This window comes from Halopseudomonas sp. SMJS2 (genome assembly GCF_029866945.1).
In the GTDB taxonomy this organism is placed as follows: Bacteria; Pseudomonadota; Gammaproteobacteria; order Pseudomonadales; family Pseudomonadaceae; genus Halopseudomonas; species Halopseudomonas bauzanensis.
On the sequence record NZ_CP123445.1, the window covers coordinates 853,574 to 968,916 of the forward strand.

A 115,343-nucleotide genomic window follows, 5' to 3' on the forward strand; every position below is an offset into this window, starting at 1 on the left:
CCATGGCGTATTCCTCTTCAAAGAAGGTGACGTACATACCGTCGCCGGCCTTGAAGCTGTCATACAGGCCACGGATGTCGCCGCCGGCGCAGAAGGCCTTTTCGCCGTTGGCCCGCAGCACGACTAAACGTACGGCCGGGTCGTTGTGCCAAGCATCCAGTTGCTGGCGCAGGCCGCGCACCATCTCCAGGCTGAGGGCGTTGAGCCCGGCCGGACGGTTGAGGGTCAGGTGGCCGACGCCGTTACGCACTTCGGCCAGTACGCTCTGCTCGCTCATTCGATCGCTCCGTTGTACATCTTGATGATGGCGGAGAAATCCAGCCCGCCATTACCCTGGCCGCTGAAGGTCTGGTACAACTGCTGCGCCAGGGCGCCGAGCACTACCGGCTGGCGTGCCTGCTTGGCAGCCTCGGTGGCCAGGCCCAGGTCCTTGAGCATCAGGTCGGTGCCGAAGCCACCGGTGTAGCCGCGGGACGCCGGAGCGTTGTCCAGTACGCCGGGGTAGGGATTGTAGGTATCGGTACTCCAGCAGCGGCCACTGGAGGTGTTGATGATGCCGGCCAGCACCTTGGGGTCCATGCCCAAGGACACGCCCAGGTTCATGGCCTCGGCGGCGCCGATCATGGAAATGCCCAACAGCATGTTGTTGGCCACCTTGGCGACCTGGCCATTGCCACTTGGCCCGCAATAGACGATGTTCTTGCCCATGGCCTGCAAGACCGGCAGGGCGGCATCAAAGTCGGCCTGTTCACCGCCGACCATGAAGGTCAAGGTGCCCGCCGCTGCACCGCCGGTACCGCCGGAAACTGGCGCATCAATCATGCGGTTGCCCTTTGCCGCCGCGGCAGTGGCTACTTCCCGGGCGCTCATGGGGTCGATGGTGGAACTGTCGATCAGCCGCACCTCGGGTGCCACTTTGGCCAGCAGGCCGTCTTCACCCAAATAGACACCTTTCACATGTTGGGCGGCGGGCAGCATGGTGATGATCACTTCCACATTGCTGCCGGCCAGCACGGCAATGCTGGGCGCGGCGCTGGCGCCGGCTTCTACCAGATTGGCCACCGCCGCTTCGGACAGGTCGAATACAGTCAGTTCATGGCCAGCCTTGAGGAGGTTGTGGGCCATGGGGCCGCCCATGTTGCCGAGACCAAGGAATCCGATTTTCATATGAGCTACCTCTTATTCTTGTCAGCTAGTTGTATCGATGCTCAAGCGTGCTTGAAATTGGGTTTACGCTTCTCGGCAAAGGCCTGCATGCCTTCGGTCTGGTCAGCGGTGGCGAAGATCGAGTGGAATACCCGGCGCTCGAAACGCACACCTTCACTCAGGCTGCTCTCGAATACCCGGTTGACGCATTCTTTGGTCATCATCACGCTCGGCAGGGACTTGCTGGCGATGACCTGGGCGGTCTTCAGGGTTTCTTCCAGGAGCTGATCGACCGGAATGATGCGCGCGACCAGGCCAGCCTGCTCGGCTTCCTGGGCATCCATCTGGCGACCGGTCAGACACATTTCCATTGCCTTGGCTTTGCCTATGGCGCGGGTCAGGCGCTGGGTGCCGCCGATGCCGGGCAGTACGCCCAGGTTGATTTCGGGTTGGCCGAAGCGGGCATTGTCGGCGGCATAGATGAAGTCGCAGATCATTGCCAGTTCGCAGCCGCCGCCCAGGGCGTAGCCAGCCACTGCGGCAATCAACGGCTTGCGGCGGTTGGCGATGCGGTCGGCAGGGGAGAAAAAGTCATCCATGAACACGCCGGGGTATTGCAGATCGACCATCTGCTTGATATCGGCACCAGCAGCGAAGGCCTTGCTGGAGCCGGTCAGGACTACACAACCGATCTGCGGGTCGTTCTCGAACTGGTCCAGCGCCTGGTTCAGTTCATCCAGAACCTGGGTATTCAGCGCATTCAGCGCCTGGGGGCGGTTCAAGGTAATCAGACCCACACGCTCGCGGGTCTCGATCAGAATGGTTTCAAAACTCATATCGCTACTCCAATAAAAAGAGGCCGGCCCATCTTTCTGGCCGGCCCGTAAAGCTTACTTCAGCGTGATGGTGGTGTTGACCGCGGCGGCCTGCTCGTCATCATCGAACCAGCGGGCGGTGACGGTTTTGGTCTGGGTGTAGAACAGGATTACCTGCTTGCCGTAGGGACCCAGATCGCCCAGCTTGGAGCCCCGCGAGCCGCTGAAGGAGAACAGCGGGACCGGCACCGGAATCGGTACGTTGATACCCACCTGACCAACGTCGATATCTTCCTGGAAGCGGCGGGCGATGCCACCGGAGCGGGTAAAGATGGCGGTGCCGTTACCATTCGGGTTGGCGTTAATGATGTCGATTGCCTCATCCAGATTGTCCGCCTGCATCACGCACAACACCGGCCCGAAGATTTCGTCATCATAGATAGTCATGCCCGGCTTGACGCCGGCAAAGATGGTCGGACCAACGAAGTTGCCGTCCGCATAACCGGGTACGTCGGGGTTGCGGCCGTCGAGTACCAGCTCGGCGCCCTCGTCGATGCCTTTCTGGATAAAGCCGTTGACGCGTTCCAGGGCTGCGGTAGAAATGACCGGGCCGACATCGGTGCCCGGCTCGACACCACCACTGACCTTCAGGGTTTGCGCCTTGCGTGCCAGCTCCGGCAGCCAGTTGCGCGCCTCGCCGACCAGAATGACCACCGGCAGCGCCATGCAGCGCTGGCCGGCCGCGCCGAAGGCGGCGCCGATCAGGTTGTTCAGGGTCTGTTCCTTGTTGGCGTCGGGCATGACGATGGCGTGGTTCTTGGCGCCCATCATGCACTGCACACGCTTGCCGGCCTGGGTGGCACGGTTGTATACGTGGGTGCCGACATGGGTGGAGCCGACGAAGGACACCGCCTTGATGTCCGGGTGATCACAGATACCATTCACTGCGTCCACACCACCGTGGATCACGTTCAGCACACCGGCCGGGATGCCGGCTTCCAGTGCCAGCTCGACCAGGCGCATGGTGACCATCGGGTCCTGCTCGGAGGGCTTGAGCACGAAGGTGTTCCCGGTGGCGATGGCCATCGGGAACATCCACAATGGGATCATCGCCGGGAAGTTGAACGGGGTGATGCCGGCGCAGACGCCCAGCGGCTGCATCAGGGTATAGGTGTCCACGCCACCAGCCACGTTGTTGGCCAACTCGCCCAGTTGCAGGTTGCCTACTGCAGAAGCATGCTCCACTACTTCCAGCCCACGGAACACATCACCTTCAGCGTCGGCCAGGGTCTTGCCTTGCTCGGCAGTCAGAATGGCGGCCAGCTCCTTGATGTTCTCGCGGATCAGCTGCTGATACTTGAGGAAGATACGGGCGCGGGCGCCGATCGGCGTCTTGCGCCAGGTCTTGAAGGCGTCCTTGGCGCTGGCTACTGCGGCATTGATCTCATCCTGGGTAGCGAAGGGCACACGGGCCAGGACTTCCTGGGTCGCGGGGTTGATGACATCGCGCCATTGATCAGTCTTCGATTCGATGAATTCGCCGTTGATCAGCAGTTTGACGGTGGGGATGTTGTTATTGCTCATTGTTGTCCTCTGGGCCGCGGCCCTTGTCGTCTTGGAAGATGTCATGGATAGTAGCAGTGCGTTTTTCCCATAAACAATTGGCTCATTCGCAAGTTGAGTCTGCGTTTTTGCACAGGGGTTGGATATGGACTGGGATAACCTGCGGTTTTTCCTCGAATTAAGCAGAGCAGGGCGGCTGACCACAGCGGCGCGGCGACTCGGCGTGGACCACACCACGGTATCCAGACGGCTGCAGGCCTTGGAGAAAAGTCTCGGCGTGGCGCTATTCCTCCGTGATACCAGTGGCTACACCCTGACCGAAGCCGGGCGCAGCCTGTTGCCGCAAGTCGAGTTGATGGAAGGGGCCAGCGTGCGTATCGAGCAGGCGCTACCCAATCCGGGTGAAACCCTGTCCGGCCAGGTGCGCATCGGTGCTACCGAGGGTTACGGCACCATGCTGGTGGCCGGCCAATTGAGTGAGCTCAGTCACCGCCACCCGCACCTGCACCTCGATCTGCTGGCGCTGCCGCGCGCCGTGCGCTTGTCCCGCCATGAGGCCGATATCGTCATCACCCTGGAGCGCCCAGAGCGCGGGCCGTTCATCATTACCAAGCTCACCGACTATGTATTGCGCCTGTATGCTGGCAAGGATTACCTGCAGCAGCACGGCCCGGTCACCAGCCGCAGCGATCTGGAAAAACACCGCTTCGTCAGCTATGTGGATGATCTGGTGTTCAGCAAGGACCTGCTGTTTCTCGACGAGATTGCCGGTTCCGGCGCGGTCGGGGTACGCAGTACCAGCGTGCTGGCTCAGCAGGAAGCCATCGCCGCTGGGGCCGGGCTGGGCATTTTGCCGGCCTTTACTGCCGACAGCGATCCCCGCCTGAGCCTGATCATGCCAGCGCAGATTCGCTTTATTCGTACCTTCTGGATGCTGATGCCGATCGAGCTGAAGGATATTGCGCGGATGCGGACGACGTGGAACCACTTGAAGTCAGCTGCGGAACAGGCCGCGCCGGCGTTGATGGGGCGTGGGGTACCTTCGACAGTAGGGCGGAGATAGGTAAAAAATTAGAAACAGTATTGATTGTTTTGTGATTGGCGGCTAGGGTGTTTGAACCTAAACGTAGGTGCTCTTTGTTGCTGGAAAGAAAAACCCGTACTTCTGACTATTGACCTGTAACGGTCGAAAATAAAAATAAGAGGGGTAACCGTCATGTTTCTCAATTTGGATTATCATTCTTTCTCACTCGCCACGTGCGATTCCTTCTGCCTTTTTCCTTCATCGCTTCCCTGACGTTTATCTATCCGGCAATCGCTTGCTGGGTGGCCTCAACGTGCAGTGCTATCCGTTCGCCGCTACTACGACTGAAATGTATGTCAGTGGCCACAGGTAACGGAAGCAGTGATGTCTGTTTGTAATTGATAATTTAAGGCCGATTGGCAAGAAAAAGGCGTGGTTATGAAAATAAAGTACTTATCTTTGGCTCTGGCCATGGGGATGACGCTTAGCACTGCAACAGTTGCAGCCGTATCGGAAGAAGAAGCTGGACGCCTAGGCCAGGACCTCACGCCATGGGGCGCAGAGCAAGCCGCGAACGCCGATGGCAGCATTCCCGCTTACACTGGCGGTATCGAATCGCCGGCCGGTTACGACCCCAGTAAACCAGGTATTCGTCCAGACCCGTTTGCCGATGAGCCGATACTGTTCACCATAGATGCCGGCAACTTCCGGGAGCACAGCGCACGATTGACCTCAGCATCAATCGCCATGTTCGAGCGGTACCCCGAGTTCAAGATCAACGTCTATCCAAGCCACCGCACGGCTCGCTATCCGCAGCATTTCCTGGATGCAACGCGAAAGAATGCGACCAGTTGTACACTGCAAGATGAGCTGCGGCTGCAAGGCTGTTGGGCAGGTACTCCTTTCCCCATTCCGAAAAGCGGAAGCGAGGTGATGTGGAATCGCTACATGAAATACGAAGGTTATGCCTTCATGAGCGAAGACCTGAAAACCACCATAGTCAATGGTTCTGGTTCCGTAATCGATACGGCAGGTCAAACTCAGTGGAACCAGTACCCTTTATGGGACCCTGCCAGAAGCGAACCGCTGACAGGAGACGAGGTCAACGAAGTTCTGCGCGCTGACTATCACGCTCCGGTGCGTAAAGCAGGGGAAAAACTGGTTATTCATGATTCGCTGGACATGCTGACTAATGCGCGCCGTGCGTGGAGCTATCTGATAGGTCAGCGCAGGGTAAAGCTTTCACCTGATGTCGCCTATGATACGCCGTCCCCAGCCGGGGCAGGGATCGGAACGGTTGATGATTCCTCGGTTTTTTACGGCGCCTTTGATAGGTACAACTTTGAACTCAAGGGAAAAAAGGAAGTTTATCTCCCCTATAACATGTTCAAGATGTACGACACGGCCCAGTGTGGACGTGATCAGGTCTTTACCCCGAACTTCCCCAACCCGGATTGTGTGCGCTGGGAGCTGCATAGGGTGTGGGTTGTCGAAGCCACTCTCAAGGCAGGCAAGCGCCATATATACCCTCGCCGAACGCTTTACTGGGATGAAGACTTCCTGGGGGTGGGAATGAGTGCTTCCTACGATAGCACCGGCTCGGTCTACCGCGTTGTGCACTCGGAAAGCTTTCCCAAATATGAAAGCTACGGACATATCAGTGGCCAATTTGTTACCCATGACCTGAAAACAGGCGCCTATGCCCGACAGGCGTACTCCACCGGCGAGTCAGGCTGGCAAGACATTGAACCCAAGCCGATGAGTTTCTTTTCGCCCCAATCAATGACTGGAGGCGGCGTGAGGTAAAGCTTGGGCGCAAGCGAAAGAGGGTTGCGCCGGGGCCAGAAATCACGGCAAGCCAGGCACTTGGCCATTATGAGCAAAGCGTAAATCCGTTTACAGATATAGATGTTAGGAGGTGACATGAGTCAGTTGTTTAATAAGGTGGCCATCGTTCTGGGCGCGGCAGGCAAGGACAATATGGGCCAGGTAATTGCCCGCCGATTACATGCCGAAGGTGCCAAAGCTGTTGTGGCAGGCCGCAACCTGGAAGAGCTGGATTGCTTGGCTGCAGAGCTGAATGGCTTAGCCGTCTGCTGCGACATTACCAGCAAGGCGGATATCGAAAATCTGTTCTGCGCAGCGATTACCCGTTACGGCCATGTTGATATCGTGGTTAACGCCACAGGCTGGGGGCTGCTGAAATCGTTTGAGGAAACGACCGAAGCCGACTTGAGAAAGATGTCTGATCTGCAATATATCGGACCCTATATGCTGTTTCAGGAAGCGGTCAAACGGGTAACTGCGCCTGCTTCGCTGATTCAAATCAGTTCGGCAACGGCCAAGATCATGTTTGAAGATCATTCTGCCTATATGGGCACCAAGGCCGGGATTGACCACGTGGTGCGCTGTATTGCGAATGAGTATGGCAATAAAGGTATTCGTGCCAATTCGGTGTCTCCAGGCTTGACCGAAACACCAATGACCGCGGAAGCGAAACAGACCCCTGGTCTGTTCGATGCCTTTGTCGCCGGTTACCCGCTGGGCCGGATTGGAACCTCGGAAGACATTGCCTCGGCTATTGTGTGGTTGGCGGGTGACGAGTGCTTTATGACCGGTGAAAACCTCCAGGTAAATGGCGGCCTCACACTGCGGCGTAACCCGATGAAATCGGAAATCGAAGCTGCGGTAGTTGCCGCGGCTCAGTAATCAAACAACCAGGTGAACGGGGCAGAAAGCATGAACGAGATCACAACAAGTCACGAATTTCCTTTCAAGTCGGACGCGTTATGGGAGCTGCTCGCCGACTTTGCTCACATTGAGCGCTGGTGGCCCAGGGATGCCCAGGCGATTCAGATCGAAAAGATCGAAGTTGAAGGAGAGGGTGTTGGTCTTGTTCGTCACATCTTCAACGTGGGATTTCCGCACGCGATCAGTGAGCGCCTCGACTTTCTGGATCCTGAAAACAAGGTTTACAAGCTTTCAATGGTCAAGCAGCTGCCGGCGGGTCTTACGGAGTATCAGGCGACTGGTGTTGTCACCGACGTTCCTGGCGGCTGCCGGTTGGAATACGTCGGCCGATTCTCTGCCGCTGAACAAGATTTGGCTACCGCAAATGAATTCTTGCAAGGGGTTTATCAGTTCATGTATCGGGGGCTCGAAGAAGCCCTGGAGCGTGAATCCAGCCACTGAGCTGCCTCTTTTCTGACGCTTTGAGACGATTAAATGCAAACTTATGACTACATCATTGTTGGTGCGGGCTCTGCTGGCTGCGTGTTGGCCAACCGTCTCAGCGCTGATGGTTTTCAGGTGCTGCTGCTGGAGGCGGGCGGTTGGGACAAGAGCCCTCTGATCAGCATGCCCAAGGGCTTCGCCAAGCTGGTGAGTGATCCGAAACATGCCTGGCACTTTCCGGTACAACAGCCGCGCAAGGCTGGCACTGAATCGACCGAGGCCTGGGTTCGTGGCAAGGTAGTCGGTGGCTCCAGTTCCATCAATGGCATGATCTATGTGCGCGGTCAGCCTGAGGACTATGCGCGCTGGGAAGAGCTGGCCGGTGCGAACTGGGGCTGGTCGGCCATGCGTCAGGCGTTCAGGTCCATTGAGGATCATGAGTTGGGAGCCGACGAGCTTCGCGGTGCTGGTGGGCCAGTGCATATCAGTGCCGGTAAGTACCGTTATCCGGTTAGCGAGGCGTTGATCCAGGCGGGAGAGCAGAAAGGGCTGAGCCGTCTGGAGGATTTCAATCGCGAAGACCAGGAGGGAGTGGGTTACTACGCTCACACCATCAAGCAGGGCAAGCGGCAGAGTTCGGCGGTCGCTTTTCTGCATCCCGTGTTGTCACGGCCTAACCTGCAGGTAGTTACCGGTGCGCTGGTGGAGCGAGTACTGTTTACCGACAAGCGTGCCTCTGGGGTGCGCTGCCGGGTCAATGACGTTATCCAGGAGTATGCCTGTAGCGGCGAGGTGATTCTGTGCGCGGGTACGCTTATCAGCCCGAAAATCCTCCAGCTGTCGGGTATCGGCGATGCCGATACGTTGACGCGTGCCGGTGTCACGCCGCTGGTCCATAGCCCGGAAGTGGGGCAAAATCTGATGGATCATCTGGGGTTTCTGATTCCCTATCGGCTGAAGAACGACAAAGGGTTGAATCACAAGTTCCGTGGCCTTGGTCTGCTGAAAAGTGTGGCCGAATACTACACGCGAAAGTCCGGACCCATGGCCACAGGACCCTTTGAAGTCGGTGCTTTCATCCGCACTCGGCAAGAGCTGCCGCGACCTGATGCGCAGTTGTATCTCAGTGCATTTACCTATCCGCGCAGCGAAGACAACTTCCCAGTTCCCGATGGAGTGGAAGACCAGCCAGGGGTGACCGTGTACGGTCAGTTGCTCAAGCTCAGCAGTCGGGGCAAGCTGCATATTGCGTCAAGCGATCCTCAGGCGCCGCTGCAAATAACGCCCAACTGGCTGACTACTGAGGAAGACCGCCAGGCGGCGGTCGGCATGGTGCACTACATGCGTGACTATATGCGTCAGCCAGCGTTGCAGCACTATGTGGGAGAGGAGTTGTTGCCTGCCGGTGTGGTAGCTGATGACCAGGCGATTCTGGACTATTTTACTACTGCTTCACTGTGTGGGACGCATGCGGTGGGTACCTGCCGCATGGGCATGGATGCGGCCTCGGTAGTCGATGAACAACTGTGTGTACGGGGCGTTGAAGGTGTGCGGGTGGTGGACTGCTCGGTCATGCCGGCGCTGGTGTCGGCCAACACCAATGGTCCCGCCATGGCGCTGGGCTGGCGTGCCGCCGACCTTATCCTGAATAGAAACAATCAAAGCTGATTCGGTGGCAGGTCAATTTCCGGTACCTAGAGAGGATTTTGAAAAGGGCTTGATGTTAAATAAAAACAGATTGACATGTTTTCATGCTAGGCGTAAATTTAAATTATTCCTCTATGTTTGATAGCTGAAAGCTCTATTAATAAATCTAATAAATAGATGAGGTTTTACTATGTCTCTCGTTTCCGAGCAGGCGTTGCTGGGCGAGGTGGAAGCCAAGCAAGCGCTACATTTGCTCAACTCTCTTTTTTGTCGCGCGCACGATCGAGCCGACCGTGGCTTGATGATGTCCCTCTTTACTGCTGACGCGAGCATTGATTGTGGCAGCTTCCAGGGCAGCGCGGAACCCTATATCGTTTCTGTCACCGAACTGAGTGATGAAATCGAGCGTACCTTCAGCTCTGTGTCCAATGAGATCTTCTATATTACCGGCGATGAAGCCAGGGGTGAGGTCTGCCTGATCAACTTTACGACGGTGGTCAATGACGGTGTAAAGACAGACCGTTTGACCGGCGGTCGCTACCTCGACAAATACCGTAAGGTTGGCGGTGCCTGGAAGATCGAGCACCGCAGTTTTGTACATGACTGGAATATGAATCAGCCGACCACTGCGGTGTGGGATGAAGGGCTGTTCGGGTTGTTCAAACTGCGTGGCACGCGCGATAGATCGGACCCGGTGTACGGGATGTTGGAGGCCCTATGAGCGAGCTTTCCGCACGACTTCAGGCGGTGCTTGACCGGCAGGCAATACAAGATCAGATGACCCGATATTGCCAGGCCATCGACCGCTGCGATCTCCAGATGCTGAAGTCCGTCTTTCACTCCGATGGCGAAGTTGACTTCGGTATCTTCCAGGGCAATGCTTGGGAGTTCTGTGAATACAACCTGCCGTTTATCAAAGAGAACCTGGTGATGGGTTGGCATCGTTACGCCACCGTTATCATTGATCTGGACGGTTATCGGGCGAAGGCGGAATCGTCCATGTTGGGTAACGCTGCCGCACAGCTCCTTGATGGCAGTTTGATCAACTGTCCTGACGGTATGCGCTATCTGGATCAATGGGAGAAACGGCAGGGTGTGTGGCGCCTGTTTTCTCGCAATCTGATCCTTGACTGGAACGCAGCCTGGCCTTTCAGTCAGCAGGACGGTGGCCACTACGCCCAATTCCAGCGGCGCGGCAAACGCGACATGTCTGATCCTGTATATGCTTACGATCTGATGAACCCACAATAAGTATGGCTCAAGCCACCCCCGGTAGGAGATGCTTTATGAACGCCCAATTTGATGTGCTAGCGAAGAAAACGCGTGAAGCCCTGGTTCGCCCGGATTTTTTGCGAGGAGACCCCATTACAGGGGATCGATACTACAGTGTCGACTTCATGCAAAAGGAATGGGAGCACGTGTTTACTCGAACTTGGCAAGTTGGCGCTGTTGAGGCTCAATTCCCAAAGGTCGGCTGTGTAGTAACCCATGAAATAGGTAACGAGTCCATATTGATGATTCGTGATGAGGGCGATCGGATCCGCGCGTTTTATAATGTCTGCCAGCATCGCGGCAACCGCATGATCAACTGCGAGGAAACGCAGGTACGGCGCCTGGTTTGCAGCTATCACAGCTGGTGCTATGGCCTGAATGGGCAGTTGCTTATTGCCAAAGACTCTGAGGATTTTCCTCAGGGCAATCCTGTTGGAAAGCTGAGCCTGAAAGAGTTGCGCTGTGAAACCTTTGCCGGACTGGTTTGGATCAACATGGATCACGACGCTATTCCGCTACGGGATTCGCTGGGGGTAGTGGCTGATCAATTTGAAGCCTATGAAATGGATAAGATGGTCAGGGTCATGCATCTCACCGCTGAAGTCGACTGTAACTGGAAAGTGATCCAGGACAACTTCAACGAGTCCTACCATGTCCAGTCTCTGCATAAAGAGCTGGCAACTCACATTGATGATGATTATCAGAATACTGATTTTGAGTTATATCAAAATGGTCATAGCCGTATGCTGATGAAGGGGCACTTGCCTGCAGGTCCTAACAAAAGCAAGAAAGTGCAGGCACCGCTCGATAGCCTTATGCGGGACTGGGGGCTGGATCCGGCCGAGTTTGATGGGCAGGTCGAACGTGTGCGCAGCGCCATGCAAGTGCAAAAGCGCAAGCTGGGCGCTGGACGCGGCTACACCCAGTACGACAACCTGTCAGACGACCAATTGACTGACTATCACCATTACACGCTTTTTCCCAACTTGTCCTTCACGCTTGCGGCGGAGAGTTTTCAGATCCTGCGGCCCCAGCCCCATCCAACTGATCCGGAGAAGTGCCTCTTCGACCATTGGTTCTTCGTGCGCCCCTCAGAAGGTGAGCCCGATGTGGGTACACCGTTGGGTGAGTTGGTGCCGCCTAAGCCAGCCAAACACCATGTGTTCAAGCATGGTGAGGCGTCCATGGGCTTTGTTGCCGATCAGGACCTGAGTATCGCCATCGCTCAGCAGCGAGGATTTCATTCTCGTGGCTACCAAGACTCTTATCTCGCGCGGCAGGAAGATCGGGTGCGCCGGTATCATGAACGTATTAATGACTATATTGCCGGCAGTATTTGAGTTCGGAGATGGCCGGTATCGACCGTACTCGTAGCTGCTTCCGAGAATAGAGTCACGAATTGTCTTGTCATTTTGAGAACGCGCATGCCTTGCTCGTTATAGGAGCAAGGTTGGGGAGGTATTTTTATCGGGATGTTGAAAAAAGCCCCGTGTGATTTAGCGGGGTGGTGCAATAGCAGTATGGCGTGTCAAATAAAAACGATTTAGATTGTTTGTAATTAGGCTTATTCGGCGTCACTTTGGAGAACTTCATGAACAAGAATAAAAAAGCTAATTTACGCCCATCCATCGGTTTGTTGTATCAGGCTATTGGTGGTGCGGCGCTCTCGGTTGCTGCTTTGTCGGCAAGCGCAGCCAGCATTTCGACGAGTAATCCGGATCTAGCGGTGCGCTGGGACAATACGCTGAAATACAATATTGGTATGCGTATGGAGGGGCGCGACAGCTCGTTGGAAAACTCACCGTCCTACCACACCTCCACCTTGTACAAGGATAAGCATGACATCGTGACGAACCGTCTCGACGTCCTTTCGGAATTCGACGTTATCTATCGCAGAAATCACGGCTTCCGGATGTCCGCGGCAGCCTGGAACGACTTTGCCTACGATGATGAAGTTAGCTTCAACCCTGCTTTTGGTAGTTCGCCGTATCCAGACGACCGTTTTACCAGTGATGTAGAGCATTACTACAAGCGCGGTGCGGAAATTCTGGACGCCTTCGTTTTTACCCGGGTTGACGTCGGTGATATGCCACTCAATATTCGCGCTGGCCGCCACAATATCTATTGGGGCGAGTCGATGTTTACGTTCGGCAATAGTATTGCGTATGGTCAGGGACCACTTGACCTGAGAAAGGCAAGTTCGACACCGGGTGTCGAAGCCAAGGAACTCTTTCTTCCGCAAGCCCAGCTATCCGGTTCCATGATGATCAGCGATAGCGTCAGCGTTGCAGCAAACTATTTGTTTGAGTGGGATGCACACCGCTTATCTGACGGTGGTACCTATCTCGGTGCAACCAATGTCAGCTTGCAAGGCGGACAGTTTGTAGGTTTCCCGTATGTCGGCGACGAAAGCAGCGGCCCTTACCGCACGCCGAAGGATCGGGGTAGTTGGGGTGTAAATACCCAGATTCGATCAGAAACATTGGGCGGTAACATTGGCCTTTATTACCGCAACTTTGATGATCGTATGCCCTCAATCCTGTTGGATGCGGCTGCCGGGGTTGCTTATAACGCCTATGCGGAAGACGTGAAGCTATACGGCGTGAGCTATAACCGTCTGGTAGGGCCTGTCTCGGTAGGCTCCGAGCTTTCGTACCGTGAAAACACGCTGCTGGCTACCACCGGCTTCGGGTCTTCGCTGGCTCGCGGTAATACCATGCACGCGCTGGTGAACGCGGTAGCCTTTCTCGGCACCACTTCTTTTTATGACTCTGCTTCTTTGCAGGCTGAACTGTCCTATTCTCGCCTGGTTAGCGTCAACAGTGGCAGCCGGGCCACGTTCAATCATGAGGATTATGCGTGCACAACCACCAGGGACGGTGGTTGCGCGACTGATGATGCGATCGGCTTGAATCTTGGGTTTACACCTACCTGGTATCAAGCGCTGCCCAGCGTCGATATAACCATGCCAGTGAGCTTCGCCTACGGCTTGAGCGGCAACTCCCCAACGCCATTGGGCGCGACGGAAGGGTCCGGTAGTTGGAGTGTCGGGGTGCAGGCGGATATTCATGCGCGTCACACCATCGGCCTTGCCTACAACGACTATTTTGGTCGCTGGGAACGGGAGAATGGCCAGGTAGTCGCTGCTGGCGGTAACGCTCCGTTGCAAGATCGTGGCTGGTTGTCGCTGACCTTGAAAACCGCGTTTTAAGATACCGGGGAGGCATTGATTGTGAAACAACTTGAAAACAAGGTGGCCCTGATTCTCGGCGCCGACACCCGTGACAACATGGGACAGGATATTGCGCGGCGCTTTGCTGCAGAGGGGGCACGCATAGTGGTATCCGGCCGCAATGCTGAGGAGTTGGCGCGTTTTGCCGACGATATTGGCGGCTCTTGTAACGTCGCCGATATCACCTCCAAGGCAGAGCTTAAAGCTAGCGTGGCGCATGCAGTCGAGTGGGGCGGCCGCCTGGATATCGCGGTCAACTGTGCGGGTTGGGGGCTGACTAAGGGCTTTCTTGAAACACAGGAAGATGAGCTGGAGAAAATGATTGCACTGCAATTCAAAGGCCCCTTCCTGTTTCTTCAGGCTGTGATTGAGGGGATGGAGCAGGGCGGCTCCATTATTCAGATCAGCTCGGCCACTACCCGCGCACTGATCGAAAATTATGCTGCCTACATCGGGACAAAGGGTGGCATTGATCATGTGGTGCGCTGCGTGGCCAATGAGTTCGGTAGTCGTGGTATTCGCGCCAACTGCATTTCACCCGGGTTGACCGAGACGCCAATGACAGCTGAAGCCATGGCTACCCCCGGCATCCGGGAGTGTTTCACCGCGCGCTATCCGCTGGGCCGCATTGGAACCAAGTCGGATATAGCCGCAGCAGCGGTTTGGCTGGCGAGCGATGAATGCTTTATGACTGGGGAGAACCTTCAGGTAAATGGAGGTTTGTTGCTGCGCAGCAATCCATCCGGTGCGGAGGTTGGGGCTTCTATAGAGCGTGCCTTGAAAGAAAAGGCGGGCAGTTAAGCTTTGTCGTAACCTATTGTATCGGGCGGAGGAGCGCTGGCGGTTTTGCGGTGCTTCCTATTGTTTCGGTGCCTGCTACGTCAGACTTCCCATGGATAATAAAAGGACCTTTCTGATGGCATTGTTCAATCGCCAGCTCTGCCTGGAGTCTCGCCCGATGGGCGTGCCGAGCGAAGACAATATTCGTCTGCGCTGCACTTCCTTGTGTCGGCCGGGCCCGGGGCAGGTTCTGATACAAAATCTTTACCTGTCGATGGATCCTGCCATACGGGGCTGGATGAGCGAGAAGCCCAGCTATATGGCCCCGATAGAGTTGGGCGAGCCAGTACGAGGGTCTACCCTTGGGCGGGTTGTCGAAAGTGCACATCCTGACTTCCAGATTGGCGATATCGCTTTCGGTCTTGCATGCAACGCCTGGGAGGATTTCAGTCTTACCCCTGCGGAGCAGCTCGTACGCATCCCGGCCAACCCGCCTTTCCCGCTCAGCTACTACCTGAGCATCTTCAGTCCGGTAGGGTTGACGCCCTATTTCGGGGTACTCGATATCGCCAAGGCCAAGCCCGGCGATACCATGCTGATCAGCGCTGCAGCGGGCGCGGTCGGCTCTCTCGCCGGTCAGATTGCCCGAATTGCGGGCTGTCGCACGGTCGGGCTGGTCGGAAGTGATGAAAAGTGTAGCTGGATCGTGGATGAGCTGGGTTTTGACGGCGCTATCAATTATAGAAGCTGCACGGATCTGACCAGCGCAATTGCCGAAGCCTGTCCGGAAGGCGTAGACAGCTATTTCGATAATGTTGGTGGTGAGGTTCTCGACGCTGCATTACTGAATATGAACAACTTCGGGCGGATCGTATTTTGCGGCGCGATTGCCCAATATAATAACGAGGACGCAGTGCCTGGGCCGTTCAACTATTGGCAGATTCTTGCCCGTAGCCTGACTGTTCGAGGGTATATGGCGCCGGAGTTTGAAGGCCGTTTTGCCGAGGCAAGGGAGGCGCTGGGCCGCTGGATGTCCGAAGGACGTCTGGTCTTTGCCGAGGAAGTGGTTGATGGGTTGGAGAATACGGTAGAGGCTTTTTCCCGCCTCTTTTCAGGTGCAAATAAAGGCAAGTTGATGGTTAAGTTGCGGGATATATCGGAGCCGCCACCCACCATTGATCAAATACGCGAAGCAGTTGCCCAGGAGTTGAGTCATGCTTGAAAAGCCTGTCACGGTAATAACCGGTGCAGCCGGGGGTATAGGCCTGGCTTGCGCGGTGCATCTTCACGGTCTTGGCCACCAGCTGGTGCTGGTGGACCTTAATCAGAGTCATTTGGAAAAGGCTGCACAGAGCGCTGGCCTCGATGCTGGCCATACGCTGTTGGTGGCTGCCGACGTGTCTCGGGAGGAGGACGTGCAAGGCTATGTTCATGCCGCCATTGAGCGTTTCGGGCGGATCGACGGCTTTGTCAATAACGCCGGTATTGAAGGCACTCCCGCGCTGATAGAAGAGCAGTCGGTGGAAGTGCTTGATCGGGTATATGCCGTGAATGTGCGCGGTGTGTTTCTGGGTTTGAGGCATGTGCTGCCGGTAATGCGGGCCCAGGGCGCTGGCGCAGTCGTCAACCTGTCGTCTCTGGCGGGCATCATGGGCGCGCCTACCCAAGGGGTTTATGTCATGTCCAAGCACGCGGTTATCGGATTGACCCGTACGGCTGCAGTTGAAGCCGCGTCAGGCGGAGTCAGGGTCAATGCGGTACTGCCGGGGACAATCAATACCGAAATGATGCGACGGATAGAACGCGACTCCGGTAACGGTGCGGCAGCGGAATCTGCTAATCGCGCTGCGACGCCGCTGGGGCGCTACGGCGAGCCAAAGGAAATTGCTGCTGTGGTCGCTTTTCTGATCTCGCCCGAAGCCTCCTATGTCACTGGATCGCTGTATACCGCAGATGGCGGTATGAGTCCTTTCTAGAGCCAGGTTCAGCCAACCAGCAGCCGTTGCCCTGCAAGGCTGTTGGTCGCGGACAAAGGGCGGGGCCGCATCGCTAAAAAACAATCAGATGACTTGAAGTAAGAGTGGGAGCGGTGTAAATTAATTAAAAACGTTCAGGTTCGTTTTTATTTTACTCTCAGAAGAATCTGAATAAATTTATAAGAAAAAAGAGTATTTCCATGCCGCTAACGACGCAACGTAAATTGATCTTGCAGCGCCGTCCCCAGGGCGTTCCCACCGCGGAGGATGTCGTCCTTCAGCAGGGTCCCATTGCGGAGCCAGGTGACGATCAGGTCCTGATAAAAATCACTTTTTTTCAATTGATCCGGCGATCCGTGACTGGATGTCTGAAGGCCCCAGTTACCTGCCGCCAATTCGTCTGGGTAACCCTGTACGCAGTACGGTTATCGGTGAAGTTGTGAAAAGTCGTTCAGAGCGTTTTCGTCCAGGCCAGTTGGCCGTCGGGATGGGTTGCTGGGAAGAGTATTCGCTTATTAATGCTGATGAACTGGGCCCTGTTGAGCTCCAGCCCGGTGATGAAGAACAGCACTATCTCAGCATCTACGGTGCGGTGGGTATGACGCCTTATTTCGGGTTGCTGGAAGTAGGCAAGCCGGAAGCTGGTCAGACGGTTCTGGTCAGCGCCGCTGCAGGTGCTGTGGGCTCGCTGGTCGGGCAGATTGCCAAAATACAAGGCTGCCGCGCAGTTGGTATTGCTGGTACGGCGGAGAAATGTCGCTGGCTCGTTGAGGAGCTGGGCTTCGATGCTGCGATCAATTACCGCACGGAGTCCGATCTGGTCGCAGCGATTGGTAATGCCTGTCCGCAGGGTGTGGACGTGTATTTCGACAACGTTGGCGGTGAAGTTCTGGACGCCACGCTACTTAACCTGAACAAGGACGCCCGCATCATTTTCTGCGGCGCCATCTCGAGCTATAACAGCACCGGCCCGGTCCCGGGCCCTTTTAACTATTGGCAAATCCTGGCGCGTAGCGCAACGCTCAAAGGGTATCTTGTTTCTGATCACCTGGATCAATTTCCACAGGGCATAGCCCAAATGCGGGAATGGGTGGGTGAGGGGCGTATTCAGTTCAAGGAACACATTGTCGACGGCCTGGAAAACACCTTGCAAGCATTCAACTTGCTGTTTGAGGGGCGTAACGAAGGCAAGGTGATTGTAAGAGTCGCAACTTGAAAATTGACCAACGAAACACACACGGCTGCCCCGTGAATCCAACAAAAAAAAGTGGAGTCAAATAATGAAACGTTTCGCATGCAGCGTCATCGCTCTCGCCATATCAGGGGGGGCGGCACTCTCGGTACAAGCCGAAGACATGCAAGAGAAGATCAGCCAGATTGGCACCAAGTACACCCCTTGGGGGGCTGAGAAAGAAGGCAATGCTGACGGTAGTATTCCTGCTTATACCGGCCCGATCGCTGTCCCGGCTACCTATGACCCGGCAAAGCCCGGGTATCGCCCTGATCCTTTCGCAGACGAAAAGCCCTTGTACTCGGTCACTTCCGAGAATATGGAGCAGTACGCAGACCAATTGACTGAAGGGATGCAAGCATTACTGCGTATGCATCCGACGTTCAGAATGGATGTCTATCCTACGCATCGCACGGCTTCCTATCCTGACTTGTACGTTGAAAACGCGGAAAAGAACCTGACCGCATGCAAAACGGTAAACGATGAGCTTGGCCTGTCAGGTTGCTACGCCGGGACACCGTTTCCGTTTCCAAAAACCGGTAATGAAGTCATGTGGAACCGGTTGTTGAAGTTTGATCAGTTCGCATTTGAAACGCCGGTTTTCACCGGGAGTGTGGTCGACGCACGAGGCCGAAGAAATATAACCGGCGTCGCAGCGATGAGTATTCAGTATCCGATCTACGATCCCAAGAACACCGGCCCGATTGCTGATGACGCGATCTATGAGATGGTGCGCAACGACTTCACTGATCCGCCGCGCAAAAATGGTCAGAAAACGGTAGTACGTGACTCCATTGATATGGTGGGGACAGGTCGCCGGGCATGGCAGTATCTGCCCGGGCAGCGGCGAGTCAAGCTGGCGCCTGACATCTCTTACGACACCCCCAGCCCTACTGGCGGAGGCGTTGCGGTAACGGATGAGCTGGCTATTTTCTATGGCGCTCTTGATCGGTACGACTTCAAGCTGCAAGGGAAAAAAGAGATGTTCATCCCTTATAACACGTACAAGATTCAGGATCAGGCAGTGTGTCCTGATGACGTCGCGGAAACGCCTGATCATCTGAACCCTGATTGCATGCGCTGGGAGAAACACCGCGTCTGGGTTGTAGAAGCAACGCTCAAAGAAGGCAAGCGCCATGTATATCCCCGGCGGGTGCTGTATTTTGATGAAGATCTTTGGGGTACCGGTATAGGTGACAACTTTGACGCGGCAGGCAACGTTTATCGCGTCACGCATAACCTGCCGATCACGTTCTACGAAGCCAACGGTCACGCTACGGATCAAACCGTGACTTATGACCTGTCTACAGGTGCGTACCATCGCTCGCAGAACACTACCATGGGCGGCGGTTGGGTCATAACCGACGGCAGGCCGGATACTTTTTTCAGTCCGCAGGCTATGTCCGGCGGCGGTATCCGCTGAGTTGTCTGGCGAGGCTCTGCCCAGAGCCTCGTCTTGATTCCTGTTGATTAAGACAATAATAAGGAATGATTTATGCGTTTGAAAAATAAGGTGGCGTTGATAACCGGAGGCGCTTCCGGACTAGGTAAGGTGGATGCGCAGCTGTTCGTGGCTGAAGGCGCGAAAGTTATCATTACCGATGTTAATGACGAGGCAGGCATGGCCTTGGCCGAAGAGCTCGGATGCCGCTATGTACATCATGATGTGAGCCGTGAAGAAGACTGGCAGCGGGTGATGGGCATCGTCACCGCCGAATTTGGCGGGTTGGATGTCCTGGTCAACAACGCTGGCATTGTTCAGGTTGCCGATATCGAGTCGACCTCGTTGGCGCTTTATCAGCGGATGAATGCGGTGCATAACGACGGTACTTTCCTCGGTTGCCGTTACGCCATCGAAGCTATGCGTGAACGCGGTGGATCGATCATCAACATGTCTTCTTTGTCCGCCATTCGTGGCTATCCTCTGGTACCTTCCTACGCTGCGGCTAAAGGCGCCGTGTTGGCGCTTTCACATACGGTTGCGGTTCACTGCCGGGAAAAAGGGTACCCGATCCGCTGCAACAGCGTATTACCAGGTCCCATTGCCACACCGCTGGCACTGACAGTGATTGAAGATGCAAGCGGTATGGGACAGCCCGAAGATGTTGCGAAGATGGTGCTGTTTCTGGCTTCGGATGATTCGCTGCATGTATCTGGCGCAGAGTTTGTGATCGATAACGCGGGTTCCATGGTCGGTGGAGCTGTTTGACTGCCCTCAGATGCAGTAATAGGAAAAAACAATGCAAATAATCCAGCTTCACAAAACTGTTGTGGCCCTCGCGGGTGTTTTAGCGATAGCTGCTACCTCGGTAAATGCGGCGCCCTCCCCAGAGCCCAAAAAATCCGAACCAAGTGAGCGCCCCAACATAATTGTCATCGTTGCAGATGATCTCGCCTTTTCGGATTTGTCGGCATTTGGAAGTGAGATAAGCACGCCCAACCTTGCAGCTATCGCAGAGGGCGGGGTGACGCATACTCATTTCTATACCTCCCCCATGTGCTCCCCCTCTCGCGCCATGTTGCTGACAGGCGTTGAGCAGCATAAGACTGGCTACGGCACTATGGCTGAGTTCCTCGACGATGTTCAGGTTGGGCAGCCCGGATATGAAGGTTATCTTAATAATCGTGTTGCGACTCTAGCCGAGCGGCTTAAGGACGCTGGTTATGCCACAGCAATGTCTGGAAAGTGGCACCTTGGCGAACAATCTCTACCGAGCAATCGGGGGTTTGACCGCAGCTTCGCTCTAGTCGAAGGGGCAGGAAGTCATTTCGATGACTCAGGGTATGCGGATTTCAAGGAGACAGTTACCTATCTTCGTGACGGCAAAGCGGTAAAGCTTCCTGAAGACTTCTATTCAAGTGACTTTTATGTTTCCGAGATGATAGAGCAGATTGATGCCAGCATAGGGGAAGGTAAGCCGTTTTTCGGTTATCTTGCTTTCACTGCGCCGCACTGGCCCCTGCATGCGCCAGCTGAATCTATTGCCAAATATGAAGACGTCTATGCTGGCGGCTGGGAAGTCTTGCGTCGTCAACGTCATCAGGCGCTTCAACGGAGCGGAGTCATTTCGCAGGATGTAGCATTGCCGCCGTCTCACAGAAAGGTGCCCGACTGGGAGAGTTTGTCCGACGAAGAGAAAAAGTATCAGTCCAAACTGATGTCGGTCTACGCGGGGATGGTTGATCGTCTGGACTGGAATGTGGGGCGTCTCATGTCCCATCTTGAAAGTAAGGGCATAAAAGATAATACAATCATTGTATTTACATCTGACAACGGTCCCGAAGCCATCGACTTCACTACTGACCCGATCTTTCCTCCAGCAACGGACTGGGTTGCAGCGAACTTTGATAATAGCTATGAAAAGCTTGGTGGCCCGGAATCCTACCCTTTCTATGGCCGGCCATGGGCTCAGGCCGGCGCTGCGACTCACCGGCTATACAAGACATTCGTTACCCAGGGTGGTACTCATGTCCCGCTGATTATTTCATGGCCGGCAGCAGGTATCGACGACGGTCGAAAGACACGTACATTCTCGACCATGGTTGATGTGGCACCAACGCTGCTGGAAATGGCGGGTGTCGATAGCCAGAAAACCCAGTTCGATGATCGTACTGTGGAGCCGATCTCCGGGTTGTCCATGCTTCCTTATTTAACCGGGAAAGCAGACTCTATTTATCCCCCGATGGAAGGGCAGGGTTTTGAGCTGTTTGGCAATCGCGCATTTATCTCGGGAGACTGGAAAATATTGAGCCTGAGACCTCCGGAGGGCGACGGCAGCTGGACGTTACACAACCTGATCAAGGATCCGGGGGAGACCACAGACCTGTCTGAGGAAAAGCCGGAACTGATGCGTCAGATGGTGGCAAGCTATGAAGATTATGTGAAAAAGAACCGTGTAATCGCACCGCCGGACAAGTTTGAAATGTTCGGTGATCGAAAAGGACATTGATCTCCACGCAGGGGCTGCGGTAGCGGTATTCATCAGGTCGGGCGGAAAGCCCGGCCTGCTGTGGCTGAGGTCCTGTTTGCTGCATAAATAGAGAACCACTCTGCCGTTTGGCATGAGTGGTTTTTCGTATCTTGGCCCGACCAAAAAAGCGTATACAAGACTTGTGTAGTTAGGATGAAGGCGGTATTTTATAAAAAAACGTACAAGAATGTTTTATATAGGTAAGCCCATGCTCCCTGCACCCTTAGCCTCAAGCTTTCTGCCATCCGGCGCCTTCCTTTCAAAGTCATTCGTTCGTGAGACTGCAATGTGTTCACAGTTTTGCTGGCAGACGTTGCTGCGAGCCTGCGCGCTCTTGGCACTCTCGCTGTTCAGCCTCGGGGCGCTCGCATTTGAATCACCTATGGTGCGCCCTGCAACGCCGACGGCGCAGGCGCTATCGCACACGCTGCATGATATCGCCGCCGTTGGCGACCGGATGGTGGCTGTTGGCGTGCACGGCCACATTGCCTATTCCGATGACCAGGGCCATAACTGGCAGCAGGCAAATGTGCCCGTCAGCGAAGATTTGCTAGCCATCAGCTTTGCCGATGAATCATTTGGCCTGGTGGTGGGGCATGGCGGCGTGATTCTGCGGACCCGGGATGCCGGCGAAAGCTGGCAATTGGTGCTTGAAGGCAAGGAGGCTTCACAGCTGTTCGATGAGTTCTATTCCCAGGCTGTGGCGGAGCAATCCATTGATGGCGCAGATATTCTCTATGAGCGCGAGTCCTTCTTGCGCGAATACGGTGGCACGCAATCGCTGATGGATGTGCACTGCGTGAGCACCGAGTTCTGCGTCGCAGTAGGCATTTTTAATCGTCTTCTGATCTCCAGGGATGCTGGGGAAACCTGGCAGCCATGGTCGCATCGAATCGACAATCCGATGGAGCTGCATTTTTATTCCATCCAGCCGTGGAATGAATCGATGCTGATTGCGGGTGAGCAGGGGCATGTCTGGGTGTTCGATCAGCAGCAGGAATACTTCGACCTCAGGTTGACGGGCTACACAGGAACCCTTTTTGGCGCACTGGGAGCAGGCGAGAACATTGTCGCCCACGGCATGCGAGGAACAGTTGTGACTTCGGCTGACCGTGGCAGTAACTGGCAGGAGGTCAATGTAGGTACCAACGCGGGTGTTACAAACGGCGTGGTGAAGTCAGATGGCACTATCGTGCTGGGTACCCTGTCCGGCGATCTTCTCATCAGTGTGGACAACGGGAAAAGCTTCGAGAAGAGGCGCTTGCCCCAGACTATGGGTATTCATTCTCTGGCGCTCCTGGCCGATGAGCGCGTGGCGATCGTCGGTGGTACCGGTTTTTATCCCGCACTGGTGAAAGTTCAAGGCTTGTCTCCGCTGACATTGGAGAATATCGAGAAAGTTACTTTGATCCCCCACAACAACAAGAAGTGATGATAAACACCATGTCTAACCTGAATATAAGAACCACACGCGATAATGACGCTTTTGATCATAGGTCAGGCAGCCTGATTGAACGAGGGATTTTCAATCACCGGGCTCTATTCTTGCTTCTTTGCTTGTTGATCACTGCTTTCTTCATAATGCAGGCAAAAAATCTCGGAGTGAGCGCAAGTTACGACAAGATGCTTCCAAAAGCGCATCCGTATATCCAGAACTTCATGGAGTACCGTGACGGCTTGCGAGGCCTTGGCGACAATATTCGTGTCGTGGTTAAAGTCAAAGAAGGCACCATTTATCAGAAGGATTATCTGAAAACACTGGCGGCAATCAATGATGAGATCTTCATCCTGCACGGTGTAGATAGACCTTGGATGCGATCTTTGGTTACCCCGGTTGTACGGTGGACCGAAGCGACTGAGGAGGGGTTCAGGGGTGGGCCTGTGCTGCCCAACGGATATGACGGTAGTGCCAGGTCTATTGCCCAGTTGGAACAAAACGTCATGCGGGCGGGCTTGGTTGGCAGTCTGGTCTCCAATGACGCGACATCCAGCATGATAGTCATACCCTTGGTATCCCAGGATGCTGACGGCGAGCCGATCGACTATCATGCGTTGGCCACCCAAATAGAAGATATCCGGACTCGGTACGAGGCAGACCCGGAACACCCGGTCAGTATTCATGTGATTGGCTTTGCCAAGTTGATCGGTGATCTGATTGACGGGCTTTACCAGGTCATGGTGTTTTTTGTCGCAGCGTTGATCATCACCCTGGTGATCCTGTTTGCCTATACGCACTGTATCCGTAGCTCAATCCTGGTCATCGCCTGTTCGCTTGTGGGGGTAAGTTGGCAGCTCGGTATGATCGCTGTACTGGGGCTGGATCTGGACCCGTTCTCAATGTTGGTGCCTTTCCTTGTGGTGGCTGTCGGCGTGAGCCATGGCGCGCAAAAAATGAACGGCATCATGCAGGATATCGGTCGCGGCGCTTCACCCTATGTCGCGGCCCGCTTGACCTTCCGCCGCCTGTTTCTGGCTGGTCTTACGGCCCTTGCGGCTGATGTCGCGGGTTTCGCGGTACTCATGGTGATTGATATTGAGGTCATCCGTGAATTGGCGCTGACCGCCAGTATTGGTGTTGGTGTCTTGATCATTACCAACCTGATCATGATCCCCATTCTGATGTCCTATATCGGTGTTTCCCCGCGCGCCGCCAAGCGCAGCCTGGCGGCAGAGCAGAAGCGCACAGGCGAGGCCCACGGTTTTACACATGTCTGGCGCTTTCTGGAGAAATTCACCACCCGCCGTTGGGCTTCAGCGGCGGTTATTGCAACTGTTGCCCTAGCCGCCTGGGGGCTGACCACCTCACGTGATCTGCAGATTGGTGACCTGGATGCTGGCGCACCTGAGCTGCGCCCCGACTCGCGCTACAATCTGGATAACGCCTTTATCACCACCAATTACGGCATATCCAGCGATATCTTCGCCGTTATGGTGGTGACTGCTTACGATGGTTGTCGCGATTATCAGACGATGACGGAGATCGACCGTTTGGCGTGGCACTTGGAGCAAGTGCCGGGGGTTCAGCAGACGAGCTCTCTGGCTCATACGATTCGCAATTACACCTCAGGTATGTTCGAGGGAAATCCCAAGTGGGGCACTATCAGTGATAATCAGGGGCTGATTGATTCCCAAGTGAACAATGCGGTTGCGTGGAACTCCGAGTTCCTTAATACGCACTGTGACCTGACCCCTGTAGTGGCGTTTCTCTCTGATCACAAAGCCGAAACCTTGCAGCGTGTGGTTGATGCTGCCAGTAGCTTTGCGGAGCAAGCCAATAACGATCAGCATCAGTTTCTTCTGGCGGCCGGCAATTCAGGTGTGGACGCTGCAACGAATGCCGTTGTTGATTCATCCAACCGAAAAATGCTGCTCTACGTTTACCTGGTGGTAGCAGCGCTCTGTCTGGTGATATTCCGCAGCTTCCTCGCGCTGATCGTGGCCCTGGTGCCCTTGATGCTGACCTCCATCCTGACGGAAGCCTTGATGGTGCTGTTGGGCATTGGTGTCAAGGTCTCGACCTTGCCTGTTGTCGCGCTGGGGGTGGGTATTGGCATTGACTACGCGATCTATCTATTGAGTTCGCAGCTAGCTTTCCAGCGTATGGGATATGGCGTGAGTGAAGCCTACAGCCGTGCGCTGGCGGCGACCGGGAAAGTTGTCGGTCTAGTGGGCGTCACTTTGGCCGCCGGTGTGATTACCTGGATCTGGTCGCCGATCAAGTTCCAGGCGGACATGGGCATCCTGCTGACCTTCATGTTTGCCTGCAATATGCTGGGAGCCCTGATTCTGGTGCCGGCACTGTCTCACTTTTTGCTGCCGCGCCTGACCAAGCAGGACACGATAGGTCGACCAGGCAGCTGATCCAGATTTTCAAGCGAATGGTGACGAGCAATGCTTCCGCCATTCGCATACCAGGGAACTGAACGGCTGTGGAGTCAGATGAATGAGTAATAAAGAAACGGGACGGATTGATTGCGTGCTTGTCGCGGCCGGCAAATATCACGACATCGATTTTGCGCGCTTGGAGCTTCTCAAGTTGCTAGCCGAAGATGAGCGTATCCGGGTGCGCGTGTTCGAGGATTACAGCAACCTTAAAGCGATCGAGCAGGCGGACTTTCTAGTCACTTATACCTGCGAGGTTTTGCCCAGCCTGGAACAGCAACAGTTTCTCTGTTCCTGGCTGGAACGGGGAGGGCGCTGGTATGCCTTGCACGGCACCAACTCGATTTTGCAGTTTCTGCAAAACGGCCTGGTTGACACGCCGGACTGGGCACCCTTGTTCATGCAGACTCTGGGTACCCAGTTTGCCTCGCATCCACCCTTAGGAGAGTTCAAGGTGCGGGTGGTCAAGCGCGAGGACCCATTGGTGGAGGGCATTTCCGACTTCACCATCCACGACGAGCAGTATCTGGTGGATGCGCGTGCAGACATAGAAGTGCTGCTGGACACCGAGTTCAGCGGCGAGACGCCCGGCTTCGTCAGGGACCAGTGGCCAAGTCAGAGCCACCCGGTGCTCTACCGTCGCGCAATGGGCGCAGGTGGGGTGCTCTATCTGACGCTCGGACACTGCCGAGGCCACTACGACCTGCGCCCGCTCATGGATTATTGGCCTGACGTGGACCGGTGTGCATGGGAATCTCCGATTTTTTTCCAGTTGTTGCGCAAAGGTTTGCAGTGGGCAAAGGAACCAGCGCTTGAGCGAATTACAAATAACCCTTCAATACAGCAAGAAGAGGTATGACCCATGGATCTTGGACTTAAAGGCAAGAAAGTTATCATCAACGGTGGTAGCGGCGGTCTGGGCAAGGCTGCACTGGAACTGTTCGCCGCTGAAGGCTGTGATATCGCGTTTTTCTCTCGTGATGAAGCCAAGGTAAACAAATCTGCCGACGACCTGCGCAAACATGGCAACAAGGTGATCGGGGAGGTGGTCGATATTAATGACCAGGAAGCCTATAGAGCCTGGCTGACCTCGGCCTGTGAGCGACTGGGTGGTTGCGACATCTTTATTCATACTGCAAGTTCGTCAGGTGCCCAGGGTACCGGAGACTGGGAGATGACCTTCCGGATCGACATGATGGGTGCCGTCATTGGCTGTGAAACATTGGAGGAAGCCCTGAAGGCCAGCAGCGACGGTAACGTCTTGCTGATGTCGAGTACTGCTGCGGTGGAAACTTTTCTGGTACCGCAGGCCTTTAATGCGCTTAAAGCGGCCATGATTACCTACGGCAAACAGCTGTCGCAGGCATGGGGCCCAGATGGCGTGCGGGTTAATCTCGTTTCTCCTGGCCCCATTGCTTATCCAGGTGGCAACTGGGAGGCGATCAGGGAAGCCATGCCAGAACTGTATGAACAGACAGAATCGCAGATGGCGTTGGGGCGTTTCGGCAACCCGGGCGACGTGGCACGGAGCATGGTCTTCCTTGCAAGCCCAGCGTCCAGCTATACCACTGGGGTCAATCTGGTGATCGATGGCGGCTACACCAAGCGCGTTCAATTCTGAGCCGGGGAAGCAGGGGAGTACTGTTGTGAAACTGTACAATTCGATCGGCCCTAATCCGCGGTTCGTTCGTCTTTTTGCAGAGCTCAAGGGAATTCCTCTTGAGCTGCAAGAGGTGGATATTATTGCTGGCGAAAATCGCCAGCAGGATTTTCTGAAGCTGAACCCCGCAGGCACGACGCCCGTACTGGAGACCGGTTCAGGTGATCTTGTCAGCGAAACCACGGCCATTTGCGAGTATCTGGAAGCGCTGCATCCTACTCCTGCGCTCATCGGGCAAGAGCCATTCAGCCAGGCGGTTACCCGAATGTGGTGGCGGCGACTGGATCTCATGGTTGTCCAACCAATGACCCATGGTTTTCGTGCCGCCGAGGGTTTAGATCTGTTTAAAAACAGGGTAGTCTGTTTCGTAGAGTCTGCGGACGAACTCAAGCAGCAGGTTGTTGATGGCTGGCGCTGGTTTGAAAAATACAGTCCGGGTTCCAGATACCTGCTGGGCGACCAGGTTTCAGTTGTCGACTTGCTGGCCTACTGTTTTGCGGAGTTTGGCGAGCAGGTAGGCCAACCCGTCCCGGCAGACTGCAAAAGATTACATGTCTGGATGCAGACAATGCTGACGCAGTTCAGAAAATAAAATAAGAAAAAGAGGCACTGACGATGTTTACAAGCAAACGAGTTGTTATAACTGGCGCGGCATCCGGTATCGGTCTTGCCACGGCACTGGCATTTGCCCGGCAGGGCGCGCGGTTGTTTTTGGTGGATATAGACCAGGTTCAACTTGATGCTGCCGCCACAGAGGCGCGTAAGCACACAGCCGATGTACATGTTTTCAGGTGTGATCTGACCTCGCCTGAGCAGGTTGGCCAGCTTAAAGAGGAACTCCTCAGCCGCATGGAAGGAATGGATATCCTGTTCAATAATGCCGGTATCGGTGCCAGCGGTGCGTTGACTGCTGATATCGAAGAGGATGAGTTCACCAGCGTTATGGCGGTGAATGTGGTCGCTGTCTGGCGCATGATGAAGCTGGCCATTTCGCTCATGCTGGAGCAGGGTGGTGGTGTCATTATCAATACCGCATCGGCCCTGAGTATTACGGTCATGCCGGGTTCGGCGGCTTACAATGCCAGCAAGCACGCGGTTGCTGCCCTTACCAAAACGGCGACAACCGAGTACGCCCAGCAGAATATCCGAATCAATGCTATCTGCCCGGGGGTCATTCGCACCGCCCTGCTGGCAGCCCGCCCCGATATCAAGGAGCTGGAGCCGCAGTTACTGGCGCTGCATCCGATAGGCCGTCTCGGCAATGTGGAGGAGGTCGCTGAGGCCGTGGTGTGGCTGGCATCGGATAAGGCGAGCTTTGTCCACGGTGCGTTATTTACCGTCGATGGTGGTTGGACGGCCAGTTGATTAATGCCTGGTAGCTGCAATTGCTAGCCTGAGCCAAATAGAGGTGTCACGTGAAAACAGAAAAACAAAAAGCTGATTACAACCATATTGCCGCCAAACTGATTGAGTATGTTGAGCAGCGTTCCACCGATATGGCGGATGGCCAATATCAGGTTGCCAGTGACAGTTATCTGGACGAACAGCGCTGGCGGAAAGAAATGGACAAGATCTTCAAACGCTTGCCCGTGCTGGTGGGCGCTTCTAGTGAGCTGTCTGAGCCCGGCCGCTATGTGACCAGGGATTTTGCCGGTGTACCTCTGCTGATAACACGTTTGCGCGATGGCAGTGTGCGCGTGATGCTCAATGCCTGTGCGCATCGCGGGATGAAGGTGGCGGACGGCCAGGGCAAGTGCGAGAAGTTTGCATGCCCTTACCACGCATGGCTTTACGGGAATGACGGGAGCCTGCAGCGGGTGTATGGCGAAGCCACCTACGGCCAGGTCGACAAGGCAGCAATGTCTCTTACCCAATTGCCCGTACATGAAGAGGCCGGGTTGATCTTTGCGGTGTTGACGCCTGGTGTTGAGATTGACTTCAAGGACTTTTACGGTGAAATGCTGGACGACCTGACTTCTCTGGGGTTTCAGGATTGGCACTATTGCGGTAACCGAGTGATCCAAGGCGCCAATTGGAAAATTGCCTACGACGGCTATCTGGAAGGCTACCACTTTGCTGCGGCCCACCCGAAAACCATCAACGAGCGCACGCATTCCAATGTTATGCAGTTCCATGCTCATGGGCCGCATCAAATGATCGGCTTTCCGCAGCGTACGATCGACAAGTTGCGAGAGGTGCCGGCAGATGAGCTGCACCAATACGAGAATGAGGGGTATGACTTCGTGCGCGCGTTATTCCCCAATACATCCATTTTTGTGGCGCCGGAGATCACGCAGATCGCCCAGCTGATTCCAGGCCCGACGGTCGGTGAAAACACTACCATTTTGCACTTCATCAATCGCAAGGCGCCAGAAACCGATGAAGATAAGCAAGCCAATGAAACCATGATGGATTGGCTGCGTGACGTTGTGCAGGTAGAAGATTATGACCTGGGCTTGAAGGCACAGCAGGGCATGGCTTCCGGAGCACATAAATACATTACCTTTGGGCGTAACGAGAAAGGTAACCAGTATTTTCATCGTTGGCTCGAGTTTTACCTGGGTGAGCGTGATGAAAAGCCAGTGCTGTAATTTGAGAGCAGGTGTCGGCGCTAAATGATGCTGACACCTTCTGGGATGTGCAGATAGGCACGGCTGTAAACAATAAGGACACACAATGAAACAAGCCATTATCGCCCGTTTTGAAGTAGTCGAAAAAGATCTGGACAGCTTCATCTGCTTGGCCAAGGAAGTCATGCCCGCAACGCGCAAGGAGGAAGGCTGTGAGTTGTACTCTTTCTCCCAAGATGTTCTGGAGCCCAATGTTATCTGGATCTGTGAACAATGGGCGTCTGAGCAGGCTCTGAATAACCACTTGCAAGCATCGCATATCCGCGATTTCCTTCAGGCTATTGCGGGCATCAGCTATGAAAGTGTCGACGTTCGCAAATATGAAGTCGACAGTGTCGGCACCATTGTGCCTCCATCTTCAGACTGAATTGTTTTAGCTAGCAATAAACCAGGCATTTAGCAGGTCTTGCGGTGTATTAGAGTACTTTTTCAAAGCACTATGAAGTCGCTAAGACGCGGTCATGAACTAGGTCTGGGGCAGCTAATAAAAGATACACGTATTCACCTAAGTTCAGACGATCAGGCACTTGAGTACTCGATTTAGGGCTAGCGTTTCCCTGGCTCTTTACTTTGGATGCAAGTGCTCTGTCCTTACCTAGAAATATAAAATTAAATCCGGTTGTATGCTTGCACTAGTGAAAAACTTTAAGTAAAATAAAAAAACAAGATTGATCGTTTTGGTGTTGTTTCAATCTTTTGCCTAAAATAAAAAGAAAAAAATAATGAATATAAGTCAATGCGCGAAACGAACGCCGGCGATAAAAATCGTCCCCATTATGTCGAAAGCGTACAGAGATTGCGTTTTTACTGGCGGCAGTTCCCATGCAGGTCATGATGTCAGCAATGCTTCCCCGCCTCTTCAGGGGCAGGAAGCTCCTATCGTGAAAATTCAAAACCATATTTTACCTGATGACAACCTATTCATGCGGAATCGCGTTCGCGATTGCCTCCTTCGTATATTGAGCTGAAATAAAGGTTTCGTACTCGCGGGCATAATATATTTTTATAGGCCTTGCTGAGGAATTGTGGGGGTTTAAAGCTTACCGAACTTTTCGGTAAGTATGGAGAAGTGGAATTAGTAATCAGTACCAAAGAAGTTTCATACAAGAATAGGTGCTTATAATGAAAGGCAAGTGGCGTATATGCAGTATTGCATTAGCGGTGTCTAGTGCAATCAGTATCCAGAATGCACAGGCGATGAGTATTCAAACCGGAAGCCCAGATTGGGAGGCTCGATGGGATAATACAATTCGCTATAACGCTGGCTGGCGATTAAAGAATCGAGACTCTGACCTAGCCAATAACAACGCCAACGACCAGGCTGAGTATCTGTTCGATAAAGGCGACATGATTTCTAACCGAGTGGACCTCTTCTCCGAGCTGGATATCACTTACCAAAACATGATGGGCGGTAGGGTTAGCGTTGCTGCGTGGTACGACGAGCGATACGGTGATGAAGGTGAAAGTCATCCTAGCCTGACAGGCGCGTCGTCTTATCGTGATAATAAGTTTTCGCGATACACGAAACGATATTATGCAGGGCCCTCCGGAGAGTTACTGGACGCTTTTGTTTGGGGAAACTTTCAGGTTGGAGATACCGATCTGGGGTTGATGGTTGGTCGTCATGCCGTTCTGTGGGGTGAGTCGGTCTTCCCGGTGGCGGCTGGAAACTCAGTAGCCTTCGCGCAGACGCCTTCCAATGGCCTTAAGCAAGCGATGTCCCCTGGAGCAACCGCAAAGGAGACGAGCTTGCCCCTAAACCAGATAAGTTTAAACTGGCAGATTATGAATAATGTCTCGCTTTCTGGCTTATATACTCTGGAATGGCGGCAGTCTAGGGTTCCAGAGGGTGGCACCTATTTCGGTCTTAATGATGGTCTTTTAAATGGCCCAGATTTTCTTGCACCAGGGATTCCGTGGGTAGAGTCCGACGAGCCGCAATCGGGTGATTGGGGGGTGAGCGTTCGTTGGCGCCCCTCGATACTCAACGAACCGACACTCGGGTTTTATTATCGGCAATTTGCAGATAAAGGTGCTAGCTGGGCTGCGCAGATGGTCGCGCTTAACGGAGCGCCTGGGGCAAGAACAGTTTATGCTGAAGACATAAAATTAGCTGGCGCAAGCATCGCAACAAACATCGGCCCACACGCGGTAAGTGCAGAGCTTTCCTATCGGATGGACACGCCTTTGGTGTCTATGTCGCCAACATTCACGAGCCCGTCTGACTACGAAGGAGCTCGCGGAAACACTTGGCACTTTCTAATAAACGGCACAACTTTATTTGGCCAAACAGCCTTTTGGGACACGGCCCTATTGCTGGGCGAGCTGACGTATCAACGCCTGGGTACGGTCAAACAGAACAGTAGCCATTACCGTAGTGCTGCCACCATGCAGAGCTGCAGAAGCGACACTGTCGTAAAGGGATGCGCAACCAAGCATGCTTGGCATTTCGCAGCTAACTTCACTCCAACTTGGCAGCAAGTTTTTCCAAGTATCGATATTTCAGCCCCCATCGTTTTGCAGACAGGGCTAAAAGGAAACGCGCCCACAGGCGGAATTAACGAAGGTGGTTCTGTATTGCGGGTAGGCGTCGCCGCAGACTATCAGCGTCGCCATAAGCTAGAGCTTGCTTATACTAATTATTGGGGAAAGTCCAAATTTTTAGGTGGGATGAGTGCCGCCGGACCCTTTGATCAGACAAACGGGCCTTTAGCGGCTCGCGAAGACCGCGACTACGTTTCTTTAACTTACGATTTCAGCTTCTAAATAAGGTGGCAGCTATGTTTGATTTACGTCTTCTTGCAAGCTTTTTTATTGTTGCCTCGACAACTGCCGTCGCGGCTGTCCCACAAGAGCAGATAGATAAGCTCGGTGCTTCTTTAACACCGGTAGGTGCAACTAAGGAGGGTAATGCTGAGGGCACAATTCCTGAGTGGAATAATTCGAATGGATCCGAAAGCTTGTCTGATGAGAAGCCGCTTTTTAAGATTACGGCAGAGAACTTAAGTCAGTACGAAGACAAAGTGAGCGAAGCTACCAAGGAAATGATCCGGCGTTTTCCTGATAGCTTTTATCTCAATGTCTATCCCACCCATCGCACAATGTTTTATCCCGATAAGTTTTATGAGCTTACAAAAATCAACGCTCTCGATTGTACAACTTCAGATGATGGGCTGGCATTGAAGGGATGTTTCGGCGGTGTGCCTTTCCCATTTCCGAAAAGCGGCTATGAAGTAATGTGGAACGTAACGACTGCGCCGAAGCCGCCTCACTACAAGAATCGAACGCAAGGCGTGATTCTCGATTCCAGTGGCACTCCCGTGCAGGCAGCCATTCAGGAAACGTGGGTTGACTCTCCTTACCATGACTTAAGTAGTTCTCTGGAAGAATATGAGAAGAACGGCCATCGTTATTTTCGCGCAAGCATCAAGCAGGTTGCTCCAGCACGTATTGCAGGTGACGCCAACATGATAACTTACACTTCCAATCCCACCGAGTCCAAAAATCAGGGATGGCAATATCAGCAAGGCAACCGTCGTGTACGGGTCAATCCACAGGCTGAGTATGACTTTCCTACGGTGGTTTCCGGTGGGGCAGCATTCTACGACGAAACAGGTCTGTTTATGGGCAAAATGGACAAGTTTGACTTTACCCTCGTTGGAAAGAAAGAAATATACATTCCTTATAATACCGAGATGACCCGTAATGCGAGTGTTGCTGACTTCGCGGCCTCGAAAAAACACCCTAATCCGGAAGTCGTGCGCTGGGAGCTGCATAGAGTATGGGTGGTCGAAGCAAAACTTAAACCGGGCGAGCGTCATGCTTCTGCCAAGCGCGTTTATTATATCGATGAAGATTACTACGGCGCTGGGCTAATGGACTCATGGGATGCGGCTGGTAATTTCCACAAGCTATCTTGGGCGATCAGCAGCATGGACTATGCTCACGGATGGCCGAGCGGAGGCTCTCAGGTGTGGATCGATCTGACCACCGGCGTCAGCTACATAAACGTAATGACCAATTTTGCGGGTGCTGGAAAATTTCCTCAAAATGAGGTGTTACCTGCCAGTACTTGGACACCTGAAGGTCTTAGTCGTAGATCTTCTCGATAGGCATTTTGGTAAGTTGCAGGATTTGAACGCCTGCAGCTTAACCGGACTGGAGTTTTTATGTCTAAATTTAAGTTTGGCACAGCGGCAATCATTATGGCCCTGTCGATGACAAACAATGCGGCTGAAATCAACGTTATTTATCCTTTGGATAAGCCGGCTGAATTTTCGCATCGTGCGATTATGAGCCGGCTGACGGACGTTGTAACCGCTCCGGGTGGTCGGGTAGTGGTGGTAGGAGAGCGTGGCCACATTTTATATACCGACAATCTAGGTTCTGATTGGACACAAGCACTGGTGCCGGTTAGTTCAGATTTGGTGGCAGTGGCCTTTAGCGATCAAGACCACGGCTGGGCCGTTGGGCACGACGGAGTCGTACTCAAAACTACTGACGGTGGCGTCAACTGGGAAATGGTCCTTAATGGGAGAACTTACGGCGATATTCTTGTTAGCTTTTATGAGCGTGCGCTTGCTCAAGACTCTAATAACGAAAAGGCCGAAAGAGCACTCGCAGAATCTCAGCGCTTTCAAGATGAGGGAGCTGATAAACCCTTCTTAGATGTTTTTTTTGAAGATGAGCATAACGGCTGGGTAGTCGGCGCTTTTAATTTGATTCTAAAAACCTCCGATGGCGGAGAAACCTGGGAGCCTTGGGTAGACCGTACTGATAACCCTATGTCCTATAGTTTTTTTTCCATTGAGCGGGTGGGGACGGATATATATATCGCAGGGGAACTCGGTCTGTTACTTCGTCTCGATCGTGAGCAAGACAGATTTTTGGCACTTGACACACCCTACGAAGGGAGCTTTTTCGGTCTCGCTGGGAACAATAGAACGCTAGTAGCTTATGGGTTACGCGGGCAGGCTTTTTTTTCTGGGGATAGAGGAGAAACTTGGTCTCATGTTGAGACTGGGTTGCGCAGTGGCATTGTCGATGGCCAGTTTCTGCAAGACGGGCGCGCTATTTTAGCAGCGAGCGATGGAGAAATGGTAGTTGGTGATGCAAGACATGCTCGGTTTAAACCATTCTCTGATGAACGACGTGTTGCGCTGAGCGCTATTAGCCAAGTTAATGCCGACACCCTGTTACTTGTGGGTGCAAACGGGGCCCGTTCGGTCAAGCTGCATTAGGCCGATTGATCAACAAACTGGAGTACATAGAAATGGCCGGAGTACGGCAGCATAACCAGAACGACTTCCCTGTTATCACTGATCCCAGAAAATTTGATGAGTCTACCGGTGGGATATTGGAGCGATTCGTTTTCAACAATCGTGCGCTTCTGCTGCTTGGTTTTTTTGCGTTGACTCTTTTTCTGGGGAAGCATGCACTCGATCTGAAGATAAACGCGAGTTTTGATAGGATGATCCCAACAGGGCATTCCTACATAAAAAATTTCTTGGAAAATCGAGATGAGCTCAAAGGCCTTGGCAACACTATTCGAATAGTTGTTGAGGCAAAACAGGGAGATGTTTTTGATCCGGAATATTTAGAGACGCTGAGAAAAGTGAATGACGCGGTGTCTACACTCCGTGGTGTAGATCGGCCGTGGGTTAAGTCTCTTTGGTCTCCCACAGTACGTTGGTCTGAAGTCACCGAAATCGGTTATGATAGCGGACCTCTTATGCCGGACCGCTTTGACGGTTCGCCGCAGGCAATAGATGCGCTGCGAGTGAATATCGCCAGAGCGGGCGTTGTTGGGCAACTGGTAGCAAGCAATTATCAATCAAGTGCAATAGTAGCGCCTCTGCTCGACGTGTATCCAGACAACAAGGAAGATTTAGACTATTTTAAGCTTTCGCGTGAACTGGAAGCTAATGTTAGATCCCTCGGAAATGAGCACGTAAACATTCGTATCATTGGGTTTGCCAAAGTAGCTGGTGATCTGATCGAAGGCCTTTGGCAAGTCATGAGTTACTTTGCTATCTCGGTACTGATTGCCTCTTTATTTGTGTTTTTGTTTACTCGCTGCGTACGAAGCACATTATTACTTGTATCTGTTTCTTTGTTAGGCGTTGTCTGGCTCCTTGGTGTAATGAAGTTATTAGGGTTTGTACTAGATCCTTTTTCAATCTTAGTTCCATTTTTAGTGTTTGCGATAGGTCTTTCCCATGGCGCACAGAAGATGAACGGGATTATGCAGGATATTGGGAGAGGAACCCATCGGTACGTCGCGGCTAGATATACCTTTCGTCGTTTGTTCTTGGCGGGGTTGACCGCACTGTTGGCCAATGTAGTTGGTTTCGCAGTACTGATGCTCATTGATATACCCGTGATTCGAGACTTGGCATTCGCCACGAGTATAGGTGTCTCAATATTGATTCTAACCAAGTTGATTCTAATTCCAGTAGCCTTATCGTATGTTGGCGTAGACCGGCGCGCGGCCGTACGCAGTATTCAGAAAGACACTAATCTATCTGAAGTTGGCTTGATGGCCAGTTTTTGGAACTTCTTCTCAAGTTTTACAGTTCGGCCTCGTGCAACGGCGGCGGTGATGATTGGGCTTACCGTAGGCGTTATAGCCTTTGCTGTAAGCTTTCAAGTCAAGATAGGTGATCTTGATGCTGGAGCGCCTGAGCTACGCCCAGACTCTCGTTACAATCAAGATAACGCTTATATAAACGCTAACTATGGGATGTCCTCAGACCAGTTTGCGGTAATAGTTAAAACAGAAGAAGGGGGTTGTGCGGCGTACGAAACTCTATTGGAAACCGGCAGGCTTGCGTGGGCACTTGAGCATGTCCCTGGCGTGCAGGCAACGTCTTCATTCTACGACCAGGTCGTTCGAGGATTGCAAGGAACAAACGAGGGGAACCCTAAATGGGCATCGCTATACAACCAGAGCAACGCCGTCGGCACGGCTGTGCAGCGTATTAGTGCGGACAATCCGGGCGCGTTCAATACTAAATGCTCTGTTGCGCCTTTAGTGGCTTATTTGTCTGATCACAAGGCTGACACTCTCAGTCGAGTATTGGATGAGGTGGAAGCTTTCGCTGCAGAGCATAACCAGCCAGGGCTGCAGTTCCTCCCTGCGGCTGGCACGGCAGGAATTCAAGCTGTCACTAATATAGTGGTGAGGAAAGCAAACGTAAAAATATTGGCGGTGCTTTACGTGGTTACAGCGGTGCTCTGCTTCATCACCTTCCGCAGTTGGCGAGCGGTGGTGGTAGCGATGGTCCCTTTAATCATCACTTCCTTCCTGGCTGAGAGTATCATGGTCTGGCTGGATATAGGTATAAAGGTATCCACTCTTCCCGTCATTGCGCTGGGTGTTGGAGTAGGTATTGACTACGCTCTATATCTTTTAAATGTACAACTCGGCCATCAACGCGCTGGCTATAGTCTGTCGCAATCTTATCGTAGCGCTTTGATGTTTACTGGAAGAGTGGTGGCATTGATCGGTGTTACTATGGCTGCGGGAGTCGCCACATGGGTCTGGTCGCCCATCAAGTTTCAAGCAGATATGGGTATACTTCTGACCTTTATGTTTTTGTGGAATATGCTGGGTGCGCTTATTCTTATTCCGGCCCTGTCTCACTTCTTGCTCAATGATAAGTATTTCATTAAACGAGCTGCCGTATCTGCTCCAGCGGCGGGAACAGTAAGGTCGTCGCTTCCTGAGGGTGAGACTTGCAGTTTAACTAATACCTGACAAGTAACGACCCGTCGCTCAGAGTGAATTATGCGCATGATAGCTAAACAGCAGACCTCTCCATTAAGTTATCTTTCTTGTTGTAAGGGGGGGCGCTGTTTTGGTGGCGCTGAATTATGTTCTACGCGACCCCTTGTGGTAAGGAAGAGTCGGAGAGCGAGGTAAGGAATGCTTGGGCAATGGAATGGCGCATTGGCTGCGCGTACTTGAAGGACCGAGAGCCACAAAGTGCCAGACCTACTAGCGCAATACCATAAGTTTTATGCAGATTCAATGGGTGTTTTTTCTGGAAAAATCAAGTTTAAGGTGGGGTGTTGTAATGTTGAAAACAGTTTCTTTGATTGGGCTCTGCTTACTTTCAGCATCATCAATGGCTGAAATGCGAATTTATGATGCAACAAAAGCAGACCAACTGCTTGAAGCTCAGGGTGAAGACATTTTCCCCGTTGATGAAAAAGCGAGGCGCATTTGGCTTAAGAGCAGGGCGTTTGAAGCGGCAGTCTTTGGACGGTCGGCTGTACTGACTTATAAACAGATGCATGAGCAGGCGATTGATCTCCAGTCACCTTCATATATAGGGTTCAATCGTTTTGAACACGGTCGGGATTTAGCGGGTCCGGGGTATAAAGTGTTTAAGACGCCGAACGCTGATACTTTATATTCAAACGCTTATCTAGATCTTACGGCCGGCCCAATTCTTTTAACGGTGCCCTCTACAGGCGGGCGGTATTACACCGTCAACTTTTTGGATATGTATGGTAACGCAACTAATATCAGCGCCCGCACCCATGGGACGGCAGGCGGTAAGTATTTAATTGCGCCTACAGACTGGCAGGGAGAAGTGCCGGCGGATGTGACGCTTTTTCGAGTTGCGCAGCCATATATGTGGATATTGATGCGAGTAGCAGTATCGAGCACCGTGGAACTACCCGCTGCTCGAGAAACACAAGAAAAGTTTGTGCTCGACGGAATAAGCACGCAACCTCACGAAAACCTCTATCCTACGCCTGCAGTGGACGGTGATCCTGCATCGTTTCTCAAGGTGCTTGACTGGGTCGTCGAACATGCCGGAGTTTCGCGAACTGAGCGTGCTCATGTTGCGGGCTTTGGGGTCTTAGGCGTGGGCGGTGGCCGCTCTGTAGAGGAGGTTATCCAGGATAAAGTTTCAAAAGAAGCAATTGTCGAGGGTTTTAATGAAGCGGAGGATGTTATTAAACGAAGCTTGGGGCCGCATGGTACTTCAGCTGGTGGGGGGTGGCGTTACGTAGCGGATCTTGGACGCTTTGGGCACAACTACCTCACCCGCGCGGTGGTAAACACGTTGGGCACAGGGGCAAATGTAAGAAGAGAGAATTTTGCGTTTACAAACTTCGAGGATGCCTCCGGGGCGCCTTTAGATGGCTCCAAGTATGCATATACGTTGCGCTTTGAAACGCCACCTCCAAGCGAGTTTTTTTGGTCAGTCACTGTGTATGATCGCGAAACCCAAGAGTTGGTACCAAATAGAGACTCCAAATATCTCGTTGGAAGCAACACGCCTGATTTACGTCTAGAAAAAGATGGTGCGATTGTGATTCATCTTTCGAAGGACGCTAGTGGCTCAAATGATCTTCCTATACCAGATGGCCCGTTCTATCTCGCGCTGAGAGCCCAGGGGCCGCTCCCGGAGCTGCTTTCCGGTGATTGGCAGCCTTCTCCGATTCGCGCAGTTGAAGCTGGAAACGCGCAGCCGTAAAGCCGGATTGACTCATCTGGCACCTTTATTTTACAGGAGCACTAACGATGCCGGGGCGGGGCGGTTTGAATACAAAAGTCACAGCACGGCCAAAGCCCCCCTCGGCTGCCATTATAAATGATGGTGCCGTGTGCGCACCTAGGTGTAATGGCATTATTTGCGGATGGCGCTCGCAACTGGGCTTACGCTAATTAGAAATAGTGCGGTTAGCTTTGGTTCATATCTTAGGCTGCTTTGGTATGGGTTGATCATGCATTTGCCAGATGTAGGAACTATTGTTAAAGGATACAAACGATGATAAACAAACGGTGGTCGCTCCCGGTAAAACAAAACTACCGCTCTGGGATGCTCATTTTTGCACTGCTATTTAGTACTCCAGCAGCGTATGGTAGTCATCCGGTCTTTACTGAAACAACTACAGCATCTGAACAGTTTTCACGTATCTCGCAGTTGTCCACCAATGCCGATATTTTCGACGGCACGACAAGCGACCCATATCTTCTTGCGTTTCGTGCCTATATATGGGGGTACCCACTTGTCGAAGCGGCGAAAATTCGTATGGCCCACACTAATCCAGATGATCCGTTCGTGAAGCGCCCACAACCCAGTATGGCGGCTGCATTGAATCATCTCGGAAATGCGCGCTATCTCATGGGGCCTGAGTTTCGCCACGGCGTAGGCGTAAATAACGATACCATTTATACTGTAGGCTGGTTTGATATGTCGGATGAGCCTTGGGTGCTTGAATCACCCGACTTTCAGGACCGATATTATACGTACTCGATCTATCGCTCCGACTCTTCAACGGTCGACTCCATTGGGCAGCGCACCCATGGCGGAAAGCTGCCTCCTGTCTTCCTGTACGGGCCACATTATCAAGGTGAGATTCCAGAGGGAATGTTGGGCGTTCATGTATCTACCCGCTATTTGGACCTGGCTGGACGAATCCTTGCAACGGGAACAGATCAAGATTATGCCGAAGTGCATCGTCTGCAGAATCAAATCCAGATGCGCCCTTATAGCGCCTACCTCACCAATAAGCCGGCCCCTCGGCAGGCACCTAGACAAATCCGGCTCGACGCCGGCGTAGACGCATACGATGAGAATCTTCGCTTCTATGCGCAACTTGGCAATGTCCTCCGCGACTGGGTGGCGCAACCTGGTGAAGCGAGCCTAATCGATTCCTTTCAAGCCATTAACCTGAGTCGCGAGGGTTTTACTATCGCAGGATTGGATGATTCTGCGCTGGATGGTATGCGCCAAGCCGCGGCTGACGCTCAATTGCTAATCAATCAAAAATCTCTCGACTTGGGAGCGTCCAATAATGGATGGACGACAAATTATAGCGGGTCGCGATTCGATGACAATTATCTGCTTCGTGCCGCCGTCGCCAAGGATCAAATATTCGTAACGATCCCTGAAGAGGCTATTTATCCCGTCGCCCGCACAGACTCAGAGGGAGATCTATTGAAAGGATGTAATGTATATAGGATCAGCTTCAAATCGAAAGATCTGCACCCTGCAAAAGGTTTCTGGTCAATAACTCTGTATAACGACCAAGGCTACATGATAGAAAATTCGATCAATCGATACTCTATTGGTGATCGCACGCCTGAGCTGATGGCCAATGCGGAAGGAGATGTGGTAATTCAGTTGCAACATACGGAGCCGATGGAAGGTCAGCAGGTAAATTGGTTGCCTACACCCGCGGAAGATGATTTCTATCTGATGATGCGCCTATATATCCCAAAGCAGCAGGTGCTCGACAGAAGTTGGCAGCCACCGGCGGTTGAACGTGTGTCAAATGAGTGTCGGACGCAATAACCCAACCAAGTACACGGTGCGCCATTAAAAAGCCTCAGCCAGGGACCGGTTCCCGAGGCTTTATAGTGGTTAACTGATACAGGAAACTGAGATGGGTAGTATGTACTGCCCTGAATCACAACGGCATTCGATGAATGCCCTCTCGGATGAGTGGTGCCCTAGGTTGTCCATAGCTATGCGGGGCAGTGCTTTGCGGCGTTCAGGCGAGCAAATGTTGGCTCTCGTCATGTCTCCCATTCAGAGCTGAGCCCGCCACGAACCTCGATGTGATTCTTTGCTTGCAGTAAAGAGGGGATGCGTTTAGTATTAAAAAAAACAGCGCTGTTGGTTTTAAACCTTGGTTTTTTGCTGACAGCTCGGGTCAACAAGAAGTGAATAATGCGAGGTAACCATGACTGATGCCAAAGCGCCTGACAGGTCGCAGCTGCTGGAGATATATCGCAAGGCGAATTTGATCAAGACGGCAGATGATCGCTTTATCGAACTTATCAAAGCCGGGAAAATTGCATCTCCCTATTATTCGACCCGCGGTCAGGAAGTGGTGCCCTCTGCAATGTCCGTGAATCTGCGTAAAGATGATTACGTGATTACCACCTACCGGGGTATTCATGATCAGTTGGCCAAAGGGATCCCCCTGAAACCCTTTGTCGCCGAGTTCATGGGTAAGGCGACGGGTACCTGTAAAGGAAAGGGCGGTCCAATGCATATTACGCATCTCGAGTCCGGCTTGCCGGTCACCACAGGCGTGGTGGGTTCGGGACTGCCGATTGCCAATGGTCTGGCCTGGGCTGCACAGATCCGTGGTACTGATCAGGTTACTGTATGCAACTTCGGTGACGGTGCCAGCAATATTGGCGCTTTCCATGAGGCACTCAATCTCGCGTCTGTATGGAACCTCCCAGTTATTTTTGTCTGCCAGAACAACGGCTATGCAGAACACACCAAGTACGAATACGGCACTGGTGCGAAAGCCATTGTGGATCGGGCTATAGGCTATGGCATGCACGGGATTCAGTGCGACGGCAACGACCCTGTGGCCATGTATAAGGCTGCCAATGAAGCTGTTCAGCGTGCTCGTACCGGAAAAGGGCCGACATTGGTGGAGGCCAAGACCTTCCGCTTCCGCGGTCATTTGCTAGGTGACGACGGGCATTACATCCCCAAGCCGGAAATGGATGCAGCCATTGCAGCCGATCCCATGCCGCGCTTTCGGGCCTGGTTGATTGAGCAAGGTCACGCTTCCGATGAGGAGCTGGCCGCGATAGAGAACAATAACCGGGATGAATTCGAAGAGGCGGTAGAGTTTGGTCTGTCCAGTCCCTTTCCGGATGTAGCTGAATTGGCACTCGACGTGTATGCAGAGAAGGTGAGCGCATGAGCAAGGCAAAAAAAATCAACTGTTCAGTCGCGATCAATATGGCTCTGCATGATGCCATGCAACTGGATGATAGGGTTCTGGTGCTGGGTGAGGATGTGGCTGACCGTGAGGGTGGCGGAGTTTTCAAGTGCACTGCAGGCTTGAGTGAAGCCTTTGGGACCGACCGAGTCAAATCCACACCGATTGCCGAGCAGGCGATCATGGGTGCGGCGGTGGGTAGTGCTCTGGCGGGTATGCGTCCGGTAGCGGAAATCATGTTGATGAACTTCATGACTGTGGCCATGGATCAGGTAGTCAACCATGCAGCCAAGCTGCGCTTCATGACTGGCGGCCAAACCCATGTGCCATTAACCATCCGCACCACAACGGGTGCTGGATTTGGTACCGGTGGCCAGCATGCAGATTACCTGGAAGCCTGGTTTGCCCATACGGCCGGGATGAAAGTGGTAGCACCTTCAAATCCTGCTGACGCCTACGGTTTGCTGCTGTCATGCATTTTTGACGACGACCCCTGCTTGTTCATTGAAAGCCTGCCGCTGTACTTCGCCTTGGGCGAAGCTCCGGTGCCGGGCGAGCGAATTCCGCTGGGCAAGGCCAAGGTGGTGCGCGAGGGCAGTCATGTGACGGTTGTCAGCTATAGCCGCACCATGGTCGAAGTGAACCAGGTGGCTCAGGAGTTGGAGAAGCAGGATATCTCTGTCGAGGTTATTGATCTGCGTACCATCTCGCCGCTGGATATGGACACCATTCTGACTTCGGTGGCCAAGACGGGGCGCCTGGTGGTAGCCCACGAGGCTCAGGTGGACTTTGGCGTCGGGGCAGAAATTGCCACGCGGGTACACAAGGAACTGTTTGGTCAGCTCAAGGCGCCGGTTGCTCGGGTGGGGGCTGCACGTTCGCCGGTACCGTTCTCCAAGGCGCTGGAGGATGAGTTTATCCCAACCAGGCAGCGTATTACCGATGCGGTATTTGAAGCGCTTAAATAAAAAACAGAATGGAATGATCTTATGGCTACTGAAATTCTTCTCCCCAAGCTGGGTTTTTCTGTAAACGAGGCGCTGCTGACCGAGTGGTTGGTGGCAGACGGTGCAACGGTAAGCAAGGGCGACATTCTGTACGCACTGGAAAGCGAAAAATCAGTGCAGGAGATCGAGGCCCCGGCGGATGGTACCTTGCGCATCATCAAGGAAGCCGGCGAAACCTACGATGTGGGCACGGTGATCGGAGAGCTGATTTGATGAGCAGCACACCCACCAAAGTCTGGCCAGCCACGCTGCCGCCCATGCCGGAGGTGGACTTCAGCCAGTTCGGTGAATTCGAACTGGCAGAGCTGTCCCGCCACCAACAGTATGCGGGAGCCTTCCTGGCGCGTAACTGGGCGCAGATTCCCCATGTGACACATAACGATGAAGCGCCGGTGGATGCCCTGAACGCGTTTCGCCGTGATTACGGCAAGGAAATTGGACGTAAGTTGACGTCGTTGCCGTTTCTGGTCAAGGCACTGGTGAACACCCTGGAGGAGTTCCCGGTCTTCAATTCGTCGATCTCGTCCGACGGCAAACAGTTGGTAATGAAGCAGTACTTCAACGTCGGGATTGCGGTGGAGACTGATAAGGGACTCCTGGTACCGGTGATTCGGGATGCAGATAAGAAATCGCTGAGCGAACTGACCGATGAGCTGATCGACAAAGCGTCGCGGGCACGTGCCAAGGGGCTGCCGATTGGCGAGATGTCGGGTGGTTGCATGACCATCAGTTCGCTTGGCTCCATTGGTGGCACTTCATTTACTCCGATCATCAATGCGCCTGAAGTGGCCATCCTTGGAATCACCCGTGAGTTTGAGCGGGTGGTATTGGTGGGCGGTGAGGTGAGTACTCGGCGTTATGTTCCCTTGTCGTTGAGCTATGACCATCGGGTAATCAATGGTGCGGATGCAGCTCGCTTCTGTCGCTTCTATGCCGGCCAGTTGGAACACCCAGAACGGTTGATCTGAAGGCGTTTGTCATCAGATGAGGACAATTATAAATGAAAGATGTTATTGAACAGTTTTCTCTCAAGGGGCGGGTGGCTTTAGTAACCGGTGCAGGCAGCGGGCTGGGTAAGCATTTCGCCAGCACACTGTCGCGCGCTGGCGCCACTGTGGTGTGCGTTGGTCGGCGGCTGGAGCCAGTTACGGCAGTTGCCCAGCAGATCCGGGATACGGGTGGTCAGGCGCTGGCATTGAGTATGGACGTAACCGATCCGGACAGTATCAAGGAAGGGTTTGCCAGTATTCAGCAACAGTACGGCCCAGTCGATGTGCTGGTTAATAATGCTGGGCTGTCCAACCCGACTGCGTTCGAGGAAATGACCCGCGACCAGTGGACTTCGCTGGTGGATGCTAACCTGTCCGGACCCTTTTATGTCGCCCAGGAAATGGCCAAGCGCCTGATCGCGGCGGGCAAGCCGGGCAGTATTGTCAATATCGCGTCGATTCTCGGGCATTTGGCACGGCCCAAATTCATCAATTATGGCACCACCAAGGCTGCTGTGATTCATATGACGCAGTACATGGCGCTGGATCTGATGCCCTATGGTATTCGTGTCAATGCGCTTGCTCCGGGGTACTTTCCCAGTGAAATGACCAATCCCTTTTATGAGTCGGAAGCTGGTCAGCGTGAAATTGCGGTATTGCCTATTCAGCGTCTGGGGCGGCATGAGGAATTGAACGGACCGTTACTGCTACTGGCCAGTAACGCCGGTAGTTACATGAGCGGCACTGTGGTTACTGTGGATGCGGGGCACTCAGTAAAGCTGACGTAGCTTGCTTGAAATAAAAGACCTGTTTGTTTGTTTGTGGTCTATACTGTAAGCCGATATGTTAATTTGTGCCATGTACGAATAAGGCCAAGCGCAAGGAAAATTCATGGAAAGCCAGAGTGCAATCGTCAAACCCAGCATCCGTCGACCAGGGCGCCGCTCCAAGGCGGGCCATGGTAGTTGGCAGGCTGAAAAAAGTCATTTGATGCGTATGCATATCCTGGATGCCACCATGCTGTGCCTGGTCAATATCGGTTATAGCCAGACCACCACGGAGAAAATTGCCAAGCAAGCGGGGGTTTCCCGTGGTGCCATGACCCATCATTTCAAGTCTCGAGCTGATGTGTTCAATGCTGCCGCTGAGCACATCACGGATATTCGGGTAAAGGAATATGACGAGGCAATTCGGGGGGTGACACAGAAGTCGGGTAGTTTCCCTGCCGAAGAGAGTATGCGTGACACCATTACCGCGTTGCAGAGTTATTACATGAAGCCGTCATTCCTGGCTTTTCAGGAACTGGTACGGGGTGCGCGTACTGATGAGCAACTGCAGGAAGTGATGGAGCCGTTGGAAAACTCGTTGGATGAGCGGATGTCGCACAGCATGGTGACGCGTTTTCCGATCTGGGCTGACGAGGATATGCGAGAAGTGGGTGAAGCACTGCGTGACTTGATCATGCATTCCTTGCAGGGTGTGGCCATGAACCCGGCGCCTTACTTGCAAGGAGATCGTTTGCAGCGCTTGCATGGGTTACTGGTCGCAACGGCTATGGCGCAGTTCGAGCGGGTCTATGAGGCACGGCAGGAAAGAGCGGCGTCAATCTGACGATCGCTTGCTTTATTTTATAAAAACAATCTAGTTGGTTTAAATAAAACAGGATTGGATATATGAGCGGCAATCTATCTATAGAGCAGGTGACCGGGCACCTACTGGGTTCGGGGGAGGCGGGACCGGCATTGCTGGGTAGCCGCTGTCTGTCCTGCAGTGAGCATTATTTTCCAGTGACCAGCAGTTGCACCCGGTGCTGCGGCACTGAACTTGGCGCATGCACGCTTGGTGGACAGGGTGTGCTCTGGTCCTGGACTGTCCAGGGATTTCTCCCCAAATCGCCCTATAACAGCGGTGAGTCAGCAGAAAGCTTCCAGCCCTACGGTGTGGGTTATATCCAGTTGCCCTGTGGCCTCAAGGTGGAGAGCCGTTTGACCTGCGCAGATCCGCAACAGTTGCAGATCGGTATGCCCATGCAATTGGTTGAGGTGGGTTACGGCCAGAGTGAGGGGCGCGAATTGCGCACCTTTGCTTTTGCCCCCGCTGACTGTGCTGTACAGGAGACGCAATGATGGAACAGATCGCAATCATCGGCATCGGTATGCACCCCTTTGGGCGTACCGATGGTATGTCTGGCCAGGCGCAGGGCGCTTATGCGGTGCGTCAGGCATTGCAGGATGCCAACGTCAACTGGGATCAAGTTGGGATCGCCTACGGTGGTAGTCAGGATGCCGGTAATGCGGATGCATTGTCGAACCACCTTGGCCTTACCGGACTGCCCTTTATCAACGTCGCTAATGGCTGTGCCACTGGCGGCAGTGCGTTGGCCAGCGTGGTCTCGGCGTTGCAGGCGGGTACTGCCGATCTCGGTGTGGCGGTGGGCTTCGATAAACATCCTCGTGGGGCGTTCAATCCACGGCCTGCTGATTGGGGGCTGGAGGATTGGTACGGCGAAACCGGTCTGATGCTCACCACCCAGTTTTTTGCCCTGAAAACCCAGCGCTATATGCATGAGCATGGTATTTCCGAGGATGCGCTGGTGCGGGTCGCCCAACGCGCCTTTCGTAATGGCTCCATCACACCCCATGCCTGGCGTCGGCGTGAGCTGAGCTACGACGAAATCGCCCAATCGATGCCGGTGAACCTGCCGCTGCGCAAGTATATGTTCTGTAATCCTGCTGAAGGTGGAGCGGCGCTTGTGCTGTGCCGCGCCAGCGAGGCCCATCGATATACCGATCGCCCAGTACTGGTGCGAGCAGCGGTGATGCGTACCCGACACCATGGCTCCTTCGAGGTGTTCAGTCCCGCGTTGGCCGCGGAGATGGCGCCGGCCCCTACGGTGACTGCGTCCCGGGCCGCCTACGAAGAAGCGGGAGTCGGCCCCGAAGATATTGATGTCATCCAGCTGCAGGATACCGACAGCGGCTCGGAAATTATTCACCTTGCCGAGAACGGCTTCTGTGAGCACGGCGAACAGGAACGGCTGTTGCGTGAGGGGGCAACCGATATCGATGGGCGTTTTCCGGTGAATACCGATGGTGGCTGTCTGGCCAATGGTGAGCCGGTCGGCGCCTCCGGACTGCGGCAAGTGGTGGAAGTCTGTCAGCAACTGCGTCAACAGGCTGGGCAGCGCCAGGTTCCCGGTGCGCCACGCCTTGGTTATACCCACGTATACGGTGCGCCTGGTGTCAGTGCGGTCACCATTCTGGAAGCGCCATAACTATTGGCCTACGTATAAAAATAAAGAGGGCAAGATCATGAGCAATCTTAAACAAGCCAAGTTCACGGTGCTGCCGCCGGAAGATGTCGGCAACCCCAACCTGTTTCAGCAGTTACTGAAGGAAGAAAAGGTACCCGTGCCCGACCGGCTGCAACCCAACCACCCAGGCTTCACTGATGAAGACCTGTCGGTAGAGCGTTACAGCTCCCGCTGGTTCCATGAACTTGAGGTGGAAAAACTGTGGCCTAAAGCCTGGCAAATGGTCTGTCGTGCCGAGGATATCCAGAAGCCGGGCGACCACGTGGTGTATGACATCGCCAACCAGTCGATTATTGTCATGCGCGGCCAGGACGATGTGATTCGTGGTTTTCATAACTCCTGTCTGCACCGCGGCCGCGCGCTACGCATGGGCGGCGGCGCGGTAAACCAGTTGCGCTGTCCCTTTCATGGCTTCACCTGGGACTTGCAAGGCGAGTTCAAGTCGATGCCTACCGTCTGGGACTTCAAACACATGTCTCCCTGTGAAATGAAGTTGCCACAGGTCAAGGTGGATACCTGGGCTGGTTTCGTGTTTATCAACCCTGATCTGGATGCGGCACCGCTGAGCGAACATCTGGATGTGCTGCCGGAGCACTTTGCTGATTACAGTATGGATCGTTCGGTATCCATTGCCCATGTGCAGCGCCGCATGTCATGCAACTGGAAGGTGGCGCAGGAAGCCTTCATGGAGTCCATGCATACCCGTGCTACCCACCCACAGATCATGACCTTTACCGGTGATATTGACAGTCAGTATGACATGTACGGCGACAATATCAGCCGCAGTGTTACGCCGATGGCAGTGACCAGTTCCAACCTGAGTGATGTGGAAGAGGCGCTGATTCTGCATGACATTTTGGAGGAATCCGGGCGTATGGCTGATTCCGACGCCAGCAAGCACGTACTGCCCGAGGGCATGACTACCCGTGAATATATTGGTGAGCTGAACCGTCAGATATTTTCTGAAGCCTCTGGTGACGACCTGTCGCAGGTGACGCTGGCTGAGCTGCAGGATGCCATCCTCTATTCGATTTTCCCTACTACCCAAATATGGGCAGGTTACTTCGGCAATATTGTCTATCGTGCCATCCCCGATGGCGATAACCATGAAAGCTGTCTGTTCGATGTCTGGTTGCTGGGTCGACACAAGAAGGACGAGCCATGCCCTCCCGGTGCGCGGCTGAACCGACTGCCTGATGATCTGGACTTCTCCAAGGCGCCGGAGCTGGGTGCGCTGGGGCCCGTATTCGATCAGGACATGAGTAACCTGGATGCGATGACCAAAGGATTGAAGGCCTCGAAGAAAGGTGCCGTCAGTCTGGCCAGCTATCAAGAGAGCCGTATTCGCCATCACCATCTGACGCTGGACAAGTACCTGGGGCTCGACAAGTAGTCCGTTTCCCCCGCCCGGTGCACGGGCGGGGGCCGTTTTGACAGCCCGAGAAAAAATATGAGCACACAACTACTGGAAAAAGCGCAGCAGCTGCGCGAGGCTGTTCGGCATTTTGTGGCACACGAAATGCCTGACGAACTCAAGGCCAAATCACATCGGCACCAGGTGCTGGACCGGCAGGATTATCTGCAATGGATGCAACTGCTGGAGCGCAAGGGCTGGGCAGTAGGGCATTGGCCAGAGCAGTATGGCGGACAGCAATGGTCATCGCTGGAGCGCTTTGTCTTCGAGGATGAACTGGCCCGGTTGGGTTGTCCCTGGATCATTCCATTCGGGGTCAAGTATGTGGGACCGGTGATTTATACCTTCGGCAGTGAACAGCAGAAACAGCGTTTTCTGCCCGGCATCGTCAAGACCGAGGAGTTCTGGGCCCAGGGTTATTCCGAGCCGGGCGCTGGCTCGGATCTGGCCGCCCTGCGCACCCGCGCGGTCCGCAATGGCGACCATTATTTGGTCAATGGCCAAAAAGTCTGGACAACCTATGCCCAATGGGCCGACTGGCTGTTCTGCCTGGTGCGTACCGGTACTGATGGTAAGCCGCAGAGCGGTATCTCCTTCCTGCTCATCGATATGCGTAGTCCCGGCGTGACGGTCAAGCCGATCCACACCATGGATGGCTATCAACATGTCAATGAAGTCTGGCTGGAAGACGTGATCGTACCCGCCGAGAACCTGGTGGGCGAAGAAGGTGCTGGCTGGACTTACGCCAAGTTCCTGTTGCAGAACGAGCGTACGGCAGGTGCCATCGTAGGCCAGGCCTGGCATGTACTGGATCGACTGAAGAAACATGCCGCAGAGACCATCGTTGATGGTCGTCCGTTGCTGGAACAACCACTGATGCGCAACCGTATTGGTGAGTTCGAGCTGCGTTTCCTGGCATTGGAGCAGGCCTCCTATGCTGGCGTACTGGCAATGGATGAGAAGCGCGATAACGGTGGCGAGGCCTCATTGATCAAGATCCGCGGTACTGAGCTGTATCAACAGGTCAGTGAAACACTGGTGGACGCCTTGGCTGAAGCCGGCATGGTCTTTGATACCGCGGCATTGCATGCGATACCGGGGCTGCCGCTGCTGGGTGCGGATGATGTCGGTGGCATTCTTAAGGAGCACCTGTACAACCGGGCAAATACCATCTTCGGTGGCTCCTCGGAAGTTCAGCGCAACATTTTGGCCAAGGTGGTACTGGGACTATGACAACCGATATTGAAACCATTGGCATGCTCCGCAATAGCCTGGAGCGTTATGTTGAAGATAACTACAGCTTTCTCCAGCGCCTGGCGCTGATGGAGAAAGAAGGCAGCTTCAGCCAGCAGGTATGGTCGGAACTGGCCGAGTTCGGTTTTCTTTCATTGTGTCTGCCCGCTGAGAACGATGGCCTGGATGGCGATGCGACAGCGGTCGGTGCGCTGATGGAAGTAGCCGGGCAGGCTCTGTTACAGGAGCCCTTGCTCATGAGCGGGGTGTTGGCTACCCGGTTGGTAGCACGGCTGGGTAACGATGAACAACGAGAGCGTCTGCTCGCGGGTCTGGCGTCAGGCGAGATGATTCTGAGCTGTGCACTGGAACATGCTCAGCTGTGCCAACTGGAAGAAAACCGCCTTAGTGGACGTATCCCGCTGGTCATGCATGCCGATGCGGCCCATGGTCTGCTGGTCGCTGTAGGGGATGCGCAAGGTCAGTTACGCCTGTGTCTGGTCAAGGCCGACCAGCCCCGTGTGCAGTGCACCGCAGCGCGACTGGTGGATGGCCGTGGCGCCGCCAGCGTCAGTTTCGACAATGCGGAAGTCGAGTTGCTGGCCACGCCGAACAATGCCTTGAGTGTTGCAGAAAATCTGCAATTGCTACTCGATGAGGCCAGTGTAGCCCTGTGTGCCGAGGCCTGCGGCATGATCAATGCTCTGCTGCAGACGACCAATGACTACCTCAAGGTGCGCAAGCAATTCGGTAAGCCGCTGGCGGTGAACCAGGCGTTGCAGCACCGCATGGCTGAACTGTATCTGCTGCAGCAGGAATCCCAGGCGCTGACCGATGCCGCCCAACAGGCATTGACCGGGCCAGTGGCCGTACGTGCACGGCTGGTCAGCGGTGCACGTAGCTATATCAGCGATGCGGCCCGTCAGGTAGCTAACGAGGCGGTGCAACTGCATGGCGGGCTGGGGATTACCGAGGAGCTGGATGTCAGCCATTACTTCCGTCGGATAATGTTGCTCAACACTCTGTTCGGCGGCCGTGATCAGCACTTCCTGCGCTTTGTAGAACAGAGTTTGACGGCAGCCTGAGCCTGCTCATTGGGGTAACAATAATGAAAGAAGATATCAGTGGCTGGAACACCGAACTGAGTCAGCAACGGCTGGAACAGGGGCAAGCCAGCGGGGAATGGCTGAACAAGACCGTCGCGCAGATGGCGGCCGAGATCGCCGCCGAAGAGCCGGCGCGTATTACCCATGTGTTTGAAGGGCAGCCCTGCACAGTCGGAGAGTTACTACAGGAGGCTCAGTTGTTGGCCGGTGCTTTGCAGCGCCGCGGCCTGGTGGTAGGCGATGCGATCAGCTTTCAGCTGCCCAATTGGCGCGAGGCGGCGGTGATTGATCTGGCGGCCAGTCTGCTGGGCCTGGTTATCGTGCCCATTGTGCCGATCTACCGGGATAACGAGGTCAGCTTTATGCTGGCTGATGCCAGGGTCAAGGCCGCCTTTTTCCCGCAACGCTACCGTGGCTTTGACTTTGCTGAGATGATGCAGCGCCTGCGGATGGATCTGCCGCAACTGCAGTTGCTCTGCTGTGTGCGGGGCGAGCAGAACCAGGCGCTGGATTATGCTGCGCTGGTGGCTGAAGCCGAGCCGGTGCTGGGTCTGCCAGAGGTTGATGCCAATGGGGTCAAACTGGTGCTCTATACCTCCGGCACCACCGGGCGCCCCAAGGCAGTATTGCACTCACACAATACGGGCCCGTTACGTCTGAAACGCGGCTTTGAGCACTGGACTCATGGGCAGGGCGGTACCTTGCTGATGGCCTCGCCGGTGACCCACGTAACCGGATTAAGCGGCCTGGAGCTGCCTTTCTATTTGCCCAGCCGTACCGTGTTCATGGACCGCTGGGATGCCCGCGAAGCACTGGAGACCATCGACCGTGAACAGGTAACCGTCAGCCTTGGAGCTACGCCTTTCCTGCATGAGCTGCTGGCCCAGGCGGAGCAGCATGGCCGCCGTCTACCCTCCCTGCAGGCTTTTGCCTGCGGCGGAGCGGAAGTGCCTCCGGCGCTGATCTACCGCGCCGCTCAGGTATTCGAACGCTGCCGTGCCTTTCGGGTATTTGGTTCCAGCGAAGTGCCTCTGGTAACACTGGGGTTTGTCGGTGAACAGCAACTCGAGCTGGCAGCCACCACCGATGGTGAGGTACATGGCTACCAAGTCAAGGTGGTGGATGACGAAGGCCATGAGGTGGCGGCGGGAGCGGAAGGTGAACTGATGATCAAGGGCGCAGCCATGTTCCTTGGCTATGCCGATGCTGAGCAAAGCGCCGCCAGTTTTGATGCTGAGGGGTATTTTGCTACGGGTGATCTTGGCCGTCTGACCAGCAACAATGCGATTGTCATCACCGGGCGCAAGAAGGATCTGATCAACCGTGGCGGAGAGAAAATCAGCGCCAAGGAAGTGGAAGATATCCTGCATCAGCTGCCGCATATCCACGAGGCTGCGGTCGTATCCATGCCGCATATGCGTTTGGGTGAAACCCTGTGTGCCTACGTGATACTCCGCGATGGGCAAACGCTGTCGTTACAACAGATGGTGGAGATGGTCAGTGACACCGGCGTAGCACGGCAAAAGATTCCTGAAGAGTTGGTCGTGCTGGAGGACTTTCCACGTACCGCATCGGGTAAGGTGCGCAAGGATCAATTGCGCGCCGATATACGGGCGCGTATTGAACAGCAGGCTGCAGTGGCACAATAACGGACAAAAATTATGGATACCTCCGCAATTGAAGTAAAAATCGTACGCAAGGCTGTCGCGGCGCGGGACATCGTTACCCTCGAGCTGGCAGCAGTGGATGGCAGTAGCCTGCCACCGTTCAGTGCCGGTTCGCATATCGATGTGGAAGTGCGGCCTGGCCTGTTGCGTCAATATTCGTTATGTAATGACTCTTCAGAGCAGCATCGTTATGTGATTGGCGTGCTGCGTGATCCTGTGTCCCGGGGTGGCTCCATCGCCGTGCATGATGACTTGCATGAGGGGCAAGAAATCCGTATCAGCCGGCCACGTAACCTGTTTCCGCTGGTCGCCAACGCCAAAAACTCGCTATTGCTGGCGGGAGGAATAGGGGTAACGCCGATCCTGTGCATGGCTGAACGTTTGGCTCGTACCAAGGTGGCTTTCAGCATGCACTATTGCGCTCGCAGCCCGGATCGTATGGCTTTCCGCGAGCAAATTCAGGCTGCTGACTATGCTGACCGAGTGCATCTGCACTTTGATGATGGCACTGATGAGCAGAAGCTGGATCTGCCCACTGTACTGCAGCAGCAGTCTGATGATACCCACCTGTACGTCTGTGGCCCAGGTGGTTTTATTGACTTTGTACTGTCTACTGCCAAGGCCGCTGGCTGGGCTGAGGATCGTATTCACTACGAGTTCTTCAGTGCCAAGGAAATCGATACCAGCGACGATGCAGGTTTTGAAGTGCAGATAGCCAGCACGGGTCAGGTATGCGCCATTGGTGAAGACGACACCATTGTGTCGGTGTTGGCGGAGGCAGGGGTAGAGATCAGTACATCATGCGAGCAAGGTATTTGTGGTGCCTGTATTACCCGAGTACTGGAAGGTGAGGTGGATCACCGCGATCAGGTGCTCAGTGATCAGGAGCGTGATGAGGAGGGCTGGTTTACCCCCTGTTGTTCCCGTGGTGCTGCAGGTAAGCGTCTGATTCTGGACCTCTGACCAGCCCATGCCGGTTTCGCTGGCTTACCTGGGCGTAGTCCTCATCTGGGCCACCACCCCGCTGGCGATTCAGTGGGGTACGCTGGATAGCAGTTTCAGCTTCGCCGCCATGTTGCGTATGGTGCTGGCGCTGGTCTGTGCGCTTCTGGTATTGGCGCTCTGGCGTATCCCACTGGCACTGAATGCCCGTGCGGTACGCAGTTATCTATGTGCCGGGTTGGGCATCTTTCTGGCCATGAGTTGCGTCTATTGGGCCTCTACTCGCATCGAGTCTGGCCTGATGTCGGTGATCTTCGGGCTGTCACCCTTGATGACCAGTGCGCTAGCCGCCTGGTGGCTGGGAGAGAGCAACTTTCACCCTGTACGTCTGGTGGGCATGTTACTCGGCGTAGCCGGGTTGGCGGTGGTGTTTCTCGATCAGGGGCTGACCTTGCAGGCGGGTTTTGCCGCCGGGGTAGTGGCTCTGCTCATTGGCGTGGTCTGTAACTCCGCCTCGCTGGTGGGGTTGAAAGTGATTGCTGATGACAGTCACCCCATGGCCACCACCACCGGAGCGCTGCTGGTGGCTGCGCCGCTATTCGTTTTGCTGTGGTGCATTGATGGTGGGACATGGCCCGCCCAATTGAGTCTGCGCGGTACGCTGTCCATTGCCTACCTGGGTGTGCTTGGCTCGGTCGTCGGGTTTGCTATGTACTATTACATTATCCGCCATATGAGCTCGGCATCGGTGGCGTTGATTCTGGTGATTACACCCTTGTTGGCATTGGTCGTGGGCAAGGTGTTCAACGCCGAGCAACTGCCACCTGGGGTCTGGTTCGGGGCCTTGCTGATCGGGCTGGGTTTGTTGTTACATCAGTGGCAGCCGCGGGCGCGGCGGGTGGCCGGGTAAGGAGTGTCGAGTTCCATCTCGACACAGCGTGCTGGTTATCTACGCTTGCTCAGGAACCCGGCAACCGCAGCGTGGAACGCCGGCTGGTCAATGCATTGGCTGAAGGCCTGTTTTTCGGCAGCGAGTTGGCTGCCAAGATCCTGCTGTAGCGCCGCCTGCATCAGCCGCTTGATATTGGCAGTGGCGAGGGTCGGCAACTCGGCCAACTGGTTGGCCAGGCTGATCGTCTGCTCGGCTAACTGCTCTGCTTCCACCACCCGATTGACCAGTCCCAACCGTTGCGCTTCGTCAGCCTTGATACTGTCACCCAGCAAAGCTATAGCCAATGAGTTACGCAAACCCAGCAGGCGTGGCAGTGTCCAGGTGATGCCCAGATCGCCACTCGCAGCCAATGCGGTGTAAGCAAAGCTGAAACGGGTATTGTCTGCGGCAATCAGCAGGTCGCAGGCCAGCGCCAGACTCATGCCTGCCCCTGCAACTGGGCCTTGCACGCTGCCCAGAACTATCTTGTCGCTGGCGCTGAGCAACTGGATGGCCTGATTCATCGGTTCGATCAGGCTGTCCGGAATGCTTTGCGGGTCGCGGCTGAACAGGGCTATATCGCCACCAGCCATAAAGGAGCGACCGGCGCCGCTGAGGATGATGACACGCAGCTCAGCATCAGCCACAGCATCGGTCACAACATCGAGAAAGGCTCCGGCCATGGCGCTGTCAATGGCATTCAATGAGGCCGGACGGTTGAATTGCAGTTGCAGCAGTTTGCCGGATCGCTCTACGGTCAATGGCGCATCAGACATGAGTATCTCCTTGCGTTGGACTACCCGGCGCTCAGGCCGGGTAGTGGTAGAACCCCTGACCGCTCTTGCGTCCGAGGTAGCCGGCCTCGACCATCTCGCGTAGCAGCGGGGCAGGGCGGTACTTGCTGTCATTGAAACTGGTGTAGAACACCTCCATCACCGCCAGCAGGGTATCCAGACCGATCAGGTCGGCCAGCGCCAGAGGGCCGATCGGGTGGCTGCATCCCAGGCGCATACCCAGATCGATATCCTCGGCGCTGGCGATGCCTTCCTGCAGAACGAACACCGCCTCATTGATCATCGGTACCAAGATGCGATTGACCGCAAAGCCGGCGCTATTGCGCACATTGATGGCGGTCTTGTGGATAGCGGTGACGAACTCGGTGGCTGCCTGACGGGTAGTATCGTTGGTCTGCAGGCCACCAATCAGCTCAACCAGCGCCATGACCGGCACGGGGTTGAAGAAGTGCATGCCGATTACCCGCTCTGGTTTGCGGCTGGCCGAGGCCAGACGGGTAATGGAAATCGATGAGGTGTTGGTAGCGATGATGGCCTGCTCGGACACGACCTCGTCAACCTGACGGATCAGAGACAGCTTGACCTGCTCTGCTTCGGAGGCAGCTTCGATCACCAGGTCGACGGATGCCAGCGCGGACAGCTCGGTAGTGGTGCGAATATTGCCCAGCGCCTGCTGCTTGTCGTCATGGTTCAGTTTTTCTTTCTGCACCAGGCGTTCAAGGCTGCGGTCGATGGTCTGCAGAGCACGTTCCAGTGCCGCTTCGTTGATATCAACCAGCGTCACTTCAAAACCGGCTGCGGCGCAAACCTGAGCGATGCCGTTGCCCATGGTACCGGCGCCAATCACGCCTACGTTGCGGATTATCATCCTGTTATTCTCCTGTCCTGTATCAAACGCGTTCAAAAATGGCTGCGATACCCTGACCGCCACCGATACACATGGTCACCAGCGCATAGCGTCCACCGGTGCGCTGCAGCTCATAAATGGCTTTGGTGCTGATGATCGCCCCAGTGGCACCTACCGGGTGGCCGAGGGAGATGCCTGAGCCGTTCGGGTTGACGATCTCGGGGTTCAGCCCCAGCTCCTGCACCACGGCGCATGCCTGCGCAGCAAAGGCTTCGTTGGCTTCGATCACGTCCATGTCCGCCAGGCTCAGGCCTGTGCGTTGCATTACCAGGCGAGTCGCGGGGATCGGGCCGATACCCATGTACTCCGGCTCCACGCCTGCGTGAGCGTAGCCGACCAGGCGGACCAGCGGGACTAGATCGTGCTGCTTGACGGCTTGCTCCTCTGCCAATACCAGCGCAGCGGCGCCATCATTCAGACCCGAGGCGTTGCCCGCGGTAACGCTGCCATTGTCTCGCTGGAACACCGGCTTCATACCGGATAGTTGTTCCAGGCTGACATCCTCACGAATGTGCTCATCAGTGTCGAATCTGACTACGCCCTTGCGGGTGCGGATGTCCACCGGCACGATCTGCTCGTTGAAATAGCCCTTGGCCCGGGCGCGGGCGGCGCGCCGCTGGCTTTCCAGCGCCAGTTCGTCCTGGGCCTGGCGGCTGATGTTGTAGCGCTTGGCAACATTCTCGGCGGTGACGCCCATATGTATGTGCTGCCAGGGATCGTGCAGGATGCCATTCATGTAATCCACTGCCTGTACATCACCCAGGCGGGCGCCCCAGCGCATGGCTGGCATGATGAAAGGGCCGCGGCTCATGCTTTCCGCGCCACCACCAATGGCAATATCGGTATCGCCCAGCAGGATTGATTGGGCTGCTGAAATAATGGCCTGCAGACCCGAGCCGCACAGGCGGTTGACGTTGAACGCGGGGGTTTCCTTGGGAATGCCCGAATCCATGGCGGCTATCCGGCTGAGGTAGGCGTCCTTTGGCTCGGTGGGGATGACATTGCCCATGACCACATGGCCGACCGCCGCGGGGTCAACGCCAGAGCGGCTCAGCGCGGCGCTGACGGCGGTGGTGGCGATCTCGCTCAGCGGTTGATCTTTCAGGCTGCCGCCAAAACTGCCAATAGCGGTGCGGGCTGCTCCTACAACATAGATCTGACGTTGTGTCATGACTTATACCTTCATGGTCAAACGAATAAAAAAGGGCCAGCTGACAACACTGATCAGTGGCCCAAGTCCAACCGCCTCGTCGTAGATGTGAGGCCGTTGTAACGGAGTCGGATCAGCGCTGGCCGGAGGCTAGCAACTTTCTGGCAATACTCATGCGATGCACTTCGCTTGGGCCATCATAGATACGGAAAGGACGCACATCGCGGAAAATGCGTTCAACGATCTTTTCACCCGTTACGCCTTGTCCACCGAGAATTTGTACTGCGCGGTCAACCACGCGCCAGATAGCTTCAGAGCTCAATACCTTGGTCATGCTGGATTCGAGATTGCCGCGTTCACCCTGATCCAGTACCCAGGCGCAATGCCAGACAGCCAGCCGGGTGCTGTGCAAGTCTAGCTCGTTATCCGCCAGCATGAAGCCGACTCCCTGATGTTCACCCAGGGGCCGGCCGAAAGACTCGCGGGTTCGGGCGTAGTCGCAGGCAATATCGTGGGCGCGGCGAGCGGCACCAAGCCAGCGCATGCAGTGGGTCAGGCGCGCGGGGGCCAGGCGCACCTGGGCATAACGAAAGCCTTTGCCCACCTCACCCAGTATGTTTTCCGCAGGTACCCGCAGGTTCTCGATATCCACCACCCCATGGCCACCGGTAAAGCAACTGTCCAGTGAATCCATCATGCGCTCGACCTTGAAGCCGGGTTGGTCGGTGTCGCTGAGGAACATGGTGGCGCCACCATCTTCAGTGCGCGCCATGATGATGGCGACACTGGCGCCGGTAGCACCGGTGATGAACCATTTACGGCCATTGAGGATGTAGTCGTCACCATCGCGTACCGCAGTGGTTGCCAGCATCGATGGATCGGAGCCAGCACCGGGGCTGGGCTCGGTCATGGCGAAACAGGAGCGGATGCGACCATCGACCATGGGTTTTAGCCAGCGATCTTTCTGCGCCTCACTGGCAATCATCTCCAGCATGTGGATATTGCCTTCGTCGGGGGCGTGGATGTGCAGTGCGATCGGGCCCAGAGGCGAATAGCCGGCCTCTTCGAAGACGATCGCCTTGGCGCGATGGCTGAGTCCGAGCCCGCCCAGCTCACGTGAAGCGTGTGGGGTCAGCAGTCCGGCCTTGCGTGCTCGCTCAACCAGTTCATTTCTCAGCTCTTCGCTGGGGCCATGAGGTGTCTGGCGGCTGTCAAATTCCAGAGGGATGACCTGCTCGGCAATAAACTCGCGGGTGCGCTGACGCAGCTCCTGCAGTTCCTGGTCAAGGCTGAAATCCATGGTACTTCTCCTGTAAGCGCAGGCGTGTCAGTCACGCACCGCTTTGGGGTTATTGATTGCCAGTTGGCGGTGATTGATCTGCCGTAACTGCTGGCTCAATAGTGGATGTTGATCGAACTGGCCCAGGCGAATGGCGCTGGCCAATTGTCGACGCAATGCCGACAGCTCGCTGGTGCTTCTGTCATCCAGTAGCGCTTGTAGTTGTCGCTGTTCCTCAATGATGCAGCTGTTGCCCTGTTGTTGATCGCGCGCGGAGATGATCATGGCGTTGGCGATCATTCTTGCCTCATAGTGCAGCTCGCGGGGCAGGGCGGGGAGCAGCTCATCCAACAGCAACTGGCGAGCGGTTATCAAGAGATTGGCGGCGCTGGGGCGGCTCATGGCGTAGCTCCGGTCAGTAGCAGAATTTCCTGTTCCAGTTCGGCCAGCATGCGCCCGGTCAACGCCAGTTCCAGTGAGTCCTCGCCACCTGTCAGATAACGTTCCGACTGTTGCAAGGCAATGATCGACCAGCGCAGGTGGGCCATGACCTGCCAGTAGGTCAGCGCGGTCCTGTCCATCGGCAGCTCGGCGATGCTGTTGTAGCCATCCAGGAAGTCCTTCAACTCGCCCACACCACCGGCTTCACGTTGTGGCCCGGCGAAGCGCCAGCAGCGGGCGGTAAACCAGCCGATATCTTCCCGGGGATCACCCCAGCCGGCGAATTCCCAGTCGAGAATGCCACTGAGCTGGCCGTCAGCGACCATATAGTTGCCGGTTCGATAATCTCGGTGCAGCAGACATGGAGCCAATGGCTTCGGACGGTTCAGCTCGCACCAGCGCAGCCCCCATTCGAGAGCTGGAAAACCCTCACTGAGCGTATCCAGATAGCCGCGGTAGGTATCGATACAGTGCTGCGCATGGTCAGCGGCGGGCTGCGGTAGAAATGCCAATTGAGAGTGTGACGGGGAGATGCGGTGTAGGTAGGCCAGACTGGTGCCGAGTTCACGGCACAGGGCAGGGCGCTGCGTGTCATTGACACCATCCCGAGTCAACGTTGGGCCAAAGGCCGTTCCGTCCAATGCCTGCATGATGAAGAACTCGCGTCCCATGATTTGGAGGTCAGAGCACAGTACCAACGGCTCGGGCACCTTGGCGCCGGCATCGAAAGCACAGCGCAATACCGCGAACTCCTGGGCGCGGGTCATGCTGACCGCCACACTGGAGGGGGCGTCGGTACGCAATACCCAGCGCTGTTCTCCGGCTCGACTGCCGCCCTGTTGCTCGACCTGCAGTAGCCAGTTCTCCTGGATCGCACCACCGGACAGGCGGCTGGCCTGCACAATCCGGGTATGCTGAGCACCGAAATGGTTGTTCAGAAAATCGGCAATGGCCGGCAATGCCTGATCCACCGCTGGCGGAGCCACGGCTGCATTGGGGGAAAGGGTATCAGCGTTCATACGGTCTCATCTTGTTGTACTGCTCCGGGTCAGCCGAGGGTCCGTACGGGATCGCTGCCGTCCCAGTTCTGAGCTGCGGCTTTCATATCGGCGAATACCGACAGATGTTCTTTCGGGAAGTCGATCATTTCCACGAGCAGACCGCCCAGATCAACATAAATGGCTTCACCGCCGCCCGGTAACCAGACTTCCTGCATGACTTCGGCACCGGCGTCGGAACACAGCACGCGGGCTTCTTCCATGTTGTCCACTATCAGACAAACGTGATGCAGGCCTTCGCGACCCTGTTCCAACCACGACTGGTAGATGGAAGGCGCATTGTTGTGTTGGCGAATCAGTTCGATTTGCATATCGCCCCAGTAGGCGATGGCTACCGAGAAATCGAGCTCGACAGGCTTGCCGCGATATTTGCAAGCGTCTACCTGGATATGCTGCATATCAAAGAAAGGACCCACGCCCATGGTGTCAGTCCAGTAGCGGAGCGTTGCATCGTAGTCTTTGGGGACCCATGCCAGTTGCATGATGCGGCCCAAGCGGGAAATCAAATTACGATGCTGGTTCGGGATTGGTGTCATGATTCAGGCCTTGTGCATTATTGTTTTGCCCCGGAGAGCGGGGTTAGCGCTCCGATTTCCATCAGAGTACCTCTAGCAATAAAACAAATCAAAATGTTTTTATTCTGAGTGCTATTGGCGCTTCCTGTTGGCTGGCGTATCTTGACTGAAGCCCAAAAACGATGTCCCTAAAAAGGAAACCAGGATGCTGATAGGAAAAGTACACCGGTTATTGGCAGTGCTTGCTGCCTGTTTGCTGTTGCAGGTAAATATGGCAATAGCCGAAGAAGAAGGCGCACAAGCCCGCGCCCTGCTCACCGAAGCCGTTGAATACTATAAGGAAAACGGCGACAAGGCGCTGGCGGTCTTCAGCCGGCAGGGGCCCTTCGTCAGGGATGACCTCTACGTGTTCGCGATCAACACCAACGGCATCATGCTGGCCAGCGGCGGGCCGTCGGTCATGCTGATCGGGCGAGACATCATGAATTCCATCGATGATGAACTCAAGCCCGCGTTCGAGCGGGCGTTGAGCCAGCCGGAGAATGGTGAGATCCTGGAAGCGGACTATCCCTGGGGCAACTGGAATACCGGTGGCCGCAAGATCACCAAGCATGTGTACTTCCAGCGGGTAGGCGATACGGTGCTTGCGGTGGGCTATTACCAGCCGCGGGCCAGCTCCGAGCAGGCGTTGCAATTGCTGGAAACCGCTGCCGAGGCGGTGAACAGCAATCCGCGGGACACCTTCAATGCGATCAACGCCCTGGACCCGCGCTTCTACAAGGATGACCTCTACGTTTTCGTCGTGGAACTGGCTAGCCAGCGCTTCGTCGCCCATGGCTCCAACCTGCGGCTGGTCGGCCGGGACTTCGGCTCGCTGGCGGACCGGGTCGGCAAGCCCTTTGGCCAGGAAGCACTGGACCAGCTTGCGACCAATGAAACAGCGGAGTTCGATTACCAGTGGAAGCATCCGATCACCGGGGATACCGAACACAAGCACGCCTATGCGCGCAAGGTCGGCAATTACCTGGTGGCAGTGGGTTACTACCAGCCCAATAACGGCAACGGCGAACAAGCCAGCGCCGAGTAAGCTATTGCCCCAGCTCGACCCGGTTGCGGAAGTGATCCAGTGCTTCCGGGTTGGCCAGGGCTTCGGTATTTTTCACTGGCTGGCCGTGCACGACATTGCGCACGGCCAGTTCCACTATCTTGCCGCTGCGTGTGCGCGGTATGTCCTTTACCGCCAGAATGCGTGCCGGCACATGGCGCGGTGTGGCGTGTTGGCGGATTGCCGATCTGATCCGCTGTTGCAACCCCTCATCCAGTTCCACGCCGTCGCGTAACAGTACGAACAGCACTACCCGCACATCGTCCTGCCATTGCTGGCCGATGGCGACCGATTCCAGCACCTCCTCGATACGTTCCACCTGCCGGTAGATTTCCGCCGTGCCGATGCGCACGCCGCCCGGGTTGAGTACCGCATCCGAACGGCCATGGATGATCAGCCCGCCATGCTCGGTCCGCTCGGCATAGTCCCCATGCGCCCAGATGCCGGGGAAGCGTTCGAAGTAGGCGGCGCGGTAGCGGCTACCGTCGCTGTCGTTCCAGAACCCCAGCGGCATGGACGGAAAATGCCGGGTACAGACCAGCTCGCCTTTCTCTCCGACTACCCGCTGGCCGGCCTCGTTCCATACCTCCACGGCCATGCCCAGGCCCGGGCCCTGCAATTCGCCACGCCAGACCGGCAGCAGTGGGTTGCCGAGGGCGAAGCAGGAGACGATATCGGTACCGCCGGAGATGGAGGACAGGCGCAGATCGCTTTTGATGTCGCGATAGACATAGTCGAAGCTCTCCGGGGATAGCGGCGAGCCGGTGGAGAGAATGCTGCGCAGACTGCCCAGGCGGTGGCTGCGTGCCGGTTGTATGCCGGCCTTTTCCAGGGCAGCGAGATACCGGGCGCTGACACCGAAGACATTGATACCCTCGGCGTCGATCAGGTCGACCAGCCGGGATTCATGCGGATGAAGCGGCGAGCCATCATAGAGCACCAGTGTGGCGCCGACCGCCAGGCCGGAGGCCAGCCAGTTCCACATCATCCAGCCGCAGGTGGTGTAGTAGAACAGCCGGTCACTGGTTTGCAGGTCGGTATGCAGGCCAAGCTCCTTGAGGTGCTGCAACAGGACACCGCCGCTGCGGTGGACAATGCATTTGGGCGCACCGGTGGTGCCGCTGGAATACAGGATATACAAGGGGTGATCGAAGGGCAGGGCGCGGAACTGCGGTGCGCCGCCGGGCTGATAGAACTCCGCCCAATGCTGAACCGTCTGGATACAGTCGGGATGCGGTCCCTGAGCCCCGGCTGGGCCCGGCACGAGGATCAGTTGCTCGACCGTAGGTAGTTGGCGCAGCACTTCGGTGAGCCGGTCGGTCAGATCGTTGGACTTGCCGGCATAGTGATAACCGCTGCAGGCGATCAATACCTTGGGTTCGATCTGGCCAAAACGGTCAATAACACCCTGCGCGCCGAAGTCCGGCGAGCAGGATGACCACACCGCACCCAGGCTGGTGGTGGCAAGCATGGCGACTATCGCTTGCCACCCGTTGGGCAGGATGGCGGCAACACGGTCGCCGGGCATGATGCCGGCAGCTACCAGGCTGCGCTGCAAGCCAGCCACATGGGCATTCAGTTCAGCAAAACTCAGTTGCTCGCGCACGCCGGCTTCGCTGATGCTGATCAACGCCGGCTGGTCATCCTTGCGCCGTAACAAATGGGCCGCATAATTCAGTGTGGCACCGCGAAACCAGCGTGCATCCGGCATGGCGGGGCCTTCATCAAGTACCTGCTGGGCGGGGGTGTGGAACTCGACCGCAAAGAAATCCGCCAACGCCTGCCAGAAGTCGGCGCGCTCATGAATGCTCCAATCATGCAGCTCGTCATAGCCCGCCAGATGCAACCCGCAGCGCTGATTCACCTGGATGCGGAAGGCTTCCATGCGGCTTCGAGCGACGGCATCTCTGGTCGGTGACCATAGCGGTTGTGGCATGGCCATTTCTCCTTATTCCTGTTCGTGGGCCAGCAGGGCACGGGCTACCTTGGAGCCGTTGGGGCGGCCTAACACATCACAAATGCGCTGGCCGGCCGCAACCAGTCGTTGCAAATCGACACCAGTGTCGATACCCATGCCCTGCAGCATGTACAGCACATCCTCACTGGCGACATTACCGCTGGCGCCAGGGGCATAGGGGCAACCACCCAGCCCGGCGACCGAGCTGTCGAATACGCTGACGCCTTCCAGCAAGGCGGCGTAGATGTTGCTCAATGCCTGCCCGTAGGTGTCATGGAAATGCCCCGCCAGTTGCCCCCGGGGCACCTGTGCGGCAACCCGGTCGATCAGTCGGCTGGTGGCGCTGGCCACTCCCACGCCGATGGTGTCACCGAGGGATACTTCATAACAGCCCATGGCAATCAGCTCGGCGGCGATGCTGGCGACCTGGCTTGGAGCGACGGCGTCGTCATACGGGCAACCCAGCACACAGGAAATGTAGCCGCGTACACGGATGTCCTGGCGCTCGGCTGCAGCCATGACCGGTGCGAAGCGCTGCAGGCTCTCGCTGATCGAGCAGTTGATGTTGCGTTGGGAGAAGCCCTCCGAAGCGGCGGCGAATACCGCCACTTCCGTCACGCCGGCGCCGATAGCTGCCTGCAGACCCTGCAGATTGGGTACCAGCGCGGTGTAACGCACGCCAGGACTATGCTGGATGCCGGCGAACACCGCTGCGGAATCAGCCATCTGTGGCACCCACTTCGGCGAGACGAAGCTGCCGGTCTCGATATGGCTGACGCCGGCCTCCGTCAGATCGTTCACCAGCCGGACGCGATCCGTCACGCTGATCGGATGGTGCTCATTCTGCAGTCCGTCCCGTGGGCCGACTTCAACCAGGCGTACGTGGTGGGGTAGGGGCATCGTTATCTCCGGCAGCCAAGCATGTCGAAGAGTATAGCGGCGCCCGGCGGTCCGGGCGGCTATTGAAAGTGTGCGGTTATCGAACATCACATCTGTTGGTCAGCAAGTGGATCTCCTATGCTGCGCTCGTCCAGTGATGGCGGGTCTAGGCCGATACCTGGCTTGCCGACTCGCCAACAACAACAAAAGAGAACTGATGCCATGCAAACAATAGATGTTCATGAGGTCATCGACGGCGCACGCTTCAACCGCTTCCATTGGTTGATTATGGGATTGTGCGCACTGCTGCTGATCTTCGATGGTTATGACTTGTTTATCTACGGTGTGGTGTTACCCGTGATCATGGAAGAGTGGGGGCTGACCCCGCTGCAAGCCGGCGCACTGGGTAGTTATGCCCTGTTCGGCATGATGTTCGGCGCGCTGCTGTTCGGCACCCTGGCCGATCGTATCGGCCGCAAGAAGGGCATCACCATCTGCTTTCTGCTGTTCAGTGTTGCCACTGTGCTCAACGGCTTCGCCAGTTCACCGACCGAATTCGGTATCTACCGTTTTCTGGCTGGCCTGGGCTGCGGCGGGCTGATGCCCAACGTGGTTGCGCTGATGAACGAATATGCCCCGAAGAAGCTGCGTAGCACTCTGGTGGCGCTGATGTTCAGCGGCTATTCCCTCGGCGGTATGTGCTCCGCTGGATTGGGTATTCTGATACTGCCACGCTTCGGCTGGGAGATGATGTTCTTCGCCGCAGTAGTACCGCTGCTGCTGTTGCCGCTGATTCTGCGCTACCTGCCCGAATCGGTTGGTTTTCTGGTCCGCCAGGGACGCAACGACGAGGCCCGGGCCATGCTCAAGCGGGTGCAGCCGGAGCTGGAGTTGGCGCCGGACAGTCCGCTGGTCATGGCGGAAACCTCAGGCAAGAAAAACTCGGTGCTGGATCTCTTTCGCGATGGCCGCCTGGTGGGCACGCTGTCGATCTGGGTTGCCTTCTTCTGCTGCCTGCTGATGGTCTATGCGCTGGGTTCCTGGTTGCCGAAGCTGATGGCCAATGCCGGCTACAGCCTGGGCTCCAGCCTGTCCTTCCTGCTAGCACTGAACTTTGGTGGCATGTTCGGAGCGATTCTCGGTGGTTGGCTGGGTGACCGTTTTGATCTGGGCAAGGTGGTGGTGGCGTTCTTTATCGTCGCCGTGGCCTCTATCAGTCTGCTTGGCATCAAGACGCCGATGCCGGTGCTTTACACCCTTATCACCATCGCCGGCGCCACGGTGATTGGCACCCAGATCCTGCTGTATGCCGCTGCCGCGCAATTCTATGGGCTGTCGATCCGCTCCACCGGCCTGGGCTGGGCCTCGGGTATCGGTCGTAACGGCGCCATTGTCGGCCCGCTGCTGGGCGGCGCGCTGCTGGGTATCAACTTGCCGTTGCAGCTGAACTTCATCGCTTTTGCCATCCCGGGCGTCATCGCCGTGCTAGCCATGATGCTGTTCGTGCTGGCCGGCAAACGACAGCGCCTGGCCTCTGCGTCGCTGCTGGCGGCACGGGCCTGAGCAGCCCGGTGGCTGTGGACGAGGGAGGAGACTGATGCAGACGCCAACGGGATTGTCCGACGACACCGCCCGGTCCGTGGATGGTACCCTTGACCGCCCACGGCCTGCTGTCGGCCCGGATTCTGCAACGCGAGGCGATATGAAAGTATTTCTCCAGGACATTTCACTTTCCGCAGTAGTCGCTGGATTCATTGCAACGGTCATTTCCTATGCCGGGCCCCTGGTGATCATCTTCCAGGTGGCCCAGGCGGCGCAGTTGCCCCACGAGATACTGTCATCCTGGGTCTGGGCGATATCCATGGGCAGCGGCGTACTCGGCATTGTGCTCAGCCTGCGCTACAAGATCCCTATCGTCATCGCCTGGAATGCTGCCGGGTCTGCCTTGCTGATCAGTTTGCTGCCGGGCATGAGCATGGGTGAGGCGGTGGGAGCCTATCTGATCAGCAGCGCTGCCATTGTGTTGATCGGGCTTTCCGGCACCTTCGATCGCATCGTCAGCAAGCTGCCGTCGGCGATAGCCGCCGCCATGCTGGCCGGTATCCTGTTCAGCTTCGGCACCGGCCTGTTCGTCTCGCTGCAGGATCAACCGGTGTTGGTGCTGGCCATGTTCATCACTTACCTGCTGGGCAAGCGCCTGGCGCCGCGCTATGCAGTACTGGCGGTGCTGGTGGTGGGAGTGAGTATTGCCATGGCGCTGGGCGAACTGCAGAGCGAGGCGCTGGTGGTCGGGCTGGCCGTACCGGTCTGGATCAGCCCGGAATTCAGCTGGCAGGTGACGCTCAACGTGGCACTGCCGCTGCTGATGCTGGCACTGACGGGGCAGTTTGTACCGGGGGTGGCAGTGCTGCGCAACGATGGCTATGACACGCCGGCCAGTCCATTGCTCAGCAGCACCGGCCTGGGTTCGTTGTTGCTGGCGCCATTCGGCAGTCACGGCCTGACACTGGCGGCCATCACCGCCGCCATCTGCACCGGCAGGGAAGCCCATGAGGATCCGGCCAAACGCTATATCGCCGGGGTTTCAGGCGGTGTCGTCTATCTGGTCCTGGGGTTGTTTGGTGCGACGCTGGTATCGATCTTCACGGCGTTTCCCGCCGCGCTGATTGCGGCGCTGGCCGGTTTGGCGCTATTGGCAGCGATTGCCAGCTCACTACAGGGGGCGATGGCGGTGCCGCAGGATCGGGAAGCGGCGCTGATCACCTTTCTGGTAACGGCGTCGGGCATGTCCTTTCTTGGCCTGTCCGCTGCTTTCTGGGGGCTGATCTTCGGTGTCGCTGCGCACTTGTTGCTAGGTTTGCGCAAACCTGCCGCATCACCGCAGCCTCAACCATCGACTCTGGAGTCCGGGCAGTAAACCAGCCGCTAAATATCTGAATCTGACACTGCACTCCGGGAGGCAATGCGCCCCCGGATGGGCAACCTGTACCTGAAAAACAACAAAAACGAGTGAGATAGCATGCAAAACAAATCATATTTTTCGTACCTGCTCATCGCGGCCGGCCTGGTTATACCGGCGACCAGCACTGCTGAAACGAAGGGTTTCGTCGAGGGCGCCTCTGCGACGCTGCAGGCGCGCAACTACTATTTCAGTCGGAATTTCTCGGATATCGTCGGCCCCAATCAGCAATCGAAGGCCGAAGAATGGGCGCAGGGTTTTATCCTGAGAATCAATTCCGGTTACACCCAGGGGGCGATCGGCTTCGGCGTTGATGCCATTGGCATGCTCGGCATCAAGCTCGACAGTGGCGGCGGGCGGATCAACACCGGCCTGCTGCCGACTGGCAGCGATGGCAAGGCGCAGGATGAATACAGCCGCCTGGGAGCTGCCCTCAAGGTGCGCTGGTCACAAACCGAGTTCAGATTGGGAGAGCTGACCCCGGACCTGCCGGTGCTCACCTTCAGCGATATCCGCCTGCTGCCGCCAACCTACCAGGGTGCCAGTATCGTCTCCCGCGAGCTTGACGGGCTGACACTGCAGGGTGGCCAGTTCCGCTCCGGCAGCCTGCTCAACGAGGCGGGCGATGGCAAGATGTACGTCAAGCTTGGGCATGCACCGCAGCTGCTGGAAGGCGCGGCGAGCGACCGCTTCAACTACGCCGGTGCCGACTATGCGTTCAACGGGCAGCGCACGTCTGTCGGCGCCTGGTACGCCCAGCTGGCGGATATCTACCAGCAGCGCGTCTACCGCCTCAGTCACAGCGAGCCGGTGGGCGACTGGGTATTGGGCGCGAAGCTGGCATTCTACGATTCGAAGGAAGACGGTGACCGGTTGCTCGGGCGTATTGATAACCGGGCCGCTGTTTCGCAGCTGTCGGCCAGCCATGGAGGCCACACGTTCCTGCTCGGATATCAGGCCATGTTCGGTGATGATGCCTTTCCGCGGGTGTTCAATAACATCACGCCACTGGGTAACGAGGTGCCCACCTACGAGTTCGCCGGAGCCGATGAGCGTTCCTGGCAGCTGCGACACGATTACAATTTTGCTGCCCTGGGACTGCCCGGTCTGGTAACAACGGTGCGCTATATTCGCGGCGATAATGTGGGCACCGGGCTGGGCTATGAGGGCCGGGAGTGGGAGCGTGATCTGGATATCGGCTATACCGTGCAAAGCGGAGTGTTGAAGAATCTCGGCATTCGGGTGCGTAACGTCACGGCACGCTCCAACTACCGCACCGATATCGACGAGAACCGGCTGATCTTCAATTACACCTGGAACCTGTTGTAGGTCAGCCTGCATCGGCGCGCTGTGCGCGCCTTTGCGCCCGGCGCGTCAATGGGCGATGATCGAACGCCGCGTATGCAATAAGGTTGCTTGCCATGTCTGACGAATCCCGCCCCGGCGGCGTGCCGGTGGCCCCGGCCATCATTGCCTCACCGGCCAAGCGCATCGAGGCCTTCACCGGGCATCCCGACTTCATGACCTCGCTGGCGCGCGGTTTGGCAGTGATTCATGCTTTCCAGGAGCGCACGCGCCATCTGACCATTGCCCAGATAGCTCACCGTACCGGCATTCCGCGGGCCTCGGTGCGCCGCTGCCTGCACACCCTGATCAAGCTCGGCTATGCCACCACGGACGGGCGTACTTTTTCCTTGCTGCCCAAGGTACTGACGCTCGGGCATGCCTACCTGTCCTCGACGCCGATGGCGGTGGCCGCCCAGCCGATCCTCGACCGTCTCAGCGATCAGATGAGCGAAGCCTTTTCCATGGCCACGCTGGAGGGTGACGAGATTCTCTATGTGGCGCGCTCTTCCATACCGCTGCGGCTGATATCCATCAACCTCAGTGTCGGCAGCCGCCTGCCGGCCTACTGCACCTCCATGGGACAGATTCTGCTCGCCGCACTGGATGATGCGGCGCTGGAGGAGTACCTGGCGCAGGTCAATTTGCAGGTCAGGACCAGCCGAACGCTGCGCACACCCGAAACGCTGCGTGAAGCACTGCTGGAAACTCGCCAGCGCGGCTGGGTGGTCAGCGATCAGGAACTGGAACTTGGCCTGCGCTCACTGGCAGTGCCGCTGCGTGACCCCGCCGGCCAGGTGCTCGCCGCACTCAATGTCGGCACCTCCGTCAGCCGGATAACGCGGGGAGAACTGGAAACCCGTTTTCTGCCGGTGCTGCTGGAAGCGAGCAAGGAACTGAGCACCCGCTTGTTTCATTGAACTGACCCCCTCTCGGAAGCCTCACCGGCCAGAGAGCTGTGTAGCTCCATCTCCACCAGCACCGCGCCTTCGCTGACCATATCGCCTTCGCTGCAGCACAGCTGTTTGACCACTCCGGATTGCCGGGCGCGGATGCTGTGTTCCATCTTCATGGCTTCGAGCACAATGAGTGGCGTGCCGGCCGCCACTGTCTGACCGGGTTTGACCAGCACCTGCACGATACTGCCATTCATGGGTGCGATCAGACCGCCTTCCGGCTGCGAACGGGTATCGGCCGCGGCGATGGGGTCGAAGCGGGTTACCTCCAGCAACTCATCGTCCCAGGACAGATACAGTGTGGCGCCGTTGCGGATGGCTGTTCGGTTATCCGTAACGGTCAGACCCGGCTCCAGCCGCACGACACGCTGCTCACCGTTGCAGTGCAAATGCAGGCGACAGCTCGCCGGCAAGCCGAAGCGCTGGCCGCTGCGGTCAGCCCAGGGCGAATCAGGATCGTCTGCACGCCGCTCGGTCGGCTCGCTGTGCAAGAATGCTATGGCAGCCTGCTGCCAGAACGCATCGGGCAAGGGGCTGCTTGGGCGCAGTAGATGCGCGGCGTGGCGTGGAATGAAATCGGTATCCAGCTCGGCGGCGGCGAAAGCCGGATGCTCGAGTATTCGGCATAGGAAGGCGCGGTTGGTACGCACGCCGCCAACAAAAGTCTTGCGCAGCAGATCGAGCAGCCGCAGCCGGGCCTGCTCCCGATTCTCGCCCCAGGCAACCAGTTTACCCAGCATGGGATCGTAGAAAGGGGAGATGAGGTCGCCCTCGTTCACGCCACTATCGATACGTTGTCCTGCTGTCAGCGCCGGCTCGCGATAGAGGTCCAGCCGACCACTGGCGGGCAGAAAGTCCTGGTCCGGATCTTCGGCATACAACCGTACCTCGATGGCATGACCGAGCAGTGGTACCTGTGACTGACTGATCGGCAGCGGCTCGCCACCGGCCACGCGAATCTGCCATGCCACCAGATCCAGGCCAGTGATGGCCTCGGTCACCGGGTGCTCCACCTGCAGCCGGGTGTTCATCTCCATGAAGAAGAATTCGCCCCGCTCATCGAGCAGAAATTCCACGGTGCCAGCGCCGACATAGCCGATCGCCTGCGCGGCCCGTACGGCCGCCTCGCCCATGGCTCGGCGAGTCTGGTCCGTCAGTCCGGGCGCCGGTGCCTCCTCGACGACCTTCTGGTGCCGGCGCTGAATCGAGCAGTCCCGCTCATGCAGGTACAGGCAGTTGCCGTGCTGATCGGCGAATATCTGGATCTCCACATGGCGAGGTTTGAGCAGGTACTTTTCCAGCAGCAGCCGGTCATCACCAAAGGCCGCCTGGGCCTCGCGCCGGGCCGATAGCAGCGCGTCGGTCAGCTCTGCCTCGTGCTGTACCACCTTCATGCCCTTGCCGCCACCGCCGGCGCTCGCCTTGAGCAGCACTGGATAACCGATGCCCTGGGCGGCAACGCGGAAACTCTCCGGGCTCTGGTCTGCGCCATGGTAACCGGGGACCAGCGGCACACCGGCCTGCTCCATCAGTGCCTTGGCAGCGGACTTGCTGCCCATCGCCTCAATGGCGGCGGCGGGTGGGCCGATGAAGATCAGTCCGGCGGCCTCGATGGCGCGGGCGAAGTCGGCATTCTCGGAAAGAAAGCCATAGCCTGGATGGACCGCCTGGGCGCCGCTGGTCAAGGCGGCGTCGATCAGCTTGTCGATCGTCAGGTAGCTGTCGGCAGGCTTGGCGCCTCCCAGGTCGACGCGCCGGTCCGCCGCGTGAACATGGCGGGCGTCGTGATCGACGGCGCTGTGTACGGCTACGGTGGTCAGGCCCATGGCCTTGGCCGTCCGTATGACTCGGCAGGCGATCTCGCCGCGGTTGGCAACCAGCAGGGAGGTGATCATGATCTGGACTCCGGTAACCAGCTGGGGCGGCGTTTATCCAGAAAGGCCCGCAGTCCTTCTTGGCCTTCGGCGCTGACGCGGATCTGGGCTATGACCTGTTCGGTATGCTGGCGCAGGGCGGGGCTCAGGGTCTGGTGAGCTGCCTCCTGTACCAATTGCTTGCTGATGCGCATGGCTTGGGGGCTGTTCAACAGCAGGGTGTCGATCCAGCCAGCGACCCGGTCCGCCAGCGCCGCTGCTGGGCAGACCTCCGCCAGCAGCCCCAGTTCTCGAGCCTGGGTGCCGGTGAATCGTTCGCCGCTGATGGCATAGCGGCGGGTCGCCCGTTCGCCAATGGCCTTGACAACGAACGGACTGATCACCGCTGGCACCAGGCCGATACGCACTTCGGACAATGCCAACTGGACGTCCTCGGTGCCGATGGCCATGTCGCAGCAGGCGATCAGTCCTATAGCACCACCGAACGCGGCGCCCTGTACCACCGCCAGGGTCGGTTGGGGCAGGGCATAGAGGCGGTACATCAGTTCCGCCAGCGCCTGGGCATCGACCAGATTGGCATCGAAGTCCAGCTTGCTCGACTCCTGCATCCAGTTGATATCAGCGCCCGCCGAAAAATGCCGCCCCCGGCCGCGCAGCAGGACAAAGCGCAGGTTGGTGTCCGCCTGCAGTTGATCAAGGGCCTGCAACAATTCCTGGATCATGCCGGCATTGAAGGCATTGTTCTTATCCGGGCGGTTCAGCCAGAGAGTGGCGAAGCCCCTCGCGTCGCGCTCCAGTTCGATGGTGTTGAAATGCACTGCATGTTCCCCCTCTGCCCCTCTCCCGCAACGGGAGAGGGGGATTTCTTACATCCTGAACACCCCAAACCGCGTCTCCTTCATCGGTGCATTCAGACTGGCTGACATTGCCAGACCCAGAATATCCCGGGTCTGTGCCGGATCGATCACCCCGTCATCCCACAGACGCGCACTGGAATACCAGGGGTGGCCCTGGTGTTCATACTGATCCAGTATTGGCTGCCTGAGCTGTTGCTCGTCCTGCTCCGAAAAGACCTCACCGCGGCGTTCGGCCTGTTCGCGCTTGACCTGCACCAGTACGCCTGCGGCCTGCTCGCCGCCCATGACCCCGATACGTGCATTGGGCCACATCCACAGAAAATGCGGGTCATAGGCGCGCCCGCACATGCCGTAGTTGCCGGCGCCGAAACTGCCGCCGATGATCACGGTGAACTTGGGTACCCGGGCGCACGCCACGGCGGTCACCAGCTTGGAGCCGTGCTTGGCGATGCCGCCAGCTTCGTATTTCTGGCCAACCATGAAGCCGGTAATGTTCTGCAGAAACAGCAGGGGAATGCCGCGCTGGCAGGCCAACTCGATGAAGTGGGCGCCTTTCTGCGCTGCTTCGGAAAACAGGATGCCGTTGTTGGCGAGAATCGCCAGCGGATAGCCGTGCAGATGGGCGAATCCACATACTAGGGTGGTACCGAATAGCGCCTTGAATTCATCGAACTCACTGCCGTCCACCAGCCGGGCGATCACTTCGCGCACGTCATAGGGCTGTTTCGCCTGCGCCGGGATGATGCCGTACAACTCCTCGGTGGGGTAGCGCGGAGGCTGCGGTGCTCGGGTCTGCACCTGGCCCAGTTTGCGCCAGTTGAGATTGGCGACGCAGCGCCGGGCCAGCGCCAGGGCATGCTCGTCATTCTCGGCATAATGATCGGCCACGCCCGAGGTGCGGCAATGCACATCGGCGCCGCCCAGTTCCTCGGCACTGACCACCTCGCCGGTGGCGGCCCGTACCAGTGGCGGGCCGGCGAGAAAAATGGTCGCCTGGTTACGCACCATGATGGTTTCCTCGGCCATGGCCGGCACATAGGCGCCACCGGCGGTACAGGACCCCATCACCACCGCGATCTGGGCGATACCCTGGGCGCTCATCCGCGCCTGATTGAAGAAGATGCGCCCGAAATGTTCGCGGTCGGGGAAGACTTCATCCTGACGCGGCAGGTTGGCTCCGCCGGAATCCACCAGATACAGGCAGGGCAGGCGGTTCTGCTCGGCGATGGCCTGGGCGCGCAGGTGTTTCTTTACCGTCAGCGGGTAATAGCTGCCGCCCTTCACCGTGGCATCGTTGGCGATGATCATGCATTCGACGCCTGCTACCCGGCCGATTCCGGCAATCAACCCGGCGGCGGGCACTTCTTCGTCATACACGGCATGGGCTGCCAAGGGGCTGATTTCCAGAAACGGCGAACCGCTATCCAGCAGGGTATCGATGCGCTCGCGTGGCAGCAGTTTGCCCCGGGCGCAATGGCGCGCCTGGGCCTGTTCGCCGCCGCCCTGGGCGATCTGCGCCAACAAGGTTCTCAGTTCTGCCAATTGCCGGAGCATGGCGCTGCGATTGGTGGTGAACTCCGGCGATTGGGTGTTGATCTCGGTGTTGAATATGGCCATTTTCTCCTTCCGTTCCGGCTTGACGCTTCAATGACCGCTCGCTTTGCCCATGCTGGCAGGAACTTTCTGTGAGAGCGGCCAAGGCCGCTCCCACGAAGCAGTTTGTCTGTTGGCGTTAGCGGCTCTGCTCGAACAACTCCCGGCCAATCAACATCCGCCGGATTTCACTGGTGCCGGCGCCGATCTCATAGAGCTTGGCGTCACGCAGTAGCCGGCCGGTGGGGTAGTCGTTGATATAGCCGTTGCCGCCGAGAATCTGGATGGCCTCCAGCGCCGCACGGGTGGCCTGTTCGGCGGTGTACAGGATTACCCCAGCGGCGTCTTGGCGGCTGGCCTGTCCCAGATCACAGCTGCGCGCTACCGCATAGAGATAGGCGCGGCAGGCATTCAGACCGGTGTAGAGGTCAGCGACCTTGCCCTGGATCAGCTGGAACTCGCCGATACTGCGGCCGAACTGGCGACGATCATGGATGTAGGGCAGTACCACATCCAGGCAGGCCTGCATGATGCCCACCGGACCGGCGGCCAGCACCACCCGTTCATAATCCAGGCCGCTCATCAGCACCCGGGCCCCGCCGTTGACCTCGCCCAGCACATTACCCAGCGGTACCTGCACATCATCAAAGAACAGCGCACAAGTGTTGGAGCCGCGCATGCCCAGCTTGTCGAGCTTCGGCCCGCGGGAGAAGCCGGGGCTGTCACCTTCGAGAATGAACGCAGTCAGCCCGTGGGCGCCGCGGTCAGGTTCGGTCTTGGCATAGATCACATAGACATCTGCATCCGGACCGTTGGTGATCCACATCTTGCTGCCATTGAGCACAAAGTGATCGCCGCGCCGTTCGGCGCGCAGTTGCATGCTGACAACGTCCGAGCCGGCGTTGGGCTCGCTCATCGCCAGGGCGCCGACGCGTTCACCGGAAATCAGCCCGGGCAGGTAGCGCGCTTTCTGTTCGTCGCTGCCGTTGCGGCTGATCTGATTGACACAAAGATTGGAGTGGGCGCCGTAGGACAGAGCCACGGACGCCGAGGCGCGGCTGATCTCTTCCATCACCAGGGCATGGGCCAGGTAGCCCTGACCGGCCCCGCCGTACTCTTCCCCGGCGGTGATGCCGAGCAGGCCCATGTCGCCCAATTTGCGCCACATGTCCATGGGAAACTGATTGTCACTGTCGATGGCCGCGGCACGGGGTGCCAGCTCGCGATCGACGAAGCCACGCACCTGCTCGCGCAGCAGGTAGAGGGTATCCCCTAAGGCAAAATTCAGACCGGATTGATTCATATGTCACCTTGTTATTCTGTTCTGTGACTATGTTCAAACTAGCAGGGGCCGGCGGGCTGTCAATGAGCGGGCAATACAGGCGTATGAAGCGGGTCTTATAATAAATAATATTGAATTAAATGTTAGTTATTATCGGTTTGTCTATATTCAATGTGAGGCGCACACTATTCACGTTTTCGCCCGCCTTGCTTCTCGGAGTCATCATGCATCTTCCCTCTGCTTCTGCGGGCTCTTCGGAGCCCAGCTACAACTATGACGTGGTCCGCAAATTCACCATCATGACATTGGTCTGGGGTGTGCTGGGTATGGCCATGGGCGTGGTCCTGGCCGCGCAATTGGTCTGGCCGGCACTGAATTTCGATTTGCCCTGGTTCAGCTTCGGGCGCATTCGTCCTATCCATACCAACCTGGTGATTTTCGCCTTCGGTGGTGGCGCCCTGTTCGCCACCTCGCTGTATGTGGTCCAGCGCACCAGCCGGGTACGCTTGGTGTCGGACAAGCTGGCGAACTTCGTGTTCTGGGGCTGGCAAACGATCATCGTCGCGATCATTCTCAGCTATGCCAATGGCCTCACCACCAGCAAGGAATACGCCGAGATGATCTGGCCGATCGCCACGCTGATCACGGTCGTCTGGCTCGCCTACGGCTACCTGTTCTTCGGCACCATCGCCCGGCGCAAGGTCAAGCACATCTATGTGGGTAACTGGTTCTACGGCGCCTTCATCATAGTGACCGGACTGGTGCATGTGGTGAACCACGTTGATGTGCCGGTCTCGCTGTTCAAGTCCTACCCCATCTATGCCGGCGCCGCCGATGCCATGATCCAGTGGTGGTATGGGCACAGCGTGGTGGGCTTCATCCTGTCGGTCGGCTTTCTAGGTCTGATGTACTACTACGTACCCAAGCAGGCGGGGCGGCCGATCTATTCCTACCGCCTGTCGATCGTGCATTTCTGGGCGGTGATCGCGTTGTATATCTGGGCCGGTCCGCACCACCTGCATTACACCGCGCTACCGGATTGGGCGCAGACCCTGGGCATGGTGATGTCGATCATCCTGCTGGCGCCGAGCTGGGGCGGCATGATCAACGGCATGATGACCCTGTCCGGCGCCTGGCACAAACTGCGCACCGACCCGGTCCTGCGTTTTCTGGTGGTAGCACTGGCCTTCTACGGCATGTCCACTTTCGAAGGCCCGATGATGGCGATCAAGACGGTGAATGCCCTGTCGCACTACACCGACTGGACCATCGGCCACGTGCATGCCGGCGCCTTGGGCTGGGTGGCGATGATCAGCATCGGTGCGCTCTATCACATGGTGCCGCGACTCTGGGGGCGTGACGGCATGTACAGCATCCAGTTGATCAACCTGCATTTCTGGATGGCCAGCATGGGGACCGTGCTCTATATCGTGGCCATGTGGGTCAATGGCATCACCCAGGGCCTGATGTGGCGCGCGGTCAACGTCGATGGCACTCTGACCTACGCCTTCGTCGAGGCGCTGGAGGCCAGCCATCCGGGTTATATCGTGCGGATGATCGGGGGCGGCATCTTCGCTGCGGGGATGGTGCTGATGGCCTTCAATTGCGCGATGACCATCCGTGGGGCAGGGGAGACGGCACGCGGGGGCGAGCTGATAGGGGCCCCTTCCTGAGCGTCGGTCGTTATCTCAAGTCATTGAGTTGCATAAAAATAATTGCACCAGATATCAATAATTATTGAATTGTCTGTTGTGGTTTCGAGGGTCAGAATGGCTGGCCCTTGATTTCCCCTTTTGCAAAGTTCCGGTTTCTGATGTGCTTTACCTGGCCGTCACCTACTGCCGGCAGGAGCATATTATGTCCGGTCAGTTGCTGGCCCTTGCCCATCTGTTGTTCGGTTGGTTGCCGCGCACGGTGCAAACCCGGCCCGGTGAGTGGCTGCGTGCCGCCATGGGTGTTGCCGGCGCGGTGGCCTGCACCTTCTGGTTGTCCAGCCTGCTCTATGGGTCAACCACGGCGATGATTCTGCTGGGTCCGGCTGGGGCTTCGGCGGTGCTGTTGTTTGTCGTTTCCTCCGGTGCGCTGGCACAACCCTGGCCGGTACTGGGCAGTTACCTGCTGGCAGCACTGGTTGGTCTGGCCATGCTGCATTTGCCGTTACCCGAGATGATTCTCGGCTGGCAACTTGTGATCGGCGTGGGCGCGGTAGTGCTGGGCATGTCGGTGCTGCGCTGCCTGCACCCACCGGCGAGCGCCATGGTAGTGGTCATACTGCTGGCCGGTGACCTGTTATCGCCGCTGGGCGGCTGGCTGGTATTGCCGATCATGCTCAACGCCTGCTGTCTGCTGTTCTGCGCCACGCTGTACAACAACCTCACCGGTGTGCGTTATCCGAAGCAGGCGCCGCGGGGCGATCTGCACCACACCCGGGACATTCTTCCGGGGCAGCGGGTCGGCTTCACCGAAGAGGATCTGGATCGGGCCCTGGAGAAGCACGGCGCCTTCGTCGACATCACCCGGCACGACCTGGAACAGATTATCCGCGATACCGAAAGCTCGGCCTTGCGGCGCAAGATGGGTGATATCCGCGCCGAGCAGATCATGTCACGGGATATCCGCACCGTCGGCCCGGATACCACGGTGATGCAGGCCGTCCGCCTGTTCCGTCATCATCACGTCAAGACCCTGCCGGTGGTGGACGGCGATGGGGTGGTGCAGGGCATCACCAGCCTGAGTGATCTGCTGGCGCAGCTGGACCTGCCGCTGGGTCGTATCCTGCCGACGCGTATCAACTTGTGGCGCGATCAGCCCTTGCACAAAGTGATGACCACGCCAGTGGTTACCGTTGATGGGCAGACCCATGTGGTGGACATGATTCCGCTGATGTCGAACCAGGGACTGCATTGTCTGCCGGTGCTCGACAATGGCCGCCTGGTCGGGTTGGTAACCCAGACCGACGTGATTGCCGCACTGCATCGGGATCTGGTCAGTCACCTGGCTTGACCGATGCTGATGACAAATCACTGCGCCGCCACCCTCGGTTGGCGGTGACGCACCGATGCCAGTTGTTACCGTTGACACATTTTTCTGTTTGAACCATTGGCGCCGGTGCAATTCTATTTCCATGTAGTCCCCCCAAATACACCCGGAGGTGGAAAACATGAAACAGCAATTGATCTATACGGCATTATTTACCTTTGCTTTGGGCTCTGCTGCCCCGCTGGCGGTGGCCGCCGGCGACAAGCATGACGACGATGACCGCATGCAGGAGCAACGTCAGGACTCAGGTGCCTACAACGCGACTGGTGACAATGGCGATGCACCGCCTACCAGCCCGGATAATCCGTCTGGCCCAGAAGGGTCTGGCACCGGTAGTGGCACCGGCACAGGTACCGGCGGCGGTGCCGGCACCGGCACCAGTGGTGGTGCTGGCAGCACTGGCGCTGGAACCGGCGGTGCCGGATCTGGAGGCGCCAGTGGCGCTGGCGCGGGTGCCGGCGGCTGATCGCCGTGGCGCGCGATGAAGGCCGGGAAAACCCCGGCCTTTTTCTTGATCTGACCAAACCCATTTGAAAAATACCCTGCATCCACTGATGGAATGCCAGCCCTGAACTAGACTGAAAGCGAACCAGTGAACGAGGGGGCTATGAGGCTGCGGATATGGATTGTGACGGGCGTCGTGTCGCTGATACTGCTCTGTGTCGCAGGCTTTGAGTTTCGTTACGCCTGGCTACAGTCGCAGTGGTTCAGCGATTACGCCAGCAGACTTCATTACCAGCTCGATGAGGGCGCGAGTGAGGCGATCCGCTTTCCCGAGGCGGGTCCTTTCAATCAGCGTCTGGGGTACAGTCTGATTCCCGACTTGCAAACACGGCTGCAACAGCGCGGCTACGGTATCAGTCAACAGGTGCGCTTTTCCGATGAACTGGTGAATTTTGCCGATCATGGCCTGTTCTTGCCCTATCGGGAGAAAACCCAGGCGGGCCTGCAGATAGCCGATCACCACGGCCAGCCCATCTATCGGTTTACCTATCCCCGCTTCGGTTTTGCTGAGTTTGACGATATTCCGCCATTACTGGTGGAGGCGTTGCTCTTCATTGAGAACCGCCACTTGCTGGACCCGAGCCTGGAACATGCCAACCCCGCCGTGGATTGGCCACGGCTGGTCAACGCTTCACTGGCCATGGTCGTCGGCACTCTGGGCGGGGAGGGGTATAGCCATGGCGCCAGCACGCTGGCGACCCAGATCGAAAAATACCGCCACTCCCTGCAAGGCCGTACCCAATCTCCCATGGACAAGCTGCGGCAGATGGCGTCGGCCAGCATCAGAGCCTACAGCGGTGGACCGCAGACCATGACTGCCCGCCGCCAGCTGGTGCTGGATTATCTCAACAGCGTGCCACTGACGGCCGCGCCCGGGCATGGCGAAGTACATGGTTTCGGTGATGCCTTGTGGGTCTGGTTTGCCACGGATATCGCCGGCTTCAGCGCCAGCCTCAACGGCGAACGAGGATTACAGGCGCAGGCAGTGGCGCTGCGCCAGGGCTTATCGCTGATCATCGCCCAGCGGCGGCCCAGCTGGTACCTGTTGAACGGTCGGGCTGAGCTGCAGGAGCTGGTCGACAGTCATTTGCGGCTGTTGGCGAGCGAGCAGCGCATCGATCTGCCGTTGGCCGAGGCGGCGTTGGCCAGCCCGCTGGTATTCCGGGACTGGCAGACTCAGCCTCTGGACGAGACCATCGACATGGATAAGGCGATCCGGGTGACCCGCAGCCAGTTGGCATCGCTGCTTGGCCAGTCGATCTATGATCTGGATCGACTTGATCTGAGTGCCAGCAGCAGTCTGGATGTGGAGTTGCAGCGGTCCGTCAGCGCGTTTTTGCACAGTCTGGCCGACGAGGGGGTCGCTCGCCAGAACGGATTGCTGGGCGAGACGCTGCTGTCCGGCAAACAGGCGCCGGAGGTGCATTACAGCTTCACGCTCATGGAGCGCACCGCGACCGGCAACCAGGTGCGGGTGCAGACCGATACCACTGGCCAGCCGTTCGACCTGAACCAGGGCAGCAAGCTGGAGCTGGGGTCCACCGCCAAGCTGCGGGTGCTGACCAGCTATCTTGAAATCATCGCCGAACTGCACGCCGCGCTGGCCGATACCGACGCGGTCGCTCTGCGCGCTGCCGAGGCCCAGGCGCAGGATCCGCTCAGCCAATGGGCAGCAGGCTACCTGCGCACCCACCCCGACAGCGACTTGCCAGCCATGCTTGAAGCGGCTTTGCAGCGGCGCTATTCCGCTTCGCCCTGGGAGCGGTTTCCAACCGGGGGTGGACTACAGCGCTTTTCCAACTACCGCAAGGAGGATAACCGTCGGCGACCAACCGTTCAGGAGGCGCTGCAGGAATCCATCAACCTGCCTTTCGTCCGTCTATTGCGTGATGTTGTCCGCTACAGCCTGCACCACAGCGTGGAGGACGCCAGCAGCCTGTTGACCAATGATCGCGATCCGCGCCGCCAGGCCTGGCTGCAAACGTTTGCCGACCGGGAAGGGCGAGTCTACCTGCAGCGCTTCTGGCGCCGTTATGCCGGGATGGATGAGCAGCAGCGATTCGAGCGTCTACTGCAGCACGTGCAACCTATTGCTGCCCGGCTTTCGGTGGTCTATCGCATGCTCTACCCCGAAGCCGATTTCGACAATTTCAGTGCCTTTCTGCAGGAATGGGTGCGGGTGCCGCAGAAACCGGATCGCATCGAACGTCTGTACCACACCTACCGCCCGGGCAAGTATGACCTGACCGACCAGGGTTATATCGCCCAGGTGCATCCGCTGGAGTTGTGGCTGCTGGAATACTTGCGCCGCCATCCCCAGGCCACGCTAAATGAGGTGCTGTCAGCCAGCGCGGTTCAGCGCCAGGAAGTCTACGGCTGGCTGTTTCGCACCCGGCACGCTGGTGCACGCAATGTGCGCATCCGCAGCATGCTCGAACGCGAGGCCTTTGATGATCTGCATCAGCGCTGGCAGCGGGTCGGTTATCCCTTTCCGCACCTGGTGCCATCCCTGGGGACGGCGCTGGGCAGCTCCGGCGATCGGCCCAGCGCCTTGGCCGAGTTGATGGGCATCATCCTCAACGACGGCAAGCGACAGCCGGTGCGGCGCATCAACAACCTGCATTTTGCTGCCGCGACCCCCTGGGAAACCCGCTTCGAGCCGCTGTCAGTAGAGGCGCGCCAGGTGCTCCAGCCCGAGGTGGCGGCGGCGCTGCGCAATGCGCTGTCGGCGGTGGTACTCGACGGCACCGGCCGGCGGCTGCAGGGCGTATTCATCACTGCTGCCGGCGAGCCGCTGGCGGTTGGGGGCAAGACCGGAACCGGCGACAACCGCAGCCATACCATGGCCGCTGATGGCCGAATCCTTTCCAGCGAGGTGTTGAACCGCACGGCGACCTTCGTATTCTTCCTCGGTCCCGACCACTTCGGCACCCTGACGGCATTCGTGCCGGGCGCCGATGCCGGTGCCTTTCACTTCACCTCAGCGCTGCCGGCGCAGGTATTGAAAAGCATGGCGCCAGTGCTGGCGCCCCACCTCGATACGCCCGCCCCGGCGCTTGTTCAACACCAGCAGTGAACTGGCGCCAGGCCCGGCGCGCTTGAAGCTCGGCGGGATCTGGCCGCACAATGCGGCTTTCCTCTGGTAAAGGGTCCTCCCATGTCTGATCTGCCCTGGTGGGCCGCCGTATCGCCTTGCCTGAAAGCCGCGAACTGGATTTGTTTGCGGACATGCTCCTCAAGCGCGGCGCAGAAGTACTGCGCTGCCCGTTGGTAGCCATCCATGACGCGCCGGACCAGCAACCGATACAGGATTGGCTGGAGGCTTTTATCAGTCAGCCCTGGGACGACTTCATCATGCTGACCGGCGAAGGCATGCGCCGGCTCCTCACGGCTGCTGAACGGGCCGGAGGCACAGTACGAGAGGATTTCATCACCCGACTCGGACAGGTACGCAAGATCGTTCGCGGACCCAAGCCGGGCGCGGCCCTTCGTGCCGTTGGCCTCAAAGCCGAAGTGACTGCTGTAGAGCCGACCACGGCCGGTATCATCAGCACCCTGCAGACCGAGGACCTGCGCGGCCGGCGGATCGCCGTGCAACTCTATGGCACCGATCCAAACCAGTTGCTGATGAGTTTCTTGCAGCAGGCCGGGGCGCAAGTGGCCCCGGTATGGCCCTATGTCTATGCCGACGATGTCGAGAATGCCCAGGTTGATGCGCTGATTGCCGAGCTGGCCGCCGGCCGGCTGGATGCCATTGCCTTTACCAGTGGCACCCAGGTGCGGCGGCTGTTTCAGATCGGCCGGCGCTCGGTAGGGGAGCAGCGGCTGAAAGAGATTCTCGCGGGCCTCAAGATCGCCGCTGTGGGGCCGGTGGTTGCCGGCGAATTGCAGGAGCGTGGTCTGCGGGTCGACTTGATGCCGCCGAGCAGTTTCTTCATGAAGCCGCTGGTGCGCGAACTGGTCCGGGAGTTCGGGGGCACAAGCCCGGGCAATGGTTTACACTGAATTTTCACCTGTTTCACAAGGCAAGTTTGATGAGCAAAGCCGGCCCGACACCGCTGTCGCCAGAACAACTGACCGTCCCGATTGACCTCGAAAGTCTGGGATTCACGTCTACGGATGATCTGGAACCGTTCAAGGGCATCCTGGGCCAGGACCGGGCCGTCGAGGCGATGCATTTTGGTGTCGCCATGCGCCGGCCCGGCTACAACATGTTCGTCATGGGCGAGCCGGGCACGGGGCGATTCTCCTATGCCATGCGCTATCTGCAGGCCGAGGCCAAACGCATGGCGACCCCGCAGGACTGCATCTACGTCAATAATTTCGATGAGCCCCGCGAGCCCAGAGCGCTGCACATGGCACCGGGCATCGCAGCCGCCTTCATCGAAGACATTGACCATCTGATCGACAACCTGCTGGCGACCTTCCCGGCGGTATTCGAGCATCCGGCCTTCCAGCAGAAGAAGAGTGCGATCGATCGGCGCTTCAATAAGCGCTATGACAGCGCCATCGATACTGTCGAACGCAAGGCGCTGGAGCGCAACATCGCGCTGTACCGGGAGGGACAGAATCTGGCCTTTACCCCCATGCGCGACGGTAAGGGGCTGGATGAGGCGGAGTTTACCCGGCTGCCGGAAGCCGAACGCGAGCGCTTCCATGCTGATATCTCGGATCTGGAAGAGGTGCTCAACGAGGCGCTGTCCAGCCTGCCGCAATGGAAGCGCGAGTCCAGCAACGAATTGCGCGAGCTGAACGAGCAGACCATCACCGATGCGCTGCAGCCGCTGCTGCAACCGTTGACCGAGCGTTACTGCGACAACCCCGGCGTATGCCAGTACATCCAGGCGATGCATCAGGATCTACTGAAGATCGTGATCGAGCTGATCGCCGATGAGCGCGCTACCGATGCACGCCCCGAGGCGGTCAAGAAGGCAGCGCTGATCGAACGGTACAGCCCCAACCCCGTCATTGAACATCCGGGCTCCCGGGGCGCGCCCGTGGTGCATGAACCGCATCCTTCCTACGACAACCTGTTCGGGCGAGTGGAATACAGCTCCGAACAGGGCGCTCTGCTCACCAGCTACCGCCATATCCGCTCCGGTGCGCTGCACCGCGCCAACCATGGCTACCTGGTGCTGGAGGCGGAAAAACTGTTGAGCGAGCCTTTCGTCTGGGAGGCGCTCAAACGCGCCCTGCAGTCGCGTGAGCTGAAAATCGAATCGCCCTGGGCTGACCTCGGCCGGCTGACCACGGTAACGCTGACGCCGGAGGTCATTCCGCTGTCGGTCAAAGTGGTGTTGATCGGTTCGCGCCGGATCTATTACACCCTGCAGGACCATGATCCTGACTTCCAGGAACTGTTTCGCGTACTGGTGGATTTCGACGATTACCTGCCGCGCACGCCGGACAGCATCGATGGCATGGCGCAACTGCTCAAGACCCGGGTCGATGAGGAGGGCATGGCGCCCCTGAGTGTCGCCGCCGTGGCGCGGATACTGACCTACAGCGCGCGCCTGGCCGAGCATCAGCAGCATCTGTCCGCCAGTATCAGTGATATCTTCCAGCTGGTTGCCGAGGCTGACCTCACTCGTCAGCTGGCCGGTGACAGAATGACCGACACCGGCCACATCGAGCGTGCCTTGCAGGCCAAGGAGGCGCGCACCGGCCGCGCCAGCGCGCGTATCCGTGAGGATATGCTGTCGGGGGTGATCCTGATCGATACCGCCGGTGCGGCGGTCGGTAAGTGCAACGGGCTGACGGTGCTGGCTATCGGCGATTCGGTATTTGGGGTGCCGGCGCGGATCAGCGCCACTGTCTATCCCGGCAGCAGCGGCATCGTGGATATCGAACGTGAGGTCAGTCTGGGTCAATCGATCCACTCCAAGGGCGTGATGATCCTCACTGGCTATCTCGGCAGTCGGTATGCGCAGGACCATCAGCTGGAGATTTCCGCCAGCATCGCTCTGGAACAGTCCTATGGCTATATCGATGGCGATAGCGCCTCGCTGGGTGAGGTCTGTGCACTGATCTCCGCCCTGTCACGAGTGCCGCTGAAACAGGGTTTTGCGATCACCGGCTCGATCAACCAGTTCGGCGAAGTGCAGGCGGTCGGTGGGGTCAACGTGAAGATCGAAGGGTTCTTTCGGCTATGTGAAGCGCGTGGCCTGACCGGGGAGCAGGGCGTGATCATTCCCCGTTCCAATGTCCCCAACCTGATGCTGCACCAGACGGTGCTGGATGCAGCCAAGGCCGGTCTGTTCCATATCTATGCGGTGGAGAATGTCGACCAGGCGTTGAGTCTGCTGGCCGGTGAGGATGCCGGCACACCGGATGCCGCAGGCAACTTTCCTGAAGGGTCGATCAATGCCCGGGCAGTGCAGCGGCTGAAGACCATCAATAACCGTGGCCAGCACAACGACGACTCTGATACGCGGGCCGGGTCGGGCGATGAGGAAGAGGCCGCGCCGCTGGTCAAACAATGAACAGCATGCCGGACCCCAGGTCCGGCATGCCCTTGAGCGAGCTTTCCCGGTATTGTCTACAGAGTTATCCACAGAATGTGTGGAGGACTTTCCACGATTCATTATCCCAAGGCATTGTCAATAACCCGTTTTCGGGAATGCTGACCGGATAACAATTTATCCCCTGCGTCAAGGCCGAAGGTGCGGCATCATGCCACCTACAGGGCGGTGGTCTGCCAAAAAATGACCCGCTGGTCACGTTGGTCGTTTTTTGAACTATTTGCGCCAGTACCTGAGGCGATATGGCCCAGCGGCATTTGCCACAAGCCTGTACACAGAGTTATCCACAGAATGTGTGTACAACCGGTTTTATTACTGGCTGGCCCGCAACACCACAAACTTGCTGTTGCCACCGACCTGCTCCACCTGGCTGAAGAAGCGCCGTAACTTGACGTGGTAAGCCAGGTGGCGGTTGCCGACCACCAGCAGGGCGCCATTGGGTGCCAGAGCAGTGCGGCTCTGCTGAAACAGGCGCAGGGCAATCTCGTCGCCGATCACCTGTTGCTGATGAAACGGCGGATTGCACAGCACCAGATCAGCGCTGGCGGCCTCGGCATCAACCAGGCCGTCGCTGACGGTGAAGCAGGCGTCGCGTCCGGGGCAGGCAGCGGTGAAATTCTGCCGTGCCGAGGTGACCGCTGCGTAAGACTCATCAATGAAGCTCAGCTGCGCCTGGGAGTTGAGCAGTGCCGCCTGGATGCCCAGGGCGCCGTTGCCGCAACCCAGGTCGACAATGCGCGCAGGACCTGCGGTCGGCGGGATGCAGGGCAGCATGACCCGGGTACCAATATCCAGGCGATCCCGTGAGAACACGCCGGGCAGGTTGGTCAGTTGAGGGCCGCTTTCGGGCAGGGCATAGCGGGTGTCGAGCTGCGGTATCGCCGGTGTCAGGTCGGAGTCGAATCGTGCGGTCAGCAAACGGGCCTTCTTCCAGGCGAGGGACGCCTGGTACGGGCCCACATACCTGGCCAATAGATCTCCAGCGCTGGGTGGCAGGTGCTTGAGCATGGCACCGGCGATTACGACGGCGTCGGCTGATAGCCGCGGCCGCAGACGACTGAGCTGGTCTTCGAGCAGTGCCAGGCTTTTCGGAATACGCAGCAGCACGTGGCTGATCGGGCCGTTGGGCAAGCGCTGGCTATCGATAAAGGTGACCGTCTGCGCTGACAGCTGGTTATGGCGAAGATTATCCTGCAGCGCGCGCTCGGCCAGATGCGAATCGCCCCAGCTCATTACCGGGATGCCCGTCAGAGCCAGGGCGCAGGCCAGGGTACCGAATTGATCGTTGACCACCAGTACCGAACCCGTGACCGAGCCTTCCGACAGGCGCGCCTGTTCCTGCAGCAGATACAGGTCAGCTGCATCGAAAGGTTGCAGTGTCGGATTACGGGTTGGCGGGTAGCGGTCGAGTCGGAGACTACCGAAAGAGGTATCGCAACGTTGCATGGGCGGGCCGGAAAACGAGTCAGGGCGGGCAGTATAGCGCAGCCGGTCCGGCGGTTCAGGTTCTCTGGTGAGGCCCTGCGAGCGAGCTGTCGTTCGCAGGGCCCGGGGAGCGCAGAGTGCGGTCCTGCTGCTTACTTCTCGGCCTGCTGCTTGAGCAGGTCGCGGATATCGGTCAGCAGCACTTCTTCCTTGCTCGGCGCTGGCGGCGCGGCTGGAGCTTCTTCTTCCTTGCGCTTGAGATTGTTCATCACCTTGATAGCAACAAAAATGGCCGCGGCAATGATCAGGAAATCCACGATGCTCTGGATGAAGGCGCCGTAGCCCAGGGTAACCGCTGCCAGGTCGCCCTGCGCCTCGCGGAGCACCACGGCCAGATCGCTGAAATCCACGCCCCCGATAGCGAGCCCCAGGGGGGGCATGACGATGTTATCCACAAAGGAGGACACCACCTTGCCGAAGGCAGCACCGATAATGATACCCACAGCCATGTCGATGACATTGCCGCGCATGGCGAATGACTTGAATTCCTGAATCAGACTCATGTTCTACCTACTCCTGTATGCCCGAATGGCGAGCTTATTTGATATTTTTTTACTTTTTATTTCAACGCATTCTGCAATTCCGTGCAGACGATCTCCAGAGTTTGGATGCGCGCATGGCGCTTGTCTTCTGCGGGAATGACATGCCAGGGCGCAGTGGCAGTGCTGGTGCGTTCGACCATATCGTTCAGCGCCTGCTCATATTGTGGCCATTGATCCCGATTTCGCCAGTCCTCATCGGAAAGCTTGTGGCGTTTGAGCGGCGACTCGGCGCGAGCCTGAAATCGCCGTAGTTGTTCCTCGGGGGTAATTGCCAGCCAGAACTTCAGCACCAGGGTGCCGGCGGCCTGTAATTGCGCCTCGAAATCATTGATTTCATCATAGGCGCGCTGCCATTCCCGGCGGGTGCAGAAGCCTTCGACCCGCTCGACCAGAACGCGGCCATAGTAGCTGCGGTCGAAGATGGCGACACGCCCGGGCAATGGCACGCGTTTCCAGAACCGCAGCAGATAAGGCTGATGGCGTTCTTCGCTGGTCGGCGCGCGGGTGCCATGAACGCGCATATAGCGCGGGTCCAGACATTGGCTGATACGGCGGATGGCCCCGCCCTTGCCAGCGGCATCGGTCCCTTCGAAGACCAGCAGCAGGCTGCGCCCGGCAAACGCTGGATGGCGTACCAGCTCGCGCAACCGGGCCTGGTAGTGCGCGAGCCGCTCCTTGTAGCGGGCCTTGTCCAGCTTGCGGTCGTAATCCAGTTGTTGCAACTGGGTCAGCGGGGCGGGTTGCCAGGAGGCGGTCGGCATCTTGCCGGGGCCGGCCTCCAGCAACTGTTGGGTCCGCTGCAGCACGATCTGGCCGACGCGGATATCCCGCTCATGCTCATCGTCGCCGGATACGGTGATCCAGGGGGCTGCCTCGGTCGAGGTCAGGGTGCTGATCAACTGAAATGAATCCTGGACGCAGGCATAGTCGGCGTCGCTGAAACTACCCCATTCACGCATGGCGACAGTCTGTTCGCCGCTGGCAAATCTTCCTGCTGGTTTTACCGGGCCTTCGACTTGCAGCCACAGCTTGACCAGGGCTATGCCCTCACCGGTGAGCAGGCGTTCGAAGCGGGCAATTTCCTCCATCTGCCTGCGCAGCGCTGGCAGGTCGATCTCGCCCCGGCAATAGCGGATCTGTGGTTGGTGATACCAGGAGCCCAGGTAGAAACCGAGCCGGGCTGGTTTGGGCAGGCTGATCCAGTAGCGCCACAGGTGAGGCATCTGCTGCTCGACGCCCTGGGGCAGGGCAAAGGCTCGGGTATTCAGGTAGCGGTTGTCCAGCGTATTGTAGAAGCCATAAATAGCCTCGGCCTTGCCGGCCTCGTCATTACCGCTGATCAACACCAGCACCGGTCCCTTCTTCGCTTTGCGCAGGGCATACTGGGCTTCGAGCAGAGCCTCGGTGAGTTTCCGTCGCTGCCGTTTATAGCTCTTTTTGTTGGTGCTGTGTTCGGGCACTTTCATTGTTCCGTCAGGATTTATCCGCGCTCGATCAGTATAGTAACTGCTTGAGAATTTCTTCAGTTTCATGGGATCGCAATGGCGAAGAACAAACGACTCTATGGCTGCACTGAGTGCGGCGCTACCTTCACCAAATGGGCAGGGCAGTGTGGTGAATGCCAGGCCTGGAATACCCTGATTGAAACCGTGATAGATACCACCCCGACGGGCGGCAGCGGTGGCGGTTCGCGCAGCAGCAACTGGGCAGGAGAAATGGCCCAGGTAAAAACCCTCGCCGAGGTATCCACTGAAGAAATGCCCCGCCAGCCCAGCGGTTCGTCGGAGCTGGACCGGGTATTGGGTGGTGGGCTGGTCAGCGGCTCAGTAGTCTTGATCGGTGGTGATCCGGGTATCGGCAAATCCACCATTCTGCTGCAGACCCTGTGCCGACTGGCGCAGAACATGCCCGCGCTGTATATCACCGGTGAAGAGTCCCAGCAGCAGGTAGCGATGCGTGCCGACCGGCTTGGCCTGCCGAAGGACCAGCTCAAGGTCATGACTGAAACCTGCATTGAAAGCATCGTCGCCACTGCCCGGCGTGAGCAGCCCAAGGTGATGGTGGTGGACTCCATCCAGACCATCTTCACCGAGCAACTGCAATCAGCCCCCGGCGGTGTCGCCCAGGTACGGGAAAGCGCCGCGCTTCTGGTGCGTTTTGCCAAGCAGAGCGGTACCGCCATTTTCCTGGTTGGTCATGTGACCAAGGAGGGTTCGCTGGCCGGGCCGCGGGTACTCGAACATATGGTCGACACCGTGTTGTATTTCGAAGGTGAGTCCGATGGCCGGCTGCGCATGCTGCGGGCGGTGAAGAACCGTTTTGGTGCGGTCAACGAGCTTGGCGTATTCGCCATGACCGACAAGGGCCTCAAGGAAGTCGCCAACCCCTCGGCGATTTTCCTGTCACGTTATGACGCACCCATTCCCGGCAGTGTGGTGATGTCCACCTGGGAAGGGTCGAGGCCGATGCTGGTGGAAGTGCAGGCGCTGGTAGACACCAGCCACCTGGGCAATCCCCGGCGGGTAACCCTGGGGTTGGATCAGAACCGTCTGGCTATGCTGCTGGCGGTACTGCATCGTCATGGAGGCGTGCCCACCTATGACCAGGACGTGTTCGTCAACGTGGTCGGCGGGGTCAAGGTGCTGGAAACCGCGGCCGATCTGGCGCTGCTGGCCGCGGTGATCTCCAGCCTGCGCAACCGCCCGCTGCCGATGGACCTGATGGTGTTCGGCGAACTCGGTCTGTCGGGCGAGATTCGCCCGGTACCCAGCGGTCAGGAGCGGCTGAAGGAAGCCGCCAAGCATGGCTTTACCCGCGCCATCGTACCCAAGGCCAACGCGCCCAAGGAATCACCCAAGGGCATGCAGGTAGTGCCGGTGACCCGGCTGGATGAAGCCCTGGGCATGCTGTTCGAGTGAGCTGCGCCCCGGTTGTCTGGCTCAGGCGTCAGCGACCCAGTTCGGTCAGCTCCCGTTCTGCCAGCGACGGGTCGCCCAGCGTCGCGCTGATCAATGCTTTCAACTGGGCGATGGAATCCAGATCGAGATGCCGACAGGCCAGAGAGAGCACATCGTCACGGCTGAAGGCCAGTTGTGCTTCCAGGCGGATGTGATCGCCGCTAGTCAGCTCGATGATCGTTTCCAGGTGGGCATCAGCGTCGGCCAGGGACCAGGTGTCCGGTCGGCTGATCAACAGGCCTGCCAGGGAGATATCCAGCAACGGGGCAGAGTGGGTCCAGGCATCCTGCTGGAGCCTGACGGTCGCGTCGAAAAGGGCAGGGGAAGAGAAGTGATGGTCTGACATGACGGCCCCCGATAGGTCGGGTTCAATATGCCATCATTATAGCTGCTGCGCGGAGACTCTACTGAGGGCGATCTGCCGCAGGTTGACCTGCGGCAGATCGAATCGTCAACTCAGACCACGCCCTGGGCGAGCATGGCGTCGGCGACCTTGACGAAGCCGGCGATGTTGGCGCCCTTGACGTAGTTGATATAGCCGTCTTCTTCTTTGCCGTAGCGTTCGCAGGCAGAGTGGATCGACTGCATGATGGCGTGCAGTTTGGTGTCTACCTCGCCATCGGTCCACTGCATACGCATGGCGTTCTGGCTCATCTCCAGCCCGCTCACCGCGACGCCACCGGCATTGGCTGCTTTGCCCGGAGCGAACAGGATGCGGTTTTCCAGGAACACGTCCAGCGCTTCCAGGGTGGACGGCATGTTGGCACCTTCGGCCACGCAGTAGCAGCCGTTGGCGATCAGCGTGCGGGCATCGTCGCCGCCGAGCTCGTTCTGGGTTGCGCAGGGCAGGGCGATGTCGCAGGCCAGGTGCCACGGCGTACGGTTGGCCAGGAACTCCAGGTTGAATTCGCTGGCCATTTCCTGCAGGCGGCCGCGACGCTCGTTCTTCAGGTCCATCAGGTAATGCCACTGTTCGGTGGTCATGCCGTCGGGGAAGTAGAGGGTACCGGCGGAGTCGGACACCGAGATCACGATGGCGCCCAGGTCCATGGCCTTGAGCGCGGCGTACTGGGCTACGTTGCCGGAACCCGATACCGCCACACGCTGGCCTTCCAGGCTGCGACCGCGTTCCTGCAGCATTTCTTCGGTGAAGTAGACGCAGCCGTAGCCGGTGGCTTCAGGACGGATCAGGCTGCCACCGTAGGTCAGGCCCTTGCCGGTCAGTACCGAGGTGAACTCGTTGCGCAGACGCTTGTACTGGCCATACATGTAGCCGATTTCCCGGGCGCCAACACCGATATCCCCGGCGGGGATGTCCAGGTTCTCGCCGATGTGGCGGGACAGTTCGGTCATGAACGACTGGCAGAAGCGCATGACTTCGGCGTTGCTCTTGCCCTTGGGATCGAAGTCGGAGCCGCCCTTGCCGCCGCCCATGGGCAGGGTGGTCAGTGCGTTCTTGAATACCTGCTCGAAGGCCAGAAACTTGAGTACGCCCAGGTTGACCGAGGGGTGGAAGCGCAGGCCGCCCTTGTAAGGACCGATGGCGCTGTTCATCTGCACGCGGAAACCCCGGTTCACATGGACCTGGCCGGCGTCGTCCATCCACGGCACGCGGAACATGATCACCCGCTCGGGTTCGATCAGGCGTTCGATGATGCCAGCCTTGAGATACTTCGGGTTCTCCTGCAGAAAGGGCCACAGTGTGCTCAGCACTTCTTCGGCTGCCTGATGAAATTCGGGTTGCTCTGGATCGCGCAGTTTGAGATGCGCCAGGCAGGAGGTCAGAGTATCGGTCATGGAAGTCTCTTTTTTGCAAGTTTAAGACGTAATGGCGCAAATTTATCAGAGGTGGGCACGCTCTGAAATAGTGCTTCACAAAAAAACATGCATGATGATGGTGCGGAAAGCCGACCTGCAGTGCTGTAATCGCGGCAAAGGCCGTGCTTGAAGATTGACTGCAGGTACCTGTTTTAAAAGGAATTTATTGATCATTTCCGACTTTCCGCTGCCTGCGCGTTTTGGTCGCAGGCAGCGGGTCGAAAAAGTTCAAAAAAAATGTGACTTTTTGGTCAGGCCAGTTTTTTGTAGCGGACACGGTGCGGCTGAGCTGCGGCTTCGCCCAGGCGTTTCTTGCGGTCTGCTTCAAACTCGGTGTAGTTGCCCTCGAAGAATACCACCTTTGCGTCATCCTCATAGGACAGAATGTGCGTGGCGATACGGTCCAGGAACCAGCGATCGTGGGAGATCACGATGGCCGAACCCGGGAAGTCCAGCAACGCTTCTTCCAGGGCCCGCAGGGTTTCCACGTCGAGGTCGTTGGACGGTTCGTCGAGCAGCAGCACGTTGGCACCCTGTTTCAGGGTCAGCGCCAGGTGCAAGCGACCACGCTCACCACCGGACAGATCCTTGACGAACTTCTGCTGATCGGCGCCCTTGAAGTTGAACCGGCCGACGTAGCCACGGGAGGGCACTTCATAGTTGCCGACCTTGATCATGTCGAAGCCGTCGGACACCTGCTCCCAGACGGTCTTGCTGCCGTCCAGCTCATCGCGGCTCTGGTCGACACTGGCGATCTGCACGCTTTCACCGGTGACGATCTTGCCGCTGTCGGGCTGCTCCTTGTTGGTCAGCATGCGGAACAGGGTGGACTTGCCCGCGCCGTTGCCGCCGATGACGCCGACGATGGCTCCCTTGGGAATGGTCAGCGACAGATCATCGATCAGTACCCGATCGCCATAGCCCTTGGAAACGTTGTGCAGTTCGATGACCTGATCCCCCAGGCGCTGGCCGGCCGGGATGTAGATCTCGTTGGTTTCGCTGCGCTTCTGGAATTCCTGGGACTGCATTTCCTCGAAGCGCTGCAGGCGGGCCTTGGACTTGGCCTGGCGACCTTTTGCGCCTTGGCGCACCCACTCCAGCTCGGCCTTCATGGCCTTGGCGTGGGAGGCTTCCTGCTTGGCCTCGGTGGCCAGGCGGTTGGCCTTGGATTCCAGCCACTGGGAGTAGTTGCCCTCGAACGGGATACCATGGCCGCGGTCCAGTTCCAGGATCCAGCCGGCGACGTTGTCGAGGAAGTAACGGTCGTGGGTAATGGCCACCACGGTGCCGGGGAAGTCATGCAGGAAGCGCTCCAGCCAGGCAACGGAGTCGGCGTCCAGGTGGTTGGTCGGCTCGTCCAGTAGCAGCATGTCGGGGGCCGACAGCAGCAGACGGCATAGCGCCACGCGGCGCTTTTCACCACCGGACAGATGGCCGATCACCGCATCCCACGGTGGCAGGCGCAAGGCATCGGCGGCGACTTCCAGCTGACGGTCGAGGTTGTGACCGTCGGCAGCTTGCAGGATGGCTTCCAGTTTGGCCTGTTCGGCGGCCAGGGCGTCGAAGTCGGCGTCCGGCTCGGCATAGGCAGCGTAGACTTCGTCCAGGCGGGCCTGGGCGTCCTTGATATTGCTGACCGCCTCTTCCACGATCTCGCGCACGGTCTTGTCCGCGTCCAGTTGCGGCTCCTGGGGCAGGTAACCCACATTGATGCCGGGCATGGGCCGGGCTTCGCCGTCAAATTCCTTGTCTACACCGGCCATGATGCGCAGCAGGGTGGATTTACCTGCGCCGTTCAGACCCAGCACGCCGATCTTGGCGCCAGGGAAAAATGACAGGGAGATGTCCTTGAGGATCTGCCGCTTCGGGGGCACAACCTTGCTCACCCGGTGCATGCTGTAAACGTATTGGGCCATGTGGATACAACCTTGATAATTGAATAGAGGAAATGGCACCTGGAACGGGTGCGGAATGGGGGGCAAGGCTAGCCCAAAGTGTGGGTTAGGGCAAACCTGGCGGCTGGCTGGTCTCGCAGCTGCTGCAATTGGGCACGCGCAGTCAATGTGAGCGGCGCGCACCGGCGCCAGCAGCACGTGGCAGGTCCCTGCCCAGGTACTTGAAGTCTCCTATCCGACCGCCTGAATGCTTTTCATGTGCCAGTTTGTCCCGGTTGAGGTAAAATGCGGCCTCTTTTTTATTTGTACATCTCTGGCAGAGGGCCGTGACATGTTTAGCCGTTCCAACGATATTGCCACTTTCGACGCCGAGCTGTGGGCAGCCATGCAGCAGGAAGCACAGCGTCAGGAAGAGCACATCGAGCTGATCGCATCCGAGAACTACACCAGCCCTGCGGTCATGCAGGCCCAGGGTTCGGTGCTCACCAACAAGTATGCTGAAGGCTACCCGGGCAAGCGTTACTACGGCGGCTGCGAGTTCGTCGACGTGGCCGAGCAACTGGCCATTGACCGTGCCAAGGAACTGTTTGGCGCTGATTACGCCAACGTCCAGCCGCACGCCGGCTCCCAGGCCAACAGTGCCGTATTCCAGGCGCTGGTACAGCCGGGCGACACCGTACTGGGCATGAGCCTGGCCCACGGCGGTCACCTGACCCACGGTGCCTCGGTCAACTTCTCCGGCAAGATGTACAACGCTGTGCAGTACGGCATCGACACCGCTACCGGCCTGATCGACTACGACGAGCTGGAGCGTCTGGCGGTCGAGCACAAGCCGAAGATGATCGTTGCCGGCTTCTCCGCCTACTCGCAGATTCTGGACTTCCCGCGCTTCCGCGAGATCGCCGACAAGGTCGGTGCCTATCTGTTCGTCGATATGGCCCATGTTGCTGGCCTGGTTGCCGCAGGCGTTTACCCGAACCCGGTGCCTTACGCTGACGTGGTTACCACCACTACCCACAAGACCCTGCGCGGTCCGCGCGGTGGTCTGATCCTGGCGCGTGCCAACGAGGCGCTGGAGAAGAAGCTGAACTCGGCGGTCTTCCCTGGTGGCCAGGGTGGCCCGCTGATGCATGTGATCGCCGCCAAGGCAATCTGCTTCAAGGAAGCCATGAGCGACGAGTTCAAGGCGTACCAGCAGCAGGTGGTGAAGAATGCCCAGGCCATGGCCGAGGTATTCATCGAGCGCGGTTTCGACGTGGTATCCGGTGGCACCAAGAACCACCTGTTCCTGCTGTCGCTGATCAAGCAGGACATCACCGGCAAGGACGCGGATGCTGCCCTGGGTCGCGCTTTCATCACCGTGAACAAGAACGCGGTGCCGAACGATCCCCGTTCGCCCTTCGTCACCTCCGGTCTGCGTATCGGTACCCCGGCAGTGACCACTCGTGGCTTCAAGGAAACCGAGTGCCGCGAGCTGGCCGGCTGGATCTGCGACATCCTCGACAACATGGGCGACGAATCGGTAATCGACCGTGTCCGTGAGCAGGTCAAGGCCATCTGCGCACGCCTGCCGGTCTACCGTGACTGAACGTTGCCTGCAGTAAGCGAACCCCTTGTCGGTTGACCGGCAAGGGGTTTTTTATTGCAATATGCCGGTAGGTCATTACGCTGGTTGCCAATTACCCAGGCGAGGGGAGGGAGTGATGCTGATCAAAGGAACGGCGAGGTGGTTGATCTTGCTATTGATGTGCTGGAGCAGCGCGATGCTGGCCAACAGCAAGCCGGTGGTACAGGTTGCCTTCATGGACTTTCCCGGATATTCGCAGCTGGACGAGTCCGGCCAGGCCACAGGCAAGGCGGTCGAGCTGGTGCGCAAGTTGCTGAATGAAGCTGGCTATGATGCCCGGATACGGATTTTGCCTGCGGCGCGCATCTGGTTGGGACTCGAGAGCGGCGACGTGCATCTCTGGCCTGGGGTGTTGAATAAGCCGGGGCTCGACGAGCATACGCTGCTGACCGGTCGGGACCTGGGGCAGGTGAATATCAATCTGTATTACCTGCCGGGCCAGCCCGCGCCCGATTGGCCGGAGGGGCTGCGCGGCCGTAGTGTCATCATGATCACCAACTTCACCTATACCAATGCCCTGAACGATACCGTGCAGAATCCGGAGCTGGACCTGACTCTATATAAAAGCAACTCGCACAGGGGAGCGGTGGAGATGTTGCGGCGCGGGCGCGGGGACTACCTGCTGGATTATCGGGCGCAGGTGGATGTCGTGCTGGAGGAGCTGGACGGGGTCAGGCTGGAGCATATTGAGGTCGCGATGCAACCCATGCGTCTGGTGCTATCCCGTCATTCGGGCTTTGCTGAACAGTTACAGACTGATCTGGACGCTGCGTTTGACCGTTTACGGGCGCAGGGAGTCGAACTGGATGTGACGAAGCAGTAGTTTCGCTGCAAGGCAGGCGGTAATGCAGTCCGCCTGCCAATAGCTATGACGGCTGGGATCAGTCGCCGCGCAGCTTGAGCGTGCTCAACGTGCGATCACGGACCGTTTTCAGCAGCGCAGCGTCATCGATCAGGGATTGGCCATAGGAGGGAACCAATTCCTTCATGCGAGTCTGCCATTGCGGCGAGCTCATGCGTTCCTTGAAGCAGCGATGTAGTACGTCGATCATCGCCTGCACCGCGGTGGAGGCTCCCGGGGAAGCGCCCAGCAATGCTGCCAGGGTGCCATCCTTCGCGGCGACAATTTCGGTACCGAATTCCAACTTGCCGTGCCCCTCGGCATCTTTCTTGATGATCTGCACGCGCATGCCGGCATTCTGCAGCGTCCAGTCTTCCTCTTTGGCATCGGGGAAGAAGTTGCGCAGGGACGCGACACGGTCCTTGTGCGACTGGAAGGACTCGGCGATCAGGTACTTGGTCAGGTCCATATTGTCGCGACCCACGGCCATCATCGGTGCCACGTTGTACGGGCGAACCGAGGAGAACAGGTCGAATACCGAGCCCTTCTTCAGGAACTTGGTGGTGAAGCCGGCAAAGGGACCGAACAGCAGGGCTGGTTGGCCATTGATGATGCGCGTATCCAGGTGCGGAACGGACATGGGCGGCGCGCCGACTGGAGCCTTGCCATAGACCTTGGAATGGTGCTGCTGGACAATCTCCGGCTTCTTGCACACCAGCCACTGACCGCTGACCGGGAAGCCACCATAACCCTGGCTTTCATCAATATGGGATTTCTGCAGCAGAGGCAGAGAGCCGCCGCCGGCGCCAAGGAAGACGAAGCGGGCATTGAACTGTTTGTCCTCGCCGCTTTGTTCGTCCTTCACGGCGACCCGCCAATGGCCACGCTTGCTTTTGCGCAGGCTCTTGACCGAGTGGCTGAGGCACAGATCGAAACCGTCCTGAGTTACCAGATGCTTGATCATGCTGCGAGTCAATGAGCCGAAATCGACATCCGAACCGTGGTCGACGCGGGTAGCCGCGACCGGACCCTCCGCTGCGCGGTCACGCATGACCAGCGGCATCCACTCAGCCAGTTGCTCCCGCGATTCGCTGTACTGCATATCCGCGAACAGGTGATGGGCGCTGAGCAGTTCGTGACGCTTGCGCAGAAAAGCCACGTCTTTCTCACCCCAGACAAAGCTCTGGTGTGCGGTGGGGTTGATGAATTTGCCGGGCGCTGGGAGGATCTGCTGTTCGACCAGGTAGGACCAGAATTGCAGGGTCACCTCGAAGTTCGCGTTGATCGACAGTGCGCGGTTGATCGTGATGTTGCCATCATCGGCTTGGGGAGTGTAGTTCAGCTCACAGTAACCGGCGTGCCCCGTGCCGGCATTGTTCCAGCCATCCGTGCTCTCATGAGCAACGTGATCCAGACGTTCGACCAGGGTAATGGTCATATTTGGATCGAGCTGTTTGAGCAACATTCCGAGCGTGGCGCTCATGACGCCACCACCGACCAGCAATACGTCTACATCTTTTGCTGTCATTTACATGTCGCCTCTTACTAAAAACTGCGCGTATGATACTCGTTTATCCGGTTGAGTGTCATAACCATTACCCTTTTGTAGTAGACGTGGTTGATGGACTACCTGTGCCGGAATGATCGGATGGATAACACGGGGAGACGGCAGCAGACATGCACGACGTGGTCATCATCGGTGGGGGTGTCATTGGTTGCCTGTCTGCCCTCAACTTGCTGGATGCTGGAGTACGCGTAACCCTGATCGAGCGGGGGGTGGTTGGCCGCGAGGCCTCCTGGGCAGGTGGCGGGATCGTCTCACCGCTATACCCCTGGCGTTACTCCCGGCCGATCAGCGCCCTGGCCGACTGGTCGCAGGGTTTCTATCCGCAACTGGCCGCGCGGTTGGCGGAAGATACCGGTATTGATCCGCAGGTGACGCCCTGCGGCCTGCTCTGGCTGGATTCGGAGGAACAGGATATCGCTCTGAGCTGGGCAGCAGGGCGCGGAAAACCGCTGCTCAGTGTCGATGCCGAGTTTATCTGCCGTCAGGTCCCAGTATTGGCGGCCGGATATGAAAATGCGTTGTGGCAGGCTGATCTGGCCAATGTACGCAATCCTCGTCTGATGGCCGCCCTGCGCGTTGCTCTGGCTGCCAACCCCCATTGTCGTTTATTGGAAGGCTGCGCCGACGCCCGCCTGCTGATCGAGCAGGGGCGGGTGGCTGGGGTGCGCTGTGCTGGCGAAAATATGCAGGCCGATGCCGTGGTATTGGCGGCCGGAGCCTGGAGCGGTGAGTTTCTCGCTGAGCTGGGCATGGCACTGCCGGTAGTGCCGGTGAAGGGGCAGATGTTGCTGTACAAGGCGGAGCCGGGTTGGTTGTCGAGCATGGTGCTGTGCGGCGGCCGCTATGCGATTCCGCGGCAGGATGGGCATATCCTGATCGGCAGCACTCTGGAGCATGAAGGTTTCGACAAGACCCCCACCGAGGCTGCGCTGAACTCCCTGCGCACCTCCGCGGCGCAGCTATTGCCGGCGTTGGCGATGCAGCAGCCGGTTCGCCAGTGGGCCGGATTGCGTCCCGGTTCGCCGGATGGTGTGCCCTATATTGGCGAAGTGCCGGATTACCCCGGGCTCTGGCTGAATACCGGGCATTACCGCAACGGGCTGGTGCTGGCACCGGCTTCCTGTCAGTTGCTGGCAGATGTGATGCTGGGACGGCAGCCGATCATCGACCCGGCGCCCTATGCGGTGACGGCGGGCAGGGAGCTGCTGGCGGGTTAGCGGGGGAAACCTTTGTTTAATGGGAGCGGGCTTGCCGGCCAAGGCGCTCCCGTTCGGGCACACCGCAGGGCGGAACTGGCGCTGGCGGCAGGCTAGTCTTCCAGTCCCAGTTTCTTCAATCGATAGCGCATTGACCGAAACGTCAGGCCCAGGCGGCGGGCGGCTGCGGTCTTGTTCCAGCGGGTTTCCTCCAGCGCCTGGGTCAATGCCTTGCGTTCGATATCATCGAGAAAGTCTTCCAGCGAATCGATCTGGCGCAGCGCGGAGTCCTCGCCGGGAAGCGGGCTGGCGTTAAGCTGGATATCGCTGGCCATGATGGTATCGCCTTCACACAGGGTGAAGGCCCGCTCCAGAATATTCTCCAGCTCGCGCACGTTGCCGGGGAAGCGGTAGTTGCTCAACCGCTCCATGCACGCCGGGTCTATATGGGGCACCTCGACGCCCGCGCGCTGGGCCAGTTGGGTAAGAATGCGCCGGGCCATCGGTGCGATATCCTCACGGCGCTCGCGCAGCGGTGGTACGCAGAGCTCGATCACATTGATCCGATAGAACAGGTCCTGGCGAAATCGCCCTTCGGCCACTTCCACCGCCAGGTCCTTGTGGGTCGCGCATAGCAGCCGCACGTTCACTGGCTGCTCCTGCTGGGTGCCGACCGGACGCACCGCCTTTTCCTGAATCGCCCGCAGCAGCTTGACCTGCATCGCCAACGGCAGATCGGCCACCTCATCGAGAAACAGGGTGCCGCCACTGGCCGCCTGGAACAGGCCGGGCTTGTCAGCCACGGCGCCGGTGAAGCTGCCTTTGCGGTGGCCGAAGAATTCGCTTTCCATCAGCTCCGAAGGTATCGCCCCGCAGTTCACCGGCACGAAGGGATGACAGGCCCGAGGCCCCAGCGCGTGGATGCGCCGGGCGACCAGTTCCTTGCCGCTGCCGGATTCACCACTGATATAGAGCGGTGCCTCGCTGCGGGCGAGCTTGGCGATCTGTCGACGCAATTGCTGGATTGGCGGTGAGCTGCCCTGAATCGGATCGTCGCTCTCTTCAATCAGTGGGGCTTCCTGGCGCTGGTTCAGCCGTAGGGCACCGTTGACCAGTTCGCGCAGCCGCTGCAAGTCGACGGGCTTGGTAACGAAATCGAAGGCGCCGGATTTGAGCGCAGTGATGGCGGTATCCAGGCTGCCATAGGCGGTAATCATCGCCACCGGGGTGTTTGGGCAATGTTGCTGAATATGTCGCACCACACTCAAGCCATCGCCATCAGGCAGGCGCATGTCGGTCAGGCACAAGTCGAAGTGCTGCTGATTGAGCAGCTCCAGCGCCTGGCCGAGGCTGGTCGCGCTGCGGGTACTGATGTTCATCCGCCCCAGAGTCATGTCGAGCAGCTCCAGGATATCGGGCTCGTCATCGATGATCAGTGCCAGCGGATTGTTCACATTGTGCTCCATGCGTTCGTGCGGTTCGAAAAGGGCATCATACCAGCCGTCTGGGGTGGGCGAAGACGATGCGCATGCAGCTGCCGCGCGGCTCCAGCCGCTCATACTCCAGGGTTGCCTGGTTGCTCTCGCATAGCTCGCGGGAGATATACAGGCCCAGACCGGTACCGGCGGACTCGGTAGTGTAGAACGGTTCGAATACCTGACTCAGATGGCGATCATCGATGCCCGGTCCATGGTCGATGATCTCCAGGGTAGGCAGGCCGGTCCCGGCATCTTCATACAGCTTCAGCCAGATGGTGCGCTCGCTGCCCGGCTCGCCACTGTAACGGAAGGCATTCTGGCACAGATTGCTCAGCACCTGGCGCAGCTGATTGGGGTCCATGCGGGTCAGGATGCCTTCCTTCTCCAGTTCGCATTCGATGGTATCAGTGGCCGGGCTGGTCTGCTTGTAGTCTCGGATGAACTGCGCTACCCAGAGTGTCAGATCGACCAGTTGTGGTTCGCTCTGGCGCCGCCGGGATAGCTCGAGGACGGTTTCGATGACCTTGTTCATGCGCTTGGAGTGCTGTTGGATGATCTCGGTCAGGCGTCGGTCCTGGTCGTGGATGTGCTCCGACTCGATCAGCAACTGCGCAGCGTGGCTGAGGGCGCCCAGCGGGTTGCGGATCTCATGGGCGATGCTCGCTGTGAGTCGGCCCAGGGAGGCCAGTTTGAGTTGTTGGACCTGCTGGGCCATCAGCGCATTATCGTCGAGGAAGACCAGGATCGACTCCCGCTCATCGGCGGGCAGGCGCTTGAAATTGGCCATCAACTCTGCGCCGCCGGGATGGTTGCGAAAGGGCAGAGCACGGATCGATGGATTGACCTGCCATTGGCGCTGGCGCTGGCCCAGTTCCGGGGCGAGGCTATCGAGGGCCATGCCACGGATGATCGGCTTGCCCAGCATTTGGGCGGCGGCTTCATTGGCCAGCAGTACCTGCAGCGATTCATCGATCACCATGATGCCGGTGCGCATGCGCTGGATGATCAACTGGTTGAGCTTTTCCAGGCTGGCCAGGCTGGCTGCCTGCTGCTGGGCCAGGTTTTCCGAGAGCCGCAGGCGGCGGCTGAGGCGCTGCACAAATAGCGCTACCGCAAAATAGATGCAGCCCAGCACACCCACCTGCAGGTAGCTTTGACTGATCGACGGGTGCGCGAGGCTCAGGAAGAATGTCAGATAGATCAACGCCAGACTGGCCAGCGCCGCCAGCAGCAGGCCAATGCGCCCGTGCAGCAGAATATTGCCGGTGGCCACCGGGATGATCAGCAGGTTGCCCAGCCCGCTGCTGGCGCCACCGGCCGCGTAGAACAACACCGCCAGCAGGAAGATATCGATGAACGCCAGCACGAACAGATGCAGGTCGCGCTTGCCCTGATGCAGCAGCAGGGCGATCAACACGTTGATGATCAGATAGATCCAGCTGGCGCTTTCGTAAAGATCGGGGTTCTGCAGGTCGATCAGCCCGTCGCGCAGGGCAGAGCTGGTCAGCAGCGTCAGGAAAAGTCCAAGCACCACCCGATAGATATTGTAGATGCGCAATATTTTCGGGCGTTGGGAGTCAACCGTATCAGTACTGCTGGTCCACATCGCGATGCTCACTGCAGCAATACCATTTGTCGTCCTGACGCAGGGCCATATCTTCCGGCAGATGCAGCTGGCATTGAGCGCAGCGAACCATCTTGGGCGGTTGTTGCGGCGGCGTTCGGTGTTTCTCTGCCTGGGCGGCCTTGAACTGGCGCCAGAAGACAAAGGCGATATAAGCCAGCACCAGCAGAATGAACAGTTTGATCAAGCCCATGATCGTGGTGATTCCATGTAGGTAAGCGAATGGCCCTTAGTGTATCCCACCCGGGCGATGCGCCAAACAAGTCCGTGGCTCGGGTGGTCAAACTGGCTTGATCGAATGATTTTCTATGGGAGCAGTGGGGGTTGGGCTGCGAAAGCTCAGGTGTTGGAGGGTGCCGGGTGGATTCAGGTAATCCGGGGCTGGCAATAGCGTGCGATCAGAGCACGCCTGCCGGTGCGATGTGACGCCGAGGGAACGGCGTCACATCTTCAATCAATCAAACAGACCGAAAGTCAGCCGGCTCCAGATGGAGCGCTTGGGCTCTGGTTCCTGTTCCTGCCGTGGGGTCTTGATATCCCGGGGCAGGGCATTCAGCGCTGCCTGATACTGCTGTTCCATTTCCCGTTCCATCTGGGTTTCCCGGTTCATGGACGGCGGGGTCATGACCTTGTCCAGCAGGCCGGTGGTCATCGATTCGACCCAACCGGATTCGCGCTGGGCAGGCTCCACATGATGGCGGAACTCGCCGTCCTGAAGGCTCGGGTGCTCGGGATAGTTGGTCTGCAGCGTCAGCAGGGCGTTGTTGGCCAGATCATCCATGGCCAGACGACGGTAGCCTTCGACCATCAGCGCCAGGCCGTCACCGACAGACGGGGTCTGCTGGAAATTCTCGACAATGTAGCGACCGCGGTTGACGGCGGCAACGTACGCGCCGCGCTTGAGATAATAATGGCCGACATGAGTGTCGTAGGCGGCCAACAGGTTGCGCAGGTACACCATGCGCTGGCGCGCATCGGGCGCGTAACGGCTGTTGGGGTAACGGCTGACCAGTTGGGCGAACTCGTTGAAGGAGTCCCGGGCCGCACCCGGATCGCGACGGGTCATGTCCAGCGGCAGGAAGCGCTCGAAGAGCCCCCGGTCGCGGGTGAAGGAGGTCATGCCGCGCAGGTAGTAGGCGTAATCCACATCGGGATGCTGCGGGTGCAGGCGGATGAAACGGTCGGCAGCTGATTTGGCAGCATCCAGTTCCAGGTTCTGGTAGTAGGCATAGATCAGTTCCAGCTGCGCCTGTTCGGCGAAGCGTCCGAACGGATAGCGCGACTCCAGGGCCCGCAGCGATTCGATAGCCTGGCCGTAGTTGTTGGCGTCCAGGTTCTTCTGGGCCAGGACATAGAGCTCGGACTCGCTGAGCGATTCATCCAGAACCGTCGCCTTGTTTGATGAACAGGCCGCCAGCAGACTCAGCAGACCGACCAGCAATAGATGTTTAATCGACATGTTTGACATCCGGATGGACGACCCCGCGCTGTTGCCCTGACAGCCGTCCTGTTATAGTTGAGCTCAGTTGCCAGGCACAGCATGCGCCAGGCAAAGAAGCCGTATTTAACCACAGCGCCGGGCCGAAACCAAAAGGGATTGCGCGTACCGGTGCGTTCCAGTGAGCCATTGATGTCCGAACGAATTCGCTTGTCTGCACAGGTTACCCCGGAGTGCGGTGGTCAACGCCTTGACCAGGTCGCTGCCCGATTGTTCCCCAGCCACTCCCGATCGCGGTTGCAGGGTTGGATCAAGGACGGCAGTCTGACGGTGGACGGCAGACAGGTCCGCCCGCGCGATACCGTCTATACCGACGAACTGCTGGAACTGGATGCCGAACTTGAAGTACAGGGTGATTGGCTACCGCAAGCCATCGACCTGGATATCGTCTATGAAGATCACGCGCTGCTGGTGATCAACAAGCCGGCGGGGCTGGTGGTGCATCCCGCCGCCGGTCATCATGACGGCACCCTGCTCAATGCGCTGCTGCACCATGCTCCCGAGTTGGCCAAGGTGCCGCGCGCGGGCATCGTGCACCGCCTGGACAAGGACACCACCGGTCTCATGGTCGTGGCCAAAACCCTGGAAGCACAGACCGATCTGGTCATCCAGCTGCAGAACCGGACGGTCACTCGTGAATACGAATGCGTGGTGGTGGGCGTAATGACAGCCGGTGGCAAGGTCGACCAGCCCATCGCTCGCCACGGCAATAATCGGCAGAAGATGGCGGTGGTTGCCGGCGGCAAGGAGGCGGTGAGTCATTACCGCGTCATCAGCCGTTTTCGTGCCCACACCCACGTCAAGGTCAAGCTGGAAACCGGCCGCACGCATCAGATCCGTGTGCATATGAGTCATATCAATTATCCGCTGGTGGGCGATCCGACCTATGGCGGCCGGCTGCGTATTCCGCCGGGCGCGACGCAGGAGCTGATTGCCATGCTGCGAGAATTCCCACGCCAGGCACTGCATGCCCGGCGGCTGGAACTGGAGCATCCGGATGACAATCGGCCGATGCGCTGGGAAGCGCCGCTGCCCGCCGATATGCAGGCGTTGCTGGCGCTGCTGCGCCAGGACGGCGAGTTGGAAGAATGAAAGAGCACTGGCTGCAGGCCGACTGGCCGGCCCCCGAGTGGGTCAAGACCTGGGTCACCACGCGGCAGGATGGCTGCAGTCAGGGCGTGTACAAGGGATTCAATCTGGGTACCCACGTTGGCGATGATCTGAATAACGTTCTGGCCAACCGGGCGGAGCTGGGGCGCATGCTGGGCTGTCGCATGGCCTGGCTGGAGCAGACGCACAGTACCGATGTGGTCGAGGCCGCGCCGGGACTGGTGGAGGAAGCGGATGCCAGCTGGACCCTTGAGCCGGACGTCGCCTGCGTGATCATGACCGCCGACTGTCTGCCGGTATTGTTCTGCGACCGTGCCGGTACCCGCGTGGCCGCAGCCCATGCCGGCTGGCGCGGGCTGGCTGCCGGGATTCTGGAGAACACCATCAGCGCGCTGGGGGTGCCGCCGGAAGAACTGCTGGTCTGGCTGGGCCCGGCCATCGGTCCCGAGGCCTTTGAAGTGGGTCCGGAAGTACGGGAGATTTTCGGCAGCACGGCTGCGGCGGCCTGTTTTGTGCCCTCCGAGCGTCCGGGGCATTACCTGGCGGATATCTATCAACTGGCTCGGCTGCGCCTCACCAATGCCGGCGTGAATGCTGTCTATGGCGGTGGTTTGTGTACGGTCAGTGACCCCACCCGGTTCTTCTCCTATCGGCGCGACGGGCAAACCGGGCGCTTCGCTTCACTGATTTGGCTGGACTCTGCGACAAAAAATTGACGCCGATCAGGGCGACCCCCTTGAAAGCACAGTAATAATCCTCATCTATCATTCATCTAAGTGAATCTCGCCGGACCGGGACAGACCCCGACTGCCGGCCTGCCGATAAGGATTGCTACTCATGCGTATTGACCGCTTAACCAGCAAGTTGCAAATGGCTCTGTCCGACGCGCAGTCGTTGGCGGTAGGCCGTGACCACAACCAGATCGAGCCGGTGCATCTGATGCTCGCGCTGATCGAACAGCAGCAGGGCTCGATCAAACCGTTGCTGCTGCAGGTCGGCTTCGACCTCGGCAGTCTGCGCCAGCAGCTCAGCGATGCCGTCGATCAACTGCCGACCATCGCCAACCCCACTGGCGATGTGAACCTGTCCACCGATCTTGCCCGCCTGCTCAACAGGGCTGACGGCTTGGCTCAGAAGCGCGGCGATCAGTTCATTTCCAGCGAGCTGGTGCTGCTTGCAGCGATGGACCAGGACACCCGTCTGGGCAAGATCCTGTTGGCCCAGGGCGTATCGAAGAAGGGGCTGGAAACCGCCATCGACAACCTGCGTGGCGGCGAGAGCGTGACCGACGCCAACGCCGAGGAGTCCCGCCAGGCGCTGGACAAGTACACCGTCGATCTGACCCGCAAGGCCGAGGAGGGTAAGCTCGATCCGGTGATCGGCCGTGACGACGAGATCCGCCGCACCGTCCAGGTCCTGCAACGTCGGACCAAGAACAATCCGGTACTGATCGGCGAGCCCGGCGTGGGCAAGACCGCCATTGTCGAAGGGCTGGCCCAGCGCATCATCAATGGTGAAGTGCCCGATGGGCTGAAGGGCAAGCGCCTGCTGTCGCTGGATATGGGGTCACTGATCGCCGGCGCCAAGTTCCGCGGCGAGTTCGAGGAGCGGCTGAAGGCGGTGCTCAACGAGCTGGGCAAGCAGGAAGGCCAGATCATCCTGTTCATCGACGAGCTGCATACCATGGTCGGCGCCGGCAAGGCCGAAGGCTCCATGGACGCGGGCAATATGCTCAAGCCGGCCCTGGCGCGTGGCGAGCTGCACTGCGTGGGTGCCACCACCCTGGATGAGTACCGACAATATATCGAGAAGGACGCAGCGCTGGAGCGGCGCTTCCAGAAGGTACAGGTGGATGAGCCCAGTGAAGAAGACACCATCGCCATCCTGCGCGGCCTGAAGGAGCGCTACGAGGTGCATCACAAGGTGGCGATCACCGATGGCGCGATCATCGCTGCGGCCAAGCTGTCGCATCGTTACATCACCGATCGCCAGCTGCCGGACAAGGCCATCGATCTGATCGATGAAGCTGCCAGCCGCATCCGCATGGAGATCGACTCCAAACCGGAGGAACTGGACCGGCTGGATCGGCGGCTGATCCAGCTCAAGGTCGAGCGCGAGGCGCTGAAGAAGGAAGATGACGAGGCCACCATCAAGCGGCTGGAAAAGCTTGAAGAGGATATTGCCCGGCTGGAGCGCGAGTACGCCGATCTGGAAGAAATATGGAAATCCGAAAAGGCGGAAGTGCAGGGCACGGCCCAGTTGCAGGAGAAGATCGAACAGGCCAAGCAGGAATTGGAGAATGCCCGGCGCAAGGGTGACCTGAACCGCATGGCTGAACTGCAGTACGGCATCATACCTGACCTGGAGCGCAGCCAGCAGATGGCTGAGCAGCATGGCAAGACCGAGAACCAGTTGTTACGCAACAAGGTCACCGATGAGGAAATTGCCGAGGTGGTATCCAAGTGGACCGGTATTCCGGTGTCCAAAATGCTCGAAGGTGAACGTGACAAGTTGCTGCGCATGGAGCAGGAACTGCACAAGCGGGTGATCGGTCAGCATGAGGCTGTGGTGGCAGTGTCCAACGCCGTGCGCCGCTCCCGCGCCGGCCTGTCGGACCCGAACCGCCCCAGCGGTTCCTTCCTGTTCCTCGGCCCGACCGGGGTGGGCAAGACCGAACTGTGCAAGGCGCTGGCCGAATTCCTGTTCGACACCGAAGAGGCCATGGTGCGCATCGACATGTCCGAGTTCATGGAGAAGCACTCCGTGGCCCGCCTGATCGGCGCGCCTCCGGGTTATGTCGGCTACGAGGAAGGTGGTTACCTGACCGAAGCGGTACGCCGCAAGCCGTACTCGGTGATCCTCATGGACGAAGTGGAAAAGGCGCATCCGGATGTGTTCAATATCCTGCTGCAGGTACTGGAAGACGGCCGCCTGACCGACAGCCAGGGCCGCACCGTGGACTTCCGCAACACGGTGATCGTCATGACCTCGAACCTGGGTTCAGCGCAGATCCAGGAGTTGGTTGGTGATCCGGAAGCTCAGCGGGCGGCAGTCATGGATGCTGTCGGCCAACACTTCCGTCCCGAGTTCGTCAACCGGATCGATGAGGTGGTAGTGTTCGAGCCGCTGGGCAAGGAACAGATCGGCGGTATCGCCGAGATCCAGCTGAGCCGCCTGCGCCAGCGCCTGGCCGAGCGGGAGCTGAATCTGGAGCTGAGCGACGAGGCGCTGGAAAAACTCGTCGCCGTCGGCTACGACCCCGTCTACGGCGCCCGCCCACTCAAGCGCGCCATCCAACGCTGGATCGAAAACCCGCTGGCCCAACGCATACTGGCCGGCGACTTCGAACCCGGTGCGGTGATCAAGGCAGGCGTGGAAGGGGAGGAGTTTGTGTTCACCCGGTGAGCGGAATGGACCACCAGGGCGGGCATCAATTTCTGATGCCCGCCTGGGATTTTCGAGCACCAGCTCGACAGCTCCCCTATCAGGCAAGCCCGTTGCCGCCGCCAGCAAGATACGAGCTGGTGCTCGAATCTCCCAGGAGTTCACTCCGGTCATGTGCTCGCCCCGGGATTGTCGAGCATCAGCTCGACAGAGCTCCTATCAGGCCGCGCTGATGCGCCCTTCTACTCGGGGCCGACATAGGCGCTGGACCACCGCCACGCTTCTGCTGCGTGACACAACCCGGCCTTTACCGGATTCTCATGGATGTAGTTCACTGCGGTATGGAAATGTCTCTCGTCACGTATGAACCTGTCCCAGTAACCTCTAGCCCAGATGCTGCCTACCGGTATCCCTAAACCCAGGCGCTCGTTATTGTTTACAGCCCAGCGACCGCTGTAGGACTTCCAGCTTTGTACAATCCTTGGTAGCGAGTAGTGAGCCTCAATAAGGATATGCACATGGTTGGGCATGAGGCACCACGCCAATAGGCGATAACGTCGCCCGTCATGAAGCCGCAGCCCCTGAATGAATACCTCAGCCATCTGAGGGTGGGCCAAGGCGCAGCAGCCCAGGCCGCGGTCGATCCAGTATTCCATTTTTCTACGGCGTTCAACGCTTTGACGTGCCAGCGGCAAAATCCGTAGCTCCGACTTGATCTGTCTCAACCGATCAGCGGGTAGGGAGTCAGCTAAGCGGAAGGAAATGAACTGGGTGGCATCGGGCCCATCGAAGTGCGACAGCTTCCGCGAGTGATACCAGCCTTGGTAGAGGAGTTCGTCCATGACTATCGATCCAAACAGAATGATTGGATGCTTGCAAAGGTAGGCTCTGGTTACAAGGAGGTGTGCCTGTTGGAACGCATAGTTGAGAACGGGCATACATTTTACGGGGGAGAAAAGCTGTCGAGCTGGTGCTCGACAATCCCGGGAGGGGATCTCGTTGAGGTTGGTGAGTGCGGACGGATTGGCATTCCTGAGAGGTTCGAGCACCAGCTCGTACCTTTTTACCAGCGGCATCGCGTTGCTTGATGGAAACGCTGTCGAGCTGGTGCTCGACAATCCCGGGAGGGGATCTCGTTGAGGTTGGTGTGTACGGACGGATTGGCACCCCTGGGAGGGTCGAGTACCAGCTCGTACCTTTTTAAAAGCGGTCGGTAGCCTGCGCTACCGACCGCTTTTTCTTACAGCAACATCGACCGGATATCACCCAGCAGTTCACCCAGACGCTTGGTGAACAGGGCTGCGGCGGCGCCGTTGATGGCGCGGTGGTCGTAGGACAGGGACAGCGGCAGCATCAGCTTGGGCTGGAAGGCTTTACCATCCCATACCGGCTGCATGGTCGCCCGGCTCACACCGAGGATCGCCACTTCCGGGGTGTTGACGATCGGGGTGAAGTAGGTACCCCCGATGTGCCCCAGGCTGGAGATGGTGAAGCAGGCGCCTTGCATGTCGTTGGCGCTGAGCTTCTTGTTGCGGGCCTTGTCGGCGAGTTCCGCCGCTTCGGCAGCCAGCTCCAGCAGGCTCTTCTTGTCTACATCGCGGATCACCGCAACCAGCAGACCGTCCGGTGTGTCCACGGCAAAGCCGATGTGCACGTAGTTCTTCTGGATCAGTTGCTTGCCGTTGGGCGCCAGCGAGACGTTGAAGTTCGGCTGTTCGCGCAGCAGATGAGCACAGGCCTTGAGCAGGAACGGCAGTACGGTCAGCTTGACGCCGGCCTTTTCCGCCACAGCTTTCTGGGCCTTGCGGAAGTCTTCCAGTTCGCTGATATCGGCCAGGTCGAACTGGGTGACATGGGGTACGTTCAGCCAGCTGCGATGCAGGTTGCTGGCACCGATCTGCTGCAGACGGGTCATGTCCTTCAGTTCCACTTCACCGAAGCGGCTGAAGTCGACTTCCGGTACCTGCGGGATGCCGGCACCACCGGTTGCGGCTGCGCCGCCGGTTTCCTTGCTCTTGCGCATGACGCTCTGGACGAAGCTCTGCACATCCTCCTTGAGGATGCGATTGCGCGGGCCGCTACCCGATACTTCGGTCAGCTCTACACCAAATTCCCTGGCCAGCTTGCGTACGGCCGGGCCGGCATGGACCTTCTTGTTGCCACGGCTGGGCGCGCCGACCGGGGCCGGTGCGGCTTGCTTGGCGGCCGGAGCTGGAGCGCGTTCTTCCTTGGCTGGTGCTGCTGCGACTTCTTCCCTGGTTTGCTCGGCGGCGGGTGCCTGCTCGGCTTCTTCAGCCTCGCCTTCCACGCGCATGCGCAGCATCAGATCGCCGGCTTTCACTTCCTGCTCGAGTTTTACCTCGATGGCTTCGATCACACCGGCGGCTGGTGCCGGAATCTCCATGCTGGCCTTGTCGGATTCCAGGGTCAGCAGGCTCTGTTCAGCCTCGACCTTGTCGCCGACCTGCACCATCAGCTCGATGACCCGTGCACTGCCATCGCCAATATCGGGGATATTGAACGATTGCACGCTGCTTTCGGCTTTCTTCGGTGCTGGCTTCTGCGCTGGGGCAGGGGCTGCCGTTTCCTGCTTGGCCGGCTCCTGCGCTGCTTCTTCTTCAGCTTCGCCTTCGCCTTCAACGCGGATATGCATCATCAGGTCGCCGGTTTTCACTTCCTGGTCCATCTTGACCTCGATGGACTCGATGACGCCGCTGGCCGGTGCCGGGATCTCCATGCTGGCCTTGTCGGATTCCAGGGTCAGCAGGCTCTGCTCGGCCTCGACCTTGTCACCTACCTGCACCATCAGCTCGATAACGCGCGCGGTGCCATCACCTATATCGGGGATGGTGAACGACTGAACGCTGCTGCCGGCTTTCTTCGGCGCGGGTTTTTCCGCCGGGGCAGGAGCTGCTGCTTCCTGCTTGGCCGGCTGCTCGGCTTTGGCTGCTTCCTCGGGCTTCTCGTCGGCCGGCTGCTCGCCGCCCTCGATGTCCAGCTCGATCAGCTCGTCACCTTCGGACAGGCTGTCGCCCAGCTTCACCTTGATGGCCTTGATGACGCCAGCCTTGGGGCTCGGCAGCTCCATGCTGGCCTTGTCCGATTCCAGTGTTACCAGACTCTGTTCCACTTCGACGCGATCGCCGACCTGAACCAGGATCTCAATGACTTCGCCTTCGCCGCCGATGTCGGGTACCTTGATCACTTCACTCATGGCCGTCTCCTCAGCAGTTCAGCGGGTTGGTTTTGTTCGGGTCCAGACCGAAGGTGGCCTGGGCCTCGATCAGTACCTCGGGCTGCAGCTCGCCGTTCTCGACCAGCGCCGACAGGGTGGTGTAGACGATCCAGCGACGGTCGACTTCGAAGAAGTCGCGCAGCTTGCGGCGGCTATCACTGCGGCCGAAGCCATCAGTACCCAGCGCCTTGAAATTGCCCGGTATCCACTGGCGGATCTGCTCGGCATACAGCTTCATGTAGTCGGTAGCGGCGATGACCGGCCCGCTGCGCTCGGCCAGGTTCTGCTCGACGTAGGTCAGGCGCGGTGTGTCGGTCGGGTGCAGGCGGTTCCAGCGCTCCACGTCCAGGCCGTCGCGACGCAGTTCGTTGAAGCTGGTGACGCTCCAGATATCGGCGCTGATACCGTAATTCTTCTGCAGAATTTCCGCGGCTTCGCGGACTTCGCGCAGAATGGTACCGCTGCCCATCAGCTGGACATGCTGCTTGCCTTTCTCCTTGGCCTCATCGAGCAGATACATGCCGCGGATGATGCCTTCTTCCACGCCTTCGGGCATGGCCGGCTGGGCGTAGGCTTCGTTCATCACGGTCAGGTAATAGAAGATGTTTTCCTGCTCTTCCATCATCCGGCGTGAGCCTTCGCGGATGATCACCGCCAGCTCGTAGCCGTAGGTGGGGTCATAGGTGCGGCAGTTGGGGATGGTCGATGCCAGGATATGGCTGTGACCATCTTCGTGCTGCAGACCTTCGCCGTTCAGGGTGGTGCGACCAGCGGTGCCGCCGATCAGGAAGCCCTTGGCGCGGCTGTCACCAGCGGCCCAGGCCAGATCACCGATACGCTGGAAGCCGAACATCGAATAGAAGATGTAGAACGGCAGCATCGGCTGGTTGTAGGTGCTGTAGGCCGTGGCAGCGGCGATCCAGCTGGACATGGCGCCGGCCTCGTTGATGCCTTCGTTGAGGATCTGGCCTTTCTTGTCCTCGCGATAGAACATCACCTGATCCTTGTCCACCGGCTCATACAGCTGGCCGACGGAGGAGTAGATGCCCAACTGGCGGAACATGCCTTCCATACCGAAGGTACGGGCTTCGTCAGGGACGATCGGCACGATGCGCTGACCTAGTTCCTTGTCCTTCAGCATTTGCGCAAGGATGCGCACGAAGGCCATGGTCGTGGAAATTTCGCGCTCGCCGGTGCCATCGAGAATCGACTTGAGCGTTTCCAGCGGCGGAACCGGGATCGGCGTGCTGCTGACGCGGCGCTGCGGCGTGTAACCGCCCAGAGCTTCGCGGCGAGAGTGCAGGTACTTGTACTCGGGCGAGCCTTCTTCCGGACGGTAGAAGGGCAGCTTTTCCAGCTCACTGTCGTTGAGCGGAATACCGAAGCGGTCGCGGAAGGTCTTCAGGCTCTCGGTGTCGACCTTCTTGGTGTTATGCGCGATGTTCTGGCCCTGGCTGGCGCCGGTACCATAGCCCTTGATGGTCTTGGCCAGAATAACGCTGGGCTGGCCTTTGTGGTTGGTCGCCGCGTGATAGGCCGCGTATACCTTGTACGGATCGTGGCCGCCACGGTTGAGCTTCCAGACTTCCTCATCGGACATGTCTTCGACCATCTTCTTCAATTCCGGACGGGCGCCGAAGAAGTGTTCGCGTACATAGGCGCCATCGTTGGCCTTGTAGTTCTGGTAGTCGCCGTCAACGACTTCTTCCATGCGCTGCTGCAGCAGACCGTCATGATCGCGGGCCAGCAGCGGATCCCACAGGCGGCCCCAGATGACCTTGATCACGTTCCAGTCGGCGCCACGGAAGTTGCCTTCCAGCTCCTGAATGATCTTGCCATTACCGCGCACCGGGCCGTCGAGGCGCTGGAGGTTGCAGTTGATGACGAAGATCAGGTTGTCGAGCTTCTCGCGACCGGCCAGGGAAATAGCGCCCAGGGACTCGGGCTCGTCACACTCGCCGTCACCCAGGAAGCACCAGACCTTCTGCTTGCCGGGCTCAATGAAGCCGCGGCTTTCCAGGTACTTCATGAAGCGTGCCTGGTAGATCGCCTGGATCGGGCCCAGACCCATGGAGACGGTGGGGAACTGCCAGAAATCGGGCATCAGCCAGGGGTGCGGATAGGAAGACAGGCCGTTGCCGTCGACTTCCTGGCGGTAGTTGGTCATCTGCTCTTCGCTGATGCGGCCTTCCAGGAACGCGCGGGCATAGATACCCGGTGAGGCGTGACCCTGGTAGAACACCAGATCACCGCCGTGTTCCTCGGTGGGGGCCTTGAAGAAGTAGTTGAAGCCGATGTCATACAGGGTGGCGCTGGAGGCAAAGGTGGAGATGTGGCCACCCAGGTCCGGATCCTGCAGGTTGGCGCGCATCACCATGGCCAATGCGTTCCAGCGCACCATGGAGCGGATACGGCGCTCCATGAACAGGTCGCCGGGCATGACCGCTTCGTGGGTCACCGGAATGGTGTTGCGATAAGGGGTAGTGATCGCATAGGGCAGGCGGGTGCCGGTGCGGCTGGCCAATTCGCCCATGCGTTTGATCAGATATTCCGCCCGATCCTCGCCCTCGGCATCGAGAACGGATTCCAGGGCATCGAGCCATTCCTGGGTTTCGAGTGGATCGATATCATCGTGCTTCATATTGTTCTCCAGACCTTGTGGGTCCCGTGGTGGAAAAACGATTGCATGTCGGAGTGGGGTGAAGGACTCGGAAATGCAATGGTCAAGGGTGCGTGTAGTTTTACTACAAAAC

At 57.8% G+C, this 115,343-nt stretch carries 93 protein-coding genes and 1 pseudogene (1 of these 94 cut by a window edge); 63 read left to right on the forward strand and 31 right to left on the reverse strand.

What is annotated here, in order from left to right:
- The 4 genes in view from QAO71_RS04175 to QAO71_RS04190 are tightly spaced (at most 54 nt apart) and all read right to left on the reverse strand, a layout consistent with a single transcriptional unit that may run on beyond the window.
- Positions 1-277 carry the 5' portion of an enoyl-CoA hydratase/isomerase family protein gene (locus QAO71_RS04175; RefSeq protein WP_280165305.1) on the reverse strand. Its footprint begins 806 nt before the window's first position, so the window shows 277 of its 1,083 coding nt (coding positions 1-277); the start codon lies at positions 275-277; its stop codon lies beyond the left edge, outside the window.
- Entirely contained in the window at positions 274-1,167 is an 894-nt protein-coding gene (gene mmsB, locus QAO71_RS04180) for a 3-hydroxyisobutyrate dehydrogenase (RefSeq protein WP_280165306.1), read from the reverse strand. The genes QAO71_RS04175 and mmsB overlap by 4 nt, the downstream gene beginning before the upstream one ends.
- A gap of 41 nt (positions 1,168-1,208) precedes the next feature.
- Complete coding sequence (locus QAO71_RS04185; protein WP_280165307.1) at positions 1,209-1,982, reverse strand: enoyl-CoA hydratase; 774 nt, start codon at positions 1,980-1,982, stop codon at positions 1,209-1,211.
- A gap of 54 nt (positions 1,983-2,036) precedes the next feature.
- Positions 2,037-3,545: a CoA-acylating methylmalonate-semialdehyde dehydrogenase gene (locus QAO71_RS04190; protein WP_280165308.1), complete on the reverse strand. Its 1,509-nt coding sequence runs from the start codon at positions 3,543-3,545 to the stop codon at positions 2,037-2,039.
- Positions 3,546-3,669: 124 nt separating this feature from the next.
- Here QAO71_RS04190 and QAO71_RS04195 point away from each other — a divergent pair, with 124 nt between their 5' ends.
- From QAO71_RS04195 to QAO71_RS04415, 45 genes and pseudogenes are all read left to right on the forward strand, one after another.
- Positions 3,670-4,587, forward strand: coding sequence for a LysR family transcriptional regulator (locus QAO71_RS04195; protein WP_280165309.1), 918 nt, complete (start codon positions 3,670-3,672; stop codon positions 4,585-4,587).
- A 399-nt stretch (positions 4,588-4,986) separates the two neighbouring features.
- Positions 4,987-6,354 carry a DUF1329 domain-containing protein gene (locus QAO71_RS04200; RefSeq protein WP_280165310.1) on the forward strand — a complete coding sequence of 456 codons (1,368 nt, stop codon included), beginning with the start codon at positions 4,987-4,989 and terminating at the stop codon, positions 6,352-6,354.
- Between the two features lie 117 nt (positions 6,355-6,471).
- Positions 6,472-7,257, forward strand: coding sequence for an SDR family oxidoreductase (locus QAO71_RS04205; protein ID WP_280165311.1), 786 nt, complete (start codon positions 6,472-6,474; stop codon positions 7,255-7,257).
- 30 nt (positions 7,258-7,287) lie between these two features.
- Positions 7,288-7,740, forward strand: a complete 453-nt coding sequence (locus tag QAO71_RS04210; RefSeq protein ID WP_280165312.1) for an SRPBCC family protein — start codon at positions 7,288-7,290, stop codon at positions 7,738-7,740.
- A gap of 33 nt (positions 7,741-7,773) precedes the next feature.
- The gene (locus QAO71_RS04215) at positions 7,774-9,390 is read left to right on the forward strand and encodes a GMC family oxidoreductase N-terminal domain-containing protein (protein WP_280165313.1); all 1,617 of its coding nucleotides are present in this window, start codon (positions 7,774-7,776) and stop codon (positions 9,388-9,390) included.
- 169 nt (positions 9,391-9,559) lie between these two features.
- Positions 9,560-10,090 (forward strand): nuclear transport factor 2 family protein, encoded by a 531-nt coding sequence (locus QAO71_RS04220; RefSeq protein ID WP_280165314.1) that lies wholly within the window; start codon positions 9,560-9,562, stop codon positions 10,088-10,090.
- Complete coding sequence (locus QAO71_RS04225) at positions 10,087-10,620, forward strand: nuclear transport factor 2 family protein (RefSeq protein WP_280165315.1); 534 nt, start codon at positions 10,087-10,089, stop codon at positions 10,618-10,620. The genes QAO71_RS04220 and QAO71_RS04225 overlap by 4 nt, the downstream gene beginning before the upstream one ends.
- 35 nt (positions 10,621-10,655) lie before the next feature.
- Complete coding sequence (locus QAO71_RS04230) at positions 10,656-11,981, forward strand: aromatic ring-hydroxylating dioxygenase subunit alpha (protein WP_280165316.1); 1,326 nt, start codon at positions 10,656-10,658, stop codon at positions 11,979-11,981.
- A 251-nt stretch (positions 11,982-12,232) separates the two neighbouring features.
- On the forward strand, positions 12,233-13,852 hold the full coding sequence (locus QAO71_RS04235) for a DUF1302 family protein (protein ID WP_280165317.1): 1,620 nt from the start codon (positions 12,233-12,235) through the stop codon (positions 13,850-13,852).
- A 21-nt stretch (positions 13,853-13,873) separates the two neighbouring features.
- Entirely contained in the window at positions 13,874-14,674 is an 801-nt protein-coding gene (locus QAO71_RS04240; protein ID WP_280165318.1) for an SDR family oxidoreductase, read from the forward strand.
- 115 nt (positions 14,675-14,789) lie between these two features.
- A complete protein-coding gene (locus QAO71_RS04245) occupies positions 14,790-15,875 on the forward strand; it encodes an NADP-dependent oxidoreductase (protein ID WP_280165319.1) in 1,086 nt (361 codons plus the stop codon).
- Positions 15,868-16,629 (forward strand): SDR family oxidoreductase, encoded by a 762-nt coding sequence (locus tag QAO71_RS04250; protein ID WP_280165320.1) that lies wholly within the window; start codon positions 15,868-15,870, stop codon positions 16,627-16,629. The genes QAO71_RS04245 and QAO71_RS04250 overlap by 8 nt, the downstream gene beginning before the upstream one ends.
- A gap of 334 nt (positions 16,630-16,963) precedes the next feature.
- Positions 16,964-17,152: pseudogene (locus tag QAO71_RS04255) on the forward strand (NADP-dependent oxidoreductase); the annotation flags it as partial.
- Positions 17,153-17,227: 75 nt separating this feature from the next.
- A complete protein-coding gene (locus QAO71_RS04260; protein WP_280165656.1) occupies positions 17,228-17,845 on the forward strand; it encodes an NADP-dependent oxidoreductase in 618 nt (205 codons plus the stop codon).
- A 64-nt stretch (positions 17,846-17,909) separates the two neighbouring features.
- Complete coding sequence (locus QAO71_RS04265) at positions 17,910-19,283, forward strand: DUF1329 domain-containing protein (protein ID WP_280165321.1); 1,374 nt, start codon at positions 17,910-17,912, stop codon at positions 19,281-19,283.
- 72 nt (positions 19,284-19,355) lie between these two features.
- Positions 19,356-20,069, forward strand: coding sequence for an SDR family oxidoreductase (locus QAO71_RS04270; RefSeq protein ID WP_280165322.1), 714 nt, complete (start codon positions 19,356-19,358; stop codon positions 20,067-20,069).
- 31 nt (positions 20,070-20,100) lie between these two features.
- The gene (locus QAO71_RS04275) at positions 20,101-21,810 is read left to right on the forward strand and encodes an arylsulfatase (RefSeq protein WP_280165323.1); all 1,710 of its coding nucleotides are present in this window, start codon (positions 20,101-20,103) and stop codon (positions 21,808-21,810) included.
- A gap of 307 nt (positions 21,811-22,117) precedes the next feature.
- Positions 22,118-23,263, forward strand: coding sequence for a YCF48-related protein (locus QAO71_RS04280; protein WP_280165324.1), 1,146 nt, complete (start codon positions 22,118-22,120; stop codon positions 23,261-23,263).
- Between the two features lie 11 nt (positions 23,264-23,274).
- Positions 23,275-25,692, forward strand: coding sequence for an MMPL family transporter (locus QAO71_RS04285; protein ID WP_280165325.1), 2,418 nt, complete (start codon positions 23,275-23,277; stop codon positions 25,690-25,692).
- An 82-nt stretch (positions 25,693-25,774) separates the two neighbouring features.
- Positions 25,775-26,572 carry a ThuA domain-containing protein gene (locus QAO71_RS04290; RefSeq protein ID WP_280165326.1) on the forward strand — a complete coding sequence of 266 codons (798 nt, stop codon included), beginning with the start codon at positions 25,775-25,777 and terminating at the stop codon, positions 26,570-26,572.
- A gap of 3 nt (positions 26,573-26,575) precedes the next feature.
- The gene (locus tag QAO71_RS04295; protein ID WP_280165327.1) at positions 26,576-27,334 is read left to right on the forward strand and encodes an SDR family oxidoreductase; all 759 of its coding nucleotides are present in this window, start codon (positions 26,576-26,578) and stop codon (positions 27,332-27,334) included.
- 25 nt (positions 27,335-27,359) lie between these two features.
- Positions 27,360-27,965, forward strand: coding sequence for a glutathione S-transferase family protein (locus QAO71_RS04300; protein ID WP_280165328.1), 606 nt, complete (start codon positions 27,360-27,362; stop codon positions 27,963-27,965).
- A 23-nt stretch (positions 27,966-27,988) separates the two neighbouring features.
- Entirely contained in the window at positions 27,989-28,738 is a 750-nt protein-coding gene (locus tag QAO71_RS04305) for a glucose 1-dehydrogenase (RefSeq protein WP_280165329.1), read from the forward strand.
- A gap of 50 nt (positions 28,739-28,788) precedes the next feature.
- Complete coding sequence (locus QAO71_RS04310; protein ID WP_280165330.1) at positions 28,789-29,964, forward strand: SRPBCC family protein; 1,176 nt, start codon at positions 28,789-28,791, stop codon at positions 29,962-29,964.
- 85 nt (positions 29,965-30,049) lie between these two features.
- Complete coding sequence (locus tag QAO71_RS04315; RefSeq protein ID WP_280165331.1) at positions 30,050-30,370, forward strand: putative quinol monooxygenase; 321 nt, start codon at positions 30,050-30,052, stop codon at positions 30,368-30,370.
- Positions 30,371-31,125: 755 nt separating this feature from the next.
- The gene (locus QAO71_RS04320) at positions 31,126-32,769 is read left to right on the forward strand and encodes a DUF1302 family protein (RefSeq protein ID WP_280165332.1); all 1,644 of its coding nucleotides are present in this window, start codon (positions 31,126-31,128) and stop codon (positions 32,767-32,769) included.
- A gap of 14 nt (positions 32,770-32,783) precedes the next feature.
- The gene (locus QAO71_RS04325) at positions 32,784-34,115 is read left to right on the forward strand and encodes a DUF1329 domain-containing protein (protein ID WP_280165333.1); all 1,332 of its coding nucleotides are present in this window, start codon (positions 32,784-32,786) and stop codon (positions 34,113-34,115) included.
- A gap of 57 nt (positions 34,116-34,172) precedes the next feature.
- Complete coding sequence (locus QAO71_RS04330; protein ID WP_280165334.1) at positions 34,173-35,243, forward strand: YCF48-related protein; 1,071 nt, start codon at positions 34,173-34,175, stop codon at positions 35,241-35,243.
- A gap of 5 nt (positions 35,244-35,248) precedes the next feature.
- Positions 35,249-37,762 carry an MMPL family transporter gene (locus QAO71_RS04335; RefSeq protein ID WP_280165335.1) on the forward strand — a complete coding sequence of 838 codons (2,514 nt, stop codon included), beginning with the start codon at positions 35,249-35,251 and terminating at the stop codon, positions 37,760-37,762.
- A gap of 319 nt (positions 37,763-38,081) precedes the next feature.
- Positions 38,082-39,497 (forward strand): DUF1254 domain-containing protein, encoded by a 1,416-nt coding sequence (locus tag QAO71_RS04340; protein ID WP_280165336.1) that lies wholly within the window; start codon positions 38,082-38,084, stop codon positions 39,495-39,497.
- Positions 39,498-39,791: 294 nt separating this feature from the next.
- Positions 39,792-41,321, forward strand: a complete 1,530-nt coding sequence (locus QAO71_RS04345) for a DUF1214 domain-containing protein (RefSeq protein WP_280165337.1) — start codon at positions 39,792-39,794, stop codon at positions 41,319-41,321.
- Between the two features lie 391 nt (positions 41,322-41,712).
- The gene (locus QAO71_RS04350) at positions 41,713-42,699 is read left to right on the forward strand and encodes a thiamine pyrophosphate-dependent dehydrogenase E1 component subunit alpha (RefSeq protein WP_280165338.1); all 987 of its coding nucleotides are present in this window, start codon (positions 41,713-41,715) and stop codon (positions 42,697-42,699) included.
- Positions 42,696-43,685: an alpha-ketoacid dehydrogenase subunit beta gene (locus tag QAO71_RS04355; protein ID WP_280165339.1), complete on the forward strand. Its 990-nt coding sequence runs from the start codon at positions 42,696-42,698 to the stop codon at positions 43,683-43,685. The genes QAO71_RS04350 and QAO71_RS04355 overlap by 4 nt, the downstream gene beginning before the upstream one ends.
- 21 nt (positions 43,686-43,706) lie before the next feature.
- On the forward strand, positions 43,707-43,937 hold the full coding sequence (locus tag QAO71_RS04360) for a lipoyl domain-containing protein (RefSeq protein WP_280165340.1): 231 nt from the start codon (positions 43,707-43,709) through the stop codon (positions 43,935-43,937).
- Positions 43,937-44,692: a 2-oxo acid dehydrogenase subunit E2 gene (locus QAO71_RS04365; RefSeq protein ID WP_280165341.1), complete on the forward strand. Its 756-nt coding sequence runs from the start codon at positions 43,937-43,939 to the stop codon at positions 44,690-44,692. Before QAO71_RS04360 ends, QAO71_RS04365 begins: the two co-directional genes overlap by 1 nt.
- A gap of 32 nt (positions 44,693-44,724) precedes the next feature.
- The gene (locus tag QAO71_RS04370; RefSeq protein WP_280165342.1) at positions 44,725-45,501 is read left to right on the forward strand and encodes an SDR family NAD(P)-dependent oxidoreductase; all 777 of its coding nucleotides are present in this window, start codon (positions 44,725-44,727) and stop codon (positions 45,499-45,501) included.
- Positions 45,502-45,604: 103 nt separating this feature from the next.
- Entirely contained in the window at positions 45,605-46,324 is a 720-nt protein-coding gene (locus QAO71_RS04375) for a helix-turn-helix domain-containing protein (RefSeq protein WP_280165343.1), read from the forward strand.
- A gap of 62 nt (positions 46,325-46,386) precedes the next feature.
- Positions 46,387-46,839 (forward strand): OB-fold domain-containing protein, encoded by a 453-nt coding sequence (locus QAO71_RS04380; RefSeq protein ID WP_280165344.1) that lies wholly within the window; start codon positions 46,387-46,389, stop codon positions 46,837-46,839.
- A complete protein-coding gene (locus tag QAO71_RS04385) occupies positions 46,836-47,987 on the forward strand; it encodes a thiolase family protein (protein WP_280165345.1) in 1,152 nt (383 codons plus the stop codon). Before QAO71_RS04380 ends, QAO71_RS04385 begins: the two co-directional genes overlap by 4 nt.
- A 37-nt stretch (positions 47,988-48,024) precedes the next feature.
- The gene (locus QAO71_RS04390) at positions 48,025-49,419 is read left to right on the forward strand and encodes an aromatic ring-hydroxylating dioxygenase subunit alpha (RefSeq protein WP_280165346.1); all 1,395 of its coding nucleotides are present in this window, start codon (positions 48,025-48,027) and stop codon (positions 49,417-49,419) included.
- A 57-nt stretch (positions 49,420-49,476) separates the two neighbouring features.
- Positions 49,477-50,673, forward strand: coding sequence for an acyl-CoA dehydrogenase family protein (locus QAO71_RS04395; RefSeq protein WP_280165347.1), 1,197 nt, complete (start codon positions 49,477-49,479; stop codon positions 50,671-50,673).
- Entirely contained in the window at positions 50,670-51,758 is a 1,089-nt protein-coding gene (locus tag QAO71_RS04400; RefSeq protein WP_280165348.1) for an acyl-CoA dehydrogenase family protein, read from the forward strand. Before QAO71_RS04395 ends, QAO71_RS04400 begins: the two co-directional genes overlap by 4 nt.
- A gap of 23 nt (positions 51,759-51,781) precedes the next feature.
- On the forward strand, positions 51,782-53,428 hold the full coding sequence (locus tag QAO71_RS04405) for an AMP-binding protein (RefSeq protein ID WP_280165349.1): 1,647 nt from the start codon (positions 51,782-51,784) through the stop codon (positions 53,426-53,428).
- A 12-nt stretch (positions 53,429-53,440) separates the two neighbouring features.
- Complete coding sequence (locus QAO71_RS04410; RefSeq protein ID WP_280165350.1) at positions 53,441-54,409, forward strand: PDR/VanB family oxidoreductase; 969 nt, start codon at positions 53,441-53,443, stop codon at positions 54,407-54,409.
- Between the two features lie 7 nt (positions 54,410-54,416).
- Entirely contained in the window at positions 54,417-55,298 is an 882-nt protein-coding gene (locus QAO71_RS04415) for a DMT family transporter (protein ID WP_280165351.1), read from the forward strand.
- Positions 55,299-55,333: 35 nt separating this feature from the next.
- On the opposite strand, the gene QAO71_RS04420 is transcribed toward QAO71_RS04415, so the two are convergent.
- The 7 genes from QAO71_RS04420 to QAO71_RS04450 all read right to left on the reverse strand — a co-directional run bounded on the left by QAO71_RS04420 (position 55,334) and on the right by QAO71_RS04450 (position 61,484).
- Entirely contained in the window at positions 55,334-56,095 is a 762-nt protein-coding gene (locus QAO71_RS04420) for an enoyl-CoA hydratase-related protein (protein ID WP_280165352.1), read from the reverse strand.
- Between the two features lie 31 nt (positions 56,096-56,126).
- Complete coding sequence (locus tag QAO71_RS04425; protein ID WP_280165353.1) at positions 56,127-56,981, reverse strand: 3-hydroxybutyryl-CoA dehydrogenase; 855 nt, start codon at positions 56,979-56,981, stop codon at positions 56,127-56,129.
- Between the two features lie 22 nt (positions 56,982-57,003).
- A complete protein-coding gene (locus QAO71_RS04430) occupies positions 57,004-58,191 on the reverse strand; it encodes an acetyl-CoA C-acyltransferase family protein (protein WP_280165354.1) in 1,188 nt (395 codons plus the stop codon).
- A 112-nt stretch (positions 58,192-58,303) separates the two neighbouring features.
- Positions 58,304-59,470: an acyl-CoA dehydrogenase gene (locus tag QAO71_RS04435; RefSeq protein ID WP_280165355.1), complete on the reverse strand. Its 1,167-nt coding sequence runs from the start codon at positions 59,468-59,470 to the stop codon at positions 58,304-58,306.
- Positions 59,471-59,497: 27 nt separating this feature from the next.
- Positions 59,498-59,851 (reverse strand): DUF6285 domain-containing protein, encoded by a 354-nt coding sequence (locus tag QAO71_RS04440; RefSeq protein ID WP_280165356.1) that lies wholly within the window; start codon positions 59,849-59,851, stop codon positions 59,498-59,500.
- Positions 59,848-60,909 carry a phosphotransferase family protein gene (locus QAO71_RS04445; RefSeq protein WP_280165357.1) on the reverse strand — a complete coding sequence of 354 codons (1,062 nt, stop codon included), beginning with the start codon at positions 60,907-60,909 and terminating at the stop codon, positions 59,848-59,850. The genes QAO71_RS04440 and QAO71_RS04445 overlap by 4 nt, the downstream gene beginning before the upstream one ends.
- A 29-nt stretch (positions 60,910-60,938) precedes the next feature.
- Entirely contained in the window at positions 60,939-61,484 is a 546-nt protein-coding gene (locus QAO71_RS04450) for a VOC family protein (RefSeq protein WP_280165358.1), read from the reverse strand.
- A gap of 184 nt (positions 61,485-61,668) precedes the next feature.
- Here QAO71_RS04450 and QAO71_RS04455 point away from each other — a divergent pair, with 184 nt between their 5' ends.
- Positions 61,669-62,550, forward strand: coding sequence for a cache domain-containing protein (locus QAO71_RS04455; RefSeq protein WP_280165359.1), 882 nt, complete (start codon positions 61,669-61,671; stop codon positions 62,548-62,550).
- A 1-nt stretch (position 62,551) separates the two neighbouring features.
- On the opposite strand, the gene QAO71_RS04460 is transcribed toward QAO71_RS04455, so the two are convergent.
- Positions 62,552-64,504 carry an acetoacetate--CoA ligase gene (locus QAO71_RS04460; RefSeq protein ID WP_280165360.1) on the reverse strand — a complete coding sequence of 651 codons (1,953 nt, stop codon included), beginning with the start codon at positions 64,502-64,504 and terminating at the stop codon, positions 62,552-62,554.
- A 12-nt stretch (positions 64,505-64,516) separates the two neighbouring features.
- Positions 64,517-65,425, reverse strand: a complete 909-nt coding sequence (locus QAO71_RS04465; RefSeq protein WP_280165361.1) for a hydroxymethylglutaryl-CoA lyase — start codon at positions 65,423-65,425, stop codon at positions 64,517-64,519.
- Positions 65,426-65,626: 201 nt separating this feature from the next.
- On the opposite strand from QAO71_RS04465, the gene QAO71_RS04470 reads away from it, so the two are divergent.
- From QAO71_RS04470 to QAO71_RS04485, 4 genes are all read left to right on the forward strand, one after another.
- Positions 65,627-66,967, forward strand: a complete 1,341-nt coding sequence (locus QAO71_RS04470; RefSeq protein WP_280165362.1) for an MFS transporter — start codon at positions 65,627-65,629, stop codon at positions 66,965-66,967.
- Positions 66,968-67,106: 139 nt separating this feature from the next.
- Positions 67,107-68,321, forward strand: a complete 1,215-nt coding sequence (locus QAO71_RS04475; RefSeq protein ID WP_280165363.1) for a benzoate/H(+) symporter BenE family transporter — start codon at positions 67,107-67,109, stop codon at positions 68,319-68,321.
- 102 nt (positions 68,322-68,423) lie between these two features.
- Complete coding sequence (locus QAO71_RS04480) at positions 68,424-69,692, forward strand: OprD family porin (protein ID WP_136869216.1); 1,269 nt, start codon at positions 68,424-68,426, stop codon at positions 69,690-69,692.
- Positions 69,693-69,784: 92 nt separating this feature from the next.
- Positions 69,785-70,627, forward strand: a complete 843-nt coding sequence (locus tag QAO71_RS04485; protein ID WP_036990759.1) for an IclR family transcriptional regulator C-terminal domain-containing protein — start codon at positions 69,785-69,787, stop codon at positions 70,625-70,627.
- On the opposite strand, the gene QAO71_RS04490 is transcribed toward QAO71_RS04485, so the two are convergent.
- The 4 genes from QAO71_RS04490 to QAO71_RS04505 form a co-directional block, all read right to left on the reverse strand.
- A complete protein-coding gene (locus QAO71_RS04490; RefSeq protein ID WP_280165364.1) occupies positions 70,621-72,558 on the reverse strand; it encodes an acetyl/propionyl/methylcrotonyl-CoA carboxylase subunit alpha in 1,938 nt (645 codons plus the stop codon). The genes QAO71_RS04485 and QAO71_RS04490 overlap by 7 nt on opposite strands.
- Entirely contained in the window at positions 72,555-73,355 is an 801-nt protein-coding gene (locus QAO71_RS04495; RefSeq protein WP_280165365.1) for a gamma-carboxygeranoyl-CoA hydratase, read from the reverse strand. Before QAO71_RS04495 ends, QAO71_RS04490 begins: the two co-directional genes overlap by 4 nt.
- A 48-nt stretch (positions 73,356-73,403) precedes the next feature.
- A complete protein-coding gene (locus QAO71_RS04500; protein ID WP_280165366.1) occupies positions 73,404-75,011 on the reverse strand; it encodes a carboxyl transferase domain-containing protein in 1,608 nt (535 codons plus the stop codon).
- 115 nt (positions 75,012-75,126) lie between these two features.
- Positions 75,127-76,290: an isovaleryl-CoA dehydrogenase gene (locus QAO71_RS04505; RefSeq protein WP_280165367.1), complete on the reverse strand. Its 1,164-nt coding sequence runs from the start codon at positions 76,288-76,290 to the stop codon at positions 75,127-75,129.
- A 203-nt stretch (positions 76,291-76,493) separates the two neighbouring features.
- On the opposite strand from QAO71_RS04505, the gene ccoN reads away from it, so the two are divergent.
- From ccoN to QAO71_RS04535, 6 genes are all read left to right on the forward strand, one after another.
- Entirely contained in the window at positions 76,494-77,942 is a 1,449-nt protein-coding gene (gene ccoN / locus QAO71_RS04510; protein WP_280165368.1) for a cytochrome-c oxidase, cbb3-type subunit I, read from the forward strand.
- 184 nt (positions 77,943-78,126) lie between these two features.
- Positions 78,127-79,272 (forward strand): CBS domain-containing protein, encoded by a 1,146-nt coding sequence (locus QAO71_RS04515; protein WP_280165369.1) that lies wholly within the window; start codon positions 78,127-78,129, stop codon positions 79,270-79,272.
- 157 nt (positions 79,273-79,429) lie between these two features.
- Positions 79,430-79,774 carry a hypothetical protein gene (locus QAO71_RS04520; RefSeq protein ID WP_051611045.1) on the forward strand — a complete coding sequence of 115 codons (345 nt, stop codon included), beginning with the start codon at positions 79,430-79,432 and terminating at the stop codon, positions 79,772-79,774.
- 174 nt (positions 79,775-79,948) lie between these two features.
- Positions 79,949-82,888, forward strand: a complete 2,940-nt coding sequence (locus QAO71_RS04525) for a transglycosylase domain-containing protein (protein ID WP_280165370.1) — start codon at positions 79,949-79,951, stop codon at positions 82,886-82,888.
- Positions 82,889-83,040: 152 nt separating this feature from the next.
- Positions 83,041-83,817: a uroporphyrinogen-III synthase gene (locus QAO71_RS04530; protein WP_280165371.1), complete on the forward strand. Its 777-nt coding sequence runs from the start codon at positions 83,041-83,043 to the stop codon at positions 83,815-83,817.
- A 29-nt stretch (positions 83,818-83,846) separates the two neighbouring features.
- Positions 83,847-86,294 carry an ATP-binding protein gene (locus QAO71_RS04535; RefSeq protein ID WP_036990750.1) on the forward strand — a complete coding sequence of 816 codons (2,448 nt, stop codon included), beginning with the start codon at positions 83,847-83,849 and terminating at the stop codon, positions 86,292-86,294.
- Between the two features lie 351 nt (positions 86,295-86,645).
- On the opposite strand, the gene QAO71_RS04540 is transcribed toward QAO71_RS04535, so the two are convergent.
- From QAO71_RS04540 to QAO71_RS04550, 3 genes are all read right to left on the reverse strand, one after another.
- Entirely contained in the window at positions 86,646-87,779 is a 1,134-nt protein-coding gene (locus QAO71_RS04540; protein WP_136869223.1) for a methyltransferase, read from the reverse strand.
- A 131-nt stretch (positions 87,780-87,910) separates the two neighbouring features.
- On the reverse strand, positions 87,911-88,321 hold the full coding sequence (gene mscL / locus QAO71_RS04545; RefSeq protein ID WP_036990747.1) for a large-conductance mechanosensitive channel protein MscL: 411 nt from the start codon (positions 88,319-88,321) through the stop codon (positions 87,911-87,913).
- A gap of 56 nt (positions 88,322-88,377) precedes the next feature.
- The gene (locus QAO71_RS04550) at positions 88,378-89,826 is read right to left on the reverse strand and encodes a polyphosphate kinase (protein ID WP_280165372.1); all 1,449 of its coding nucleotides are present in this window, start codon (positions 89,824-89,826) and stop codon (positions 88,378-88,380) included.
- 75 nt (positions 89,827-89,901) lie between these two features.
- Here QAO71_RS04550 and radA point away from each other — a divergent pair, with 75 nt between their 5' ends.
- A complete protein-coding gene (gene radA, locus QAO71_RS04555) occupies positions 89,902-91,278 on the forward strand; it encodes a DNA repair protein RadA (RefSeq protein ID WP_036990744.1) in 1,377 nt (458 codons plus the stop codon).
- 28 nt (positions 91,279-91,306) lie between these two features.
- Here the strand turns inward: radA and QAO71_RS04560 are convergent, their stop codons facing one another.
- From QAO71_RS04560 to ettA, 3 genes are all read right to left on the reverse strand, one after another.
- Positions 91,307-91,663 carry a PilZ domain-containing protein gene (locus QAO71_RS04560; protein ID WP_280165373.1) on the reverse strand — a complete coding sequence of 119 codons (357 nt, stop codon included), beginning with the start codon at positions 91,661-91,663 and terminating at the stop codon, positions 91,307-91,309.
- A 110-nt stretch (positions 91,664-91,773) separates the two neighbouring features.
- Complete coding sequence (gene gdhA / locus QAO71_RS04565; protein ID WP_280165374.1) at positions 91,774-93,114, reverse strand: NADP-specific glutamate dehydrogenase; 1,341 nt, start codon at positions 93,112-93,114, stop codon at positions 91,774-91,776.
- Positions 93,115-93,386: 272 nt separating this feature from the next.
- Positions 93,387-95,051: an energy-dependent translational throttle protein EttA gene (gene ettA / locus QAO71_RS04570; protein ID WP_280165375.1), complete on the reverse strand. Its 1,665-nt coding sequence runs from the start codon at positions 95,049-95,051 to the stop codon at positions 93,387-93,389.
- 310 nt (positions 95,052-95,361) lie between these two features.
- On the opposite strand from ettA, the gene glyA reads away from it, so the two are divergent.
- Together glyA and QAO71_RS04580 are read left to right on the forward strand one after the other, a co-directional pair.
- Positions 95,362-96,618, forward strand: coding sequence for a serine hydroxymethyltransferase (glyA, locus tag QAO71_RS04575; RefSeq protein ID WP_280165376.1), 1,257 nt, complete (start codon positions 95,362-95,364; stop codon positions 96,616-96,618).
- 115 nt (positions 96,619-96,733) lie between these two features.
- The gene (locus QAO71_RS04580) at positions 96,734-97,480 is read left to right on the forward strand and encodes a transporter substrate-binding domain-containing protein (protein ID WP_280165377.1); all 747 of its coding nucleotides are present in this window, start codon (positions 96,734-96,736) and stop codon (positions 97,478-97,480) included.
- Positions 97,481-97,538: 58 nt separating this feature from the next.
- Here the strand turns inward: QAO71_RS04580 and mqo are convergent, their stop codons facing one another.
- Positions 97,539-99,026: a malate dehydrogenase (quinone) gene (mqo, locus tag QAO71_RS04585; protein WP_280165378.1), complete on the reverse strand. Its 1,488-nt coding sequence runs from the start codon at positions 99,024-99,026 to the stop codon at positions 97,539-97,541.
- 149 nt (positions 99,027-99,175) lie between these two features.
- Between mqo and thiO the strand changes: the two genes are divergently transcribed.
- Positions 99,176-100,282 carry a glycine oxidase ThiO gene (gene thiO / locus QAO71_RS04590; protein WP_280165379.1) on the forward strand — a complete coding sequence of 369 codons (1,107 nt, stop codon included), beginning with the start codon at positions 99,176-99,178 and terminating at the stop codon, positions 100,280-100,282.
- Between the two features lie 92 nt (positions 100,283-100,374).
- Here the strand turns inward: thiO and QAO71_RS04595 are convergent, their stop codons facing one another.
- The 4 genes from QAO71_RS04595 to QAO71_RS04610 all read right to left on the reverse strand — a co-directional run bounded on the left by QAO71_RS04595 (position 100,375) and on the right by QAO71_RS04610 (position 104,822).
- A complete protein-coding gene (locus QAO71_RS04595; protein WP_235818283.1) occupies positions 100,375-101,715 on the reverse strand; it encodes a sigma-54 dependent transcriptional regulator in 1,341 nt (446 codons plus the stop codon).
- Between the two features lie 37 nt (positions 101,716-101,752).
- Complete coding sequence (locus tag QAO71_RS04600) at positions 101,753-103,345, reverse strand: ATP-binding protein (protein ID WP_036990733.1); 1,593 nt, start codon at positions 103,343-103,345, stop codon at positions 101,753-101,755.
- Positions 103,326-103,556, reverse strand: coding sequence for a PP0621 family protein (locus tag QAO71_RS04605; protein ID WP_280165380.1), 231 nt, complete (start codon positions 103,554-103,556; stop codon positions 103,326-103,328). Before QAO71_RS04605 ends, QAO71_RS04600 begins: the two co-directional genes overlap by 20 nt.
- 261 nt (positions 103,557-103,817) lie before the next feature.
- Complete coding sequence (locus QAO71_RS04610; RefSeq protein ID WP_036991184.1) at positions 103,818-104,822, reverse strand: outer membrane protein assembly factor BamD; 1,005 nt, start codon at positions 104,820-104,822, stop codon at positions 103,818-103,820.
- A 171-nt stretch (positions 104,823-104,993) separates the two neighbouring features.
- Between QAO71_RS04610 and rluD the strand changes: the two genes are divergently transcribed.
- The 3 genes from rluD to clpB all read left to right on the forward strand — a co-directional run bounded on the left by rluD (position 104,994) and on the right by clpB (position 109,376).
- Positions 104,994-105,953, forward strand: a complete 960-nt coding sequence (gene rluD / locus QAO71_RS04615) for a 23S rRNA pseudouridine(1911/1915/1917) synthase RluD (protein ID WP_136869229.1) — start codon at positions 104,994-104,996, stop codon at positions 105,951-105,953.
- The gene (gene pgeF, locus QAO71_RS04620) at positions 105,950-106,687 is read left to right on the forward strand and encodes a peptidoglycan editing factor PgeF (protein ID WP_280165381.1); all 738 of its coding nucleotides are present in this window, start codon (positions 105,950-105,952) and stop codon (positions 106,685-106,687) included. The genes rluD and pgeF overlap by 4 nt, the downstream gene beginning before the upstream one ends.
- Before the next feature lie 121 nt (positions 106,688-106,808).
- Positions 106,809-109,376, forward strand: a complete 2,568-nt coding sequence (gene clpB / locus QAO71_RS04625) for an ATP-dependent chaperone ClpB (protein WP_280165382.1) — start codon at positions 106,809-106,811, stop codon at positions 109,374-109,376.
- 221 nt (positions 109,377-109,597) lie between these two features.
- On the opposite strand, the gene QAO71_RS04630 is transcribed toward clpB, so the two are convergent.
- The 3 genes from QAO71_RS04630 to aceE all read right to left on the reverse strand — a co-directional run bounded on the left by QAO71_RS04630 (position 109,598) and on the right by aceE (position 115,231).
- A complete protein-coding gene (locus tag QAO71_RS04630; RefSeq protein ID WP_136869232.1) occupies positions 109,598-110,197 on the reverse strand; it encodes a transposase in 600 nt (199 codons plus the stop codon).
- A gap of 398 nt (positions 110,198-110,595) precedes the next feature.
- Positions 110,596-112,569 (reverse strand): dihydrolipoyllysine-residue acetyltransferase, encoded by a 1,974-nt coding sequence (aceF, locus tag QAO71_RS04635; protein WP_280165383.1) that lies wholly within the window; start codon positions 112,567-112,569, stop codon positions 110,596-110,598.
- A 10-nt stretch (positions 112,570-112,579) separates the two neighbouring features.
- Positions 112,580-115,231 (reverse strand): pyruvate dehydrogenase (acetyl-transferring), homodimeric type, encoded by a 2,652-nt coding sequence (gene aceE, locus QAO71_RS04640; RefSeq protein ID WP_036990721.1) that lies wholly within the window; start codon positions 115,229-115,231, stop codon positions 112,580-112,582.
- Between the last annotated feature and the right edge of the window lie 112 nt (positions 115,232-115,343).

Excerpts from the sequence above, each read along its gene's own strand:
- QAO71_RS04385 (WP_280165345.1), top strand. The coding sequence starts at position 46,836 with ATGATGGAACAGATCGCAATCATCGGCATCGGTATGCACCCCTTTGGG.
- QAO71_RS04460 (WP_280165360.1), bottom strand. The coding sequence starts at position 64,504 with ATGCCACAACCGCTATGGTCACCGACCAGAGATGCCGTCGCTCGAAGC.
- QAO71_RS04410 (WP_280165350.1), top strand. The coding sequence starts at position 53,441 with ATGGATACCTCCGCAATTGAAGTAAAAATCGTACGCAAGGCTGTCGCG.
- QAO71_RS04360 (WP_280165340.1), top strand. The coding sequence starts at position 43,707 with ATGGCTACTGAAATTCTTCTCCCCAAGCTGGGTTTTTCTGTAAACGAG.
- QAO71_RS04630 (WP_136869232.1), bottom strand. The coding sequence starts at position 110,197 with ATGGACGAACTCCTCTACCAAGGCTGGTATCACTCGCGGAAGCTGTCG.
- QAO71_RS04230 (WP_280165316.1), top strand. The coding sequence starts at position 10,656 with ATGAACGCCCAATTTGATGTGCTAGCGAAGAAAACGCGTGAAGCCCTG.
- QAO71_RS04195 (WP_280165309.1), top strand. The coding sequence starts at position 3,670 with ATGGACTGGGATAACCTGCGGTTTTTCCTCGAATTAAGCAGAGCAGGG.
- rluD (WP_136869229.1), top strand. The coding sequence starts at position 104,994 with ATGTCCGAACGAATTCGCTTGTCTGCACAGGTTACCCCGGAGTGCGGT.
- QAO71_RS04605 (WP_280165380.1), bottom strand. The coding sequence starts at position 103,556 with ATGGGCTTGATCAAACTGTTCATTCTGCTGGTGCTGGCTTATATCGCC.
- QAO71_RS04420 (WP_280165352.1), bottom strand. The coding sequence starts at position 56,095 with ATGTCTGATGCGCCATTGACCGTAGAGCGATCCGGCAAACTGCTGCAA.
- ccoN (WP_280165368.1), top strand. The coding sequence starts at position 76,494 with ATGCATCTTCCCTCTGCTTCTGCGGGCTCTTCGGAGCCCAGCTACAAC.
- QAO71_RS04305 (WP_280165329.1), top strand. The coding sequence starts at position 27,989 with ATGTTTACAAGCAAACGAGTTGTTATAACTGGCGCGGCATCCGGTATC.
- QAO71_RS04315 (WP_280165331.1), top strand. The coding sequence starts at position 30,050 with ATGAAACAAGCCATTATCGCCCGTTTTGAAGTAGTCGAAAAAGATCTG.
- QAO71_RS04550 (WP_280165372.1), bottom strand. The coding sequence starts at position 89,826 with ATGAAAGTGCCCGAACACAGCACCAACAAAAAGAGCTATAAACGGCAG.
- QAO71_RS04425 (WP_280165353.1), bottom strand. The coding sequence starts at position 56,981 with ATGATAATCCGCAACGTAGGCGTGATTGGCGCCGGTACCATGGGCAAC.
- radA (WP_036990744.1), top strand. The coding sequence starts at position 89,902 with ATGGCGAAGAACAAACGACTCTATGGCTGCACTGAGTGCGGCGCTACC.
- QAO71_RS04455 (WP_280165359.1), top strand. The coding sequence starts at position 61,669 with ATGCTGATAGGAAAAGTACACCGGTTATTGGCAGTGCTTGCTGCCTGT.
- QAO71_RS04470 (WP_280165362.1), top strand. The coding sequence starts at position 65,627 with ATGCAAACAATAGATGTTCATGAGGTCATCGACGGCGCACGCTTCAAC.
- QAO71_RS04345 (WP_280165337.1), top strand. The coding sequence starts at position 39,792 with ATGATAAACAAACGGTGGTCGCTCCCGGTAAAACAAAACTACCGCTCT.
- QAO71_RS04600 (WP_036990733.1), bottom strand. The coding sequence starts at position 103,345 with ATGTGGACCAGCAGTACTGATACGGTTGACTCCCAACGCCCGAAAATA.
- QAO71_RS04250 (WP_280165320.1), top strand. The coding sequence starts at position 15,868 with ATGCTTGAAAAGCCTGTCACGGTAATAACCGGTGCAGCCGGGGGTATA.
- QAO71_RS04515 (WP_280165369.1), top strand. The coding sequence starts at position 78,127 with ATGTCCGGTCAGTTGCTGGCCCTTGCCCATCTGTTGTTCGGTTGGTTG.
- QAO71_RS04480 (WP_136869216.1), top strand. The coding sequence starts at position 68,424 with ATGCAAAACAAATCATATTTTTCGTACCTGCTCATCGCGGCCGGCCTG.
- QAO71_RS04450 (WP_280165358.1), bottom strand. The coding sequence starts at position 61,484 with ATGACACCAATCCCGAACCAGCATCGTAATTTGATTTCCCGCTTGGGC.
- QAO71_RS04435 (WP_280165355.1), bottom strand. The coding sequence starts at position 59,470 with ATGGATTTCAGCCTTGACCAGGAACTGCAGGAGCTGCGTCAGCGCACC.
- QAO71_RS04535 (WP_036990750.1), top strand. The coding sequence starts at position 83,847 with ATGAGCAAAGCCGGCCCGACACCGCTGTCGCCAGAACAACTGACCGTC.
- QAO71_RS04225 (WP_280165315.1), top strand. The coding sequence starts at position 10,087 with ATGAGCGAGCTTTCCGCACGACTTCAGGCGGTGCTTGACCGGCAGGCA.
- ettA (WP_280165375.1), bottom strand. The coding sequence starts at position 95,051 with ATGGCCCAATACGTTTACAGCATGCACCGGGTGAGCAAGGTTGTGCCC.
- QAO71_RS04260 (WP_280165656.1), top strand. The coding sequence starts at position 17,228 with ATGACGCCTTATTTCGGGTTGCTGGAAGTAGGCAAGCCGGAAGCTGGT.
- QAO71_RS04330 (WP_280165334.1), top strand. The coding sequence starts at position 34,173 with ATGTCTAAATTTAAGTTTGGCACAGCGGCAATCATTATGGCCCTGTCG.
- QAO71_RS04390 (WP_280165346.1), top strand. The coding sequence starts at position 48,025 with ATGAGCAATCTTAAACAAGCCAAGTTCACGGTGCTGCCGCCGGAAGAT.
- QAO71_RS04340 (WP_280165336.1), top strand. The coding sequence starts at position 38,082 with ATGTTGAAAACAGTTTCTTTGATTGGGCTCTGCTTACTTTCAGCATCA.
- QAO71_RS04365 (WP_280165341.1), top strand. The coding sequence starts at position 43,937 with ATGAGCAGCACACCCACCAAAGTCTGGCCAGCCACGCTGCCGCCCATG.
- QAO71_RS04215 (WP_280165313.1), top strand. The coding sequence starts at position 7,774 with ATGCAAACTTATGACTACATCATTGTTGGTGCGGGCTCTGCTGGCTGC.
- QAO71_RS04280 (WP_280165324.1), top strand. The coding sequence starts at position 22,118 with ATGTGTTCACAGTTTTGCTGGCAGACGTTGCTGCGAGCCTGCGCGCTC.
- QAO71_RS04370 (WP_280165342.1), top strand. The coding sequence starts at position 44,725 with ATGAAAGATGTTATTGAACAGTTTTCTCTCAAGGGGCGGGTGGCTTTA.
- gdhA (WP_280165374.1), bottom strand. The coding sequence starts at position 93,114 with ATGACCGATACTCTGACCTCCTGCCTGGCGCATCTCAAACTGCGCGAT.
- QAO71_RS04560 (WP_280165373.1), bottom strand. The coding sequence starts at position 91,663 with ATGTCAGACCATCACTTCTCTTCCCCTGCCCTTTTCGACGCGACCGTC.
- QAO71_RS04210 (WP_280165312.1), top strand. The coding sequence starts at position 7,288 with ATGAACGAGATCACAACAAGTCACGAATTTCCTTTCAAGTCGGACGCG.
- QAO71_RS04350 (WP_280165338.1), top strand. The coding sequence starts at position 41,713 with ATGACTGATGCCAAAGCGCCTGACAGGTCGCAGCTGCTGGAGATATAT.
- QAO71_RS04475 (WP_280165363.1), top strand. The coding sequence starts at position 67,107 with ATGAAAGTATTTCTCCAGGACATTTCACTTTCCGCAGTAGTCGCTGGA.
- QAO71_RS04220 (WP_280165314.1), top strand. The coding sequence starts at position 9,560 with ATGTCTCTCGTTTCCGAGCAGGCGTTGCTGGGCGAGGTGGAAGCCAAG.
- QAO71_RS04400 (WP_280165348.1), top strand. The coding sequence starts at position 50,670 with ATGACAACCGATATTGAAACCATTGGCATGCTCCGCAATAGCCTGGAG.
- QAO71_RS04190 (WP_280165308.1), bottom strand. The coding sequence starts at position 3,545 with ATGAGCAATAACAACATCCCCACCGTCAAACTGCTGATCAACGGCGAA.
- QAO71_RS04395 (WP_280165347.1), top strand. The coding sequence starts at position 49,477 with ATGAGCACACAACTACTGGAAAAAGCGCAGCAGCTGCGCGAGGCTGTT.
- QAO71_RS04185 (WP_280165307.1), bottom strand. The coding sequence starts at position 1,982 with ATGAGTTTTGAAACCATTCTGATCGAGACCCGCGAGCGTGTGGGTCTG.
- QAO71_RS04430 (WP_280165354.1), bottom strand. The coding sequence starts at position 58,191 with ATGACACAACGTCAGATCTATGTTGTAGGAGCAGCCCGCACCGCTATT.
- QAO71_RS04490 (WP_280165364.1), bottom strand. The coding sequence starts at position 72,558 with ATGATCACCTCCCTGCTGGTTGCCAACCGCGGCGAGATCGCCTGCCGA.
- QAO71_RS04355 (WP_280165339.1), top strand. The coding sequence starts at position 42,696 with ATGAGCAAGGCAAAAAAAATCAACTGTTCAGTCGCGATCAATATGGCT.
- QAO71_RS04580 (WP_280165377.1), top strand. The coding sequence starts at position 96,734 with ATGCTGATCAAAGGAACGGCGAGGTGGTTGATCTTGCTATTGATGTGC.
- QAO71_RS04265 (WP_280165321.1), top strand. The coding sequence starts at position 17,910 with ATGAAACGTTTCGCATGCAGCGTCATCGCTCTCGCCATATCAGGGGGG.
- thiO (WP_280165379.1), top strand. The coding sequence starts at position 99,176 with ATGCACGACGTGGTCATCATCGGTGGGGGTGTCATTGGTTGCCTGTCT.
- QAO71_RS04500 (WP_280165366.1), bottom strand. The coding sequence starts at position 75,011 with ATGGCCATATTCAACACCGAGATCAACACCCAATCGCCGGAGTTCACC.
- QAO71_RS04530 (WP_280165371.1), top strand. The coding sequence starts at position 83,041 with ATGCTCCTCAAGCGCGGCGCAGAAGTACTGCGCTGCCCGTTGGTAGCC.
- QAO71_RS04270 (WP_280165322.1), top strand. The coding sequence starts at position 19,356 with ATGCGTTTGAAAAATAAGGTGGCGTTGATAACCGGAGGCGCTTCCGGA.
- QAO71_RS04245 (WP_280165319.1), top strand. The coding sequence starts at position 14,790 with ATGGCATTGTTCAATCGCCAGCTCTGCCTGGAGTCTCGCCCGATGGGC.
- QAO71_RS04200 (WP_280165310.1), top strand. The coding sequence starts at position 4,987 with ATGAAAATAAAGTACTTATCTTTGGCTCTGGCCATGGGGATGACGCTT.
- mmsB (WP_280165306.1), bottom strand. The coding sequence starts at position 1,167 with ATGAAAATCGGATTCCTTGGTCTCGGCAACATGGGCGGCCCCATGGCC.
- QAO71_RS04440 (WP_280165356.1), bottom strand. The coding sequence starts at position 59,851 with ATGAGCCGCCCCAGCGCCGCCAATCTCTTGATAACCGCTCGCCAGTTG.
- QAO71_RS04290 (WP_280165326.1), top strand. The coding sequence starts at position 25,775 with ATGAGTAATAAAGAAACGGGACGGATTGATTGCGTGCTTGTCGCGGCC.
- QAO71_RS04285 (WP_280165325.1), top strand. The coding sequence starts at position 23,275 with ATGTCTAACCTGAATATAAGAACCACACGCGATAATGACGCTTTTGAT.
- aceF (WP_280165383.1), bottom strand. The coding sequence starts at position 112,569 with ATGAGTGAAGTGATCAAGGTACCCGACATCGGCGGCGAAGGCGAAGTC.
- clpB (WP_280165382.1), top strand. The coding sequence starts at position 106,809 with ATGCGTATTGACCGCTTAACCAGCAAGTTGCAAATGGCTCTGTCCGAC.
- QAO71_RS04275 (WP_280165323.1), top strand. The coding sequence starts at position 20,101 with ATGCAAATAATCCAGCTTCACAAAACTGTTGTGGCCCTCGCGGGTGTT.
- aceE (WP_036990721.1), bottom strand. The coding sequence starts at position 115,231 with ATGAAGCACGATGATATCGATCCACTCGAAACCCAGGAATGGCTCGAT.
- QAO71_RS04405 (WP_280165349.1), top strand. The coding sequence starts at position 51,782 with ATGAAAGAAGATATCAGTGGCTGGAACACCGAACTGAGTCAGCAACGG.
- QAO71_RS04205 (WP_280165311.1), top strand. The coding sequence starts at position 6,472 with ATGAGTCAGTTGTTTAATAAGGTGGCCATCGTTCTGGGCGCGGCAGGC.
- mscL (WP_036990747.1), bottom strand. The coding sequence starts at position 88,321 with ATGAGTCTGATTCAGGAATTCAAGTCATTCGCCATGCGCGGCAATGTC.
- QAO71_RS04520 (WP_051611045.1), top strand. The coding sequence starts at position 79,430 with ATGAAACAGCAATTGATCTATACGGCATTATTTACCTTTGCTTTGGGC.
- QAO71_RS04320 (WP_280165332.1), top strand. The coding sequence starts at position 31,126 with ATGAAAGGCAAGTGGCGTATATGCAGTATTGCATTAGCGGTGTCTAGT.
- QAO71_RS04375 (WP_280165343.1), top strand. The coding sequence starts at position 45,605 with ATGGAAAGCCAGAGTGCAATCGTCAAACCCAGCATCCGTCGACCAGGG.
- QAO71_RS04540 (WP_136869223.1), bottom strand. The coding sequence starts at position 87,779 with ATGCAACGTTGCGATACCTCTTTCGGTAGTCTCCGACTCGACCGCTAC.
- QAO71_RS04465 (WP_280165361.1), bottom strand. The coding sequence starts at position 65,425 with ATGCCCCTACCCCACCACGTACGCCTGGTTGAAGTCGGCCCACGGGAC.
- pgeF (WP_280165381.1), top strand. The coding sequence starts at position 105,950 with ATGAAAGAGCACTGGCTGCAGGCCGACTGGCCGGCCCCCGAGTGGGTC.
- QAO71_RS04610 (WP_036991184.1), bottom strand. The coding sequence starts at position 104,822 with ATGTCGATTAAACATCTATTGCTGGTCGGTCTGCTGAGTCTGCTGGCG.
- QAO71_RS04505 (WP_280165367.1), bottom strand. The coding sequence starts at position 76,290 with ATGAATCAATCCGGTCTGAATTTTGCCTTAGGGGATACCCTCTACCTG.
- QAO71_RS04295 (WP_280165327.1), top strand. The coding sequence starts at position 26,576 with ATGGATCTTGGACTTAAAGGCAAGAAAGTTATCATCAACGGTGGTAGC.
- QAO71_RS04485 (WP_036990759.1), top strand. The coding sequence starts at position 69,785 with ATGTCTGACGAATCCCGCCCCGGCGGCGTGCCGGTGGCCCCGGCCATC.
- QAO71_RS04380 (WP_280165344.1), top strand. The coding sequence starts at position 46,387 with ATGAGCGGCAATCTATCTATAGAGCAGGTGACCGGGCACCTACTGGGT.
- QAO71_RS04415 (WP_280165351.1), top strand. The coding sequence starts at position 54,417 with ATGCCGGTTTCGCTGGCTTACCTGGGCGTAGTCCTCATCTGGGCCACC.
- glyA (WP_280165376.1), top strand. The coding sequence starts at position 95,362 with ATGTTTAGCCGTTCCAACGATATTGCCACTTTCGACGCCGAGCTGTGG.
- QAO71_RS04325 (WP_280165333.1), top strand. The coding sequence starts at position 32,784 with ATGTTTGATTTACGTCTTCTTGCAAGCTTTTTTATTGTTGCCTCGACA.
- mqo (WP_280165378.1), bottom strand. The coding sequence starts at position 99,026 with ATGACAGCAAAAGATGTAGACGTATTGCTGGTCGGTGGTGGCGTCATG.
- QAO71_RS04235 (WP_280165317.1), top strand. The coding sequence starts at position 12,233 with ATGAACAAGAATAAAAAAGCTAATTTACGCCCATCCATCGGTTTGTTG.
- QAO71_RS04445 (WP_280165357.1), bottom strand. The coding sequence starts at position 60,909 with ATGAACGCTGATACCCTTTCCCCCAATGCAGCCGTGGCTCCGCCAGCG.